This is a genomic window from Faecalicatena orotica (assembly GCF_003149245.1).
Taxonomy (GTDB): Bacteria; Bacillota; Clostridia; order Lachnospirales; family Lachnospiraceae; genus Faecalicatena_A; species Faecalicatena_A orotica.
The window spans coordinates 1-114,773 of the sequence record NZ_QGDL01000010.1 but is presented as its reverse complement, the minus strand read 5'-3'; the positions used below and the strand labels follow the sequence as shown (position 1 = coordinate 114,773).

General features: G+C 45.0%; 122 protein-coding genes, 2 tRNA genes and 1 pseudogene. 17 read left to right on the top strand and 108 right to left on the bottom strand.

All coding sequences use genetic code 11. The features are described 5' to 3' along the window. Positions 1-63: 63 nt before the first annotated feature. On the bottom strand, positions 64-291 hold the full coding sequence (locus A8806_RS16510; protein WP_109732308.1) for a DUF6471 domain-containing protein: 228 nt from the start codon (positions 289-291) through the stop codon (positions 64-66). Between the two features lie 184 nt (positions 292-475). On the opposite strand from A8806_RS16510, the gene A8806_RS16505 reads away from it, so the two are divergent. The 4 genes from A8806_RS16505 to A8806_RS16490 all read left to right on the top strand — a co-directional run bounded on the left by A8806_RS16505 (position 476) and on the right by A8806_RS16490 (position 3,972). Then, entirely contained in the window at positions 476-790 is a 315-nt protein-coding gene (locus tag A8806_RS16505) for a helix-turn-helix domain-containing protein (RefSeq protein WP_109732307.1), read from the top strand. An 18-nt stretch (positions 791-808) separates the two neighbouring features. After that, positions 809-1,537, top strand: coding sequence for an ImmA/IrrE family metallo-endopeptidase (locus tag A8806_RS16500; protein WP_109732306.1), 729 nt, complete (start codon positions 809-811; stop codon positions 1,535-1,537). A gap of 77 nt (positions 1,538-1,614) precedes the next feature. Further along, positions 1,615-2,664: a type I restriction endonuclease gene (locus tag A8806_RS16495; protein WP_109732305.1), complete on the top strand. Its 1,050-nt coding sequence runs from the start codon at positions 1,615-1,617 to the stop codon at positions 2,662-2,664. 150 nt (positions 2,665-2,814) lie between these two features. After that, positions 2,815-3,972 (top strand): tyrosine-type recombinase/integrase, encoded by a 1,158-nt coding sequence (locus tag A8806_RS16490; RefSeq protein WP_109732304.1) that lies wholly within the window; start codon positions 2,815-2,817, stop codon positions 3,970-3,972. A 179-nt stretch (positions 3,973-4,151) separates the two neighbouring features. Here A8806_RS16490 and A8806_RS16485 read toward each other — a convergent pair whose 3' ends face one another. From A8806_RS16485 to A8806_RS16420, 15 genes are all read right to left on the bottom strand, one after another. Continuing rightward, positions 4,152-4,970, bottom strand: a complete 819-nt coding sequence (locus A8806_RS16485) for a glycerophosphodiester phosphodiesterase (protein WP_109732303.1) — start codon at positions 4,968-4,970, stop codon at positions 4,152-4,154. Between the two features lie 15 nt (positions 4,971-4,985). Then, positions 4,986-5,909, bottom strand: coding sequence for a diacylglycerol/lipid kinase family protein (locus A8806_RS16480; protein ID WP_330405397.1), 924 nt, complete (start codon positions 5,907-5,909; stop codon positions 4,986-4,988). Between the two features lie 27 nt (positions 5,910-5,936). Continuing rightward, entirely contained in the window at positions 5,937-6,539 is a 603-nt protein-coding gene (locus A8806_RS16475) for a TetR/AcrR family transcriptional regulator (protein ID WP_109732301.1), read from the bottom strand. 124 nt (positions 6,540-6,663) lie between these two features. Continuing rightward, positions 6,664-8,394, bottom strand: a complete 1,731-nt coding sequence (mutY, locus tag A8806_RS16470) for an A/G-specific adenine glycosylase (protein ID WP_109732300.1) — start codon at positions 8,392-8,394, stop codon at positions 6,664-6,666. 212 nt (positions 8,395-8,606) lie between these two features. After that, positions 8,607-9,353 (bottom strand): amino acid ABC transporter ATP-binding protein, encoded by a 747-nt coding sequence (locus A8806_RS16465; protein ID WP_109732299.1) that lies wholly within the window; start codon positions 9,351-9,353, stop codon positions 8,607-8,609. Continuing rightward, positions 9,343-10,035, bottom strand: a complete 693-nt coding sequence (locus tag A8806_RS16460; protein WP_109732298.1) for an amino acid ABC transporter permease — start codon at positions 10,033-10,035, stop codon at positions 9,343-9,345. Before A8806_RS16460 ends, A8806_RS16465 begins: the two co-directional genes overlap by 11 nt. Positions 10,036-10,049: 14 nt before the next feature. After that, the gene (locus A8806_RS16455; protein ID WP_109732297.1) at positions 10,050-10,826 is read right to left on the bottom strand and encodes a basic amino acid ABC transporter substrate-binding protein; all 777 of its coding nucleotides are present in this window, start codon (positions 10,824-10,826) and stop codon (positions 10,050-10,052) included. A 211-nt stretch (positions 10,827-11,037) separates the two neighbouring features. Further along, positions 11,038-12,840: a CotH kinase family protein gene (locus A8806_RS16450; RefSeq protein ID WP_109732296.1), complete on the bottom strand. Its 1,803-nt coding sequence runs from the start codon at positions 12,838-12,840 to the stop codon at positions 11,038-11,040. Between the two features lie 11 nt (positions 12,841-12,851). Continuing rightward, on the bottom strand, positions 12,852-13,379 hold the full coding sequence (locus A8806_RS16445) for a DUF4956 domain-containing protein (RefSeq protein WP_330405396.1): 528 nt from the start codon (positions 13,377-13,379) through the stop codon (positions 12,852-12,854). Further along, complete coding sequence (locus tag A8806_RS26910) at positions 13,379-13,522, bottom strand: hypothetical protein (protein WP_330405395.1); 144 nt, start codon at positions 13,520-13,522, stop codon at positions 13,379-13,381. The genes A8806_RS16445 and A8806_RS26910 overlap by 1 nt, the downstream gene beginning before the upstream one ends. Before the next feature lie 50 nt (positions 13,523-13,572). Beyond that, entirely contained in the window at positions 13,573-14,244 is a 672-nt protein-coding gene (locus A8806_RS16440) for a polyphosphate polymerase domain-containing protein (RefSeq protein ID WP_242996139.1), read from the bottom strand. Between the two features lie 132 nt (positions 14,245-14,376). Beyond that, on the bottom strand, positions 14,377-15,609 hold the full coding sequence (locus tag A8806_RS16435) for a sensor histidine kinase (RefSeq protein WP_109732294.1): 1,233 nt from the start codon (positions 15,607-15,609) through the stop codon (positions 14,377-14,379). Continuing rightward, positions 15,606-16,280 carry a response regulator transcription factor gene (locus tag A8806_RS16430; protein ID WP_109732293.1) on the bottom strand — a complete coding sequence of 225 codons (675 nt, stop codon included), beginning with the start codon at positions 16,278-16,280 and terminating at the stop codon, positions 15,606-15,608. Before A8806_RS16430 ends, A8806_RS16435 begins: the two co-directional genes overlap by 4 nt. Before the next feature lie 14 nt (positions 16,281-16,294). Then, a complete protein-coding gene (locus A8806_RS16425; RefSeq protein WP_109732292.1) occupies positions 16,295-17,122 on the bottom strand; it encodes an undecaprenyl-diphosphate phosphatase in 828 nt (275 codons plus the stop codon). Beyond that, positions 17,116-17,961, bottom strand: coding sequence for a Cof-type HAD-IIB family hydrolase (locus A8806_RS16420; protein WP_109732408.1), 846 nt, complete (start codon positions 17,959-17,961; stop codon positions 17,116-17,118). The genes A8806_RS16425 and A8806_RS16420 overlap by 7 nt, the downstream gene beginning before the upstream one ends. A gap of 195 nt (positions 17,962-18,156) precedes the next feature. Between A8806_RS16420 and A8806_RS16415 the strand changes: the two genes are divergently transcribed. Then, positions 18,157-19,323 (top strand): cell wall hydrolase, encoded by a 1,167-nt coding sequence (locus A8806_RS16415; protein ID WP_109732291.1) that lies wholly within the window; start codon positions 18,157-18,159, stop codon positions 19,321-19,323. A gap of 99 nt (positions 19,324-19,422) precedes the next feature. Here the strand turns inward: A8806_RS16415 and A8806_RS16410 are convergent, their stop codons facing one another. From A8806_RS16410 to A8806_RS16185, 47 genes are all read right to left on the bottom strand, one after another. Further along, a complete protein-coding gene (locus A8806_RS16410; RefSeq protein WP_109732290.1) occupies positions 19,423-20,178 on the bottom strand; it encodes an aminoglycoside phosphotransferase family protein in 756 nt (251 codons plus the stop codon). A gap of 284 nt (positions 20,179-20,462) precedes the next feature. After that, the gene (gene adhE / locus A8806_RS16405; RefSeq protein ID WP_109732289.1) at positions 20,463-23,081 is read right to left on the bottom strand and encodes a bifunctional acetaldehyde-CoA/alcohol dehydrogenase; all 2,619 of its coding nucleotides are present in this window, start codon (positions 23,079-23,081) and stop codon (positions 20,463-20,465) included. Positions 23,082-23,430: 349 nt separating this feature from the next. After that, positions 23,431-24,756, bottom strand: a complete 1,326-nt coding sequence (locus A8806_RS16400; protein WP_109732288.1) for an ABC transporter substrate-binding protein — start codon at positions 24,754-24,756, stop codon at positions 23,431-23,433. Between the two features lie 129 nt (positions 24,757-24,885). Then, positions 24,886-26,700, bottom strand: a complete 1,815-nt coding sequence (locus A8806_RS16395; RefSeq protein ID WP_109732287.1) for a glycoside hydrolase family 43 protein — start codon at positions 26,698-26,700, stop codon at positions 24,886-24,888. A gap of 4 nt (positions 26,701-26,704) precedes the next feature. After that, complete coding sequence (locus tag A8806_RS16390) at positions 26,705-27,511, bottom strand: carbohydrate ABC transporter permease (RefSeq protein WP_109732286.1); 807 nt, start codon at positions 27,509-27,511, stop codon at positions 26,705-26,707. Positions 27,512-27,515: 4 nt separating this feature from the next. Continuing rightward, positions 27,516-28,391 (bottom strand): carbohydrate ABC transporter permease, encoded by an 876-nt coding sequence (locus tag A8806_RS16385; protein ID WP_109732285.1) that lies wholly within the window; start codon positions 28,389-28,391, stop codon positions 27,516-27,518. 63 nt (positions 28,392-28,454) lie between these two features. Then, complete coding sequence (locus A8806_RS16380) at positions 28,455-30,017, bottom strand: response regulator (protein WP_109732284.1); 1,563 nt, start codon at positions 30,015-30,017, stop codon at positions 28,455-28,457. Then, positions 30,005-31,735 (bottom strand): sensor histidine kinase, encoded by a 1,731-nt coding sequence (locus A8806_RS16375; RefSeq protein ID WP_109732283.1) that lies wholly within the window; start codon positions 31,733-31,735, stop codon positions 30,005-30,007. The genes A8806_RS16380 and A8806_RS16375 overlap by 13 nt, the downstream gene beginning before the upstream one ends. Before the next feature lie 248 nt (positions 31,736-31,983). Continuing rightward, positions 31,984-32,520, bottom strand: a complete 537-nt coding sequence (locus A8806_RS16370; RefSeq protein ID WP_109732282.1) for a bL17 family ribosomal protein — start codon at positions 32,518-32,520, stop codon at positions 31,984-31,986. Between the two features lie 107 nt (positions 32,521-32,627). After that, on the bottom strand, positions 32,628-33,587 hold the full coding sequence (locus A8806_RS16365) for a DNA-directed RNA polymerase subunit alpha (protein WP_109732281.1): 960 nt from the start codon (positions 33,585-33,587) through the stop codon (positions 32,628-32,630). 73 nt (positions 33,588-33,660) lie between these two features. After that, a complete protein-coding gene (gene rpsD, locus A8806_RS16360; protein ID WP_109732280.1) occupies positions 33,661-34,254 on the bottom strand; it encodes a 30S ribosomal protein S4 in 594 nt (197 codons plus the stop codon). 110 nt (positions 34,255-34,364) lie between these two features. Then, on the bottom strand, positions 34,365-34,760 hold the full coding sequence (gene rpsK / locus A8806_RS16355; RefSeq protein ID WP_009001882.1) for a 30S ribosomal protein S11: 396 nt from the start codon (positions 34,758-34,760) through the stop codon (positions 34,365-34,367). A 92-nt stretch (positions 34,761-34,852) separates the two neighbouring features. Then, on the bottom strand, positions 34,853-35,221 hold the full coding sequence (rpsM, locus tag A8806_RS16350; protein WP_109732279.1) for a 30S ribosomal protein S13: 369 nt from the start codon (positions 35,219-35,221) through the stop codon (positions 34,853-34,855). A 429-nt stretch (positions 35,222-35,650) separates the two neighbouring features. Continuing rightward, positions 35,651-35,764 carry a 50S ribosomal protein L36 gene (rpmJ, locus tag A8806_RS16345; protein ID WP_073105013.1) on the bottom strand — a complete coding sequence of 38 codons (114 nt, stop codon included), beginning with the start codon at positions 35,762-35,764 and terminating at the stop codon, positions 35,651-35,653. 120 nt (positions 35,765-35,884) lie between these two features. Beyond that, positions 35,885-36,103, bottom strand: a complete 219-nt coding sequence (infA, locus tag A8806_RS16340) for a translation initiation factor IF-1 (protein WP_109732278.1) — start codon at positions 36,101-36,103, stop codon at positions 35,885-35,887. A gap of 5 nt (positions 36,104-36,108) precedes the next feature. Beyond that, a complete protein-coding gene (locus tag A8806_RS16335; RefSeq protein WP_109732277.1) occupies positions 36,109-36,390 on the bottom strand; it encodes a KOW domain-containing RNA-binding protein in 282 nt (93 codons plus the stop codon). A gap of 1 nt (position 36,391) precedes the next feature. Next, a complete protein-coding gene (locus tag A8806_RS16330; protein ID WP_109732276.1) occupies positions 36,392-37,036 on the bottom strand; it encodes an adenylate kinase in 645 nt (214 codons plus the stop codon). 81 nt (positions 37,037-37,117) lie between these two features. Further along, a complete protein-coding gene (secY, locus tag A8806_RS16325) occupies positions 37,118-38,470 on the bottom strand; it encodes a preprotein translocase subunit SecY (RefSeq protein WP_109732275.1) in 1,353 nt (450 codons plus the stop codon). Next, entirely contained in the window at positions 38,470-38,910 is a 441-nt protein-coding gene (gene rplO / locus A8806_RS16320; protein ID WP_109732274.1) for a 50S ribosomal protein L15, read from the bottom strand. The genes secY and rplO overlap by 1 nt, the downstream gene beginning before the upstream one ends. Before the next feature lie 26 nt (positions 38,911-38,936). Beyond that, positions 38,937-39,116: a 50S ribosomal protein L30 gene (rpmD, locus tag A8806_RS16315; protein ID WP_109732273.1), complete on the bottom strand. Its 180-nt coding sequence runs from the start codon at positions 39,114-39,116 to the stop codon at positions 38,937-38,939. Between the two features lie 55 nt (positions 39,117-39,171). Then, positions 39,172-39,681 (bottom strand): 30S ribosomal protein S5, encoded by a 510-nt coding sequence (gene rpsE / locus A8806_RS16310; protein WP_109732272.1) that lies wholly within the window; start codon positions 39,679-39,681, stop codon positions 39,172-39,174. Positions 39,682-39,696: 15 nt separating this feature from the next. Then, the gene (gene rplR / locus A8806_RS16305) at positions 39,697-40,065 is read right to left on the bottom strand and encodes a 50S ribosomal protein L18 (protein WP_109732271.1); all 369 of its coding nucleotides are present in this window, start codon (positions 40,063-40,065) and stop codon (positions 39,697-39,699) included. Positions 40,066-40,082: 17 nt separating this feature from the next. Further along, positions 40,083-40,625, bottom strand: coding sequence for a 50S ribosomal protein L6 (gene rplF, locus A8806_RS16300; RefSeq protein ID WP_109732270.1), 543 nt, complete (start codon positions 40,623-40,625; stop codon positions 40,083-40,085). A gap of 145 nt (positions 40,626-40,770) precedes the next feature. Further along, positions 40,771-41,172 carry a 30S ribosomal protein S8 gene (gene rpsH, locus A8806_RS16295; RefSeq protein WP_109732269.1) on the bottom strand — a complete coding sequence of 134 codons (402 nt, stop codon included), beginning with the start codon at positions 41,170-41,172 and terminating at the stop codon, positions 40,771-40,773. Between the two features lie 128 nt (positions 41,173-41,300). Continuing rightward, complete coding sequence (locus A8806_RS16290) at positions 41,301-41,486, bottom strand: type Z 30S ribosomal protein S14 (RefSeq protein ID WP_109732268.1); 186 nt, start codon at positions 41,484-41,486, stop codon at positions 41,301-41,303. 13 nt (positions 41,487-41,499) lie between these two features. Next, complete coding sequence (gene rplE / locus A8806_RS16285) at positions 41,500-42,039, bottom strand: 50S ribosomal protein L5 (RefSeq protein WP_109732267.1); 540 nt, start codon at positions 42,037-42,039, stop codon at positions 41,500-41,502. A 24-nt stretch (positions 42,040-42,063) separates the two neighbouring features. Then, a complete protein-coding gene (gene rplX, locus A8806_RS16280; protein WP_109732266.1) occupies positions 42,064-42,375 on the bottom strand; it encodes a 50S ribosomal protein L24 in 312 nt (103 codons plus the stop codon). Between the two features lie 13 nt (positions 42,376-42,388). Next, entirely contained in the window at positions 42,389-42,757 is a 369-nt protein-coding gene (rplN, locus tag A8806_RS16275) for a 50S ribosomal protein L14 (protein ID WP_009001867.1), read from the bottom strand. 93 nt (positions 42,758-42,850) lie between these two features. Continuing rightward, complete coding sequence (gene rpsQ, locus A8806_RS16270; RefSeq protein ID WP_109732265.1) at positions 42,851-43,108, bottom strand: 30S ribosomal protein S17; 258 nt, start codon at positions 43,106-43,108, stop codon at positions 42,851-42,853. Between the two features lie 172 nt (positions 43,109-43,280). Then, positions 43,281-43,481, bottom strand: coding sequence for a 50S ribosomal protein L29 (gene rpmC / locus A8806_RS16265; protein ID WP_109732264.1), 201 nt, complete (start codon positions 43,479-43,481; stop codon positions 43,281-43,283). Then, a complete protein-coding gene (rplP, locus tag A8806_RS16260) occupies positions 43,471-43,908 on the bottom strand; it encodes a 50S ribosomal protein L16 (RefSeq protein ID WP_109732263.1) in 438 nt (145 codons plus the stop codon). Before rplP ends, rpmC begins: the two co-directional genes overlap by 11 nt. Beyond that, a complete protein-coding gene (gene rpsC, locus A8806_RS16255) occupies positions 43,908-44,564 on the bottom strand; it encodes a 30S ribosomal protein S3 (protein WP_109732262.1) in 657 nt (218 codons plus the stop codon). Before rpsC ends, rplP begins: the two co-directional genes overlap by 1 nt. A 14-nt stretch (positions 44,565-44,578) precedes the next feature. Then, complete coding sequence (rplV, locus tag A8806_RS16250) at positions 44,579-44,965, bottom strand: 50S ribosomal protein L22 (RefSeq protein WP_109732261.1); 387 nt, start codon at positions 44,963-44,965, stop codon at positions 44,579-44,581. Positions 44,966-44,995: 30 nt separating this feature from the next. Then, complete coding sequence (rpsS, locus tag A8806_RS16245) at positions 44,996-45,277, bottom strand: 30S ribosomal protein S19 (RefSeq protein ID WP_109732260.1); 282 nt, start codon at positions 45,275-45,277, stop codon at positions 44,996-44,998. Positions 45,278-45,303: 26 nt separating this feature from the next. Continuing rightward, entirely contained in the window at positions 45,304-46,146 is an 843-nt protein-coding gene (rplB, locus tag A8806_RS16240; RefSeq protein WP_109732259.1) for a 50S ribosomal protein L2, read from the bottom strand. A 102-nt stretch (positions 46,147-46,248) separates the two neighbouring features. Further along, positions 46,249-46,548, bottom strand: a complete 300-nt coding sequence (gene rplW / locus A8806_RS16235) for a 50S ribosomal protein L23 (RefSeq protein WP_109732258.1) — start codon at positions 46,546-46,548, stop codon at positions 46,249-46,251. Further along, the gene (gene rplD, locus A8806_RS16230; protein ID WP_109732257.1) at positions 46,548-47,168 is read right to left on the bottom strand and encodes a 50S ribosomal protein L4; all 621 of its coding nucleotides are present in this window, start codon (positions 47,166-47,168) and stop codon (positions 46,548-46,550) included. Before rplD ends, rplW begins: the two co-directional genes overlap by 1 nt. A gap of 31 nt (positions 47,169-47,199) precedes the next feature. Next, positions 47,200-47,883, bottom strand: coding sequence for a 50S ribosomal protein L3 (rplC, locus tag A8806_RS16225; RefSeq protein WP_109732256.1), 684 nt, complete (start codon positions 47,881-47,883; stop codon positions 47,200-47,202). Positions 47,884-47,950: 67 nt separating this feature from the next. Beyond that, positions 47,951-48,268, bottom strand: a complete 318-nt coding sequence (gene rpsJ, locus A8806_RS16220; protein WP_087150377.1) for a 30S ribosomal protein S10 — start codon at positions 48,266-48,268, stop codon at positions 47,951-47,953. 904 nt (positions 48,269-49,172) lie between these two features. Further along, positions 49,173-49,652, bottom strand: coding sequence for a glycine/sarcosine/betaine reductase component B subunit (locus A8806_RS16215; RefSeq protein WP_109732255.1), 480 nt, complete (start codon positions 49,650-49,652; stop codon positions 49,173-49,175). An 18-nt stretch (positions 49,653-49,670) separates the two neighbouring features. Next, entirely contained in the window at positions 49,671-50,432 is a 762-nt protein-coding gene (gene prdD, locus A8806_RS16210) for a proline reductase cluster protein PrdD (protein ID WP_109732254.1), read from the bottom strand. Between the two features lie 148 nt (positions 50,433-50,580). After that, positions 50,581-50,826 (bottom strand): hypothetical protein, encoded by a 246-nt coding sequence (locus tag A8806_RS27200; protein ID WP_465220392.1) that lies wholly within the window; start codon positions 50,824-50,826, stop codon positions 50,581-50,583. A gap of 27 nt (positions 50,827-50,853) precedes the next feature. After that, positions 50,854-51,306, bottom strand: a complete 453-nt coding sequence (locus A8806_RS27195; RefSeq protein WP_465220391.1) for a glycine/sarcosine/betaine reductase selenoprotein B family protein — start codon at positions 51,304-51,306, stop codon at positions 50,854-50,856. Beyond that, positions 51,303-51,602, bottom strand: a complete 300-nt coding sequence (locus A8806_RS16200) for a CBO2463/CBO2479 domain-containing protein (RefSeq protein ID WP_109732252.1) — start codon at positions 51,600-51,602, stop codon at positions 51,303-51,305. Before A8806_RS16200 ends, A8806_RS27195 begins: the two co-directional genes overlap by 4 nt. Before the next feature lies 1 nt (position 51,603). Continuing rightward, positions 51,604-53,460 carry a D-proline reductase (dithiol) proprotein PrdA gene (gene prdA / locus A8806_RS16195; protein ID WP_109732251.1) on the bottom strand — a complete coding sequence of 619 codons (1,857 nt, stop codon included), beginning with the start codon at positions 53,458-53,460 and terminating at the stop codon, positions 51,604-51,606. 186 nt (positions 53,461-53,646) lie between these two features. Beyond that, complete coding sequence (prdC, locus tag A8806_RS16190; protein ID WP_109732250.1) at positions 53,647-54,972, bottom strand: proline reductase-associated electron transfer protein PrdC; 1,326 nt, start codon at positions 54,970-54,972, stop codon at positions 53,647-53,649. 199 nt (positions 54,973-55,171) lie between these two features. After that, positions 55,172-55,269 (bottom strand) — tRNA-Sec (locus A8806_RS16185). Between the two features lie 324 nt (positions 55,270-55,593). Between A8806_RS16185 and A8806_RS16180 the strand changes: the two genes are divergently transcribed. The 5 genes from A8806_RS16180 to A8806_RS16160 all read left to right on the top strand — a co-directional run bounded on the left by A8806_RS16180 (position 55,594) and on the right by A8806_RS16160 (position 59,365). Beyond that, entirely contained in the window at positions 55,594-56,631 is a 1,038-nt protein-coding gene (locus tag A8806_RS16180; protein WP_109732249.1) for a proline racemase family protein, read from the top strand. A gap of 189 nt (positions 56,632-56,820) precedes the next feature. Continuing rightward, positions 56,821-57,408, top strand: coding sequence for a TetR/AcrR family transcriptional regulator (locus A8806_RS16175; protein ID WP_109732248.1), 588 nt, complete (start codon positions 56,821-56,823; stop codon positions 57,406-57,408). Between the two features lie 71 nt (positions 57,409-57,479). Continuing rightward, positions 57,480-58,169: a hypothetical protein gene (locus A8806_RS16170; RefSeq protein ID WP_109732247.1), complete on the top strand. Its 690-nt coding sequence runs from the start codon at positions 57,480-57,482 to the stop codon at positions 58,167-58,169. Positions 58,170-58,361: 192 nt separating this feature from the next. Next, a complete protein-coding gene (locus tag A8806_RS16165) occupies positions 58,362-58,688 on the top strand; it encodes a PadR family transcriptional regulator (RefSeq protein WP_109732246.1) in 327 nt (108 codons plus the stop codon). Then, positions 58,685-59,365, top strand: a complete 681-nt coding sequence (locus tag A8806_RS16160; protein WP_109732245.1) for a hypothetical protein — start codon at positions 58,685-58,687, stop codon at positions 59,363-59,365. Before A8806_RS16165 ends, A8806_RS16160 begins: the two co-directional genes overlap by 4 nt. A 59-nt stretch (positions 59,366-59,424) precedes the next feature. Here the strand turns inward: A8806_RS16160 and A8806_RS16155 are convergent, their stop codons facing one another. From A8806_RS16155 to yedF, 7 genes are all read right to left on the bottom strand, one after another. Continuing rightward, entirely contained in the window at positions 59,425-59,661 is a 237-nt protein-coding gene (locus tag A8806_RS16155) for a putative Se/S carrier protein (RefSeq protein WP_109732244.1), read from the bottom strand. A 118-nt stretch (positions 59,662-59,779) separates the two neighbouring features. Next, positions 59,780-60,916, bottom strand: a complete 1,137-nt coding sequence (locus tag A8806_RS16150; RefSeq protein ID WP_109732243.1) for an aminotransferase class V-fold PLP-dependent enzyme — start codon at positions 60,914-60,916, stop codon at positions 59,780-59,782. Between the two features lie 137 nt (positions 60,917-61,053). After that, positions 61,054-61,971: a selenium metabolism-associated LysR family transcriptional regulator gene (locus A8806_RS16145; RefSeq protein ID WP_109732242.1), complete on the bottom strand. Its 918-nt coding sequence runs from the start codon at positions 61,969-61,971 to the stop codon at positions 61,054-61,056. Then, the gene (gene selB / locus A8806_RS16140; protein ID WP_109732241.1) at positions 61,968-63,884 is read right to left on the bottom strand and encodes a selenocysteine-specific translation elongation factor; all 1,917 of its coding nucleotides are present in this window, start codon (positions 63,882-63,884) and stop codon (positions 61,968-61,970) included. The genes A8806_RS16145 and selB overlap by 4 nt, the downstream gene beginning before the upstream one ends. Beyond that, complete coding sequence (gene selA, locus A8806_RS16135) at positions 63,847-65,301, bottom strand: L-seryl-tRNA(Sec) selenium transferase (RefSeq protein WP_109732240.1); 1,455 nt, start codon at positions 65,299-65,301, stop codon at positions 63,847-63,849. Before selA ends, selB begins: the two co-directional genes overlap by 38 nt. A gap of 70 nt (positions 65,302-65,371) precedes the next feature. Continuing rightward, complete coding sequence (selD, locus tag A8806_RS16130) at positions 65,372-66,418, bottom strand: selenide, water dikinase SelD (protein WP_109732239.1); 1,047 nt, start codon at positions 66,416-66,418, stop codon at positions 65,372-65,374. Positions 66,419-66,522: 104 nt separating this feature from the next. Then, positions 66,523-67,140: a sulfurtransferase-like selenium metabolism protein YedF gene (gene yedF, locus A8806_RS16125; protein WP_109732238.1), complete on the bottom strand. Its 618-nt coding sequence runs from the start codon at positions 67,138-67,140 to the stop codon at positions 66,523-66,525. A 229-nt stretch (positions 67,141-67,369) separates the two neighbouring features. Here yedF and A8806_RS16120 point away from each other — a divergent pair, with 229 nt between their 5' ends. Beyond that, complete coding sequence (locus tag A8806_RS16120; RefSeq protein WP_109732237.1) at positions 67,370-68,230, top strand: class I SAM-dependent methyltransferase; 861 nt, start codon at positions 67,370-67,372, stop codon at positions 68,228-68,230. A gap of 276 nt (positions 68,231-68,506) precedes the next feature. Here the strand turns inward: A8806_RS16120 and A8806_RS16115 are convergent, their stop codons facing one another. The 18 genes from A8806_RS16115 to A8806_RS16030 form a co-directional block, all read right to left on the bottom strand. Continuing rightward, a complete protein-coding gene (locus A8806_RS16115; RefSeq protein ID WP_109732236.1) occupies positions 68,507-69,049 on the bottom strand; it encodes a cysteine hydrolase family protein in 543 nt (180 codons plus the stop codon). 70 nt (positions 69,050-69,119) lie between these two features. Beyond that, positions 69,120-70,043 carry a helix-turn-helix transcriptional regulator gene (locus A8806_RS16110; protein ID WP_109732235.1) on the bottom strand — a complete coding sequence of 308 codons (924 nt, stop codon included), beginning with the start codon at positions 70,041-70,043 and terminating at the stop codon, positions 69,120-69,122. Positions 70,044-70,084: 41 nt separating this feature from the next. After that, the gene (locus A8806_RS16105; RefSeq protein ID WP_109732234.1) at positions 70,085-70,609 is read right to left on the bottom strand and encodes a nitroreductase family protein; all 525 of its coding nucleotides are present in this window, start codon (positions 70,607-70,609) and stop codon (positions 70,085-70,087) included. A gap of 41 nt (positions 70,610-70,650) precedes the next feature. Continuing rightward, positions 70,651-71,379 carry an NAD-dependent protein deacylase gene (locus tag A8806_RS16100; RefSeq protein ID WP_109732233.1) on the bottom strand — a complete coding sequence of 243 codons (729 nt, stop codon included), beginning with the start codon at positions 71,377-71,379 and terminating at the stop codon, positions 70,651-70,653. A gap of 35 nt (positions 71,380-71,414) precedes the next feature. After that, positions 71,415-71,999, bottom strand: coding sequence for an HD domain-containing protein (locus A8806_RS16095; protein ID WP_109732407.1), 585 nt, complete (start codon positions 71,997-71,999; stop codon positions 71,415-71,417). Between the two features lie 222 nt (positions 72,000-72,221). Continuing rightward, the gene (locus tag A8806_RS16090) at positions 72,222-72,854 is read right to left on the bottom strand and encodes a DUF6465 family protein (RefSeq protein ID WP_109732232.1); all 633 of its coding nucleotides are present in this window, start codon (positions 72,852-72,854) and stop codon (positions 72,222-72,224) included. 140 nt (positions 72,855-72,994) lie between these two features. Next, positions 72,995-73,441: a MarR family winged helix-turn-helix transcriptional regulator gene (locus tag A8806_RS16085; protein ID WP_109732231.1), complete on the bottom strand. Its 447-nt coding sequence runs from the start codon at positions 73,439-73,441 to the stop codon at positions 72,995-72,997. A gap of 36 nt (positions 73,442-73,477) precedes the next feature. Continuing rightward, entirely contained in the window at positions 73,478-74,542 is a 1,065-nt protein-coding gene (locus A8806_RS16080) for an NAD(P)H-dependent flavin oxidoreductase (protein ID WP_109732230.1), read from the bottom strand. A gap of 17 nt (positions 74,543-74,559) precedes the next feature. Beyond that, complete coding sequence (locus tag A8806_RS16075) at positions 74,560-76,281, bottom strand: acetyl-CoA carboxylase carboxyltransferase subunit alpha (protein WP_109732229.1); 1,722 nt, start codon at positions 76,279-76,281, stop codon at positions 74,560-74,562. 85 nt (positions 76,282-76,366) lie between these two features. After that, on the bottom strand, positions 76,367-77,704 hold the full coding sequence (locus A8806_RS16070) for an acetyl-CoA carboxylase biotin carboxylase subunit (protein WP_109732228.1): 1,338 nt from the start codon (positions 77,702-77,704) through the stop codon (positions 76,367-76,369). A gap of 15 nt (positions 77,705-77,719) precedes the next feature. Then, positions 77,720-78,151, bottom strand: coding sequence for a 3-hydroxyacyl-ACP dehydratase FabZ (gene fabZ / locus A8806_RS16065; protein ID WP_109732227.1), 432 nt, complete (start codon positions 78,149-78,151; stop codon positions 77,720-77,722). 75 nt (positions 78,152-78,226) lie between these two features. Next, positions 78,227-78,727, bottom strand: a complete 501-nt coding sequence (gene accB, locus A8806_RS16060) for an acetyl-CoA carboxylase biotin carboxyl carrier protein (protein ID WP_109732226.1) — start codon at positions 78,725-78,727, stop codon at positions 78,227-78,229. A gap of 27 nt (positions 78,728-78,754) precedes the next feature. After that, positions 78,755-79,990 (bottom strand): beta-ketoacyl-ACP synthase II, encoded by a 1,236-nt coding sequence (fabF, locus tag A8806_RS16055; protein WP_109732225.1) that lies wholly within the window; start codon positions 79,988-79,990, stop codon positions 78,755-78,757. Positions 79,991-80,002: 12 nt separating this feature from the next. Continuing rightward, on the bottom strand, positions 80,003-80,743 hold the full coding sequence (gene fabG, locus A8806_RS16050) for a 3-oxoacyl-[acyl-carrier-protein] reductase (protein WP_109732224.1): 741 nt from the start codon (positions 80,741-80,743) through the stop codon (positions 80,003-80,005). Beyond that, positions 80,737-81,657, bottom strand: a complete 921-nt coding sequence (fabD, locus tag A8806_RS16045) for an ACP S-malonyltransferase (RefSeq protein WP_109732223.1) — start codon at positions 81,655-81,657, stop codon at positions 80,737-80,739. The genes fabG and fabD overlap by 7 nt, the downstream gene beginning before the upstream one ends. Next, entirely contained in the window at positions 81,650-82,639 is a 990-nt protein-coding gene (gene fabK / locus A8806_RS16040; protein ID WP_278321118.1) for an enoyl-[acyl-carrier-protein] reductase FabK, read from the bottom strand. Before fabK ends, fabD begins: the two co-directional genes overlap by 8 nt. Next, positions 82,632-82,856 carry an acyl carrier protein gene (locus A8806_RS16035; protein WP_109732221.1) on the bottom strand — a complete coding sequence of 75 codons (225 nt, stop codon included), beginning with the start codon at positions 82,854-82,856 and terminating at the stop codon, positions 82,632-82,634. Before A8806_RS16035 ends, fabK begins: the two co-directional genes overlap by 8 nt. Before the next feature lie 78 nt (positions 82,857-82,934). Continuing rightward, on the bottom strand, positions 82,935-83,897 hold the full coding sequence (locus tag A8806_RS16030; RefSeq protein WP_109732220.1) for a beta-ketoacyl-ACP synthase III: 963 nt from the start codon (positions 83,895-83,897) through the stop codon (positions 82,935-82,937). A gap of 208 nt (positions 83,898-84,105) precedes the next feature. On the opposite strand from A8806_RS16030, the gene A8806_RS16025 reads away from it, so the two are divergent. Continuing rightward, positions 84,106-84,189, top strand: a tRNA-Leu gene (locus A8806_RS16025). A gap of 326 nt (positions 84,190-84,515) precedes the next feature. On the opposite strand, the gene A8806_RS16020 is transcribed toward A8806_RS16025, so the two are convergent. From A8806_RS16020 to A8806_RS16010, 3 genes are all read right to left on the bottom strand, one after another. After that, positions 84,516-85,340, bottom strand: coding sequence for a nitrilase-related carbon-nitrogen hydrolase (locus A8806_RS16020; RefSeq protein WP_109732219.1), 825 nt, complete (start codon positions 85,338-85,340; stop codon positions 84,516-84,518). Between the two features lie 34 nt (positions 85,341-85,374). Further along, positions 85,375-86,664 carry a cytosine permease gene (locus A8806_RS16015; protein WP_109732218.1) on the bottom strand — a complete coding sequence of 430 codons (1,290 nt, stop codon included), beginning with the start codon at positions 86,662-86,664 and terminating at the stop codon, positions 85,375-85,377. Positions 86,665-86,848: 184 nt separating this feature from the next. Then, a complete protein-coding gene (locus A8806_RS16010) occupies positions 86,849-88,480 on the bottom strand; it encodes a PucR family transcriptional regulator (RefSeq protein ID WP_109732217.1) in 1,632 nt (543 codons plus the stop codon). Between the two features lie 280 nt (positions 88,481-88,760). Here A8806_RS16010 and A8806_RS16005 point away from each other — a divergent pair, with 280 nt between their 5' ends. After that, positions 88,761-89,771: a uroporphyrinogen decarboxylase family protein gene (locus A8806_RS16005; RefSeq protein WP_109732216.1), complete on the top strand. Its 1,011-nt coding sequence runs from the start codon at positions 88,761-88,763 to the stop codon at positions 89,769-89,771. Between the two features lie 90 nt (positions 89,772-89,861). On the opposite strand, the gene A8806_RS16000 is transcribed toward A8806_RS16005, so the two are convergent. The 15 genes from A8806_RS16000 to A8806_RS15930 all read right to left on the bottom strand — a co-directional run bounded on the left by A8806_RS16000 (position 89,862) and on the right by A8806_RS15930 (position 107,873). Next, a complete protein-coding gene (locus tag A8806_RS16000) occupies positions 89,862-90,593 on the bottom strand; it encodes a J domain-containing protein (RefSeq protein ID WP_109732215.1) in 732 nt (243 codons plus the stop codon). 19 nt (positions 90,594-90,612) lie between these two features. Next, positions 90,613-91,020, bottom strand: a complete 408-nt coding sequence (locus tag A8806_RS15995) for a hypothetical protein (protein ID WP_109732214.1) — start codon at positions 91,018-91,020, stop codon at positions 90,613-90,615. Positions 91,021-91,142: 122 nt separating this feature from the next. After that, positions 91,143-92,051, bottom strand: coding sequence for a DUF4340 domain-containing protein (locus A8806_RS15990; RefSeq protein WP_109732213.1), 909 nt, complete (start codon positions 92,049-92,051; stop codon positions 91,143-91,145). 16 nt (positions 92,052-92,067) lie between these two features. Next, complete coding sequence (locus tag A8806_RS15985) at positions 92,068-93,537, bottom strand: GldG family protein (protein WP_109732212.1); 1,470 nt, start codon at positions 93,535-93,537, stop codon at positions 92,068-92,070. Between the two features lie 12 nt (positions 93,538-93,549). Further along, positions 93,550-94,416 carry an ABC-2 transporter permease gene (locus tag A8806_RS15980; RefSeq protein ID WP_109732211.1) on the bottom strand — a complete coding sequence of 289 codons (867 nt, stop codon included), beginning with the start codon at positions 94,414-94,416 and terminating at the stop codon, positions 93,550-93,552. After that, a complete protein-coding gene (locus A8806_RS15975; RefSeq protein ID WP_109732210.1) occupies positions 94,400-95,416 on the bottom strand; it encodes an ABC transporter ATP-binding protein in 1,017 nt (338 codons plus the stop codon). The genes A8806_RS15980 and A8806_RS15975 overlap by 17 nt, the downstream gene beginning before the upstream one ends. 134 nt (positions 95,417-95,550) lie before the next feature. Continuing rightward, positions 95,551-96,690, bottom strand: coding sequence for an SGNH/GDSL hydrolase family protein (locus A8806_RS15970; protein WP_242996137.1), 1,140 nt, complete (start codon positions 96,688-96,690; stop codon positions 95,551-95,553). A 20-nt stretch (positions 96,691-96,710) separates the two neighbouring features. After that, entirely contained in the window at positions 96,711-99,365 is a 2,655-nt protein-coding gene (locus tag A8806_RS15965; RefSeq protein ID WP_109732209.1) for an AAA family ATPase, read from the bottom strand. A 1-nt stretch (position 99,366) separates the two neighbouring features. Next, complete coding sequence (locus tag A8806_RS15960) at positions 99,367-100,527, bottom strand: exonuclease SbcCD subunit D (protein WP_109732208.1); 1,161 nt, start codon at positions 100,525-100,527, stop codon at positions 99,367-99,369. Positions 100,528-100,588: 61 nt separating this feature from the next. Beyond that, positions 100,589-102,292: an ABC-ATPase domain-containing protein gene (locus A8806_RS15955; RefSeq protein WP_109732207.1), complete on the bottom strand. Its 1,704-nt coding sequence runs from the start codon at positions 102,290-102,292 to the stop codon at positions 100,589-100,591. A gap of 73 nt (positions 102,293-102,365) precedes the next feature. Continuing rightward, entirely contained in the window at positions 102,366-103,922 is a 1,557-nt protein-coding gene (locus tag A8806_RS15950; protein WP_109732206.1) for an ABC-F family ATP-binding cassette domain-containing protein, read from the bottom strand. 88 nt (positions 103,923-104,010) lie between these two features. After that, complete coding sequence (locus tag A8806_RS15945; protein WP_109732205.1) at positions 104,011-105,213, bottom strand: M20 metallopeptidase family protein; 1,203 nt, start codon at positions 105,211-105,213, stop codon at positions 104,011-104,013. A 124-nt stretch (positions 105,214-105,337) separates the two neighbouring features. Beyond that, complete coding sequence (locus tag A8806_RS15940; protein WP_109732204.1) at positions 105,338-106,096, bottom strand: creatininase family protein; 759 nt, start codon at positions 106,094-106,096, stop codon at positions 105,338-105,340. Continuing rightward, the gene (locus A8806_RS15935; RefSeq protein ID WP_109732203.1) at positions 106,096-107,610 is read right to left on the bottom strand and encodes a sodium/pantothenate symporter; all 1,515 of its coding nucleotides are present in this window, start codon (positions 107,608-107,610) and stop codon (positions 106,096-106,098) included. The genes A8806_RS15940 and A8806_RS15935 overlap by 1 nt, the downstream gene beginning before the upstream one ends. Further along, on the bottom strand, positions 107,607-107,873 hold the full coding sequence (locus A8806_RS15930) for a hypothetical protein (protein WP_109732202.1): 267 nt from the start codon (positions 107,871-107,873) through the stop codon (positions 107,607-107,609). The genes A8806_RS15935 and A8806_RS15930 overlap by 4 nt, the downstream gene beginning before the upstream one ends. A 234-nt stretch (positions 107,874-108,107) precedes the next feature. Here A8806_RS15930 and A8806_RS15925 point away from each other — a divergent pair, with 234 nt between their 5' ends. The 3 genes from A8806_RS15925 (at position 108,108) to iadA (ending at position 111,361) form a co-directional block, all read left to right on the top strand. Next, complete coding sequence (locus A8806_RS15925) at positions 108,108-108,950, top strand: MurR/RpiR family transcriptional regulator (protein WP_109732201.1); 843 nt, start codon at positions 108,108-108,110, stop codon at positions 108,948-108,950. A 107-nt stretch (positions 108,951-109,057) separates the two neighbouring features. After that, positions 109,058-110,128: a DegT/DnrJ/EryC1/StrS family aminotransferase gene (locus tag A8806_RS15920; RefSeq protein WP_109732200.1), complete on the top strand. Its 1,071-nt coding sequence runs from the start codon at positions 109,058-109,060 to the stop codon at positions 110,126-110,128. A gap of 90 nt (positions 110,129-110,218) precedes the next feature. Further along, positions 110,219-111,361, top strand: a complete 1,143-nt coding sequence (gene iadA, locus A8806_RS15915) for a beta-aspartyl-peptidase (protein WP_109732199.1) — start codon at positions 110,219-110,221, stop codon at positions 111,359-111,361. Between the two features lie 32 nt (positions 111,362-111,393). Here the strand turns inward: iadA and A8806_RS15910 are convergent, their stop codons facing one another. Together A8806_RS15910 and A8806_RS15905 are read right to left on the bottom strand one after the other, a co-directional pair. Further along, complete coding sequence (locus A8806_RS15910) at positions 111,394-113,919, bottom strand: heavy metal translocating P-type ATPase (protein ID WP_109732198.1); 2,526 nt, start codon at positions 113,917-113,919, stop codon at positions 111,394-111,396. Positions 113,920-113,929: 10 nt separating this feature from the next. Continuing rightward, positions 113,930-114,232: a metal-sensing transcriptional repressor gene (locus tag A8806_RS15905; RefSeq protein WP_109732197.1), complete on the bottom strand. Its 303-nt coding sequence runs from the start codon at positions 114,230-114,232 to the stop codon at positions 113,930-113,932. A 344-nt stretch (positions 114,233-114,576) separates the two neighbouring features. Here A8806_RS15905 and A8806_RS15900 point away from each other — a divergent pair. Further along, positions 114,577-114,773: pseudogene (locus A8806_RS15900) on the top strand (PD-(D/E)XK nuclease family transposase); the annotation flags it as partial.

Sequence of the window (114,773 nt, the reverse complement as noted above, 5' to 3'; positions counted from 1 at the left end):
GGACACATCTTGTGTTACAATAAAATCCAATTGACTGCTGTAGGTAACAGTGGTATATTGGTTTTATCGAACAAGTGTTTGTTTTTTGTTGTTTTCATCTTTTTGAAATAGTTCTTCCAACAAAGCATCTGGAAAAGCTTCTGTTTTAATTTTTAGAACCTCATCCCATGAAAAGGATGTTTTTCCATTGATTTTGTTCCTAAGACCTCTTTCAGTTATTCCGATTTTTAAGGCGAGCTCTCGAACCGTAATGCCATTCTTCACCATCTCGCCTTTTAAAACTCTATACATTGTTTTACCTCCTTTCGCCTTCAACGGTTATTACACATGTATTGTATAGCCGTTAATTACTATTGTCAATACTTTTTGAACATATTATTTCCGTTAAATACTAATTTGTAACATTTGACGGAAATATATTTCTTGACCCTATCCGTCAACGGTGCTATATTCTTTATATAAGGAGGATTGGAACATGGGATTGGAAAAGATTGAAGAGTATAAAAGAAGGCTTGGTATGACAACTGCTGAATTAGCTGAAAAATCTGGTGTTCCTAAAGGGACTCTTGATAAAATATTATCAGGTGTTACAAAAGATCCCAAATTGGAAACCCTAAAAGCTATAGCCAGAGTATTAGGATGTACTTTAGATGATTTCGACGATGTACATCAGAAACGTACCATTGAACCAACTTACGAGGATACTAAAAAGTTAATAGCTCGCAACGGAAAAAAGATGACTACAGAACAAAAAATGGAATTAATCAAACTCTTGTCCGAAATAAATTAATTAACGAGGTTGATTTATTTGGATATTACAGAGATTATTAAAGCTACAATCAAAGTCTATAAAGAATGCCATGTAACCTCTTTTCCGATAGATTGCATGGCCTTACTTGAACATTATGGATATAGAATATTTACTTATGATGAATTATGGAAAAAAAACCAAAAGTTATATGATATATGCTTAGCCTGTTCTGAAGATGCTTTCAGAGATGGTATAAATAAGATTATCGCCTACAATTCACATAATCCAAATGGCCGCATCCGTTTTTCCTTAATGCATGAACTCGGACATCATATAATGGGTCATGTGGGAGAATCTGATCTAAACGAACAAGAGGCCAATGCCTTTGCCAGTCACATACTGGCCCCGCGAATGGCAATATATTACTCAAAATGCAAAGATCCCGAGAGTGTATCGAAAGTATTTGAGATATCTAATGATGCTGCAACGATTGCTTTTGATGACTATCACAGATGGCATAAACATGTAATTAAATATAAAATGACATATTTAGATAAATTTATGTATGCCCAGTTCTATGATGCTGATCAGGATGCTTTTGTCTGGAGTATTAAGGAGTGTGATTTTTGTGGAGCTACACTCTATAATTCACATTCCGATCATTGCGCGCATTGTATGGTCCCGGAACCTGTTGTGCATTATCATTATCATGACCCCCCTCTGCACAATATAGATATGGGATTATTTAGGCATTTGGAAAACAAGTGGCTTTACGGTGATTGTTAGAAGTTATAATGATGCTAGGCCGGATGGCTTAACATAAATGTGGTGTTTTCTCAGAAAAAAGGAAGAGAGGAATACATATGGATTTTAATGATTTAGTCAAACAATTTTCTGAAAGAGTATCTGCGCTTAAAGATACAATTTCAACAGAAGAAGCTACAAAGATGTCCTTAATTGTACCGATGTTTCAAATGTTAGGTTACGATGTATTTAACCCTTTAGAATTTTGTCCGGAATATACAGCAGATGTTGGGATTAAGAAGGGGGAAAAAGTCGACTATGCAATATTGGAAAATGGAGCACCTAATATTTTGATTGAGTGCAAAAGTTGTTCAGAGCAACTCGACAAGCATTCTTCGCAACTATTCAGATATTTCGGAACAACTCCAGCAAAATTTGGAATACTCACAAACGGACTGATTTATAGGTTTTATACTGACCTAGAAGAATCTAATAAAATGGATATGGTCCCCTTTTTAGAAATAGATATGTTAAACCTAAAAGACACCTCAATAAATGAATTAAAAAAGTTTTGCAAGGAAAATTTTGATAAAGAGAAAATTTTCAGCACTGCTGAGGAATTGAAATATAGTTCTTTAATAAAAAATGTTTTGTCCTCAGAGTATGATGCACCTTCGGAAGACTTTGTAAGATTTGTATTAACTAATATCTATGAAGGGCAAAAAAATCAACGAGTAATAGATAAATTTACACCTGTAGTAAAAAAGTCCTTTTCTTCCTTTGTAAATGAGATAGTTAATAATAAAATATCTTCTGCCCTTACCAGTGAACCTGAAAATAAAGAAGAGGAAGACCTCAATGCAACCACTACGACCTCTAAAATTGTAACTACGGAAGAAGAAATTGAATCATTTTATATTATCAGAGGGATGCTTGCTGAGGTTGTACCTGTAGAAGATATTGTTCATCGTGATACTGAGAGTTATTTTGGAATACTCTATAAGGACAATAATCGTAAACCAATATGCCGAATAAATTTAGATAAAAAAAATAAACAGCTATTCATACCAGATGAAAACAAAAAATTTCAGAAGTTTTATATTGATTCACTAAATGACCTGTATAAATTTAAGAATCAACTTATAGAATCTGTAAAACGATATCTATAAAAATATAAAAACCGCCCCTGCGCCAACAGGAACGGCTTAACATATCCGAAGATATGCAGTTAATACCAAATATATTGTATCATCTTCGGTGACGGTCTGCAAGAGACAGGCTGTCTTTTTTATACCCAAATTTAAAAAGGAGATGTACATATGCCAAAGAAAAAGAAAAGACCAAAACTCCCAAACGGATACGGCAGCATAAAATATTTAGGCAAAAACCGCCGGAATCCCTATGCTGTCCACCCACCAACGACCGAATTTTCTGAAACAGGGATACCATGCACTCCAAAAGCCCTGTGTTATGTTGATGACTGGTATGTAGGATTCGCTGTCCTGACCGCGTACAAAGCTGGAACATATACCCCGGGAATGGAAAAGGACCTTAAAAAGCTAAAGCATGACGGCGGTGACTTGAATGATCTTGCCAAACAGATTCTGGCTGATTACAACCGGACCATAAAGACAGAAGAAAAGGAATCTGACAAAGGACCTACATTCGATGAAGTCTATCACCAGTTCTACAATTGGAAATACTGTGGGAAAAAAGAATATGCAGAATCCACCCTGAGAGGTGTACGTGCATCATTCCAGAATTTTGCTTCTTTGCATGGAAAAATCTATTCAAGCATTAACTTTGAGGAGATGCAGGACATAATAGATAATTCAAAATTAAAGCACGCCTCCATCGAGCGAATGGTAAGCCTGCAGAAACAGATGGGGGCTTATGCCAAAGATAAGAAATATGTTCCGGAAAATCCTGCTCTTCCCCTCCGTGTAAATATCGCAAATGATGATGTGCATGGAGTACCGTTTACAGAGCAAGAGCTAAAAAAATTCTGGCAGGCCAAAGAAAATGATACAGCCATAACGCTTCTGATCCTCTGCTATTCTGGTCTGAGGATTGGAGAACTGAACGTGGTAAAAATTTACTTACAGGATAACTATTTCAAAGGCGGCATAAAGACACCCGCCTCCAAGAATAAAATAGTGCCCATCCATTCTTCAATTCTTCCTCTGGTGAAGCAAAGGCTGGCGCAATACGATCAGCTTCTACCTATGACGCCAGATGCTTTTCGCAAAGAGATGGCAGCACTCATGGAGCAGTTTGATATGGTGCAGGACCCACCGCACACTCCGCACGACTGTCGGCACACTTTTTCCAAGCTCTGTGAGGACTCCGGTGTCCGCGAGAATGATCGCAAGAGAATGCTGGGCCATGCTTTCACGGACGTAACAAATAAGGTATACGGGCACCGTGACATAGATGCCCTGAGAGCAGAAATTGAAAAAATTAAAGTTTGTTACTAACGTGTTACTAACGACTCCCTACAAAACCAATAATTGCTATTCAAAAAATCACATGATCGAGCAAATAAAAACACCGATAAACCGCGTGGTTAAGCTATTTTTATAAAAGAATATCGTAATTATAATGGATACACGGATTTCTATAATTGTTACTAAAACCTTAACAAAATCTTTTGAATTTACACACTCTGCCAGCCGTTTCCTTCGAAAATATACATATCAAACCGCCGCTCTGCTTCTTCCGCCTCCTGCGCCGTTTTCAGCGTCCACACCGCCACCGGCGAAAGAAACAGGTGCTGTATGAGCCACAGGCTCAGGTTATGGCTGTCTTGTAACTTGTATGAAATAAAGTCAGGTCTTGTGTAACAATTACTTAACAAATATTTTACGCAAAAACGAAGCAGATAATGCGGGCTCCTGTCACTTTTCACCAAATTTGAAGAAAGCTGCCCTCTAAGGACCTTCGGACGGTGTTTCTTATACCAGTGGATTACAAGGGAATTAAAGGACTGGATCAGGAAGGCTCCTTTGTAATCCGCCAGTTCCTCCGACAGTCTGGCACAGATCTTTGTGTCCTGTGTTGGGAGCTTTACTTCGATCAACAGCGGGACTCTGCCGTCTACATATTTCAAAACGCTCGAAAAAAGCGGAATCCGTTCCGAAGTCCCGCTCAGGTAACAGCTTTTCAGTTCTTCGTAGGTCATGTCTTCCACTTTTCCTGGTCTTTTACATACCCGCTTCAGTGTGTCATCGTGGAAGACAACTAATTTTTCGTCTCTGGTCAGGTGCACGTCCAGTTCAATCCCAAACCCTTCCTTTACCGCCATCCGGAATGCCTTCATAGAATTTTCAGGTATTCCTTTTTCAATGCAGTGAAGCCCTCTGTGGGCCCAGTGTGTTCCCAGAAAAGGCTTCATCAGTCCGCGCTGTGTCATCCGCGGTGCTATCATAAATAAGTATAAATATACGATCACAACTGCTGTAATAATTCCAGCCATAATGCGTTCCTTCTTTCAGGCTGATATAACTCTGATCTGTTCTTTTAAAAGTTCAGCCTTGATTTCTTTCCTTAAAAATACAGGCTCACCATCCGTGTGGACTGGCAGCGCACGTTCCATCTTCACGCACACCTTTTTGCACTGCATGACAGATATTCCCGGGAAATGCACATGCCACCCTTTATATGCGGTGGGAAGCAGCAGGAGTACGGCCAGTTTCGGCAGGTTGGATATGATGATCACGTCCAGCTGCCTGTCGCTGCTTCTGGCATCCGGGCAAAAATAAAATCCCCCGCCTTCATAAGGATTATTCATAGCGGCAATAAAATATACCTTCTTATACTGCTTCGTCACACCATCATCCAGCGTCACTTCCGCCTTCACCGGCTTATCATGGAACAAGCGGTTCAGCGCAATCCCCACATAGGTAAGCTTTCCAAGCTTCAGGCGGTTCAGCAGCACCTTCAGCTTAGAAACGGCTGCCTGGTGGCAGATTGCCGCATCGAAGCCAATACCCGTGCTCACAGCAAATCTGCGCTCTTTTCCGGCGCGTGTCAGAAGACCTACGTCCATCTTCTTTATTTCCCCGGGATTCAGTATCACTTCCAACGCCTTCAGCGGGTCCTTCGGAAGCTTCATCCCCCTCGCAAAATCATTGCTTGATCCAGTTGGGATATAACCAAGGGTCACCTTGCTGATATCGCAGATTCCGTTAATTACCTCATTAACCGTGCCATCCCCGCCGAGCACTGCCAGTATATGTTCCTCACGGTCAGCCGTAAGCTCTCTGACCAGTTTCATGGCATGCCCCGGATAATCCGTGCGCAGGCATTCATATTCTACCTGTCTTTTTATCAGTTCAGGCTCTATGGTTTCCCATATCATGCCGCCCATGCCGGAACGTGAATTTGGATTCAATATAAATGTATATTTCATCATCTGTACCCCTTTGCAGTTATCCTTTCATTAAGAAACCGTGCTGTCCAGATACTTCCCTAGAGAACGGCGCATATTTCCCTCAAAATCAGCCTCACCGTTCCTCAGGCACCATTCAAATACATTGCCAATTACAATCATGCGGATATCCGTAGTAAACTCCTCAATGCGCACGTTTATCTGAATGATCCCTTCCCGTATTGCTTTCTCTACATATGTCTGCACCGTAACTATCGGATATGGCCGCTCCGTGCGGATTGCAGGGTTGAGGGCCTGGTTCTTCGTGTCATAATAGCCGGATATGAATTCCACCCCCAGCTCCCTGCAATACTCCACATAGTTCAGATATACATGAATAATAGCAATCTTAGCCTCATCTGCATTCTTCGGCAGATCAAGCAGGTCCGGGTTGATATTCGGCTGATCCTCTATATAATAGGAAAGCAGGTCATCTTTTGTCTTAAAGTGATGGTAAAAACTACCGTTAGAAACACCTGCCTCTTCACAAATGTTCTTTATAGAAAGCTCCTCATATCCGTTCTTCTGCAAAATACGTTTGGCCGCCCTGAAGATACGTTCCTTCGTCTCTTTAGACTTCTGCTGCTGTCTGGATAACTCCGTTTTATCGCCCATAGCTGTACACTCCTTTTATGTTGTGCCATACAGTCTTAACCGTTCCTCATAATACCTGTCAGGATATTACAGCAATTATAACATAAATCAATATGGGTTTCAAGAAAACAGAGCGGACTCTAAATTAAAGTACATATCTCCTGTATGCCTCAAAGGCCGACGGAATGGAGTATTTTTCTTCAATTTCGTCTTTCCGGGCAAATATCATTTCTTCACTGCAGTTTTTTTCCAATTCATCCACCTTAATCTCATATCCGATCATATGCCACTCTACATGGCTGAATATATGCTTGGCACTCTCTGCCTTTTTAATCTGGATCGGAGCAAGTCCGATGGAATTACTATATTCTATGACCTGTTTTCTCGTAAGATGTCCCTCCACATTGGGAAGTTCATATAATCCCGCAAGAAGCCCCTTTCCGGGACGCTTCTTAATGGCGAGTGTATCCCCGTCTTTCAGAATCAGGACTGTTCTCTTCTCAATCCTCCTGGCCTTTGCCTTTGTCCTTACAGGCAGTTCTGTCTCAATCCCTTGCTCATGGGCCTGACAGAGATGTGAAAGAGGACACTGTTCACACTTAGGCTCTCCGTTTGGCACACACACGATGGCACCCAGTTCGATCAGCCCCTGATTAAAGTCTCCCGGTGCGTCTGGTGGAATCACTTCTTCCAACTCTTCCTCTATACCAGTCTTCACACTCGCTCTCATAATGTCATCTTCCCTTGCAAGAAGACGCGATACGACCCGCAGCACGTTTCCGTCAACAGCCGGCTTCGGCACTCCATAGGCAAAAGAGCTGATGGCACCTGCCGTGTAGCTTCCAATGCCCGCAAGCGACCGGATCTCCTCATAACTTTCAGGGAATTCCCCGTGAAAATCTGCCATAATCTGCTGGGCCGCTTTCTGCATGTTCCTGACACGGTTATAATAACCAAGCCCTTCCCACAGCTTAAGGAGCTTATCTTCATGAACCTCAGCCAGCTCTTTCACTGTCGGCAGCTCTTTTAAAAACCTCTCAAAATACGGCTTCACCGCCTCCACACGGGTCTGCTGGAGCATAATTTCAGAAACCCATACACGGTATGCACTTATATCATGCCGCCACGGGAGGTCGCGCTTACTGCTTCTGTACCACTCCACCAGCGGGAGTGCAGCCTCTTTTAAGAGCGGATTCCCCAGCACAACAGGCACTGGTTGATCCAGTTCGATGCTCTCAGGGGTCACTATACTGTCATAGGCAAGCACTTTGACACCAGAAGCCCTTGCTTTCTTCAAAGCCTCCCCGAAAGCGGGATGCGTATCCATATTCGGGGTAAAATAGCGGATCGGCTTCATCTGGATCACAAATATAATATAAGCCTCATACCCTTCTTTTACAGCAAGACACAATTCCTCAACATGTTTGACCGCCCGCTCACTCGGGGCATCCGGGAAACGTGCCACACCGTCTTCTTCCAGCGTTACTCCCTTCACCTCAATAAAGATTTTTCTTTCCCCGGATTCCACATACAGGTCAAATCTCGAATTGCCGTATGTTGTCTCCGGCCTTACATATGGCTTCTCACCGAAGAGATTCCCTTTTTCTATGTATTCCTGAACGACCCGGTTCGGAATCTGGGAATCCATATTCACAAGAATATCTCCTTTTTCCACGGCAATCAGGTCCCACTGCGTCTTCCGCTCAGGGTTATCACTCTTCTGTACATAAACAGGTGCCGAAGGCTTCAGAAGTTCTGCGCATCGCCCGGTGTTCTTAACATGGATAGTTTCCTTCTTTCCGCCAATCTCCGCATATGCAATAAACCGGTTCGGGCGTTCCAGAAATACAGCCTTATCTATTCTTTCATATCTCATATATCCTATCTTAGTCCTTTTCCTATCATTTATCTGTTATGAAATAAGTTTAGCACGGAACACATGTTTTGTAAAAAGAATTTCCCTTTTCTCAGAAATTCCCTTCCCTCAAAAATCCCCTTTCATCTGCAAAAACCCCGGAGCATATCAATCGCTCCGGGGTTCTCCCTCTGGCCGGCAGTGAATGCCGTACCGAATCTTATATTTTAATTTTACAATATCTTGGAGAGGAAATCTTTTAACCGTGGTTCCTTCGGATTCTCAAAGAATTCTTTGGGCGCCCCCTGTTCCTTTATCTTTCCTTCGTCCATGAAAATGACCCTTGTCGCCACTTCTTTTGCGAATCCCATCTCATGTGTCACAACAACCATCGTCATGCCGTCATTCGCAAGTTTTTTCATCAACTCCAGTACTTCCCCTACCATCTCAGGATCCAGTGCTGACGTCGGTTCATCGAACAGCATTACATCCGGGTCCATTGCAAGGGAGCGTATGATTGCGATACGCTGCTTCTGTCCGCCGGAAAGCTGGGACGGATAAGCGTTTGCCTTCTCTTCCAGCCCGACCAGTTTCAAAAGCTCCATTGCGCGTGCCTCGGCCTCTTCTTTACTCTTTTTCAAGAGCTTGATGGGCGCTAACGTAATGTTCTGAAGGATCGTCTTATGAGGAAACAGATTAAAATGCTGGAATACCATCCCCATCTTCTGGCGGTGTCGGTCTATGTCTGTCTCTTTACTCGTAATATCCACGCCTTCAAAATAAACCTGCCCTGTCGTCGGTACTTCCAGCAGATTCAGGGAACGCAGGAACGTAGACTTACCGGAGCCTGACGGCCCTACGATAACAACAACCTCGCCCTTTAAGATTTCTTCTGACACCCCGTCCAATGCATGAAGCCTGTTGTGATAAACCTTATGAAGGTCTTTTACTTTTATTAATACATCTCCATTAGTGGTCACTGCTTCTTAACCTCCTCTCCAGCATATTTACAAGCTTTGTAAATATCATTACCATGATGAGGTAAATGAAGGCTACGGCCAGCAGCGGGAACAATGCGTCATATGTACGGCTTCGTATGATGTCGCCGCCCTTTGTCAGATCCTGGAGCGCTATGTACCCGGAAACAGATGTCTCCTTTAACAGTACGATAAATTCGTTGCCGAGCGCCGGCAGTACATTCTTGAAAGCCTGCGGCATAATGATATAGATCATCGTCTGTACATAATTGAACCCGAGACTCCGTCCTGCCTCAAACTGCCCGTTGTCAATCGACATGATTCCGGAACGGAAAATCTCAGAAACATAAGCACCTGAATTCAATCCAAACGCCATGATTGCAACTATTACTTTATCCACATCTGTGCTTGCAAAAATAACAAAGTAAATAATCAGCAGCTGCACAACAACCGGGGTCCCCCGGATCACGGTCAGATAGATCTTGCAGATAACATTCAGTATTTTTAATTTTCCGGTCTTATCATATGTAGAACGTACAATCGCTACCAGAAAACCAATGACGATACCTATAATAACTGCGAAGAAGGTTACCTCGAGTGTAATTCCCAGTCCTTCCGCTATATATTTCCAGCGGTTATCTTCTATAAAATTTTGATAAAATTTATCCTGGAATGTCTGCAACATAATGGGTGCCTCTTTTACTCGCCGTCAGCGCTGATATATTTTGCTACGATTTCATCCAGCTTTCCGGAATCCTTTAATGTAGCAAGTGCTTTGTTGATGTTCTCTTTCAGTTCGTCATTTCCTTTTTTCACTGCAATTGCATACTCTTCTTCTGTAAAAGCTTCGTCCAGAATCTTTAATCCTTCTGCATCTTTTACAAATTCTTTCGCCGGCTCACCGTCGATCACAACTGCGTCAATCTTGCCCTGCTGTACAGCCTGGACAGCCTCGAATCCCTTGTTGTAACGCTCTACTTCTGCGTCTTCGATATCATCTGCATAAAGGTCGCCCGTTGTTCCAAGCTGAACACCGATCTTCTTGCCTGCCAGATCATCCGGCCCTGTGATAGCGCTGTCTTCTTTTACAATAATAACCTGTGTTGCAGTTGCATATGTATCCGTAAAATCAACATTTTCCAGACGGTCTTCTGTTACTGTCATTCCTGCTGCCCCGATATCCGCTTTACCGCTGTTAACGGCCGTGATAATGGAATCAAATGCCATATCCTCAATCTTCAGTTCCATTCCCAACTCCTCTGCAACTGCTGCTGCGATATCTGCGTCGATTCCGACTACTTCATCTCCCTCGTGAAATTCATACGGCGGGAATTCTGCGTTTGTTGCCATAATCAGAGTCTCTTTCTTTGCAGAATCTCCTGAATCGGATGTATCTGCTTCCTTCTTTGAACCGCAGGCGGTCATAGATAATACACATGCTGTCACTAATAATAAGCTTAAAACTTTCTTCTTCATCTTTTCATTCCTCCAAATTTCTCTTGATATGCATAATAATGCACATTATCTCTATATTTTATCATGTTTTTTCCAAAAAACAAGACGTAGCCTTATTTTTCCATTAATATTCTGCAAAACTTATCATTAATAAGGTGTCTCTCTGGAATCCGGATACATCTCATGTAAGCAGTACAGGGAGGCCCACTGACGGACCTCCCTGTACAATATCTTATCTGCCTTTATTTTTAGAGCCTCCCATCCCCATCATATTTCCCATAGACCCCATCGCAGAGACCTCGATGTCTCCTGCATCTATCAACGCGCTGTCATCTTCCCCCTGCCCGTCAGACGTCGACGGGATCGTGCCGTCCAGCTGTCCGTTTATGCTTTCGGCCCGCAGCAGGCAGAATTCCTTCAACGTCGATACGCCTTCCTCAAACTCTTCATACGTGCAGAACTTCGTTGGATCATTTTCCACGTACGGAGCAATCATCTCAGAGACGGAATCAATCATTTCCTCAAAGTAACCACTGTCAAAATATTCTGAGATAAATTCTGCAAAGTACTCATGATATATTTCCGTGTATGCTTCCTCATTGAAAATCCATGCAAGCATGGGTCTTGATTCTACCGTGCCACCCGATACAGGGGTGTCAATCGGATAGTTGACAAGACTTCCGGCATCTGATCCAGACATGAAACCGCCGAAGGCCAGATTATAGTCCCACGGTATCATAGACATAACACCGTCCTCCTCGTAGAGGTAATAATTGTGAATCATAGAACCGGTATAGCTGTCAAAATTGCAGACAAAATTATGCACCACGAAGTACCGGATCACTTCGTCCACATCCACAACGCTTTCTATATCCCCGCCTTCATTAAGTGTCTTAAGGGACTCTATCAGACGTTCCTTGTCAGCGTCTGACACATTTGTTTTCGCGTTATCAAATATATTGCTGTAGCTGTCCTGATCATCATCAGAATAAATTAGGGAGACGTCATCGCTGCCCATCCCCATGCCGCCCCCGTTGGCAGGCATGGCTCCGTTACCCGGCATATCACCCATTTCAGGCAGTGTCCCATCTTCCGGCATGTCACCCATATCAGGCATGGCACCATCTCCCGGCATGTTACCCATATCGGGCATGGCACCATCTTCCGGCATATCCCCCATATCGGGCATGGCACCTTTTTCCGGCATTGTTCCCGTATCAGGCATATCATCCATATCAGGCAGCGTCCCGTCTTCCGGCTGCCCGCGGCCTCCCGGCTTCATCCCGCCGCCAGGCGTGGCTTTTCCGGACGTGTCTTTGCCGCTGTCTTCCTCCGTATCTGCCTCCCCGTCCTGTCCGGACCGTTCTTCGAAGTCCTCCATGTCGAATCCGCCGCCGTTACCGCGTCCGCCGCCCATGCTTATGCTGTCAGGTTTGTAGAGTTCTCCGTAGTCACTGCCATAATTCCGCGTAAGAAAGCTTTCTTCCACGCCCTCGACCGCCAGATACAGGCCCCAGTCTTCGCCGTTTACTGTAATATTCGCATAACTGCAAAGAGGCGCATCCACACCGAAATAGCCCATCATCTGATATGAGAGGTAATCCTTCATATAGGTATTGTCCTGTATAATATTGTTAAGGCTGATTTTATCAAGACCATAGTAGTTCTTTGCGTCATCGTAGTGGTCAAACTCTATCTTAAAACTGTACCTGTCGTTTCCATATGCAGCCACCGAGCTGAGAGATGTATTCCCCTTTGCACGGATTCCTACATTTTTATACGCCTCGTTGTCAATCACTACAGCGCATATCGTATATTCCTCATTCGTACATGTCTCTAGGAATCCGTCCCAGTCATCCATTACTATATCAATTGTATGGACCGACGAAGTATCGAACAGTTTCCCTTCATACCCAAAAGCAGACGAGACAGTCTCGACTCCGAGAGCTTCTGCATTACAGAATACGGCCGTCAGAATGAAGACAGCCAAAAGGACGGCACAGCAGATCTTATCAATATGTCTGTGTGTAGACATGGCACCGCCTCCTATCCCATATATTCTCCGTTATAGCTGACAAGCACGGCACTGTTCACACCGTCCATTTCAGAAAGTATATTAATGAAATCCGTATTTTCCTCCTTCATGCGGATCTCCATGTTCAGCTCAATCGCCCCTTTCTGCGCGGTCTTGCTCTTAACCACACACCGCTGTACCTGTTTATCCAGAAAATCCTTTGCCTTTATCTCACTGTCATGACTCTCACAGCTGATTACAACGATGTATGGATTCACATAGGATTTCTTATTCACAAACACAAGCAGGATTACACCGATTACGACGCTCCCGATTACAGCAAGCGGAATCATCCCTGCTGCCAGAACAATCCCCACGGCAATTGACCAGAACAAAAATGCAATGTCAAGTGGTTCCTTTATCGCGGTCCTGAAACGTACGATAGACAGAGCGCCAACCATACCAAGTGACAGCACGACATTTGATGTTACCGCCAGAATAACGACAGTCGTTATCATTGTGAGTGCAATGAGGGTTACCCCGAAACTGGAAGAATACATTACTCCCTGAAACGTTTTTTATAAACAAGAAAAATAAACATCCCGAGCCCGAATGCGAGCACAAGGGCAATCAGCATATCTAAAATACTGATACTGGAAACATTCTCAAGAAAACTGGATTTAAAAATATCATTAAAAGTCATTTTATAATTCTCCTTTAATTTACTGTATTTTTTTCACTCTCCGCACCATACTATCCCCAGACCCTGCCGGCCGCATATTTAGAAAAGGCTGCGGTCCGGCGGCCCTGAAGTTGCACGGCATCACGTATTACCGAGGGCAGGTAAGCATCCCATTTCACCTCCAGGATAATCGGATCTCCCGGCGCCGGGACCGTGATGCAGTCCTGATCCAGAATATCCGTACACCTTAAACCAGTGCGGATATTGTAGTCCAGAGTAACCCGCACATTTCCGGGACCGTATACAAAGGGCTCCCTCATATAATCTACAATTGTTCTGGGCCTGAGCCCCTGCTGCATCATTTTACTATATAGCTCTATTACAAGCTCCCGTTTACTGTCCGCCATCCATTCATACTGCCCGCCGGCAATCGCCTGCGCTTCCCATACAGACAATTCTGCAATTTCTTTCCGGCAAAGACCATTGTATTTACTCTTCTTCTCCAGATGAATCAGAGAAACATCATGATTATATAAACGTATCCGGAACTTCTCACGCATGTTTACCCCGTCTATTTTTTCCCTGAGGACCTTATCCGCAGGATTGTCAAAATACAGACTCCGGATCTCATACTTTCCATTGGCCGCATTCTCATCTATCTTCGCGACAGCCCGCAGGCGCTGCCTGAGGGTAATCAGGTCAGAGAAATTAATCTCGTGCTTCCACTCATGCCTGTAATTCATGTAAACACTCCTTTCATAATTATTTAACACACACTTTACATGGGCAACCTTAGATGAACCTTAGACTGTATTTGAATTTTAGACGCAAAAAAATGCTATGCATCTAGTATCCCTTTTTGCATAGCATTTCTCCTATAAATCAATTTGAAAACTAATCCCACCGCCCTCATATTTTGCGGAAATCTTTCCTTTATGCACCTCGACGATCGCCTCGGCAACTGACAGCCCAATCCCGTAGCCCCCGCTTTTCTGGGTCCTTGCGCTGTCGCCCCTGTAGAATCTGTCAAACAGCTTTTCCGGTGTCCCTTCCGGCAGACTGTCACAGGTATTATTTACATGCAGCCTGACTTTACGGTCATCCTTTCTCAGGATTACGCCGATCTCGCCATCTTTGTTCGTATATTTTACTGCATTATCCAGCAAGATTGATATCAGCTGCATGATGTTCTCGCGATTCGCATGGATCATCACATCAGGCTGGATGTCCTCATGAATGGAAATCCCCTTTAATGCCGCGGATTCATAGAACGGGTGCAGCGTGTCCTCCAGAAGCCTGCTGACGGAAAAATCCTCTTTCATAAGCTTAGGCCCTGCCTCGTCCATCTTTGAAAGTGTCAGCAGATTCTGCATCAGGCCATTTAAGCGGATCGTCTGATTACGGATGTTACGGCTCCACTTACTTTCCCCGCCGTGCAGTTCCATTGCATCTGTATTCGCCATGATGATGGCCAGCGGTGTCTTGATCTCATGTCCCGCATTCGTAACAAACTGCTTCTGCTTCTCCATATTTCTTGCTATCGGAAGAATCGCCTTCTTAGAAAGCAGAATCACGAGCAGGAGCATGCAGCCCCAGCACAGAATTCCTATAAATATGGAAAGAAAGAGCACCATCATCGTAGAATGGCGCTGGAGGGTCGTATCCAGAAATATAATAACCTGTCCCCTATTGTCACGTGCAGGGGCTGATTTGTACTTAAATGAATGTATGCTGCCTGTATCACCGGTACGCTGTACCGCTTCCTTTGCATACTCCACAGCCTGAGCCTCTGTCACAGACGAAATCCGGCTTATATCAACCTGTACGGTTTCCCCCTCTGCATTCAGGCGCACAAGGAAATATCTCGCCGACAAGGCTGTATCTTCGTTCATAGGCGGCTCCAGAAACCCCTTCTTTTCTTTTCCCTGAGGTGCCATATCCGGCGGAGCCATCCCCTCGTTCTGGGAAAGCATATCAAGCATCACACCCTCCTGCCGTCCTGATATAAGGGAATAACCTATATTAATCGCCCCTAACAGGACAAGCAGCAGTATGGTTATAGCCAGCATGGCTGTCGTGACAAATCTTTTCTGAAGCGTCTTTATCATTCGTTTACCTCCAGAGTATAACCAATATTGCGTTTTGCCTTGATTTCCACATTTGCATTTAGGGCCGACAGCCTTTTGCGGAGATAGGAAATATAGACCCACACGGTCCCCAGCTCTGCATCTGTATTGTATCCCCACACTTTGACAAGAAGGTCCTCTGAAGAAAGATAGATTCCCTGATTCAGCATCAGGAGCTCCATCAGCTGATATTCCAGTTTCGGTAGTACGAAAGCCTGACCATTCCCGCTCAGTTCATAGCTGTGCAGATTCAACTCAATATTGCCGCATTTTAAAATGTCCGGGGTAAATTCCTCACGCCTTCTCAGCATTGCCCGGATTCTCGCCAGAAGTTCCCCCATAACAAATGGCTTCGGAAGGTAATCGTCAGCCCCGAGGTCCAGCCCCTGTATCCGGTCTTCCACCTCGGCTTTCGCTGTCAAAAGCAGGACCGGTGTCCTTAAGCCCTCCTTTCTAAGTTCCGTCAGCACCTCAAGCCCGCTCTTCTTTGGCATCATAATATCGAGTATAATCCCGTCATAATGCTCTTCCCGCGCATAGGCAAGCGCTTCTTCCCCGTCAAAAACAGCGTCCACTACATATTTATGAAACGTCAGAATATCCACAACTGCCTCTGACATCTCCGGTTCATCCTCAGCAAACAGTAATTTCATAGTCGTCCCGCCTTTTAAGCAAATGCTGCTGTAAGTCCGAAGTAGAGCAGGACAATCGCACCAAGTACAATCCGGTAATAACCAAATGCCTTAAAGTCATGGTTCTTGATATACTGCATCAGGAACTTAATCGCAAATATAGATACTGCAAAAGATATCACACATCCCAGCAGAAGCAGGAATATTTCCATCCCTGTAAAACTAAATCCAAATTTAAATATTTTTAAAAAGCTGGCCCCAAACATGACCGGAATCGCAAGGAAGAATGTGAATTCCGCCGCAACTCCCCTGGCAGCCCCGACCAGCAGTCCGCCGATGATCGTCGCACCGGAGCGTGATGTTCCGGGGATCAGTGCCAGTACCTGAAAGCATCCGATAATAAGGACCATCGGAATCGTCAGGTCCGACAGGCGTCTGACTGCCGGTTTCTTATGCTCGTGCTGCTTCTCTACCACAATAAAAGCTATACCATAGAGAATCAGTGTAATTGCCACTACAACGTAATTCATCAAATGTGCATCAATGAAATCATCGAACAAAAGACCAATCACAGCAGCCGGTACGGACGCAATCAATACCTTCACCCACAACTGCAGTGTCAGCATCTTCTGCTTCTGTGTCTTTGTACTGGAAAACGGATTCAACTTATGGAAATAAATCACAACAACCGCCAGAATCGCCCCAAGCTGGATCACCACGTTAAACATGGATATGAAGCCTTCGCTCATCTTCAGCTTTACAAACTCTTCCACCAGAATCAGGTGCCCCGTGCTGCTGATCGGCAGCCATTCTGTTATTCCTTCTACAATCCCCAGAAAAATTACTTTTAATGCTTCTAACATAGTTCTCCTCCTCTAAGAGCAAATTTTTCTATCGCCTTTGCCGCCCCCTGCTCATCGTTCGATACCGTTATGTAATCAGCAGCTTCTTTCACTTTTTCTATGGCATTCCCCATAGCAACCCCCAAACCGGCCTCTTTCAGCATATCGGCATCATTGTCTCCGTCTCCGCATGCCATAATCTCTTCCCGCTCTATTCCCAGCATTCTTCCAAGTTCTACGAGCGCTGTACCCTTATTGACCCCGGACGCATTAATTTCAATATTATAGCCCAGAGAACCGACCAGGGCGAGACCATCCTGCTGCTCCAGTTCAGCCCATGCCGCCTGTCTTTCGTCCATATCAGCAAACAGCCCCTGTATCTTATCCATGTCCCTGTTCTGTTCGTTCACCAGCCCCATAATATCGGGCACCGCCTTTCTTGTCGTCAGCAGATATTCCCACATATACGGGTTGTGATGATAACGTCCGATATGCTTCATCTTATCTGCATCAGCGTACCCCTGTCCGTCAAAGTATACCTCTTGTAATGTATCATATTTTGCCAGAGTTTCCAATGCTTTCTTCGCTTTTTCCAGAGGAAGAAGCTTTTCAATCAGGACTTTATTTTCCTGCATATCAACTACCCTTGCCCCGTTCGATGTAAGTGCATACCGGATGCCCGGATAAAGCCTGAGTTCTTCCGGTATTCCCATGAACGGCCTGCCTGTCGCCATCAATACGATAATCCCCTTTTCTATCGCCTCATGCAGTATCTGTTTTGTGTAAGGCAGAAGTTCCTTCTTTTCCGTTAACAATGTCCCGTCTAAGTCCAGCCCGATCATCTTTATATTATATTTCATCTGATTCCCATTCCTCATACTTTTCTTATATTTTATAATTTACTAATCTCCCGATTTATGAAATAAGTATAACTTATTTTATCAAAATTTGCGTATTAAAGCAATTTATAGTATAATACAAACGCAAAACAATTTTTACCCTGTACAGGCTTGCCTGCAGGAAGTAAAAAACAATTAAGAAAGGATTTGGAAATTATGAAATTGCGCTCAAAACGCGGAGGACGGGCCATACTGGCATTTGTTTGTTCTCTCGTATTAGTACTTTCCGTTTTCCCCGTATATGCAGAGGACCAGGAAAGTCTGAAAAGCAAAACTTCTGATTTGCAGGATCAGCTTAGCGGCATCAACAAGGATCTTCTGGCCATAAGTGACGAGATCTCCACTGCCGAAATGCAGGTCGAAATAACTAATGGTGAAATCCTAAGAACGAAAGATTCCTTAGATGAAGCCAAGGCTAACGAGGCTAAACAATACGATGACATGAAGACCCGTATTAAGTATATGTACGAAACCGGCAACGCAACACTTTTAGAAATGCTGTTTTCAGCAGAAAGCATGACAGATTTCTTAAACAAGGCGGATTTTATCCAGAATATCAGCGACTATGACCGGGACATGCTGACCGAGCTTCAGAAGACACGTCAGGAAATTGCAGATAAGAAAGAAACGCTGGAAGCACAGCAGACTTCCCTCGTGGCGATCCAGAAAGATCTGGAAAAACAGGAGGAGCAGCTTAAGCAGAAGGCAAAGGAAACCTCAACGGATCTGGAAACATACAAAGCACAGCTCGAAAAGCTTAAGGCAGAAGAGGCTGCAAAAGCCGCGGCTGCTGCCGAAGCTGCTGCAAAAGCGAAAGCCGCCGAGGAGGCAAATGCAAAAGCCAACGCCAGTACTTCCGGTAATAATAATTCCGGAGGCAGTAATTCCGACAACGGCAGCTCAGGCGGCGGCAATTCCGGAGGCGGCGGGTATGATGACAGTGTTGTAAATGGCGGAGCCACGAATGTCGGCGGAAGTGATCTGGATGTATTCGCAGCTATACTGGACTGTGAAGCGATGCATGATTACAACTCCATGCTTGCTGTCGCAACGGTGATTATGAACCGTGTTTACAGTCCTATATTCCCGAATAGTATTACAGACGTTGTCTATGCTTCCGGGCAGTTCGAACCGGTTTGGTCCGGAAGGCTCGATGCTGTACTGTCGAGCGGCGCCAGTGATCTGGCATATACCGTGGCACAGGATGCGATAAATGGGGCAAGGCTTGCCGCAGTACAGGACTGTTACTATTTCCTCTATGCAGGGGCAACGGACAGGCCCGGCGTTAATATTGGCAATAACCTGTTCTTCCAGGGCTGGTAGGCACGAAATCCGGCTTAAAAAGAAGCACTGTACTATGGCGCATATTACTATGCATGCCATAATACAGTGCTTCTTTTATTTTTAATTTATCTTCATTCCTTACTGATAATCAAAAACGTCAATCCACTTCATAAGGAAATCTTTTTCCAGTTCATTATCCTTTGTCAGCTGTGCGGCTGCGACGATCGGGAGCCACTGCTGTACGTACTGCATTGCTGTATCGCTCTTTCTGCAGAAAGTTTTCATATACATATCTGCCGCTTCCTGATCCTTCAAAGCGAACAGCAGGTATGTCATAGCTGCATCAGCGCTTGCATTTCCCTGTGTGGCATGTGCCCAGTCGACCACTGTCATCTTGCCGTTCTTTGCAACGATAACATTGCTCGGGTTAAAATCTCCGTGGCAGACTTTATTATGCTTCGGCATGCTTTCCAGTCTCGTGAGAAGTTCGTAGCGTGTCGTTGCATCCACTTCTTTCAGGCTGTTGATCTGGCTTGACAGCTTATCTTTCAGTTTATTCAGGCGCGGAGATGTCTTGCTGTGTACCGTAATCTGGAGGTCTACGAAGTCTTCCATATATTTCTCCAGATTGCCCCTGTCGCCTTCCATCATCTCTTCCAGTGTCTTTCCTGCCTTGTATTCAATTGCAATCGCCCATTTGCCGTCAATCTGGGTGACTTCCTTAACCTTCGGGATATCCAGACCGGTATCTTCCACTCTTGCTGTATTCAATGCCTCATTAAATACATCTGACTTCGGATGTGTCGTTTCAAATACTTTGACTACGCTGTCATCACATTTGTATACTTTCTTATAAGGACGTTCTACGATTAAATTTTTTTCTTCCAGCTTCATAAGTTATTCCTCCTGATTTTGCTGCCGTTTTTTAAGTTGTTTTTATTATACATCAACTTTTTTAACAATGTAAGCCCCCTATGCAAATTTTGTGCAATTTTTAACTAAGTTTTTTATGGTTTATATATTGTTATTTTTTTAACCAATAAATTACCCATGCAGAAGGCGGGAGGTTTTCTCTATCACGCACAAATGCAGGAGCGCGGCACCTAAATGCCGCGCTCCTGCCCGTGAGAAAAAATTTATCCTTATTGGACTACCAGGGTCAATAAGTTTTGAAAGGCTTATTTGCCGTAGTAGCATTTTAAGTAGAGCTCTTTGATTTCCTTCATTAATGGATATCTCGGGTTAGCTCCTGTACACTGGTCATTGAATGCCTGCTCTACCATGTCATCCAGTGTATCGAGGAAGTACTTCTCATCGATACCGTAGTCTTTGATTGTCTTCTTGATACCGATCTTCTCTTTCAGGTCTTCCAGTTTAGCGATGAAGTTATCAAATACTTCCTGATCATCCTTTCCTGTGCATCCTGCAAAACGTCCTAATTCAGCATATCTAGCAAGTGCATGTGGATACTGGTACTGTGAGAATGTACCCATCTTGGTTGGTACTTCTGCTGAGTTATATTTCATAACCTCTGTCAGGATAACTGCATTTGCAACACCGTGTGGCAGGTGGTGGAAAGCACCCAGTTTATGAGCCATAGAGTGGTTCAGTCCGAGGAATGCGTTTGCGAATGCCATACCTGCCATACAGGAAGCATTTGCCATCATTTCACGTGCCTTCGGATCATTAGCCCCGTTCTCATATGCTGACGGCAGGTAATCAAATACGCTCTTTACAGCCTTCATAGCCAGACCATCTGTGAAGTCTGTTGCCATGATAGAAACGTATGCCTCGATTGCATGTGTCATAACATCGATACCGGACGCGCTTGTCAGTCCCTTCGGCTGGGTCATCATATTATCAACATCAACGATTGCCATATTCGGAAGCAGTTCGTAGTCTGCCAGCGGCCATTTAACGCCTGTCTCAGCGTCCGTGATGATTGCGAACGGTGTTACTTCGGAACCTGTTCCTGAAGAAGTAGGGATCGCTACAAAGTAAGCTTTCTCTCCCATCTTAGGGAATGTAAATACTCTCTTTCTGATGTCCATGAAGTCCATAGCCATATCTTCGAAGTTTGCTTCCGGATGCTCATACATTACCCACATAATCTTTGCTGCATCCATTGCAGAACCACCGCCGAGTGCGATAATTGTGTCAGGCTCGAAGGACCGCATCAGGTCAGCACCCTTGCGTGCACACTGCAGTGTCGGGTCCGGAGCTACTTCGTAGAAGCATGTATGCTGAATTCCCATCTCGTCCAGTTTCGCTTCAATTGGTGCTACATAGCCGTTCTTATACAGGAATGAGTCTGTTACGATAAATGCTTTCTTTTTATTCATAACTGTTCCAAGCTCATCCAGTGCCACTGGCATACAGCCTTTCTTGAAGTAAACTTTTTCAGGTACTCTGAACCAAAGCATATTTTCTCTCCTCTCAGCTACTGTCTTCACATTCAGTAAGTGTTTTACTCCTACGTTTTCAGATACGGAGTTTCCGCCCCATGAACCACATCCCAGTGTAAGGGACGGAGCCATCTTGAAGTTGTACAGGTCCCCGATACCGCCGTGAGAAGAAGGTGTATTAATAAGTACACGGCAAGTTTTCATTGCTGCCGCATGTTTTGCTATTTTTTCTGTCTGTGCAGGATGTACGTAAAGTGATGCTGTATGTCCATATCCGCCGTCTGCTACCAGCTGGGCTGCCTTTTCAAGTGCCTCATCAAAAGTTTTTGCTTTATACATACCAAGTACAGGAGATAATTTTTCGTGTGCAAATTCTTCTGATATATCAACTGATTCCACTTCACCGATCAGGATCTTTGTATCTTCCGGAACATCTACACCGGCCAGCTTAGCGATCTCATATGCTGACTTTCCTGGAATCTTGTTATTCAGGGCGCCGTTGATAATGATTGTCTTACGAACCTTATCCAGTTCTGCGCCTTTCTTCAGGAAGTAGCATCCGCGGTAAGCGAATTCTTTCTTTACTTCGTCATAAATGCTGTCCAGTACAGTAACTGACTGCTCGGAAGCACAGATCATACCATTATCAAATGTCTTAGAGTGGATGATGGAGTTTACTGCCATCTTCACATCTGCTGTATCATCAATAATTACAGGTGTATTTCCAGGTCCAACACCGAGTGCCGGTTTTCCTGAAGAATATGCAGCCTTAACCATTCCCGGTCCGCCTGTTGCGAGGATAATATCAGAATCCTTCATAACAGTGTTTGTCAGTTCCAGTGACGGAACATCGATCCACCCGATGATTCCTTCCGGTGCACCTGCTTTTACAGCTGCGTCCAGAACAACCTTAGCTGCTGCGATTGTACAAGCCTTAGCTGCCGGATGTGGGCTTATGATAATAGCATTTCTTGTTTTCAGACAAATCAGGGTCTTAAAGATTGCCGTAGAAGTCGGGTTTGTCGTCGGGATAACTGCTGCTACCAGACCGATCGGCTCTGCAATTTTTTTAATACCAAATGCAGGATCTTCTTCGATAACACCGCATGTCTTGGTATTCTTATAAGCATTGTAGATATATTCTGCTGCATAGTGGTTCTTGATAACCTTATCTTCTACAATACCTCTCTGAGTTTCCTCTACTGCCATCTTAGCAAGCGGAATTCTCATCTTATTAGCTGCAAGGGCTGCCTCATAAAAAATCTTATCTACCTGCTCCTGTGTGAAAGTAGCAAATACTTTCTGCGCCTCACGCATTGCTTTCATTTTTGCTTCCAGTGTTTCCACGCTGTCAACTACCTCAGGTACTACGACCTTATCCTTCTTTGCCATTTCAATTTTTCCTCCCGTAATTGAATTGTTTTTCTTAATTACAGGTATCAGTATATCCTATCGTTAAATTATTGTCAATATACCTTTTGTCAAACTTTTAACGTTATATTTTTAACATTTATTGTGTATATTGCACAAAACACCTGAAATCAAACACAAAAGTTAAAAAGTCCAGTATAATAAAAAAACCTAAGACCGTGTCTTAAGCTTTTTTTCTATACTGGTTTGGCTATGCTGCGAATTCTTCCAGAATCCCTTTTTCCTCACTTTGTATCTCCGGCTATAACTTGGTCTGTTCGTAGCCGGAGATACTTTTTGCTAATTACCTGAATCACATTTCAACTGGTTATTATTCCTGTGCATCTGCCACAGACTGGACGGCCGCGAGCTCTTTTGCCGGATCTCCCCCTGCTGCCACATTCTGCATCGCAACCTGGATTGCTTTCTCAAGTTCACTATTTGCAAGTTTTCTGTTTCCTGCCGCATCTGCCACATATTTATTAACATTGTCGATTGACTGCTGCTGCAGTTCTCCATCCACATCTCCGGTGTAGGAAATCTCATCAGATACAGGAGACCCCTGCAGGTAATTCACCCAGTACTGCTGTCCCTCACCGTTTGCCAGATACTCTATGAATTTCATAGCCGCTTCTTTTTCCTTGCAGTCCTTGTTCATACTGATCATCACATCCACGCCTGACGTTCCAAGGATTTCATTGCTGTCTGATACAGACGGGAACGGTTCCATGCCGATGACATCCTTGCTGCTCTGGATCGCCGTGCCTTCCAGTTCTGAGTTAGAAGGGGATGTTGGTCCTAAATGCCAGGAGCCAGTCATGAAAAATACTGCTTTTCTTGCAAAGAAGTACTGGTCACGTGCATCCGGATAGGTTGCCACGCCAAGAGCGCCGTCCTCAAAAACCCCGTCCGTGAAAAGTTTCTGCCATGCTGTCATCGTATCCACAAAGCATTGGTCCGTCCATTTGCGTTCACCTTTTTCAGCCTCATAGACTGCACCGTTCTCAAATTCATTGGATGCCTGTACAAACCAGTCAGAGTTTACCCAGTCATCCGCTGCCCCTGCTGCAACACATACATATCCATGTTCTTTAGCCTTTGCCGCTGCATCCTTCAATTCTGCATATGTAGTCGGAACCTTATCAATACCGCACTCATCCATCAGTGTTTTGTTATACATCAGTGTCGTCATACCTGCAACCAGAAGCGGCATTCCTGCCATTGTCCCATCTTCTGTCGTGCACTGTTCTACCGCGTTTTCGTTAATCTTATCTGACCAGCCATCCCAGTATTCATCTGCCGTCTCCTTCATGTCTACAGAGAACTTTGCGTACTGTTCCATCATGGAGCCAGTCGTCATACCGTAGAGATCCGGACCTGTACCGGAAGCCATCGCTACCTGTAGCTTTTCAAAAAAGTCATCCTGCTCGGTACGGGTATAATCAATTTTAATATCCGGGTTTTCTTTTTCAAACCCTTCAATTAGAGCATCCGACTGGTCATTGGTCGGAAGCCATGACCAGAAACTTAGTGTGACCTTGCCATCCCCAGATGCATCCTCTTTTTTTGTTTCTTTTCCATTCGATCCGCATCCTGCCAGTGACATAACCATTACTGCTACAGTAAACAAGGCAAGAAATTTTTTCATTCTCTTCATTACTTTTTCCTCCTTAAAAGTTTTCTGTAACCGTTCAGAACTATGAACCGTTACCGTTTGTTTTCTTTTTCTGTTATTAGAATACACGAATTTTTTCCCTGTATTCACTCCATTTTTTTGCCTTTTCATTTAATTTTTTGCAAGCCGGTATTCTGTTATTTTGCTGTTTGTCAGACAAATCTGCACTGTCCTCTCGCTGTCGGCATTCTCCCAGATTTCCAGCCTTTTGCCATCTGCAATCAGCCATTCCTTACTTCCACGGCGAATGTAATATACAGAATATGCACGGTCTTCATGCTCGATGGAAACACTCTGCCCGTCATCCCATTTGAAAACTGTGCTGTTATCAGCGGCACAAGCCGCTTCAATCTGAAACTCCTCCGTAAAATCCAGAAATTCACATTTTTTCTCCAATTTTAACGTGTTTTCTAAGCTGTGCAGGCCATCTTTATCAGCCACTGCCGAACTCACGCAGTAGATTTTCCCCAGATCCTGCAGGCCTCCGGCTTCCAGAACCACTCCCCTTGTCAAAACAAAACTATGCATCTCCACCTTTGAAAAATGAGAAATGATACCCACTGTACTTTCTCCCTGAGCTGTGACACCAGAGTGGACTTCAAAGGATATCTCAGGCGCATAGTCAATCCGGAGTTCATACCTGTGAAACTTCTTTTCAATGTGGATCAGGTGGGGCACAGTATGTTCAAAATTCTTTTCCAGTCTTTGAGTCAGAATACAGTTCTGAATTCCATCCACTTTCTGTATGGCCTTTACTTCATTTTTCCCGCTGCATATCTGAACTTCCAAATAATTATTTTCATTTTTATAATCAGCCAGGATACCATAACGCATTCCCGTATGGCTGTTTTCAGTAGATATCCAGAATTCAGCGATGTAAAAAGGGCTGCCCGGGCAGAACATCTGCCTATCTGTAACAAGGGTATCCTTTTTTCGGATGTTCGGATGTCCCGGCGATTCCTGCATATGGTTAGATGGTCCGAAGCAGACAACTTTATCCCCGCTGAAATAAAGAGGTTCTATATACATCTCGCGCTGTTCTATATCCGGATCAAGTGTCTCCTCTGCCTTTCTTCCGTGGTAGATAATCCAGTCATCCAGCATATTCGGTGCTTTCTCTACTGTGTTGTGCCCAGTTCCCTCCACCATTTCATTCTTCTTCAGGAGAGGATACCAAATTTCACCTGATGGATATTTTTTCCAGTTCATATCCATCAGGCTGTCTTTGCAGGCAGCAACGGTCGTGCCAACAAAATAATCTTCGTTTACATACGCATTCGCAGAATAAAGCAGCCAGAACCGCTGTCCCCGCACAATGGGAGCCGCCCCTTCAATGGTGTACCAGTCACGGCCGTCACCGAACCGGTTCTCCTCATAGATTTCCTGTTTCAGAGTAGGCAGAATCACTTCCCTCGGAGTTTTGGCAAACTGCTCCGGTGATACCATTTCGTCCACCAAAATACAGGTTCCGGCAATCTTCTCATCTGCCCCGATCCAATCGTTAACGGAATAGAACATATACAGTTTTCCACCCCACATCACCGGGTGGGAGTCAATGGAAAATTTTTTAAAGAACGTTTTCTTCCAGACGAACGGTCCTTCCGGGCGGTCCGACACGGCAAGTTTCAGACATTCCTCATGACAGTCCGATGAATCAGCAGGCACATTGGAATAGTACATATAAAAGGTTCCATTGATATAGATAACTGAGGGAGCCCAGTAATTCCTGTAGTCGTCTTCCTTTATGGCATATCCTTCACAACTCCAGTCGGTCAGGTTCTCTGATACACTGATCTTTACGCCAGACTCGTCTGTGGCATAGCAGTAATAGTTCCCGCACCAGCGCAGGATATATGGGTCTGGATTCGTGTGCCTTTTTCCGTCCGTAAAAGGCACAGGATTACAAAACATATTATTTTCTCTCATTTCTCTATCCTTTCACTGAGCCAGATGTGATGCCGGACACCAGAAACTTCTGGCTAACCAGATATACCAGTATTGATGGCAGTGCCAGCATGATCATGACTGCATATATCCTCGCTACATCCACCGGGCTCTGATACGTGCTGGACATAAAGTACTGGGCCGCAAGAGTCACCGGATAATTTTCCTCACTCCTCATAACCAGAAGGGGGACCAGATAATCATTCCATGAATAAATAAAGGTCAGGATGAGTACATTGGCAATCATTGGGACACTTAAAGGAATCATAAACTGGCGCCAGATACAGAATGATGAGCCACCGTCTATCCGTACACTCTCCAGCAGTTCATCTGGTATTGTATCAAAATAGTTCTTCAGCATCAGAAGCATCATGGGCGAGTTAAAGGCAATCAAAGGGATGATCACCCCAAAGTGCGTATCCAGCATTCCCAGATTCTTAATGGTGGCAAATAACGGGCTTGTTACCGCCGCCACCGGAACTGCCAGACATGCCAGCATGGCTCCGTATATAATCTTCTGACCCCTGAAGTGCATTTTGGAAAACGCAAATGCTGCCAATGCGGTAATCACGGTTACCGTGACCGCTGTCACCACCCCAATAAATAAACTGTTGGAAATGACGCGGAAATAATTTATTTTTTCGTAGTTTAATACATAAGCATAATTGCCAAACCCATTGATCGTAAAAGATTTCGTTAAAGCAATGATCAGAGGCAGAATCCAGATAAGGGCAAAGAATATCAGGACTGCATAGGTCGGCAAAACTGATCTCATTTTCTTTTTTAATTTCATCTCCCTAATCCTCCTTTCCCAGTTTAATCTGCAGGAATGACATAATCATCGCAATAATCAGGATTGCAACCCCAATGGACGCCGCACCGCCTGCATTGAAATCATTGAATGCCTTTTCATACAGATATGTATTCATAACTGTTGTGGCTCTTCCCGGGCCGCCTCCTGTCAGCAGCTTGACCAGGTCGAATGTCTTCAAAGAGCCTACAATGCCAAGAATGATCAATACATTGGTGGTACCCTTCAGCATAGGGAATGTCACCGAGAACGTGGTTCTCCAAAAGCCTGCCCCGTCAATCTTCGCTGCCTCGTAGATATCATCCGGCAGGGCCATCAGTCCTGCATAGTAAGTAATCATGGAAAAGCCCATCCATTGAAAGATATTGACCACAATTACCGAAATCAGGGCGATTTTAGGATCTCCCAGCCAGCTCTGTGCCAGTCCCCCTAGATGGATTGCCCTCAGGAACTGGTTGAGTGTCCCGTTGGTCGGATCCATAATAATCTTAAATATCGCTGTAATAATTGATGTAGCCATCGCAATCGGCAGGAAATAGATTGCCTTAAAGACATTTGACCCAAATAATTTTCTTTTCAGGAAGACTGCCAGTATAAATCCCAATAAAGCCTGTATAAATACTGTCCCCACAAAGAAAATGATGTTATTGGTTACGGATTTCCAGAAAACACCGTCTGCCAGCATTTTTGTGTAATTTTTGAGTCCCACGAACTGGAAGCTGTCGGACATGCCGTCCCAGTCCGTAAAACTTACAAAAGCCGTATCAATAATGCAGTAATATACCAGCGCAAAGGACAGCACCAGCAGGGGCAGGATATACAGATACGCTATCTTCTCATTCTTTTTTCCTAGTTTCTTCATTTACCTTTCACCTCCATAAACCAAAGTATAAAGGTAAAAAGGGGAAAAAAAGACAACATATTTTTAGCTATTACTCTGATTTTTTGCTGTAAACTCGCTGGGCGTCATGCCTTCTATCTCCTTAAAGACCTTGAAGAAATAGTTGTAATTCCGAAATCCGGACATTTCCACAATCTGTTTCATGGACATGTCCCCACGGATCAAAAGGCTTTTTGCCTGATTCACTCTCTGATGGTTTAAGAACTCCACAAACCGCATTCCCGTCTCTTTCTTGAATTCGCGGCTCAGATAGGTATAGCTGCTGCCCACCAATTCCGCACACTTCTCCAGAGAGATGTCACTTGCGATGTTATGCCCTATATATTCGATAATCTGCCCAACTGGTGCACAATACTGCTGTTTCCTTTCTATTCTGAAAGACTGGATGCTCCAATGGAGCTGTTCCAGTATCTCACTACGGAACTGCTCATATTCCTCATACTCCCTCATGATTGACAGCGTATCCTGTTTCTCCTTTTCTCCCAGAATTCCCTTCTGCTGCAGTAAATTCAGGATTGCCCCGCAGCTTTGGAAAACGCGCTCCCAGGCAAAACGTTTCTGTTCCATGAATCCCAGCATATCGTATATAGTATCAAGGCAGCTCTCCATATGGTTTGACAGTTCAAATGAGAGTTGTTCCCAAAATTTCCCCGGCAGTTCCCCGTTATAATACGTGATTCCTTTCGCCACTGCAAAAGAAAGAATCCGGTTCCCTCCCAGATACAGTTTATCCTCCAGCAGTTTTTCCATCTTTAAGGCTTCTGAGACTGCACTTTCCAGATTTCCGTGTATCTCACCGTTGATTACCGTAATGGTAGTGTCCAGCATTCTTATGACCTGCCTCTGCAGACGGTCAACCAGATTGCTCTGGGAATTAATCATATAAAGCATGCTGCGTTCTTCTTTAAAAGAAAGAAGGAGAATCATATGGTTCTTCTTTGTCATATAAATCAAATAGGGGTATTTATCCGCCAGTATCTGTCCAAGCATGTCAAGAATTGCGTTGCATATATCCTGTTTGTACTCGTACGGATTGACCCCCTTATGTAGTTTAAAATCAGGACTTATGGCTAACGGCACAATATTCTGGCAGCCGAAATCAACTTTTCCCTCTTCCACCAGCAGTTGGATCCTTTCCGGCGAAAATTCAGATTCTTCATAGATACAGTATCCCTTTTTCCGATATATTTCCTTCCCTTCAGGTACAATGCGGTATCTGTCCCGCACCTGGTCCAGTACCTTAAGAAGCTGTTCCTTTGTAAGCTCATGCTTGAGCAGATAGTTTGCCGCCCCATTGATAAGGCTCCCCCTGACATAATTGAAATCATCGTATCCGCTGATTGCAATTACGGGAAGGTATTCGTCAATGATATGGACACTCCTCATCAGTTCTACACCGTTTATCTCAGGCATCTGCATGTCACAGAGCAGGATGTCGGTTTTATTTTTCCGAAGCCATTCCAGTACAGCCTTTCCATTTGCAAAATCAGCAGCCACTTCATAGGTGCTGCTATCTTCCAGATATTTTTTTATGGTATTTCGCGCGGTCAGTTCATCGTCCACTAGCACAATTTTTATTTTTGCCATTGTGTATCCTCCTTTATCACCGGAAGTGTTAAAATACATCTGGTATATTTCCCTTTTTCACTTTCATAATCCAGTCCATAAGGTTCACCAAAGTATAAGCGGATTCTCTGGTTGACATTCACAACACCGATTCCATTAAATGACCTGTTTTTCTGTTTCCCCTTTTTCAGAATATCCTCAGCTTTTTCCATTGATATTCCTTCTCCGTTATCCTCTACAGCAATTTTCAAATAATCCCCCTGTATCTTTGCCAAGATCACTATCCGCCCCTGTCTGGACAGGTCCTCCGGCATTCCATGATAAATAGCGTTCTCAACAATAGGCTGCAGGATGAACCTCGGAATAAACAAAGGCAGCGTGTCTTCATCTACATCTTTTTCTAGCAGAAAATCATAACTTCCGCTGTACTCCATAATCGTCAGATAATTATCCACGTATTCCAATTCGTTCTTAAGATGGATGAATTCCTTGTCCTGATGCATGACATTCTGCAGGAGTGAATTCAAAGAGTTCACTAAAGGGATAATATTATCTGCATGCTGTATCTTCGCCATCCATACTACGTTATTCATTACATTTGAGACAAAGTGGGGATTGATCTGCGCCTGCAGAAACGCCATCTCATTGCGTCTTTTTTCCCGCTCCTCTTCTGTCACGCGGTCCATCAGTTCCCGGATACGCAGTACCATATGGTTAAACGTCCTCCCCATCTGGCCGATCTCGTCCTCCTCTTTCACTTCATAGTTGACTGTCAGATCTCCCGTGGACACACGTTTCATTTTACTGCTTAAAACGCTGATTTCCGTTGTCATTCTGGATATTAAGATCGCAGAGCCCAGCAATGCAAGGAAAATAATAACAGCCGTAATGACGGCACTCATGAGCGCAGTCCGCTGAATGTCTGCCGTATAAAATTCAGACGGGATTGCCATATGGAAGGTCCATCCCACGCTCTCTGCCTGATAGGTATTCTTTGCATAACCGTTTACCAGAGAATCAAGCTCGAATGCTTTGCTCTCATCATTTGAAAAGATAACAGCCCCCTGTTCGTTGACCACCTGAAAAAAGCTGCCTTCCGGAAGGTTGGCAGAAAACATCTGGTCTATAACTCCATAGTCAAAATATAAAATGACATACCCCATGATCTGCCCTTTGTCATCTACGATCCCCCGGACCGCCGGCAGCACATAATCACTGGAAACAGTAGACTTCAGTCCTTCAAGATGGAGGGGTTCCATCATCACCATAGAATACTTAAGTTTCTCCTGATCCAGCTTTGTAATATCATCATAAAGTTTCTTTTTATCCTGAATAATATAATTAGTAGAGAAAACACACTCTTGATTGGCTGCAACAGCGATTCCCGAAATATAGTATTTATATCCGTTCAACCCCTTGATATAATCCATGATTGTCCTGCGGTTATTCAGATAGTTCTGGTTCCACTGCCCTTCCCGGCTGATTTCCTCGCTATTGAGCCGGGTTACAGGCTGAATAATGTTTGTTTCATTGGTGGCAACCAGTGTCGTCATGTAGGAAGTATCTGTCAGCAGGTACTCAAATGCGTGATAGGCATCCCTCATCGCACTTTCGGACACATTTTTCAGATAGGTATTCGACAGTCTGGAACTAGTGTGATACCAGATGCCTGTAATTATGATTCCTATAAACAGCAGTGTCGCCATCCATGTAAGCAGTATCTTATTTCTGATTCTCATATTTGCTCCTCCTCATAAACACCTTTTTTCATTATAACCGAATTTATGCAAATATTTTATATAAATCTTTGCGTATTACTCTTCTTTTTTGCTGTGTCTTTAAGCCATTCTGGCATAATATTTACTAATTCCCGATACTATGCTGAAGATTACGCATCGGGAACTGAATATTTCAAAAGACAAAAAAAGAACAGAAATATGAATCTCTTCATATCTCTGCTCTCTATATTTTCTAATTGCTGGTAGAATTAAACTAATTCGATCAGAACTTCCATAGCCGCATCACCTTTACGCTGGCCAATCTTTACGATTCTTGTATATCCACCATTGCGGTCTGCATACTTCGGAGCGATCTCTGAGAATAATTTCTCTACAAGGTCAACTTCCTTCGTATTTTTCTTTCTTCCTGCAGCTGCTGTAGGAACTTCTTTTACAGGGTAAAGAACTTTCAGCATTTCTCTTCTTGCATGAAGTCTGCTTGCCATGTCCTTTTTGATCTTCTTGTCTACTTCGTCATATACAGTAACTTTCTTTCCGTCAACGACTTCTTTCACTCTCTTGCCGTCTTTGTCCTTGCGGGCAACTTTAGCTTTTACTGTTACTTCTTCGAAGTTGTCTTTTTCTTTTACAGCCATAGCAATTAATCCTTCTGCTACTTTGCGGATCTCTTTTGCTTTTGCTTCTGTTGTAACAATCTTACCGTTGTTCAGTAATGCTGTTACCTGATTTCTAATTAAGGCTTTTCTCTGGCTTGATGTTCTGCCGAGTTTTCTATACTTTGCCATTGTTCTTATCCTCCATTTTTAAACATTTGGTTATGCGTCTTCGGTCTTATTAATCAAATGCTCCCGCCATGCCCTTCGGTCTTACTGACAGGATAATTCAAATAATATTACTCATCACCCTGGTTCAGCTCAAGGTCTAATTCCTTCAGCTTAGCCAGCACTTCTTCCAGTGACTTACGTCCAAGGTTACGCACCTTCATCATATCCTCAGGTGTCTTGTTGGTAAGCTCCTCTACGGTATTAATGCCGGCTCTCTTCAGACAGTTGTATGAACGTACTGAAAGCTCTAATTCATCAATGCTCATTTCCAGTACTTTTTCCTTCTCGTCATCTTCTTTTTCAATCATGACTTCAGCAGCCTGAGCCACCTCTGACAAGTCAATGAACAACTTCAGATGCTCGCTTAAGACTTTAGCCGCAAGGCTGACAGCCTCGTCAGGAAGCAATGTTCCCTTTGTCCATACATCTAATGTAAGTTTGTCATAGTCAGTAATCTGGCCGACACGTGTGTTCTGAACTGTCAGATTCACACGCTCTACCGGTGTATAGATGGAATCAATCGGAATAACACCAATCGGTAAGTCTTCGCTCTTGTTTTTGTCTGCGCTTACGTATCCTCTGCCTTTTGTAATGGTAAGTTCCATGTACAGCTTGCTGTCCTTGCCACCGCTTAATGTAGCGATAACCTGTTCAGGATTCATAATCTCGATATCGGAATCCGCCTGGATGTCAGCACCTGTTACAACGCCTTCACCTTCAAATTCGATATATGCAGTCTTTACTTCGTCTGATTCTGATGTGTTCTTGATTGCCAGTGATTTCAGGTTCATGATAATCTCGGTCACATCTTCTTTTACACCCGGTATGGAGCTGAATTCGTGCAGAACTCCGTCGATCTTTACAGAACTGATAGCTGCTCCCGGAAGAGAAGAAAGCATGATTCTTCTCAGGGAGTTGCCGAGGGTCGTTCCATATCCTCTCTCAAGAGGTTCCACAACAAATCTTCCATATTTTTTATCTTCTGAAATTTCTGTAATTTCAATATTAGGTTTATTAAAATCAAACACTACACAGACCCTCCTTATGGGTTAAAATATGTTGAGGGGGTACGATGTCTCCGTCACAAGCTATACCTAAAGATTATTTAGAATATAACTCGACGATTAACATCTCATCAACAGGAACATCAATTGCTTCTCTTCTTGGAAGCTCTTTTACTGTACCCTTCAGGTTTTCTGCATCTACATCTAACCATTCAGGAACCATGTTTCCGCCTGTTGCCTCTAAGATATCTTTATATCTCTGGCTTCCTTTGTGCTTTTCTTTGATTTCAATAGTATCTCCGGCTTTTACAAGGTAAGATGGAATGTTTACCTGCTTGCCGTTAACAAGTACGTGCTTGTGGTCGACAATCTGTCTTGCTTCTTTTCTTGTTCTTGCGAATCCCATACGGAACATTACGTTGTCCAGTCTGGTCTCAAGAATGATCATCAGGTTTTCACCTGTCATACCTTCTAACTGTTTTGCTTTCGCATAGTAGTTTCTGAAAGGTTTCTCTAATACACCATAGATAAATTTAGCTTTCTGTTTTTCACGTAACTGAAGACCATACTCGCTCATTTTTCTGTTTGATCTTTTTAACTGTCTGTTAGATTTTTTGTTGATTCCTAAATAGATTGGGTCCATACCTAATGAACGGCATCTTTTAAGAACTGGAACTCTATTTACTGCCATTTCGCTTCCTCCTAAAATATCAGCGGAAAATCATATCCCTCACAGGGGCTTTGCATCCGCACAAAAGTTTCTCCTGAATATCTGTTATCGACTCTGATATCTCTCGATCACTATACTCTTCTGCGTTTCGGTGGGCGGCATCCGTTATGTGGTACCGGAGTTACGTCCTTGATGCTTGTTACATCAATACCGCATGCCTGAAGCGCACGGATTGCTGCTTCTCTTCCTGATCCTGGACCCTTTACAAAAACGTCTACCGTTTTCAGACCATGTACTAATGCTGCTTTTGCTGCTGTCTCAGCTGCCATCTGTGCTGCATATGGAGTAGATTTCCTTGAACCTCTAAATCCCAGACCGCCTGCACTTGCCCATGAAAGAGCATTTCCCTGTGCATCTGTTAATGTAACGATTGTATTATTAAAAGATGACTGGATGTGTGCTTGTCCTCGTTCAACGTTTTTCTTGACACGTTTCTTTGTCACTTTTTTGGTAACTTTCTTAGCCATTTAAACTAACCTACTTTCTTGAATACTTGTTATTTTCGATTTTCTGTCATGTGCTCTAAGCCGCATAGCAGATGCAGCTTAATTCAGGCACATTATTTTTTCTTATTCGCTACAGTTCTCTTAGGACCCTTGCATGTTCTTGCATTAGTCTTAGTCTTCTGACCACGTACCGGAAGTCCTTTTCTATGACGGATTCCGCGGTAGCATCCGATTTCCTTCAGTCTCTTGATGTTCAGCTGGATTTCTCTTCTGAGATCACCTTCTACTGTCTGAGTCTCATCGATTACTTCACTGATCTTCTTTACTTCTTCACTAGTTAAATCTCTGACACGGGTATCAGGATTGATTCCTGCCTCTGCCAGAATACGGCTTGCGCTTGTTCTACCGATTCCATAGATATAAGTTAAGCCGATTTCTACACGTTTGTCTCTTGGTAAGTCTACACCTGCAATACGAGCCATGTGTCTTTCCTCCATTTCAAATCTGTTTTCATATTGTCCCTAACTGGGATGTCCCCTGGTTTCCAGAAAGGTGTTTCTGTTCTCCAAAAGCATCCAGGCACACACATTCATGCACGCCCTTTCCCGGCACGGTTTATTTCCCGCAAATGACACCCGGGTATTATAAGCAATATACAAAAGACACCACCACTGCATTTTCTGCATTCCAAGCAGTACGGTGTATCCCTACTGTATATTAAACAGCCCCACACACCTCCTGGCGTGTCGCGCTGTCAGCCGCCTAATTAATTACACAAACATTGCCTTGCTTCTCCGGTCCTTTTATAAGGAAGTTCGATTCACTAAACTCGAAAATACCTCGTTAAGTTCCTTCGAACAGGCTTTGCACTAACCTCAAGCTGCGCTTACAGCTTGCTTTCGCTAAGTGCTCTAGCCTTGTCTCTGTTTGTGTTTCGGATTCTCGCAGATTACTCTGACGCTTCCTTTTCTTTTAATGATTTTGCATTTTTCGCAGATTGGTTTTACTGATGATCTAACCTTCATGTCAAATCCTCCTTCCATCCTTTGCTTTACCATATGTTACGAGCCGGTTTTGGGCACACCTATCCAAAAACAGCCATTTCATATTGTAACACTGTTTCTACGGTAAAGTCAATACTTTTTTTACTTATCTCTCCAGACAATTCTTCCCTTGCTCAGGTCATATGGAGACATTTCCAACGTCACTTTGTCACCTGGTAAAATCTTAATGAAGTTCATACGCAGTTTCCCGCTGATATGTGCAAGCACAATATGCTTATTTTCCAGCTCCACCTTAAACATTGCGTTAGGCAGTTTCTCAACTACGACTCCTTCAATTTCGATCACGTCAGCTTTTGACATACTTTCTAATCCTCCTGCACGTTTGGCACTTTACTATTCTCATTCGTGTCCAAACGAGAATAACTACTAATCTTTTCCTTAATCGCTTCATCATCTGCATAAGAAGGACAAACTGTCTTCTTTATTACCTGCAGATGCTTTTTATTCTTTCGTTTTGCATGGCAGACAGTTCTATCCAAACCGTCTGCCAGATATATATATTCAGCATTGACATCAATTATGACATATATACAGCCTTTGTCCCGTCCTTTTTTAGATCTGACAAGCATTCCCGGTGAAAATACCATATTATTCTCCAAGTATCTTCACGATCTCTGCAAAGACATCATCAATATCAATCGTTCCGTCTACCTCTCTCAGGATACCAGCATTTGTATAATATTCAATCAAAGGCTGGGTCTGCTCGTGGTAAACACCAAGGCGCTTCTTAACTGTCTCCGGTTTATCATCATCTCTTAAGATGAGTTTCCCCTTGCAGACATCACAGATTCCTTCTTCTTTTGTCGGAGCATATTCCAGATGGTAAGTAGCTCCGCAGTCCACACATGCTCTTCTTCCTGACATACGGCGGATAATGTTTTCATCAGGCACCTCAACATTGATGGCATAATCCATCTTCTGTCCTAAACCTGAAAGTGCCTTATCCAGAGCTTCCGCCTGCGGAATTGTTCTCGGGAACCCATCAAGTACATATCCCTTTGTGCAGTCGTCCTGATTGACTCTGTCTACTACAAGGTCTACCACCAGTTCGTCCGGAACAAGGAGGCCCTGGTCCATAAAGGTCTTAGCCTTCTGTCCAAGCTCTGTCCCATTCTTAATATTAGCTCTGAAAATATCACCTGTGGAAATGTGAGGGATATCATACTTTGCTGCAATTTTTTTTGCCTGTGTTCCTTTGCCTGCCCCAGGAGCCCCTAACATAATAATCTTCATAAATGTATCCTCCATATAGCACTTTAACCCGCCGGTTTTATCCTTATTGGGACAAAACTCAGGCGAGCTAAATAGTTTAAATTAATATCCAAGGAAACTGTTCTTCATGGAATTTCCTTTACTATTCAAAAAACCTGTATAATTACGTACAAGCATCTGTGCCTCAATCTGTTTGATTGTCTCCAATACTACACCAACGATAATGATCAAAGATGTTCCGCCGAAGGAAACATTTGCTTTGAATACACCGTTGAAGAAATATGGGATTACCTGAACAATAACAAGTCCACATGCACCGATGAAGATAACGTAGTTCAGTATCCTCTGTAAGTACTCAACAGTCGGCTTACCCGGGCGGATACCTGGAATAAATCCACCGCTCTTCTTCATGTTGTTTGCAATTTCCAGCGGATTAAAGGTAATTGATGTGTAGAAATATGCAAAGAAAATAGTAAGTGCGATATACACAATCAGTCCTAATGAATATATTAAATTTTCAGGGTTACACCAGTTATTGGAATTCATACCCTTCAGGATCTGGCTTCCAATTCCTGTGCCGTTCCCTTTTCCTAAGAAGGAAGCGATAACGGTCGGGAACTGCATCAATGATGATGCAAAAATAACCGGGATAACACCAGCTGTATTCACTTTCAGCGGAATATGTGTAGATTGTCCGCCGTATGTTTTTCTTCCCTGTACCTTCTGGGAATACTGTACTGCAATTCTTCTCTCACCACCCTGAAGGATGATAACGAAGACAACTACAACCAGTAAGACTGCAATGATAATGATTGCTGCAAGTCCTCCCTTTGCGATCGTCTTGCCTTTTACAAACTGTGTAAAGAGCTGGGCAAAGTCATCGGGTATTCGGGAAATAATGTTGATAAGCAGGACGATGGAAATACCGTTGCCCACTCCTTTTTCTGTAATACGCTCACCAATCCACATCAGGAATGCGGAACCTGCTGTAAGTGTACATACTACAATAGCAGCATTTACAAAGTTATATTCTACAAGAAGTCCCTGACGTCCGAATCCAACTGCCATAGCAATTGATTCAATCAGTGCAAGTGCAACCGTGACATAACGGGTAATCGCTGCGATCTTCTTTCTTCCGTCTTCGCCTTCTTTCTGCATCTCTTCCAGTTTTGGAATCGCGATGGTAAGAAGCTGCATGATAATGGAAGATGTAATGTACGGTGTAATGCTTAATGCAAACACTGACATCTGAGTAAAGGAACCGCCGGTGAATGCATCAAAAAAATTGAATGCATCACCGGTCTGATTCGCGAAAAAATTCTGAATATAGGTCGGATCCACTCCCGGCGTTGGCAGCTGGGAACCAAGTCTTACAACGACCAGCATTACGAAAGTATAGAAAAGTCTTTTTCTGATATCTTCGATATGAAATGCTCTTCGTACAGTATCTAGCATTAGATCACCTCTGCTTTTCCACCAAGGGCCTCTATCTTTTCAGCTGCTTTTGCACTAAATGCATTTGCCTGAACAGTGAGCTTCTTAGTTAACTCTCCATTTCCAAGAATTTTAACACCGTCTTTTGGATTCTTTACGATACCGCTCTCAATTAATGTTTCAACTGAAACTGTAGCGCCATCTTCAAATGCTTCTAAAGCATTTAAGTTAATACCAACAATTGTTTTAGAGTTTCTGCATGTGAAACCTCTCTTTGGTATTCTTCTGTATAAAGGCATCTGACCACCTTCAAAGCCTGGTCTTGTTGCTCCTGAACGGGCTTTCTGACCTTTATGGCCTTTACCGGCTGTTTTACCATTTCCAGAACCGTGTCCACGGCCCCTTCTGAAATTATCACTCTGCTTAGAGCCGTCTGCTGGTCTCAAGTTTGATAAGTCCATGATATTACCTCCTTATCTTTTATAATTTATGCTTCTTCAACTTTCACTAAGTGTCTAACCTGCTGTACCATACCTCTGGTAGCTGCATTATCAGGTAATACAACTGTCTTGTTGAGCTTTCTAAGTCCCAGAGCTTCAACAGTCTTTTTATGTTTAGGCACAGCACCGATTGTAGACTTAACCAGTGTAACTTTTAAATTTGCCATCCTATTTTACCTCCTACGGAATGCTTCATATGCGCTAGAGCACAGCTCCAGCTTCTTAGCCTACGATCTCGTCTACTGATTTACCGCGAAGTTTTGCAACTTCTTCCGGAGTCTTAATCTCTCTGAGTCCCTCGATTGTAGCAAGAACTACGTTCTGCTTATTGTTAGAACCTAAAGATTTTGTACGGATGTTCTTGATTCCTGCCATCTCGATTACCGCACGTGCCGGTCCTCCGGCAATAACTCCTGTACCATCCGGAGCTTTCTTCAGTAATACAGAAGCACTTCCGAATTTTCCGATAACATCATGTGTTACACTTTCGTTGTCATCCATTGCAACAGTGATCAGCTTCTTAGCTGCATCCTCTTTTCCTTTGCGGATAGCTTCCGGAATTTCAGTAGCTTTTCCTAAACCTGCACCAACATGGCCTTTACCATCGCCAACAACTACTAAAGCTGTGAATCTGAAGTTACGACCACCTTTAACAACTTTGGTAACACGCTTAATTGATACCACTTTTTCTGTTAATTCCATCTGGCTAGCATCAATACGTTCTTGTTTCATATGTGTTCTCCCTTCTTAGAAATTCAGCCCAGCTTCTCTGGCTGCGTCTGCTAATGCTTTGATTTTACCCTGGTATATAAAGCCGCCTCTGTCAAAGACAACATCTGTGATACCTTTTTCTTCTGCCTTTTTGGCAATAACTTTTCCTAAATATGCTGCTGCATCAACGTTGTTGGTTTTCTCTAATTCTGCTTTCACGTCTTTCTGAAGAGTGGAAGCTGAAACAAGTGTAGTTCCAACTGTATCGTCAATAATCTGAGCATACATATGATTATTACTTCTAAACACAGCTAAACGTGGTCTTTCAGCAGTACCGCTGAAACGGTTACGTAATTTCATGTGTTTTTTTCTACGAACTTCGCTTCTAGATTTCTTACTAACCATTTTCACACTCTCCTTAATTATTTCTTACCAGTCTTACCAACTTTACGTCTGATTACTTCATCAGCATACTTAATACCCTTGCCTTTGTATGGCTCCGGTCTTCTCTTGTCTCTGATTTCAGCTGCGTATTGGCCTACTTTTTCTTTATCGATACCTTTGACAGTAATTTTATTCTGACCTTCCAGAACGGTCTCAACACCTTCCGGATCAGTCATCTCAACTGGATGAGAGTATCCTAAGCTTAATGTCAATTTGTTTCCTGCTTTTGCTGCTCTGTAACCAACACCGTTAACTTCCAGAACCTTCTGGTATCCGTCTGTTACACCAACAACCATGTTGTTGACCAGTGTTCTTGTCAGACCATGTAAAGATTTCATTCTCTTCAGGTCATTCGGTCTTGTGACGATAATTTCTTCGCCTTCTTTTTTGATTTCCATCTCTGTCGGAAGCTCTTTTGAAAGAGTTCCTTTAGGACCTTTTACAGTCACTACATTATTCTCTGCAATATCAACAGTAACACCTGCCGGGATTGCAATTGGCAGTCTTCCTATACGTGACATACCGTACCTCCTATAACTTAAATTCTCGGAGAAGCTGCGAAGGCTTCTCTGTTTTCAGTTTCGTTGTATGGAAGTTCTTTGTCCTTCGTCCAAAGAACGACCTTCACACTAAATTCGTGCTATGCACTTATTAAGTGTTCAGTGCCTACCAAACGAAGCAAAGAACCTCTCCGCCTACGTTGAGCTTTCTGGCATCTTTGTCTGTGATTACACCTTTGTTTGTAGAAATGATTGCTGTTCCAAGTCCGCCCAGTACTCTCGGGATGTCTTCGCTGTTAGCGTATACACGAAGTCCTGGCTTTGAGATTCTCTTCAGACCGGAAATAACTTTTTCGTTCTTATCTGCACCGTATTTCAAAGTGATGTGGATTGTCTTGAAGTTTCCGTCTTCAACGATGTCATATTTTGCAATATAACCTTCATTGAAAAGAATCTCAGCAATCGCCATCTTCATCTTTGATGCAGGAACATCAACTGTATCATGTTTAGCAGTATTTGCATTACGGATTCTTGTAAGCATATCTGCGATTGGATCACTCATAGTCATTGATTATTGACCTCCTATTTCTTTTAAAGTTGACAGCTTCCTTTTTGTAAGGATGTTCTTCGTGCATAAAGCCCGAAGAACGGCTAATTTTCTAAGTGTGCGCTTTGCGCGCGCTAAGAAAATTATGCCTACCAGCTTGCTTTTCTTACACCTGGGATTTGTCCTTTGTATGCCAGTTCACGGAAGCAAATACGGCAGATTCCATATTTTCTTAAATATCCATGTGGACGTCCGCAGATTCTGCAGCGGTTATATTCTCTTGTAGAATATTTTGCATCACGCTGCTGTTTGATTTTCATTGATGTCTTAGCCATGAATTTCCCTCCTTTACTTAGTGAATGGCATATTGAACTGAGTCAATAATTCACGAGCTTCTTCGTCAGTCTTAGCTGTTGTAACAAAAATTACATCCATACCTCTGACTTTATCTACTTTATCGTACTCGATTTCAGGGAAAATCAGCTGCTCCTTGATACCAAGAGCGTAGTTACCTCTTCCGTCGAATGCGTTCGGGTTAACACCTCTGAAGTCACGTACACGAGGCAATGCAAGGTTGATCAGGCGATCAACGAATTCATACATTCTTTCTCCTCTTAAAGTAACTTTACATCCGATAGCCATGCCTTCTCTGATTTTGAAGTTTGCGACAGAGTTCTTAGCCTTTGTAAGAACTGCTTTCTGTCCTGAAATCTTCTCAAGATCAGCGACTGCTGACTCTAATACTTTCGCATTGTCTTTCGCTTCGCCTACACCCATGTTGATAACAACTTTATCAAGTTTCGGCACTTCCATAATATTTTTATATCCAAATTTTTTGATCATTGCGCCAACGATCTCATTCTGGTATGTTTCTTTCAGTCTACTCAAAGTTAAAGGACCTCCTTCCTTGAATTAATCAATTACGTCGCCTGTTGATTTAGCAAAACGTACTTTCTTATCTCCATCCATCTTGAAACCAATTCTTGTAGCTGTTCCTTTGTGTACATACATTACATTGGAAATATCAATTGGTCCTTCCTGATGGATGATACCGCCATTCTGGTTAGCAGCGCTTGGTTTTGTATGCTTTGTCAGCATGTTAACGCCTTCAACCAGAACTTTTCCGTCTTTTTTATTAACAGCAATTACTTTGCCTTCTTTGTCTTTATCTTTACCAGCGATCACTTTAACAGTGTCACCTTTTTTGATCTTCATAGTTGACATTCTCGGCACCTCCCTACAGTACTTCCGGAGCTAAAGAAACAATCTTCATAAACTTCTTGTCTCTGAGCTCTCTGGCTACTGGTCCAAAAATACGTGTTCCACGTGGGTTCATATCGTCTTTTATAATAACAGCAGCATTTTCGTCGAATCTGATATAGGAACCGTCTTTACGACGTGCGCCTTTAACAGTACGGACAACTACAGCTTTCACAACGTCACCTTTTTTTACAACGCCGCCTGGTGTTGCATCTTTAACAGTCGCAACGATCACATCTCCGATATTGGCATATCTTCTTGTAGAACCGCCAAGTACACGGATACACAGTAACTCTTTAGCACCTGTGTTGTCTGCTACTTTAAGTCTACTTTCTTGTTGTATCATGCAGGTAAACCTCCTTCAAATTATACGCTTATTGAACTTATGTCCAACATAAACCTGCTTTATGGACAAAGTGTCCAACATAATGCGGGCATATTATTTTGCTTTTTCCATAACTTCTACAAGTCTCCATCTCTTATCCTTAGATAATGGTCTTGTTTCCATAACTTTTACTGTATCTCCAACGTTACACTCATTTTTCTCATCATGAGCTTTCAGTTTATAAGTTCTTTTTACGATCTTCTTATAAAGTGGATGCTTAACGTGGTCTTCAACTGCGACAACGATTGTTTTGTCCATTTTGTCACTGACAACCTTGCCTGTACGGGTTTTTCTAAGATTTCTTTCTTCCACAGTTTTACTCCTTTCAGGATGTTTATATATAATGAAGTTCTTTTCGCTAAGCTCGAAAAGACCTCGCTAATCTCAAAGAACGGCCTGCGTGCTAAGTTCGTAAATAACCTCACTAATCACTATCAGCCAAGAACAGCCTGCGTGCTAAGTTCGTGAGTAACCCCACTAAGCACTATCGGCTTGCTTCTGTTATCGCTGTCTGGATACGGGCGATATTCTTTCTTACTTCTTTGATTCTGCTTGTATTATCTAACTGATTAGTTGCATTCTGGAACCTTAAGTTAAAGAGTTCCTTCTTAGCAGCTACTAATTCTTCATTTAATTCTTCTACAGATTTTCCTCTTAATTCTTGTACAAATGTATTAATTTTCACTGTTATCACCGCCTTCTAAGTCTGCGCGAGAAACGATTTTGCATTTGCAAGGTAACTTATGCATTGCAAGACGAAGTGCCTCTCTAGCTGTTTCCTCAGGTACTCCTGCAATTTCAAACATTACACGGCCTGGCTTAACGACTGCAACCCAGTACTCCAATGTTCCTTTTCCACTACCCATACGAGTTTCTGCTGGTTTAGCTGTTACCGGTTTGTCTGGGAAAATTTTGATCCAAACTTTACCACCACGCTTGATATAACGTGTCATAGCAACACGGGCTGCCTCGATCTGGTTAGAACGAATCCAGCATGGTTCTGTTGCAATAATACCGTACTCTCCGTATGAAATGGTATTTCCTCTTAAGGCTTTTCCTTTCATATTACCACGGAATTGTTTACGACGTTTAACTCTTTTTGGCATTAACATTATTTATCGCTCCCTTCCTTATCTGCTTTAGTCGGAAGAACTTCGCCTTTGTAAATCCAAACCTTTACACCGACTTTTCCGTAAGTTGTGTCAGCTTCTGCGAATCCATAATCAATGTCAGCTCTCAGTGTCTGAAGCGGGATAGTACCCTCGCTGTAGAATTCTGTACGAGCCATATCAGCACCACCAAGACGTCCGGATACAGATGTCTTAACTCCGAGTGCCCCTGATTTCATTGTTCTTGACATGCAGGATTTCATAGCACGTCTGAATGAAATACGGTTTTCAAGCTGCTGAGCAATGTTCTCAGCTACTAACTGAGCATCTTTGTCAGGTCTCTTGATTTCTTTAATATCAACAATCAGCTTCTTGTCTGTGAACTGCTTTAATTCAGCTTTCACTTTTTCGATCTCAGAACCGCCTTTTCCGATTACTACACCAGGCTTAGCTGTATAGATGATGATCTTAACGCGGTCAGATGCTCTTTCGATTTCGATTCTTGAAACACCTGCGCTGTATAATTTCTTTTTAAGGAATTTTCTGATTTCATGGTCTTCTACCAGGTTGTCTGCGAAATCTTTTTCTGCATACCATTTGGAATCCCAGTCTTTGATAACGCCGACTCTTAAGCCATGAGGATTAACTTTCTGTCCCATTATTGCCCTCCTTATTATCTTTCATTAAGCACGATTGTGATGTGGCTCATTCTCTTCTCGATTCTATAAGCTCTGCCCTGTGCTCTTGGTCTGATTCTCTTCATTGTTGGTCCCTTGTTTGCGTAGCATTCTTCAATATAAAGGTTCTCAACATTCATACCGTTGTTATTCTCAGCATTTGCGATCGCTGATTTTAATAATTTCTCTATAATACTAGAAGCATATCTTGGATTGTAAGCTAAAATACCAAGTGCTGTCTGTACGTCCTTACCTCTGATGGCATCCAATACGAAGCAAGCCTTCTGAACTGATACTCTTGCGTAAGAAATCTTAGCTGACGGTCTTGTATCTTTCTGTTCATTTCTTTCTCTCTTGATTTGGGATCTATGTCCTTTTGCCATTGATAAGCCCTCCTTTCGAATATCTTGCTATTATCTAACTTTTGACTTCTTGTCGTCTTTTCCGTGTCCTCTGTATGTTCTGGTTGCTACAAACTCTCCGAGTTTGTGTCCAACCATATCTTCTGTAACATATACAGGCACATGTTTTCTTCCGTCATGGACAGCAAATGTGTGTCCAATGAATGACGGGAAGATTGTAGAACGACGTGACCATGTCTTAATAACTGATTTATCACCTGCAGCGTTCATAGCGTCTACTTTTTTCAGTAAGCTTTCGTCTGCAAATGGTCCTTTTTTAAGTGAGCGAGCCATAGGTTCTAACCTCCTTGTAAACTGAATTATTTAATTGCTTTTCCATCTCTTCTTCTTACGATTAACTTGTTAGAAGCTTTGTTTTTCTTACGTGTCTTAAGACCGAGTGCCGGTTTACCCCAAGGTGTACATGGACCTGGACGTCCGATACCTGTCTTACCTTCACCACCACCATGTGGATGGTCGTTCGGGTTCATAACGGAACCACGTACTGTAGGTCTGATACCCATGTGACGCTTACGTCCTGCTTTACCAACGTTGATCAGGTTGTGCTCTCCGTTTCCTACGACACCAACAGATGCTCTGCAAATGATTGGAACCATTCTCATCTCACCAGATGAAAGTCTGAGTGTTGCATACTTTCCTTCTTTAGCCATCAGCTGTGCGCTGTTACCTGCTGAACGAACAAGCTGTCCGCCTTTTCCAGGATATAATTCGATGTTATGGATCTGTGTTCCGACCGGAATCTCAGAAAGAGGCAGGCAGTTTCCTACTCTTACTTCTGCTTCTGGTCCGTTCATGATTTTCATTCCGTCCTTTAATCCTTCCGGAGCAAGGATGTAAGCCTTCTCGCCGTCAGCATAGCTGATCAGTGCGATGTTAGCGGATCTGTTCGGATCGTATTCGATACCGATTACTGTTGCCGGAATACCGTCTTTCTTTCTCTTGAAATCGACGATTCTATATTTTTTCTTAGCTCCGCCCCCGCGGTGTCTAACTGTAATTTTACCCTGATTATTACGACCAGCTTTTCTGCTCTTGGAATCCAGTAAGGATTTCTCAGGAGTAGTCTTTGTGATTTCAGAGAAATCAGAACCAGTCATCTGTCTTCTGGAAGGTGTATATGGGTTATATGTTTTGATTCCCATTACTTTCTCTCCTTTCGTTTACCGATTTATTTGTTGTCACGCTTTTATGCGTATATGAGCCGCTTTACGGGTTTCCCCGCGCTTCGCGGCTATAGTGCCATCTTACAGACCTTCGAAAATCTCGATATCTGCACTGTCATCTGTTAACTGAACGATGGCTTTCTTTGTCTTAGCTGTCTTTCCGTAAGTCATACCACGTCTCTTTGTCTTACCATCAAGATTCATAGTATTTACGCTTTTTACTTTTGTTCCTGCGAACATTTTTTCAACAGCTTCTTTAACCTGAGACTTAGTTGCTTCTGTGTGGACTAAGAAAGTATATTTCTTATCTGCCATCAGCTCCATAGTTTTCTCAGTTACTACTGGTTTAAGGATTACATCATAATATTGAACGTTAGCCATTATGCGTACACCTCCTCAATACTTGCAACACCAGCTTTTGTAGTGATTACTGTGTTGTATTTTAAGATATCAAATACGTTGATTGTATTTGTATGAGCTGTCTTTACGTTTGCGATATTTCTTGCAGAAATTTCCACGTTTTTGTTGTCATCTTCCAGAACAACCAGTGCTTTGTTTACATTCAGGTTGTTTAATACTTCCTGGAATTTCTTTGTCTTGATTTCATCGAACTTTAATTCGTCGATTACGATGAACTTCTGTTCTTCTACTCTGGAAGTCAGAGCAGATTTCAGAGCTGCTCTCTTCTCTTTTTTGTTCATTTTGAAAGAGTAGTCTCTCGGTACCGGAGCAAATACAACTCCACCGCCTGTCCACTGAGGAGATCTTGTAGAACCCTGTCTTGCATGACCTGTTCCTTTTTGTCTCCATGGTTTTCTTCCACCTCCGGAAACTTCAGAACGTGTTTTTGCTTTCTGTGTTCCCTGGCGATTATTTGCGAGCTGGCTTACAACTGCCATGTGTACTAAGTGTTCATTCACATCAACACCAAATACGGCATCGTTCAAATCGATTGTACCAACTTCTTTACCTTCGATATTATAAACAGATACGTTTGCCATCTGTGTGTTCCTCCTTTCTTCGTCAGTCAGACTAGTTAGCAGCCTTTACAGTTTCTTTGATTGTCACGAGACTCTTCTTCGGTCCCGGTACAGAGCCTTTTACTAAAAGCAGATTGTTTTCAGCATCAACTCTTACAATTTCAAGATTCTGAACTGTTATTTTCTTGTTACCCATCTGACCAGGCATCTTCTTGCCCTTGAATACTTTACTCGGATCTGAAGCAGAACCGTTAGAACCAGCGTGACGGTGGAACTTAGAACCGTGAGTCATAGGTCCTCTGCTCTGGTTGTGACGCTTGATTGCACCCTGGAAACCTTTACCCTTTGATACTGCAGTAGCGTCGATCTTATCTCCTGCTTCAAAGATATCAGCTTTGATTTCCTGAGCCAGTGTATACTCCTGTGCATTGTCAAATCTAAATTCTTTTACATATCTTTTGCCTGAAACACCTGCTTTGTCAAAGTGTCCTTTTTCAGCTCTCGTCACACCATTTCTGTGTGCGATCTCTTTTTTGCCGCTCTTGTCTTTTGTGACAATCTTTTCTTTCTTGTCAGCAAAACCAACCTGAACAGCATTGTAACCGTCATTTTCTTCTGTCTTGATCTGTGTTACTACACATGGTCCAGCCTGAAGTACAGTTACCGGAGTCAATACTCCATCTTCGTTGAAGATTTGAGTCATTCCGACTTTAGTAGCTAAGATAGCTTTCTTCATTATAATTACCTCCTGTGATTTACAGCGGAACGCGTTATGCGCTCATCCTAAATTTTAGGAATACTGTTTATTTGCTTTTCATTTTGATATCAATGTAAACACCGGCCGGCATTTCCAGTCTGGATAATGCGTCCACAGTCTTCTGTGTTGGTGTAATGATATCGATGAGTCTCTTATGAGTCCTCTGTTCGAACTGCTCTCTGGAGTCTTTGTACTTGTGTACAGCTCTTAAGATTGTAACTACTTCCTTCTTAGTCGGAAGTGGCACTGGTCCACTCACTTGTGATCCGTTCTTTTTTACAGTTTCGATGATTTTCTTTGCAGATGCATCAACCAGCTGGTGATCATATGCCTTCAATGTGATTCTCATTACTTGACTTGCCATAAAAAAAGTCGCCTCCTTTTCGTACTTTTGCTTTAGTACGACAAGCGGTGACTGTACACTCTCCCGTGTGTGTCGCGAGAAACTCACACGTTGTTTCATACCTCTTATCTTTGATAATCAGTAATCAGTTGTGATTCGTACAGTGACTTGTCGTCAGTTTCCTAACTTGACATTCGCTCCGTGGAAAACCTGCCATCTTACTCTTTGCAATCGGCAGCAACCTCACACTTCATCGCTATCATGCCACAGCTTTTTCAGTATAACGGATTCATCCATATATTTCAAGTGGTTTTTAATATTTTTTGTATTTTTTTTCGTACAATCTATATTTTAGAAAATCCCACTCATTATTCATATTTTCAAAACATATTTATATAGAAGAAACTCTTTAAAATACTCTTCTTTTCCATTATCCTGCCAGAAAAGTATAACGCTGTTTCTATAGAAATTGCAATGTTTTTATGCTTAACTGACATAAAAGTCCAAAAAATTATTTTTATGCGCTTGACATCACCGTGGTAAAGTGATATAGTGTAAGCAACTTACAGGACAGCGACTAAAGGCGGTTTCCCCAAATTCGGAAAGCGCCTTTTTATAAAAAAGCTTCAGCGTATGATTTTATACCTCCTGAGTTGTCCGGATTCAAGTTATCATTCTGCTATGCAGATAACCAGACCATACTTATGGTTGCTGTTGCAGTTATGCCATCGCCGACAGTTTCCCCCAAGAACTGTCCTGCGCTGGTAAACTCCAATTAATATATACATCCTCATTGTAGGACATTCCCCAGATTTGTATATGATACAAACTGCAAGGCAACGAGGAAAAACCTCTCAATGACATACCAAAAGCGAAAAGCACGACCACGGTCGTGCTTTTCGCTTTTTAAATAGCCACTCTTTTCCTATACATCCTTTCTTTCATGCTGTCTCATCTTCAGCTTCAGCATAGCCGTCACTTTTCTTGCATCCAGCTCTGTGATATTATTTTCTCCAACCACACATGTCTCGATACCCTCTTCGCTTTTATTCGTATCCTTTATTCCAGAAAGATAATTATTCTGCACGACAAAGCCGCCGTTTACACCGCTGAATTTCAAACCCGTAACCGGAATACCACGGATTCCGAGCTGTTCACACGTGTTTGCAAAATCTACATCGCTGTTTCCCCATCCATCAGATGACAGAATTGCCCCGTCGGCACGCATACACTCAGCCATAACCGCGGCGCGCGTTCCGACGAGCATCTTTTCTTCATTATCATCCGGGGTCCCCACTATAATCACGCCCAGTAGGTCTATGTCTTCATCCGATGCCACAACATCCAGAAGGGGATCGCGAAAATGGTGAAGCGTTGTTTCTTTCGTTGAAGGCCCTATTCCCATCTTACATTCCTCCTATTCTTACTGCATAGAACGTATCATTCCGTCCCGGTATTCATTGGGTGTCAGAACCAGAGGCATATTTTTCATATCAATAATCGAATGTCCGCCTTCTACTCCCGACGGCTCCTTCGGGAACAGCCACGTATCATACATAGCCCCCTGCCCAGCCACCTGCTTTATAATGACTACTTTTTTCCCGCCTTCGCGGACCACATCGTGATATTCATGCCGTTCTGTGCACAAATTCCCTTTCATCTTCTTAAGCTGCTCCCTGAAAATCTGGATAAATCTGTCACAGGCCCGGTGTGCCGCCATCGGCCCCGGCCGTTCCTGTCCCATGCCCGCTTTCAAAGTTACATCGAAAGAAATGATGTAATCCTCCCCCGAAGGAGTCCCCGCCCGGTTCAGATAAAGCTTATCCCGCAGCACACCTTCTGAAGACCCAAACTCATGTGTCTGTTTTCCTTCCGTATCCACTCCTGTCAAAACAACATAGACACCTGTCAGGGTATGAGTAATCCCTTCTCCCAGCTTCCCCAGCACCTTTGTCGAAACCGGGATAATATCCATAATCGTATTCGTCCAACAATCATGCCCGCCCGGCGGTATCACCCTGATCCCGACATTCTCAATCAGGGGCTCCGCTTCAATCATCTTCGCAGCACATCCTTTATTTATGGTCATAAGTCCATCCGGAGTTATCCGGTTTTCCTCGCCCTCCATGACCCGGTCCATATGAAATGCCTTGATAACCAGACGGCGCAGATCCTTTTCTGACATACAAATCACCTCCAAATTCTCAAAGGGGTCAGACCCCTTTGAGGTTCGTTTTCTGAGTTGTGTGACAAAAAAGGGACAATTCCACTGGAATGCCCCTTTTTGTGTCTGTATATTACACTTTTGTGTAACTGTTCAGAACCATAAGCAGTTACACTTTTGCTACATATTCGTACGGCAGCGGTACTATCTTGCCCGGTGTCTCGATCTTGATGAGCTGTTCAAGTGTTGCTTTTACAATTGCTGTCTGCATTTCTACATCATTCGGCGCACCTGCGTTGGCACCCATCGGTACTAACGGAGCTACGGCGCGTGGTGTACCGGTCTGACGAACGACCGGAGGAAGAGCTGCAATAATGATTGTCGGTATTCCAGCTTCTTCAATTGCTCTCTGCACCAAAACTGCAGAGCGGTGGCAGGTGCCTCAGCCAGCGGTCAGGATGACTGCATCTACATCTTCTTCTTTGAACATCTGTGCAATTGCAGGTCCTGTTTCGTTTTTGAATTTCTCCTGGTTTCCACCGCCACCCATGAACCCGGCATGTACCGGTGCACAGGATCTGATGAATCCTTCTGCTGCCAGTTCGTGGATTCTGTCTATCGGGAACATACAGTTGATGTCTTTGTTCACATCACCGTTATCATATCCACCGTGGGATACCATCAATTCACTTGATGGTGTATCGTTCGTTATCTTTCTCCATGTAGAGTCACCTGCCAGATTGAATCTGTCCTGACTCTTGCAGTGTACCCCGGCTGCTGTTGCGAGGGCGATGGACATATCCTTTAACTCTTTTGTTACAGGTGTCCAAACTGCCGGAGGAGTAATCGGAACGTAAATTTCTGACTGTAAACCTTTTGTGGTTGTCAAGCTCATTCTTCTACCTCCTTGGTTTCTGCGTTCGCTTTACGCATTTCTTCCTGGCGTCTGTTATATGTGTCCAGATTACTCACGTATTTCTCATTGGCTTCCGGTCCAAGCTGTTCCACAAAACTCATGTTCCATGCCACTTCCTGTCCCACGACCAGAGGATAATCTGTAATCAGCATCCTCATAGGTATCTTTAAGTATCCAAGCCGGCCCTTCAGGTCAATTCCGACACAGCCGTCATGAATCTCTACAATAACCCCTTCCATACGTATAATCTTATCACCATACATTAATTCTTTCATCTTAGTCGTATTTCTCTTTTCTCTTCTGGCTCATTGGCAGAGACTGCTCATTCTTTACAAGCTCAACAGGTTTTCCTGTTACATTTGAAATCAGCTCAACATTTGTCGCTTTTACGTTTGGATTCCATTTTCTCTCTGCTGTCTTAACCTCTTCGCCTGACATTGCATTCTTCAGCATTGCAAGAGCCCTGACTGCGTCTTCGTGGCAAAGTGTGTTGCATGCGAGTACTTCGTTCTCAATACCAGATTCAGATTTATTGTTATCAACCATATTGGTCATGTATTTGTTACCAACGACCAGAGCCCCCTGAACTGCGCAGAAAGACATACCAACAACAGGGATTCCGCGCATTCCGATCTGCTCGTGATGACTAGCAAAATCAATATGGTTGTTACCGAAGCCTTCTGTAGTAACGAATGCCCCATCAGCATCCATCATCTCTACCATCATACCAACGCGTTTTGAAACATAGAATTTCTCTGCGTTGATCTGCGGGCTTCCAACGAAGATGACACCGCAAAGATCCACTTCTGTATCATGAAGCGCCTCAAGTACGAGCGGCTCTCTCCAGTAATGTCTGGACATCTCCTTTGATGCAGGTCCGATACAGGTCAAAGCGTGGATACATCCATCCAGCACCTCTAACGGAGATACGCAGACAGGTACGTTGCCAAGATCAACATTCGGCTTTGCCCCAAGTACGCCGACCGGTTCTACCGGGAGAATCAGGTTATCATGCATAGCACCTTGTCCCATGATTTCTTTTACAATAACAACTTTTTTCTTACCCGGTCTTCTGATCTGGTTAAATGTCTGTGTATCAACAACCAGTGAGTCGTCCTCCAATGCTTTTAACGCCTCTCTGATCTCCTGTGTAATGTGGTCTGTAGCCGTATGAGCTGCAAGAGGGCCCGGTCTTTCCATGTTAGTTCCCTCTTTAATCGTTACCTGAGTCTTGATGAAGATTTCACCTTTGTCAGGTGCTCCCGGACGGTTCCACATGATATTCTCATCCAGATAGCCTTCTGAAGAGCCGAATTCCCCAATCTGCACTCCATTTGCATCTGTACCTGTAACCATCATGATCACGCCGTCCAGTACTCTTGTTGTACCGCTTCCGATTTCATCTTCACCTTCTTTGCAGGCGATCGGCTGTACGTCCATGATTGTCTCTGAATATGTGTGGTAATCTTCTGGTGTGATAATATCGATCTTCAGGTCGTAAACCAGTTCCTGAGAATCGATGCAGTCTTTTTCAATTCCCTCACGGATGTACAGTGTTGTTCCTTCGATCTTTGTCTCCGGTCCGCGCTTTACTTCCGTAATGTTATAATGCTTTCTTGTAAGAGTCCTGACAACCTTCTCTTCAGCAGCTGGTGACGGAACTGGTGCCACAACTGGCGGTACAGGTACCGGCGGTGCCGGAACCGGTGCAGCTCCCCCTGCAATTCCTACAGGAAGCTCTATATCAATATCCTTACCTTCCCCAATATGAATCTTCAGCACTCCGCCCGGTGCAGATGGTGGTACTGGCGGCGCCGGCGGTGCGATAACTTCCGGAGCTTCTTCTGCAGCAGGTGCTTCCTCTTTAGCTGGTTCTTCAATCACCTTGGCACCTTCTACAACATCCGCTGTTAAAGGACACAGAGAATCACAGGTCTTTGTAAGCTTTGCGCCTAATACCTGTTCGATCGTCAATGCACCTTCCAGGTCCAAAAGTCCTGAATCTACCAGATCATCAAAAATGGCAGGATCTTCCAGGTTGGATGCCTGAATTGTTATGCCTTCTTCTGCCCTGCAGCAAAGCACCGCAGGATCCTTCGCATGTTCTTTCGCTGTTTCAGCTGTAATTGACATACTTTCTTTCCTCCTTTTATCTTATATCCCAAGGACCGCTGAGCTGGTCCTTCAGGCAGGCACACACACTTGTGCGGCACTGTATATGGACTGACGTATCCGCCGGTTCCATATAGTAACATTGTAAACACCTTCCCGGATATCAACTCCCCGGGAAATATCTATTTTCTAACAGGGCTCTCAGTCTTACCGGCCGTCCGGAAGCTGGTCCACCTGCTTAGAAACTGTTAATCTTCTATATAATGGATGATTAATTGTCCTCATAATATGGTCTGTCTGATGGAACACTTTCAGTTTCATCTTAGGTGCAGATCCCATAACTGTATTGGAACAATCAGAGCAGTTGCCGATGATAATATATTCGGCGCCGTCCTTCTTAAACTGCAGACACTTCTGGGCCTGTCCCGGACAGTTGCCCGGATTCTCACATTTCAGTGTCCCGTTTTTCATCTCAATCGCCTGCTTACATCTTGCTACAGATACAACCTCTCCATGCATCTTTTCGCAGATATCACGCATACGCTCTTCATTTCCACCGCATGCGCAGACAAGAAGCCCTACCGGTGCGCCGTGCAGGTCCGGTAGATCTATTGTTACAATAATACCCCCGGTCGTCTTTGTAACCGGTGCATCCATCGCAACTGCCTTTCCTGTAAATGGTCCGCCCATGATGATTTCCCCATACACACCATCAATTCCACCGGAACATTCAATCATATCCTCCACGCTTGTCCCTACCGGAACATCCATATAAACATGCGGCTGGTTCCCGCCGTTTAACTTGCCAATGACCGTCAGGTTCTTGCTATAGCATGGCTTTCTCAGTTCTATCGCTTCTGCAACACGCAGTACTGTCTCTACATTAATCACAACCGAATCCGCTGCTGACGGAAGCTGTGTAGGATCAAGCAGCTTTCCGAGAGTTTCTCTTACAACCGCACGTTCCTCGCCCATTGGATAAATATCCGGAAGCAGGTGGATAGAGATATTTTCCTCTCCTTTAATCGCTTCACGGATAGTATCTACCGCTTTTTTATTCTTAGCCTTGATTGCAAAAATAGCTTTTGCAGCATTGGAGATTTCCATACAATATTTTACACCTTTGAGAGTCATCTCCATATTCTCTTCAATCTGACGGATATTATGGTACAGTCCCGGTTCACACTCAACCGCATTCACAAGAATGTAACCACCTTTTAAATCTGTCCCCAGTTTGACGCCTGTCGGGAATCCGGCCCCGCCCATTCCGACCACTCCGGCTTCCTTCACCATCTCCAGCGGGCTGCCTTCATGGATCTGTACAAACGCATCCTTCTGTTCCTCATCCGGAACAATGACGATTCTGTCTTCAAGAACAGACTCGACACTTCCATAGACACTGGAAAAAATGTTGGCTCCCAGTCCATTCGGGACGGCAATCAGTGTTCCCTTCTCCACTTTGTCCCCGGCTTTCACAACCGGCTCACATGGAGCACCTACATGCTGTCTTAGCAAAAACTGTAACTTTCCCATGACCTGTTTCTCCTTTTAGATTATATATTATTTATCTTTTCTATAAGTAAAGCGGCTGACACACGGCATCTGCCATGCTTCTGCAGGCTGTTTTATCTCTGCCCGACCAGCTTTTACAATATTTTTTCAAACAAAAGGCAGCATACGCTGCTCCTTATATATAGTAAGTTTGTGAAATTAATCTCACAAATCTGATTTTTGGCGGAGGCATGTGGGAATCGAACCCACCCAGGACGCTCCTAACGCCCAACACTGGTTTTGAAGACCAGGAGGCACACCAGTTACCCTTCTACCCCCATATTCAGTTTTTCCAAGCTTTCCGGGCCGTTGTCACTTTAGCCGCGGATATCAAATTATCAAAATTACACATTCAATTTGATATTTTATTTTTTACTTTATCTGTTTTTTATATTAACAAATAATCGTTGACTTTTCAAGGGTTTTCGTACATAATAATTAATATAAACTGAACTTCGTACTAGAACGCGGTCTATTCGTCGATTTTTTATCAATTTGGGCTCCGTATTTTGCAGGATACTTTCTATATAATAGGTTATTTTATTCCTGTTATTAAATCGCTTATAGACAAGTTCTATAAACTACCAATTAGGAGGAAAAGTAATGAATTACAATCCCAAAATTAACCTGGATGCATTCGAAGCATCATTTAAGGCAATCGACACACACACTGTCGGAGAGTTCACCCGTATTATTATGTCAGGATTTCCTGAGTTAAAAGGGGACTCCATGATGGAACGCAAGCAGTACCTTGCAAAAAACTATGATAAATACCGTCAGGCACTCATGTTCGAACCGCGCGGCCATCATGATATGTTTGGTGCACTCGTTACAGAGCCTGTTAATCCGGAAGCAGACTTCGGTGTTATCTTCATGGATACGGGTGAATATCTGAACATGTGCGGACATGGGACGATCGGAACAACAACGGCTCTGATCGAAGCCGGACTCGTTCCTGCTGTTGAACCGTATACAGAAGTAGTATTAGACGCTCCGGCCGGACTTATTCGTGTAAAGGCAGAAGTTAAGAATGGAAAGGTTCTGAACGTAACCTTGACAAATGTGCCTGCTTTCTTATATAAAGAAAATCTGACGACCGTTGTCGACGGCAAAGAAGTAAAATACGATATTGCATTCGGCGGAAGTTTCTTCGCCCTCGTAGATATCGAGCAGATGGGCTGGACAGTTAACAAAGAGTCTATTCCTGAATTAACCAATTTCGGAATGAAGGTCATTGAACAGGTTAATAAAGAAGTAGAGATTAAGCATCCTGAACTTGACATCACTACCGTAGACCTGGCTGAGCTTTACTGCCATACAAAAACTGACGGATGTGACTACCGCAACGTAGTTATTTTCGGTGATTACATGGCTGACCGTTCACCGTGCGGAACAGGAACAAGTGCAAAGCTGGCAACACTTTACTCCCGCGGCCAGATAAAGATCGGAGAGCCTTTCGTATACGAAAGCTTTATCGGTTCCCAGTTCAAAGGCGTTATAAAGGAAGAAGCAACAGTAGGGGAATTCAAAGCAGTCATTCCTCAAATTACAGGAAGCGCCTATATCACAGGAGAGTCAACTTATGTAATCGATCCGGATGATCCGCTCAGATACGGTTTCAAAGTATCCAGAGGAAAATAAGAAACAGTCCTAGTCCTTATATATAAGGGGAAAATGAAGGGGAAATCTTCATTTTCCTCTTTTTGTTTGTAGCGGACTCCAACTTATGCTATACTATAATACAAGCTAAAAAGAAACAACTGTATGCAGCCTCTCAGTTATTATTCACATATCCTGACAGCTGCGCATTTACAAGGAAGTGAGGGTATTATGCCACGTAAAAAACAGACAACCAAAAGCAGAATTGTAAAGGCTGCCTGGAATTTATTTTATAAAAACGGTTACGACAATACTACCGTCGAAGACATTATTAAGTTGTCAAAGACATCCAAGGGAACCTTTTACCACTATTTTAAGGGGAAAGATGCCCTTCTTTCTACTTTATCTGATCTGTTCGACCAGAAATATGAAGAAATCAACAATACTCTGGACCAGTCACTCTCTTCCAGAGACAAGCTGTTACTGCTGAACCACGAATTATTCTATATGATTGAGACGAGCATCGACATGAACCTGCTTGCATCCTTATATTCCTCCCAGCTTGTAACTAAAGATAACCGGTCACTGCTGGATGATGACCGTTATTATTTTCAGCTGATTACAGAGATCATAGCGTCAGGGATAGATACCGGGGAATTCAGCCGGACTTCTACTGTTGACGGGCTTGTAAAAATCTACACCATGTATGAGCGTGCGCTCTTGTATGACTGGGCACTGTGTGAGGGTAAATATTCACTTTCCGCTTATAGTGACAAGTTACTGCCGCATGTACTGGATAATTTTGAAAAAGGAATATGATAGCCGCAAATCATTGTGTTTTTCGACAAAAACTGATATGATTAAGAAAAATCTTAATGGAGGTATTATCTGTGTCTGAAGAATCTACACTTGTAAAAGATGAAACTGTTAAATCAACTGCTGAAGGCACTGTAACAGCCGGTGAGAACGCCGTTAATCCGACTAATTCAGATGCTTCGAATATTGTACCTTTTAATTCCGAAGAACCGGCTGCCGTGAATGCCGCCGAGGTTTCTGAAGAGACTCAGGATCCTTCCGTTAATATAGCAGAAACTGCCACACCTGTAGAAGGGGCTGCTGCAAAGGTGGTCCAAAGGGCTTCTGATATTGCGGATAAAGCCTCTGCATATACGGAAAAAGCTGCCGATTTTGCAGGAAAGACTGCACAAAAGGCTGCTTCACATATCAAACCGGAGCCAGAGGATGATTTTCTAAATGAAGATATTCCTGAGAAGAAGCGCTTTCATTTCAAGAGGGACGATAAAGAATTTTTCCGGGATAAATGGATTCTTTCCCGCATCAGCGAGGAAAACCTGATGGAATATCTTAAGCTTGAACAGCGGCGCAGTGAGTTGCAGCAGGAGGCTAAGAATATTAAGGAAAAACGTATTCTGAAAGCTTTTGAGATGACACTGGGCCTTGCTGCCATTGTTGCTGTTATCTATCTGCTCAGGGACAATCCGTCCATACTCGTTAATATCCTTTACATAGCGGGTATACTGGCTGCTTTCTGGGTATGGAAGAATCCCAAAGATAAGTAGAATATCATATATACATTCGTTCTATAGTTCCCATATGTTTTAACAAAAGCCCACCGTACAACATTTCCGGCTGTACGGCGGGCTTATTTTATTCTTTCAAATCATCAATCTTCCCTTGCATTTCTTCTACCTTGTGATACAATATAGTTAAGAATATTGTTATACAAGGTAGTGGACGAAGGAGGGAGGCTTATGGATAAATCCCAGTTAATGAAAGGTATTCTGGAAGGATGCATCCTGAAAATCATTGAACAATCTGAAACCTACGGATATGAGATAGTCACGCAGCTTCAGGAAAATGGATTTACAGAGGTGAAGGAAGGTACGCTTTATCCGCTTCTGCTCCGCCTCGAAAAGAAGAAACTAATCACTGCAACTTATAAACCCAGCCCATTGGGCCCCAGCCGCAAATACTATACACTTACTCCGGACGGTAACCAATACCTCCACTCTTTTTTGACCAGCTGGAAGGATATCTCGGAGTCGGTGCACAATATTTTTAAGGAGGACATACTATGATGCTGTTTACCAATCAATTACACAAGCTCGAGCTGGAAAACAAGGATTCTTTCCAATCTGTACAGAACGGGGACAGCCGCAGGGAAATTGTAAATATGATGAAATATCTGTCTGCATCTTCTCTCTCCCTCTACCAGATCCAGATTATACGAAAAGACCTGATCGGGATGGCTATTGAAGGGGAAAGGAAAGGTCTTCCCCTGAAAGAGGTCCTCGGCAGTGAGCCGAAGGAGTTTTGTGATAAAATTATCCAGAATTCGGGGGAATATGCAGGATGGGAGCATTTTATGAACCTCCTGCTAGAATATTTACAGATGGCCACACTATTCTACTTCATCCGTTTTATTTTCATAAGCTCGGCACCTGCCAGTTTTGGACTGGATTACTCATTCATGATCTGGCTGGTCGTATGGTGTGTGGGTGGAGTCGTGCTGCCTGATTATATCGGAAGAAAGTTCTCCATATCCAAGAAACCCTATGGCAGATATCTTGGATGGGTATGCCGCCTGCTTGCACTTTTAAGTTTCATCTGGCTGAGCAGCTCACCATTAGCCAGACAGTTTCTATTCAGGGCCAACGGATGGCTCATCCTCGTTGTCATGTTACTGATGCTTGCTGCCGCCACCGCAGCCATGAACAGGCACTGGGCAAGATGCGCACAGCGTTTTCCGCAATGACACAAAAAACGGGAGGCTGCTCTCTTCCTCCCGTTTACATTTCTTGCTTATAATATTTATCACACAAGACACTCCTGCATTGCTTCCATTTCTATCCCTGCGTTTTCCATCGCATGGCTGACCACTTCACGTTTTTCCAGTTCCGTACACCAGGACAGTCCGCATCCGGCCGAAAGGACACGGGGTACCGGAATAAGCCTGCCGGGAACCTCTTGTTCCTTACACACCTTTTCCATCGCCATTGCATCTGCTGTTGTATGAAATGTCACTACTAATTTTAATTCTTTTTTTCTCATCTTTCTCTTATTCAATGATGGCAGGATCTGTACCCCGCATCTGCTTCCTTCATCTTATTTTTGCAAAGGGGTCTGACCCCTTTGAGGCTGATTGACAATAACATAACAACCTGCTGTATTAATCGGCAGCGATCTCCCGCACTGCTTCTATGGCAGCGTCTACTTCCTCTTCCGTATTATAATGTGAAAAGCTAAATCTGACCGCCCCCTGTTTCTCGGTTCCGAGGGCCTTGTGCATCAGGGGTGCACAGTGCGCCCCCGGCCTGGTGGAAATACCGTAAGTGACAAAAAGCTCATCGCTGATTTCTGAAGAATCATAGTCCGCAATATTAAAAGTTACGATCGGGCACCTCTTTTCTGCCTCAAAGTCTCCGTATATCTTTACACCTTTGATTTGGGATATTCCCTCGTAAAACCTTCTCATGAGGTCAGTTTCTTTCTTCTCTATCTCTTCAATGCCAGTCTCCTCCAGATATTTCAGCGCCGCATTCAGGCCGGCAATCCCATGTCCGTTCAGTGTCCCGGCTTCCAATGCCGTCGGCATTTCCTGCGGATGATGCATGTTGTACGTGTCAACGCCGGAGCCGCCGCAAAGGAGCGGGCGCACGGCCAGCCCTTCCCTCACATACATGCCGCCAGTCCCCTGTGGTCCCAGAAGACTTTTATGGCCGGTAAAGCAAAGGATATCTATATTCATTGCCTGAACATCAATCGGAAATACTCCTGCCGTCTGCGATGCATCTACTACAAAAAGAATGCCGTGGCTTTTTGCTATATTTCCCACCCAGTGTATATCCACCATATTGCCTGTCAGGTTCGAACCATGCGTGCAGATTATCGCACGAGTATTTTCACGGATGGCATTCTCCATTTCTTCATAACAGATATTCCCTTTTTCATCTGATGGAAGTATGGTGAGTTCAACGCCTTTATCCCTGCACTCATATAGCGGCCGAAGAACGGAATTGTGTTCCAGCACCGTCGTAATCACATGGTCTCCCGGATTTAAGGTTCCTTTTATGGCAATATTCAGACTCTCCGTAGAATTAGCCGTAAAGACGATCTGCTTTGGGTTTTCCGCATGAAAAAAACGGCTTAGTCTCTCTCTTGTATTATATATGATTCTCGATGCACTTAAGGCAGCCTCCGTAGCTCCCCGTCCTGCATTACCAATTGAATTCATCGCCTGAACGACAGCCTCCGTCACTTCTTTCGGTTTTCGCATTGTCGTTGCGGCGTTATCCATATAAATCATAGTTCATCCCCCATTTCCATACATGTTTAGTATACCCTCCCTTCCCATAAGAGTCTAATCGAAAACATAAATAAATAAGGACTATTATAGACATTATCTATAATAGTCCTTAAAACCACTTTACATTCCATTCTCAGCTAAAGTGAAGGATACACTTTATCCACCACCCGCAAGAACTTTTCTGCAAGAGATGATAAATGAAAGTTTTTATTATACACAACATTAATGTCACGCCTGCCAGACTCTCCGTCCAGTGAGAACTCCAGCATTTTGCCCTCTATTATCTCGTCCCCCGCGGCCAGCCGGGAAATGATGGAGATCCCCATCCCCCGGCTCACAGAACGCTTAATCGTTTCCTGATTCTCCATGCTCGCAACAATCTTAAGAGAGTCAAAATCCAGCCCCATCTTCTTCAGCAGCTTTTCTGCCTCTTTACGGGTGCCTGATCCTTCTTCCCTGAGTATGACCGGTTCATTCTGAATCCATTCTTTCCCAGCCGCTTTTCCTGCGCCTGACTTCTTAAGATTTCTAAACCTGTCGGTATTCGGGGTAATCACAACCAGTTCATCTTTATAAAACGGAATATACTGGCAGTATTTTTTATCCAGTACCGTACCGGTAAATCCGATGTCGACGTTGCCGTTTACTACCTGTTCCACCACTTTTGCGCTGTCAGTTTCCATAATCTTAAAATGTTCCTGCGGATACTTTTCACTAAAGCGGGCCAGTATCTGCGGGAGGAGGTACTGCGAAGGCACGCTGGATGCCGCAATATGGATGCAGTGACTCCCATCTTTTCTTGTCTGGTCATAAGTTGTCTCTATTTTTTTCTGAAGTATGATCATCTGTTTCGCATATCCATAAAGAATCTTTCCATCCTCAGACAGATTTACTTCTTTTGTATTCCTGATAAACAGACGGACCCCCAGCTCCTTCTCCAGAGAAGAAATATGAGCACTCACTGTAGGCTGGGTTAAGAAAAGGGCCTTTGCCGCTTTTGAAAAGCTGCCTTCCTCTGCAACCGCTGCAAATGCTTCTAACTGTTTCAGATTCATAGATTTGATATCCTTTCACTTTCTCCGCCTGTTTTCCGGGTTACTTTGATGCTGTCCATGTACTCCAGTATCGGCTTGGCGCTTTTCCTGCTCGTAGAAAACATATCCCGAATTTCGGCTATCGTGATTTTTCCATCTGCTTTCAGCTTCTCAACGATCTTTTCTTTTGCCTCGGCCATATACACACCCGGTGTATACATACCTTCGGCAACTTTTATGATTTCTCCGCTGTCTGTCATAAGAAGTAAGATATCGTCCACAGTCCGTGCCGGCACGCCGCCAAAATCAATATCAGCCAGCCTGACAAAATCGAATTTTGCAGGCTTAATAACGCCAAGCAGTTTTCTCCTTACTTTCTCAAAGGTTTCATCCCGGACTACCTCATATCCCTTCGGCGCAAGGAATTCATCATGCCTTGTCAAAGTATCCTGTTCCTCCAGATATTCTATATACCTGTCAAATACATTCGGCTTTACCCGTTTCATGAATGTACTGTGTACCTCCGCTTTCGGCATTCCATACCTGTAAGGATACTTTTTGATGTAGTCCTCAAGCGCCCCGAGTATCTTTTCCCTGTATGCGTGTTCATCTGCCATATGAAGGACATAAGTATCCTTTTTCATCGGGAATACGCACACAAGCCCCTGTGTGGCCAGCTCTGTCACTGCGGCCTCCGTCTCTTCCTTTGATAAAGCGGTCAGTTTTGCAAGTTCTGAAACCGATGCCATTGTCTCTGCAAAGTCTTTCACATGAAGCTCGATGACATCCTCTGCGGTGCCTGATTCTTTCTGCCTGAGACTTTCAATTGTTTCTTTAGAAAAGCGTTTCTTTCTGGCCGCATTCGGCTCCAGAATCACGCCGCCGCCAATCGTTTCCATTGGGGAATAAAAGCGGACAACAAACCGGTCACCTCTTCGGAAGGCTACATCCTCTTCCATTCTCAACTGCACATACCCGCTGTCCCCGGGTCCCAGCTCCTCGTCCCCTAAAAGAACCGCACGGCACAGAACTTCACTCGTCCCGCTAAAGAAATGGAGCCTTGCATTGTTGGTCAAAAGCCGCATGGTAGAATCCAGCATTTCCAGCTTGACATCCATGAGCCTTGAATCGGTCATGCTGCCCGGAGGTGCAAGAACACAGCCTCTTTTTAAATCTTTTTTCTTCATATTAGATATATTAATAGCAACCCGCTGTCCCGCATAACATTTTTCCACATCCTGGCCGTGCACCTGGATATTCCTGATCTTGCATTCCTGTCCATTCGGAAACATTTCCAGTGTGTCTTCCTTTGAAATCGTACCGCTCACCAGAGTTCCCGTAACGATCGTGCCAAAACCGGATAACGAGAAAACCCGGTCTACAGGCAGTCTCGGGATGGTGTGGATATCCTTTTCCTCCACCTCTTCCTCTGTGAGACGCTCAACAGTTTCAATCAATTCCGGAATGCCTTCCCCTGTCGCGGCCGATACCTTGACGACAGGAGCCGTTTCCAGAAATGTGCCCTCGAGTTCTTCTTTGATTTCCTCTTCGACCAGTTCCAGCCACTCCTCGTCCACCAGATCACATTTGTTCAGGACGAGAATACTTTTCTGGACGCCAAGCATCGCCAAAATATCCATATGTTCCCTCGTCTGGGGCATGATTCCCTCATCAGCCGCCACAACAAGCAGTACCATATCCATGCCGACGACTCCGGCAACCATGTTATTGATGAACTTTTCATGTCCGGGAACATCGATGATCCCCGCGCGGTTTCCGTTTGGCAGGTCAAAATACGTGAATCCGAGGTCTATCGTGATCCCCCGGCGCTGTTCTTCCTCCCAGCGGTCTGTATTACGTCCGGTCAGCGCCTTGATCAGTGTCGTCTTTCCGTGATCAATATGTCCCGCTGTTCCGATAATAATATGCTTCATATTGATTTCCTTCCTTTTCAAGGACATTCAGTTCCTTTAGTATTTTCGCAAAATAGTTCATGAATTGCCCGTCAAACGTCCTCATATCGAGCAGAATCCTGTCATTTGCCGTGCGGCCGATTACAGGCACTGGAAGATGTCTTAAACGTTCTTCCAATTCAGGGGTCGTAATCTTAAGCGGACGGATCGTTACCGCAGTGCTCGGGATCCGCTCGAGAGGCAGGGATCCGCCCCCGATCTGTGACTCGCATTCCTCGATATCAATCTCGGCCGGTAAGTCTGCCCGCTTCAGCAGCCTCCGGAACTTCTTTGCATCCTGTTCTACTTCCTCCACCCTCTTTGTGATCATATGAAGTGCAGGTATATTCTTCACTGCCCTTTCTTCTGATAAATACTCCCTAAGCACGACTTCTAAAGCCGATGCAGTAAACTTATCAATACGCAGGGCACGGGTCAGCTGGTTTTTCTTCATCAGGTCAATGTATTTCTTCTTCCCGACAATAATTCCCGCCTGCGGGCCGCCCAGAAGTTTATCGCCGCTGAAGCACACGACATCGGCTCCGTTTCTCACGGAATCCTGTACAGTCGGTTCATAAGTCAGTCCATATTTACTCAAATCTATCAGTACACCGCTTCCCAGATCTTCGATCACGGGGATATCATATTTTTCTTTTAAGGATACCAGTTCCGATATCGGCACGGTATCCGTAAAACCAACAATTCTATAGTTACTTGTGTGTACCTTCATAAATACTTTTGTTTCTTCTGTCACCGCATCTTCATAGTCGGAAATGTGGGTTTTGTTTGTCGTGCCGATTTCTCTTAAAACGGCGCCGCTCTGTTCCATGACATCCGGAATCCTGAATTTACCGCCCACTTCAACCAGTTCCCCCCTGGAGACGACCGCTTCCCCGCCTTTTGCCATAGAGCTTAAAATCAGCATAACAGCGGCGGCATTATTATTCACGGCCATAGCTGCTTCTGCACCTGTAATCTTGCAGAGCAGTTCCTCAAAATGGGAATACCTCTCCCCTCTTTTTCCTGCCTCCAGATCATATTCCAAATTCGAATATCCTGACGCAATGTAGGTCACCTGTTTTAAATGCTCCCCACTAAGCGGGGCACGTCCCAGATTCGTATGGAGAATTGTCCCCGTCCCGTTCAGCACCCGGGTCATGTTCGGCCGGTACATCGCGGCTACATTCAGTTCTATCCGCTCGCAGAGACGGTCTATCTGCTCCTGGGCCTTTTCTTCCTCCTCACAGGAACCGATATAGGTCCTTAGGGCTTCCAGCTCCGTGCGTATCGCCTCCAGCACACTGTCGTAGCTGTAGTAATCTATCATTTTCTTTATCGTTTCATTTTCCAGCAGAACATCCACCTTTGGAATCCTGCGGAATAAGAGGTTCTTGTTCATAACCTTCTCCTTTTATTATCTTTACTCCCGGAAGGGATCATACCTGCTGCTCGTAAATGCTTGTTTCAAGCTAACGCAGCAGGATTAGTTTTTCCTGCTTTTCCAGTACGCGGCCGATCACAGACACTTTCGTATCCAGTCGTTTTTCTTCAAGATCACGGAGAAATCCTTCGCTGAAGTCCTCCGGCACGCTGAACAGAAGTCCGCCGGATGTCTGCGGATCATAGAGCAGGTCCAGATAAAATTCTTCTACACCACCTGCATCCACCATGTGCCCGCTATGTTCCCTGTTCTTATATGCACCGGCCGGTATCAGCCCCATTTTGGCATACCCGACTGCTTCTTCTATATATGCCGTATCACGTACATGGATTTCCAGTGTCACATCGCTCGCAGAAGCCATTTCCGCGCAGTGTCCGAGAAGCCCGAATCCCGTGATATCTGTACAAGCACTGACAGGATACTTTTCGGCTGCTTCCTTTGCTTTTTTATTCAGTGAGGACATGACTGTAATCGCTTCCTCTTCTGCCTGTTTGGATGCCATTTCCGCTTTCACGGCCGTATTAACGATGCCGCTGCCGATCTGTTTTGTCAGAATCAGCACGTCCCCCGGCCTGCATCCGTAATTTTTAAATATTCTGTCCGGATGTACAAATCCCGATACGCTTAACCCGTACTTGGGTTCATCATCCTGCACAGAGTGCCCCCCGACAAGGACCGCACCGGATTCCAGCACTTTATCCGCACCGCCTTTCAGTATCTCCCCCAGTATTTCCGGGTCAAGACAGTTTGGAAATCCAACGATATTCAGGGCAACTTTCGGCTCCCCTCCCATCGCATATACATCGCTTAAGGAGTTGGCCGCTGCAATCTGTCCGAATGTATATGGGTCATCCACGATAGGGGTGAAAAAATCCACCGTCTGGATCATGGCAATGTCATCTGTTACTTTATAAATCGCGGCATCATCTGATGTTTCAATTCCAACCATGAGATTCTCATCCTGGAATTTCGGCAGCCTGCCCAGAACCTGGGCAAGGGTCTCAGGACCTATTTTGGCCGCTCATCCGGCCGTTTTTGCCATCTGGGTAAGGCGTACATCTTTGCCTGTCGTCATAGTATTATTCTCCTTTTTTGTTTCCGCAGAACAGACAGCGCAACTTTGACCGGTGCGCTGTCTGTTCATCATTTTCTTTGACTGTTTGTACTTCTTCATTAAGACTAAGGACGTATGATCTTTCCCGCCTGATTCATCGTCTCCACGATGCTGTACATATTCGTCACGGTTCCGACCTTCAGCTTCTCCTTCAGACCATAGTAATCCAGGCATGTCCCACAGGTCATGATTTCAACTCCCTGTGCTTCCATTGACTTCAGGTCCTCCAGAGAATCAGAACCTTCAGAAGTCAGTTTAGCACCCCCGTTATAGAAAAGGATTGCTTTCGGCAATTCATCAAGCTGTGATACGGCAAAAATGAAGCCTTTTATCAGGACAGCCCCGAGCTCATCATTCCCTTCCCCCATGCGGTCTGATGAAATCACGACTACCGTATCTTTCCTTTTGTCTGTACGGCATAAGACCGGTTCTTCCATAGCCTGGGTTTCTCGTTTCGGCATCGTTCTGTCTGTTCTTATAATCACTTTGAACTCCTTCTCACTGATTTTCTCTGAAGTGACATCTCCCCCTGAACTGGATGCCATCTTCGTCACATTCTGGACCGCAATCTCGTTATCCACCAGAACCTCCAAAACATCAGGTCCCTCCAGCTCCTGCAGAGCCTTCTTCGCTTTAATTACCGGTATCGGGCAGGCATCCCCCATAGCATTAACTGTTATCATCTTGTAATCTCCCTTCTGCTACACTTATAGATATATTCTATCACTGAGTTGCTGTCAGGTAAACACCTTATCTTAAAAAAGTGGGGAAATAGCTTCACGTTCCCTTTTCTCCCGCAGTTTCATCCACATTCCGTATTGAAAAAGTCGGGGTTTTATGAGATGATAGGTTTAGTTTTCTGCCTGTTTAATTTAACTGGCAGTTTCCGAGAGAAAGGATTAGATAAATATTATGTGGATAGCTGACAATTGGAAAGATTATGAAGTGATAGACTGTTCTAACGGTGAGAAGTTAGAGCAATGGGGAGATTATCTCCTAATCAGGCCGGACCCGCAGGTTATATGGGACACGCCTAAGACACACAAGGGATGGTCCCACCCGAACGGACATTACCACCGCAGTAAGAAGGGCGGCGGTGAATGGGAGTTTTTTGACCTGCCCCATCAGTGGCAGATTCATTATGGAAGCCTTACTTTTAATCTAAAACCTTTTAATTTTAAGCATACCGGGCTTTTCCCTGAACAGGCTGTAAACTGGGACTGGTTCTCCGGAAAGATCCGTGAAGCGGGCAGACCGGTGAAGGTACTGAATTTGTTCGCCTATACCGGCGGTGCGACTCTTGCTGCTGCGGCTGCCGGGGCACAGGTTACACATGTGGATGCATCGAAAGGGATGGTGAACTGGGCGAAGGAGAATGCGGCTTCTTCCGGGCTGAAGGATGCCCCGATCCGCTGGCTTGTGGATGACTGCGTGAAGTTTGTGGAGCGCGAGATCCGCAGAGGTAATACTTATGATGCGATTATAATGGATCCGCCTTCCTATGGCAGGGGACCCAAGGGCGAGATATGGAAGATCGAGGATATGATCCATCCTCTGATTAAGCTGTGTACCCAGATTCTTTCCAAGGATGCAGTCTTCTTCCTGATCAACTCTTATACTACAGGGCTTGCTCCTGCTGTCCTGACTTATATGATTTCTACAGAATTAAAAGCATGGCGTGGTACAGTAGACTCACAGGAGATCGGGCTTCCGGTCAGCCAGAACGGACTGGTCCTCCCTTGTGGGGCTTCCGGACGCTGGGCACGGGATTGAGACCATATCAATCTTTAAAACCCATATCCCCACTGGAATCAACGTATAAAAGCGTTAAAATTCCAGTGGGGATATATTCTTTTCTTTTACTTCTTTTTTCCCTTATTACTAAATGTTGCAATAGCCATGCAGAACATAGATATTAAAAAAAATATTTTGTAGTGGGCGGCACATACTACTAATACATCTTGGCATAACTCAAATATTGTCTCATAAAAATCCATTATATTCGATAACATTTTCCACATTCCCCTCTTGATAACACATAACTAATATTTACTTAATATTATGATGTTGTGGCTTATCGGCTTCATAAATGCCACTGTCAGAACCCAACAAGACATTTATACCTGTGATTTCACATCCTTTGCTTTCATAATAGCGCAGCATTTCGTCAATATTCCTTTTATCATAACTTGTAATACAATCTGATAAAACATTGACTCGATAGCCTGCTTTGCGCAGGTTGTAACAGGTTGATTTTACACAGGCTGCCGCATCTGCTCCTGTGATGTAGAAGTCATTTATTTCATTTTTATCAATAAAGTCTGCGAATGCCTCGCTGCTTAATGCATTTCCTTTATACTTTGTGAAGATATTTTTTGATACAATTTTTAAATCTGAAACTAATTCAGCCCCTCGCGTATTGGGTTTAAAAGTCCTTGTCCCACCAGATAAATTTTCATGTCTTATGTAGACGACATGAATATCCTGTTTTACTGCCCAATCTATGGATTGGTTTATACGGTCAATGATTTCCTTGTAATTCTTTGTTATATCATTTTGAATGTCTATTACTACTAAAGCTTTTTTCTGCATAGCGGTTCCTCCTGATTATGTGATTTATTTACCGCTATTATAACTGATTATTTATGACAACTGTATGTCACTAATCTTTGTAAAGATTTTGAATTTGGGAGGATTTTTCTTTCAGCATATCAATGATCTCCCGGGGTTCCAGCACCTCGACTGAATCACCGAATCCGAGGAGCAGGGAGAGCCACAGCCGCTCATTTTCTTTTACATGCGTAGCTATAACAAAATCACCATTTTCATGTTCTTCAATGATTTCACCTTTCATGTATTCCATAATGGGAATTCTTTCTTCCGCTTTACACCGTAATTTTACGGGAATATAGCGCTGGGTATCACTGCCCCATTGTTTTTCCAGCAGTTCCGGGACATTACCGTGTCTGCTGTCCATCGTTCTGCCGGTAAGTCTTAAATTCGTTAACCGGTTAAGCTTAAAGAAACGGTAATCGTTCCTACAGGTACAATACGCCAGCAGATACCAGGCATACCAGCGGTAGTTCAGTGCCAGCGGTTCAACGGTCCTATGGCTTTTTTGTCCTGACCCGTTGGTATAATCAAATTCAACTATGTTTTTATTGTGGATTGCCTCTTCGATTTCACGCACAAATACGGGAATATTTCCACCCTCGCTGACTACACCGAAGTCAATGAATATACGCTGTTCCTTATCATTATAATGGCCCGCGGCCAACAGCTTTTCCAGAGTCGTATTTATTTTCTGGCTGTCATAAGCCGAACACATGCCCTTGAGTGCGGTGATGATAAATAAATAATCTTCCATTGTTGTAATCTGCTTATCCAGCCTGAAAGTATCAAGTATTTCGTAGCCACCCGATGCCCCTGTTGATGATGTTACAGGAATACCTGCAATGGACAGAGTCTCTACATCACGCACAATCGTCCGGATTGATACCTCGAACCGCTCAGCAAGCTCTTTGGCTGAAACGACATTACGGTTCATCAGGTACATCGTGATTCCGATGAGGCGGTCAATTTTCAACTGTAACCACCCCGCTCTCTTTTTTCTATATTAATAATCATTTAAAACTGTTCCCAGTGCACTTTGTCTATCGGCAGTTCGTCCAATTCGTATGCGTCTTTCTGTTCATCCGGCATACCCAGGGACAGGATTGCTTCTAGTTTATACCCTTCCGGATATTTCAGTATGGAACGAAGAAAAGCTTCTGTTGTGCCTCCGTCAGGCGTTTCCCTCAGGCGTCCCTGTATCCAGCAGCTTCCCACACCGAGGCTGGAAGCCATCAGATGCATGTTTGTCATTGCTATGGAACAATCTTCCGTCCATACATCTGTTATTTCGGGGTTTGCAATCACAACGACCGCACAGGCAGCATTCTCCAGCATTTTTGCTGCCCCGGCCCTGCATTTGGACATGAGCTTTAAGGTTTCCCTGTCTGTTACGGCAATGAACTCCCACGGCCGTCTTGTCCTGCTCGATGCAGATAATAAGCCCGCCTGCAGGATCTGGTTGAGCACTTCCTTTTCAACCGGCTCGTCTGTATATTTTCGAATGCTTCTGCGTCTTCTCATAGTCTCAAGAAGCTCCATATTATTCTTCCTCCTTTTGTCTGTTCTGTATATGAAATCTGTTAACGAACTTCGATCTGACCCAGAATCTCCCCGATTGGCGCAGAAATGTTAAGTTCGGCCCTGACTGCTTTCGCGGTCCGGGATTTATTTATAACAACAAGGTGCCTCCCGTGGAAGTAATCGATGAATCCTGCCGCCGGGTACACGACCAGGGATGTCCCGCCAATAATCAGCGTATCCGCCCGGGCTATGGACTCCACTGCACCCTGTATGGTACTTGAATCCAGCCCTTCCTCGTAAAGCACGACATCCGGCTTAATGATACCCCCACACTCGCAGCGCGGAATGCCTATGGATTCTTTCACAAACTGTGCGTCATAGAACCGATGGCATTCCATGCAGTAATTACGGTGGATACTGCCGTGAAGCTCATACACGGTCCTGCTGCCTGCGGCCTGATGCAGTCCATCAATATTCTGGGTGATCACTGCTTTCAGTTTCCCCGCCTGCTCTAATTCTGCCAGCTTGAGGTGGGCCGGATTCGGACGGGCATCAAGAATCATCATTTTTTCTCTGTAGAAATCATAAAATGCTTCTGTATACTGCATGAAAAAACTATGGCTCACAACTTGCTCGGGTGAATACTTGTACGACTGGTGGTAGATACCGTCCGCACTTCTGAAATCCGGAATATGACTCTCCGTTGATACTCCTGCGCCGCCGAAAAATACGATGTTCTCACTTTCATCTATGATTTCCTGCAGCTGCTCTACTTCCTTTTCATACATCTTACGCCCTCCTGTCTTGTCCTGCTTCGTGCCCCCTACTCGTCTTTCAGGTTTCCTTTATTGATATGCCTCTGTACAATGGCCTGCATACATTTCCATACATCTTCTGACGTTTCTTCAATCTTCTCGTTCCGCTTATATACCTGTGACTTCTTCACGCCGTGTTCGGCCCAGCTTTTTCCGCCACTCGCGTCATTGAGCAGCAGAGGCTGGAAATTGTCCAGCAGGTGTGCAAATTTTGCATCAGGTGTCTGATACTCTTCAAATTCTTCCCACAGACTGCGGAAATACTTTCCCTGGTCTTCCGGAAGAAGCCCGAAGATTCTCTCCGCCGCCTTCTCTTCTCTCGCCCGTTTTGTCTCGGCTCCTGCGGAATCATAGGCATATGTATCCCCTGCGTCAATCTCTACCAGATCATGGATCAGTACCATAATCATAACCTTTGTCAGGTCTGTTCCGGGCACATATTCCTGAAGGAGTACTGCCATCAAAGTGATATGCCAGGAATGCTCTGCATCGTTTTCTTTCCTCTGACCATCTGCCAGATAGGACTGCCGGTAAATATTCTTTACCTTGTCGATTTCCGTAATGAATTGAATCTGCTGCTCTAACCTTGTCATTTTCGCTGCCCCTTTTCTTTTCTGTTTTTGGATCTCTATATTTTTATTGTAAACTCTCTTGTCCATTTTTACAATCGTTACTGTTCACAGATAACCTGTAAACAGTAACCAACAATTGCTAATGTTATGCTAAAAAGTATACCGGTTAAAAATGAAAGACTCCGGATATGAGCATTTTTCAGTCCCATATCCGGAGTCTTTCTATTATGTATAATGAGCATTTTATAAGTCTACTTTCCCTGTTGTATCACCATTAATTACATAATACGCCGCAAATTCTTCCGGCTTCAGATAGATCTTTACATCTTTCATATCGCCGACTTTGTTTTTCAGTTCTTTTGTCCAGACATTTTTCACTTTCTGGAGAACTTCTTCCTGAGTATACTCTCTTCCCGCAAACTGAAGGAATAACTCCGTCTTAACCTCTGCTTTTTTCGCTGCTGTTCTTGCAGCTGGTTTTGCAGCTGTCTTCTTAGCTGTTGTCTTGGAAGCAGTCTTCTTAACTGCTGCTTTCTTCACAACTGGCTTCTCTTCTTTTACAGGTTCCGGATCTTTTAAAACTGCTGCTCTGGTCTCTATCGCTTTCGTCGTGTCTTTCTTCGTTTCAATCGCCTTTGCCTGACCGGCTTTTGTCTCAATAGCTTCTGTCTTAACCGGTGCTTTTTTAACAGCCTCTTTCGCTGGTTCAGCCTTAACTGGTTTCACAGCCTCTGTCTTTTCAGCCGCTGTTTTAACGGGTTCTGCAGCCTCTGCTTTTGCAGCTGCTGTTTTTGCCGTTGTCTCTACAGCCTTTTCTGCTGCCTTCGCGGTTACTGGTTTCTTTGTTGTTTTCGTTGTTGTTTTTCTGGTTACCATACTTGCTCCCTCCTGCTAAAACAAACTCAAGTATCTTGGCTTCAACATAAACATTTTTTTGTTACAAGGGGTATTGTACCTCATTTTCCCTGAAACGTCAAAAAAAAATTTCCATAGTCACTAAAATGGTCAAGTAACTGTCATTTTTCTTCTTTGTACCCGCGGAAAAATTTTGAGAGGCTTTCGAGTGTTTTGAGCAAGACCGGCATCTCATTTTCGTCAAGACTCTGGATCACCGCATCTGTCATCTGCATATGGAAATCTTCATGATGCCTGTATGCCCGGCGCCCCTTTTCAGTCAGGCGGATGTATACGACACGGCGGTCCGTTTCGCTTCTTTCACGCACCACATATTTTTTATTTACCAGGCTGTTTACAGACGTAGTAAGAGACCCGGCAGTAATGCCGAGTTTCTTGGCTACCACGGACATCGTGCTGTCGCTGCCGAGTCCGATGGCCTCTATGATATGCATGTCATTGTTGCTGATATCTTTATACTCATCTGTAATAATGGCATCTTCCTCCAATTCCCAGATTTCATTAAACAGATGTACGAGGATATCATTGATTTTCTCATGTGCATTCACAGATGCTGTACTCCTTTCCTGATTCCTATTATGATGTCAGGACTCTTTACGGTCAAACAGGGAATCTATCACTTCTTTCACAGTTTCCATGCGCTGTGCCTGATAAGCTTTGGCTCCGCAGAATAGTAGTGCATGGTCTACATCTCCTTTTGCGGCGTTGATCAGGCCGTCTGTGATGCAGTATGGTATCTCTGCCGGATTACATCTTGCCAGACAACCGTGGCATGGTGTGTGTTCTATTTTCTCACCTAGCATAACACGTTTCATGAACGGATTCAAGATTGCACGTCCGGGCATGCCTACGGGACTCTTAACAATTACGATGTCATCCTTTTTTGCATCCAGATATGCCTGTTTATACCGGATATCGGCATCACATTCCTCTGTTGTTACAAATCTGGAAGCCACTTGAACGCCGTCGGCACCAAGTGACAATGCATGTATGACGTCTTCTCTGTCATGGATTCCCCCGGCAATTACCACTGAGATTTTTGTCTGGTATTCTTCTTCATAAGAATGTACAACTGCTATAATTTTTTTAATCTCGTCTTCGTAAACTTCCGGTGTGTATACTTTCAGTTCATCTTCCTTAAATCCGAGATGACCGCCGGCCTTCGGGCCCTCGATGACAACAAGGTCTGCTGTGCGGCGGTATTTTTTGCCCCAGTATTTCAGAATCACCTTTGCCGATTTCTCGGTCGATACGATTGGCGCAATCTTTGTACTGCTGTCCCCCACAAGTCCCGGCAGTTCTGTCGGAAGTCCCGCACCGGAGATGATGATGTCGGCTTTTGCCTGTACGGCGGCTTTTACATGCTGTTTATAATCTCTTAAGGCAACCATAATATTATAGCCGATCAGGCCGTCCGGTGAAATAGCCCTTGCCTTATCCATTTCTTTTTGAATCGCCCGGACATTAGCCTCAGAAGGATGCTGGTCAAAATCAGGTTCCCTGAATCCAATCTGGGCCGTGGAAATGATTCCCACTCCGCCTTCTGCCGCTACGCTGCCGGCCAGATTTCCAAGACTGATACCGACTCCCATGCCCCCTTGAATCAAAGGAACTCTCACCGTCTTTCCACCAATTTTAAATGGATCCATATACTACCTCTTTTCTCTTACATCCTTCTGAAACGCTGATATCGTTTTTCTGTGAGATCAGCCTCTGGTAAAGCTCTATATTTCTTCAGAAATTCTGCGATTTTGATTTCCAGAGTATTGCAGACTTCTGTCAGGTTCTCTTGTGTATAATGCTCCGGTTCTGGAATCACCTGCTCGATGATTTTCAGCTCCAGAAGGTCTTTTGCCGTTAGCTTCATAACTTCCGCAGCCTCGCTTGCGCGTTTGCTGTCCTTCCACAGAATGCTCGCAAAGCCTTCCGGGGAGAGTATGGAATAAATGGAGTTTTCGAGCATCCAGACCTCATCCGCAACGGCCATCGCCAGGGCACCGCCGCTTCCTCCTTCTCCGATTACAACGGATAGGACCGGGACCTTCAGGCCTGACATCTCAAACAGGTTTCTGGCAATCGCCTCACCCTGTCCGCGCTCTTCCGCCTCTAATCCGCAGAATGCCCCGGGGGTATCTACGAAACAGATAACCGGACGGGCAAACTTTTCGGCCTGTTTCATCAGGCGGAGGGCTTTTCTGTATCCGTCAGGGGATGGCATTCCGAAGTTCCGTTCGATATTTTCCTTTGTTGTCTTCCCTTTTGCCTGCGCAATGACCGTCACAGGTATTCCTTTGAAAGATGCAATACCACCGATGATTGCCTTATCATCTTTATAGAAACGGTCTCCGTGGAATTCCACAAAGTCTTCGAATAAGTTTTCAATGTATTCTGCCCCCACCGGACGGTCCTTCTTGCGGGATACCTGCACGCGTTCCCATGCCGTATGGTGTTTGCTGCTTTTCGCCTGCTGTGGTTCTCTGCCTTCCAGTGCGCTCATTTTTTCTTCAAATATAGTTTCCTGCAATCCGGCAACCTCTACATTTTTACAGTGGAGGCTGAGAATATGAGCCAGTTCCTGCTTCATATCTTCGCGATCCACAATTTTATCTATAAAGCCATGCTCCAGCAGAAATTCCGAGCGCTGAAAACCTTTCGGCAGTTTTTCCCCGATTGTCTGCTCAATCACGCGCGGGCCCGCGAAACCGATCAGGGCATTCGGTTCTGCCAGAATAATATCCCCCAACATTGCAAAGCTTGCTGTCACACCGCCTGTCGTCGGGTCTGTCAGTACAGAAATATAGAGCAGTCCTGCATCACTGTGGCGCTTCAAAGCAGCCGAAGTCTTCGCCATCTGCATCAGGGATACAATCCCCTCCTGCATTCTGGCACCGCCCGAACAGGCAAAGATAATAACTGGGAGCTTTTCCTCTGTAGCACGCTCCACCGCACGTGCGATCTTCTCGCCCACGGCTTCGCCCATGCTCGCCATCAAAAAGCGGCCATCGCACACGCCGATCACGGCCGGACGTCCGTCAATCACAACCTTGCCGGTAACAATCGCTTCCTCCAGATTCGTCTTCTCCTTAAGTACCTCAATCTTTTCCTCATATCCCTTAAAATCCAGCGGATTCCCCGTCACCAAGCCGCGGTCCCACTCTTCAAAAGAACCGGCATCGGCAATCATCTCAATCCTCCGGTACGCATGGACACGAAAATAACCGTGGCACTTCGGACAGATATAAAACCCATTTTTCACATCATCCGCAATAATTGCTGCTCCACATTTATTACACTTCCGAAGCAGCCCCTCCGGGACCTCCGGTCTGGATTCCTTCAAAGAAATATAACTTTTTCTGCTCGTCTTTTTAAACATATTCTGTAACTTCATAGACAGCTCCTAACTTTATACTGCAAAGGGGTCAGACCCTTTTGCGGTCCGTTTTCTGATAATTCTGAAAATTTCCCTTTCATTATCATGACATTTTTTCTATAAATTCAATATCTATATCGCCTGACTCGAAATCTGGATGCTGAAGAATTTCATATTGATAATCTACATTCGTGTCAATTCCCTCAATTATAATCTCGCCGAGGGCACTGCGCATTTTCCGAATCGCTTCTTTTCTGTTTTTCGCATGCACGATCAGTTTTGCCAGCATGGAATCGTAGTAAGGGGTTACGGTATAGCCGCTGTAGATCGCGGAGTCGATACGCACACCTTTTCCTCCGGGCAGGTACATGTCTGTGATCGTACCGGGGGACGGGCGGAAGTTCTTCTTCGGATTTTCTGCGTTGATGCGGCACTCGATGGCATGGCCCGTGATGGTTACCTCATCCTGTGTATAACTCAGTTCTCTTCCATCGGCGATTTTTATCTGTTCTTTTATTAAGTCGATTCCGGTTACCCATTCTGTTACAGGGTGCTCAACCTGAATTCTTGTGTTCATCTCCATGAAATAGAAATTGCCGCTCTTTTCTAACAAAAATTCGATTGTTCCGGCGTTTGTGTAATTGGCCGCTTTCGCCGCTTTCACGGCTGCCTCCCCCATTTCCCTGCGCATTGCGTCTGACAATGCAATGGACGGGGACTCTTCTATCATTTTCTGGTGGTTCCTCTGAACGGAACAGTCACGCTCCCCCAGATGAATGACATTACCATGTTTGTCTGCCATGATCTGGAACTCGATATGCCTTGGGTGCTGCACGAAATGTTCAATGTACATCGTGTTGTCACCGAAAGCCATCTGGGTTTCTTTCTGTGCTGTGTTAAAACTGCTTTCAAACTCTTCAGGAGTCTCAGCCACGCGCATTCCTTTTCCGCCTCCGCCGAGGGCGGCCTTCACGATAACCGGGTAGCCGATTTCATCTGCTATGGCGGCACCTGTCTGGGCATCGTAGATTGGTTCTTTGCTGCCCGGTATTACCGGAACACCTGCGGCAACCATTGTATTTCTGGCTTCCTGCTTATTCCCCATCTTCCGGATCACTTCGGATGACGGCCCGATAAACGTGATGTTGCACTGCTCGCACAGTTCCGCGAATTTACTGTTCTCGGACAGAAAACCGAATCCCGGATGAATCGCATCTGCTCCAGATACAAGCGTCGCGCTGATGATTCGTTCCATACTCAGATAACTTTCCGTAGAAGGGGCAGGCCCGATGCAGATTGCCTCATCCGCCAGCTGGGTATGCAAAGCCTCTTTATCCGCCTCCGAATACACAGCTACCGTCTCGATCCCCATCTCCCTGCAGGCACGGATAATGCGCACGGCAATCTCTCCGCGGTTTGCAATTAATACCTTTTCAATCATAACCTGCACATCTCCTTATTTTCCAACCATGAAAGTCAGTTCTGCACTGACAACGACCTTGCCATCCACAGTCGCAACCGCCTCACCGACTCCGACAGGTCCCTTCTGCTTGATGATTTTCGTTTCCAGCCTGATCTTATCTCCCGGGTTCACCATGCCTTTAAACTTACACTTCTGTACGCCCCCGAAAAACGCGATTTTGCCGCGGTGTTCCTCCTGGCTCAGAATCGCGACTGCACCGACCTGCGCCAGCGCTTCCAACGTCAGCACTCCCGGCATAACAGGATGGTCCGGGAAATGTCCCTTGAAAAAATCCTCCCGGTAAGTCACACATTTATAACCAACGGCAAACTGCCCCGGCTCATAATCCTCGATATAGTCCACCAGTAAAAACGGATGTCTGTGAGGAATAATTTCCTGAATCTGCTTAATATCTAATCTATTCATGCAAAAACCTTCTTTCTTTATGTCAAGCCCAAACTGACATTTTCAAAGGGGTCTGACCCCTTTGCAGTTAATTGACTATTTTATAACAAACAATGGCTGTCCGTATTCTACTGTGTCCCCGTTTTGGACCAGTATTTCTGCTACTTTTCCAGAAAAATCACTTTCGATTTCGTTCATCAGTTTCATCGCCTCTACAATTGCAATGACCTGACCTTCTTTAACGCTGTCGCCGACGCTTATAAATGGCTCTGCCTCTTCTGAAGGCGCAGAATAAAATGTCCCTACCAGTGGAGATTTTACGACTTTACCGTCTGCTTTCTTTTCTGCCGGTGTATCTGAAGCTGATGCAGCTGCCACATATGCTGTCTCATCCGATGCCATCTCGGCCGTAACAGCCGGCTTTTGTGCTGCTGGTGATACGGGTGCCTGTGTATACGCCACTGCATCTGTAGCGGCATACTGGACTGCCGCTGCCTTCTTCAGAGAAAGCTTTACTCCGCCTTCTTCATATTTAAATTCCGCCAACGCGGATTTGGATACTGAATCCACTAACTGTAATATTTCTTCTATTTTCATGATATCCGCCTTTCGCGTTATTACCTGTTATTGATACTTCTTTACTAGCAGGGTTGCATTATGGCCGCCGAATCCAAGTGAATTGGTCAGTACATAATTGACATCCTTTTCAATCGGGGAGCCGAATGTGTAATTCAGATCACAATCTTTTTCTGCCTCGATGCTTCCTGCCGTCTTGTGAATGAAACCGTCCTGAATACTCTTCACGCAAACGATAAACTCGACACCGCCTGCTGCACCGAGCAGATGCCCGATCATAGATTTTGTGGAGTTGACCGCAACATCTTTCGCCGCATCCCCGAGCGCATATTTGATCGCCCTCGTCTCAAACAAATCGTTATGATGTGTGCTCGTTCCGTGTGCGTTGATATAGTCGATCTGCTCTGGAGCAACGCCTGCTTCCTTCATCGCAATCTTCATCGCCATACCGGCTCCTTCCCCGTCTTCCTGTGGGGATGTGATGTGGTATGCATCTCCTGTAGAACCGTAGCCTGCCAGCTCGGCGTAGATCTTTGCCCCTCTCTTCTTTGCATGCTCAAGTTCCTCAAGAACAACGATACCGGCTCCCTCTCCGAGCACAAACCCATTTCTGTCTTTGTCAAACGGAATGGATGCCCGCATCGGGTCCGTGGAAGTGGAAAGTGCGGTCAGTCCTGAAAATCCGGCCACGCCTGTCGGACAGATACAGCTTTCCGTACCGCCGGCAACCATGATATCCGCATCATCATACTGGATTGCACGGAACGCATCACCGATACAGTTTGTTCCGGAAGCACACGCAGTCACAACATTTGTACATTTCCCTTTTAAACCTAACTGAATCGAAACATTCCCTGCCGCCATGTTGGAAATCATCAGCGGCACCATCAGCGGATTGACCCTGCTCGGTCCTTTTTCCACAATCTTTGTATAATTCTGTTCTACAACCTGGAGGCTTCCGATACCGGAGCCGACAATTACGCCTGCGCGGTATGCGTCTTCCTTCGAAATGTCTATACCAGAATCTTCAAATGCTTCCTTTGCCGCAGCAACCGCGTACTGGGAAAAAGGCTCCATACGTTTTGCCGCCTTAAAATCCATTCGCTCTTTTGCCACAAAATCTTTCACCTCTGCAGCGATTTGCACTTTATATTCAGATGCATCAAATTTTGTAATTGGTCCGATTCCGACTTTTCCTTCACGAATCCCGCTCCAGAATTCTTCTACCGTATTACCGATCGGAGTCACTGCCCCCAGTCCGGTCACTACAACTCTTCTTTTCATACTAATCTCCTTTTACATTGCCATTCCGCCGTCTACACACAAGACCTGTCCTGTAATGTATCTTGCTTTTTCTGATGCCAGAAATGCCGCCGCCTCGGCGATGTCTTCCGGTTCCCCGAACGTTCCCAGCGGTATCTGCGCGACAGAGGCTTCTTTTACCTTCTCCGGCAGTACCTCTGTCATTTCCGTATGAATAAATCCCGGTGCAATGGCATTTACCGTAATCCCTCTGGATGCCAGTTCCCTTGCCGCCGATTTTGTCAGTCCGATCACTCCTGCTTTAGATGCACAGTAGTTTGCCTGCCCTGCATTTCCCAAAACACCGGATACGGATGAAAGATTAATAATGCGGCCGCTTCTCTGCTTCATCATCTGTCTGGAGGCAAAACGGATGCAGTTGAAAGTCCCCTTCAGATTCGTATCGATTACCGCATCAAAATCATCCTCTGACATCCTCATCAAAAGACCATCTCTTGTGATTCCTGCATTGTTAACCAGAATGTCAATTCTTCCAAACTTTGCAGTCACTTCTTTTATAAAATTCTCACAGGCCTGGAAATCGGATACATTACACTGCATCACTTCCGCTTTTCCGCCGTTTTTTTCAATCTCATTCTTAACTTCCTCTGCTCTGTCGGCAGAACCATTATAATTAATCACGACAGCCGCGCCTTCTTCTGCCAGCTTGAGGGCGACCGCTCTTCCGATGCCTCTCGATGCGCCTGTAACAATCGCTGTTTTTCCTTCTAACATAATTCGCTAACCACCTTGTCTACATCTTCCCATGTGCCTACATTGTATACTTTTACCGACTTATCAATCTTTCTCATGAACCCTGCAAGTGTCTTACCGGGCCCGACTTCCACAAATGTATCCACACCATCGGCAATCATGTTTTCGACACTCTGCTGCCAGCGTACAGAAGACGCCACCTGTTTTTCCAGCAGTTCTTTCGTACTGCCAATATCCTTTACATACTCTGCCGTAACATTCGTCACATAAGGGATATTCAGAGACTTCAGTTCAACACCCTCAAGCACCTTTCCGAGTTCTCTTCCCGCCTCTGAAAGGAATGGTGAGTGGAACGGCCCGCTCACATTCAGCGGAAGCACCCTCTTGGCCCCGGCTTCTTTCAAAGCCTCAGCCGCCTTTTCCACACTGTCCTTTAATCCTGTAATTACAATCTGTCCCGGACAGTTATAATTTGCAATCCCTGCTCCTTCAATGCCGCTTAACACCTTCTCAATCACATCTGCACCAAGTCCCAGAACAGCAGCCATTGAGCCTTCGCCTCCCGGCACTGCATTCTGCATGAGGATCCCGCGCTTTCTGACTGTAGTAACCGCATCCGCGGCGCTCATCCCGCCTGCTGCTACAATCGCACAGTACTCTCCCAGACTTAATCCCGCTGATACATCCGGTTTCAGCCCTCTTTCTTCCAGTACTGCCGCCATTGCAAGACACGTAGTAACTAATGCCGCCTGTGTATATTCTGTCTGGTCCAGCAGATCATTTTCTTCGAAACATAATTCTTTCATATCTATATTAAGCAGCTCAGATGCCATGTCAAAAATCTCTGCTGCCGTTTCACTATGTTCATAAAAATCTTTTCCCATCCCGGCTTTCTGTGCGCCCTGTCCGGGAAATATAAATGCAGTCTTACTCATAAAAACCTTTTCCTCCAATCAGGTCATCTGTCTCTTTTACCAGCTTCTGGATCAGCTCCTGGCAGGACATCTCTTCCTTAACCATACCGGCAATCTGGCCTGACATCACGCTCCCGTTTACCACGTCGCCATCCACAACAGCCTTCCTTAAACCGCCCAGTGTCAAAAGCTCCAGTTCCTCAAAAGATGCCCCTTCCTGCTCCTTCTGTAAGTACAGTTTCGTCATCTGGTTGCGCAGTGCGCGGACCGGATGCCCTGTCGTGCGCCCTGTCACTCTGGAATCAATGTCTCTCGCTTTCAGAATGCATTTCTTATAATTGTCATGAACAATAGATTCATTCGTAACCACAAAATGAGTTCCCATCTGTACGGCCTGTGCGCCCAGCATAAATGCTGCTGCGATTCCTCTGCCGTCCGCAATACCGCCTGCCGCGATAACCGGGATGCTCACCGCATCTACAACCTGTGGCACTAATACCATCGTTGTATTTTCACCAATGTGTCCGCCTGCCTCTGTCCCCTCTGCAACAAGGGCATCTGCACCGCAGCGTTCCATACGCTTTGCAAGTGCTACAGATGCAACGACAGGAATTACCTTTACTCCTGCTTCCTTCCACATCTTCATATATTTTTCAGGAGATCCGGCACCCGTTGTCACAACCTTAACGCCTTCCTCCACAATTACATTTGCCACCTCATCCGCATAAGGACTCATCAGCATAATATTTACGCCAAATGGCTTTTGGGTAAGCTTTTTCGCTTCCCTGATCTGTTCCCGTACCCAGTCAGCAGGCGCGCTCGCCGCACCAATCAGCCCAAGCCCGCCAGCTTCTGATACGGCGGCTGCAAGATGATATTCAGCAACCCATGCCATTCCACCCTGTATGATCGGATATTCGATTTCTAATATTTCGGTTACTTTTGTCTTCATACTAACAACCTTTCTTAATTTATGAACTACTTTATAAAATTTCTTATTTATGTGCTTCCAGATACTTGATTACATCGCCGATTGTTGCGATCTGCTCTAAGTCTTCAGACGGGATCTCTACGTCGAATTCTTCCTCGAAAGCCATGACTACTTCGAATAAGTCCAGAGAATCTGCTGCCAGATCATCTTTGAAGGAAGTCTCCTCTGTAAGTGTGCTGATTTCTGCCCCTAATGATTCTGCTACGATTTCTTTTACTCTTTCTAACATGATTTTAAATTCCTTTCTTACTTCCATTTTTCTTTTTATTTATATGTGTAATCCGGTCCATGCCGGGTATTACCAAAACTACCATTCAAGATAAGCCGCGCCCCACGACAGGCCTGCCCCGAAACCGGACATCACCAGCTTATCACCTCTTTTGAGCATCCCCTTCCGGTTCATTTCATCCAGAAGAATCGGAATGCTGGCGGAGGATGTATTTCCATACTCATCCATGTTCATAGGAAACTTGCTGATGTCTTCCTTCAGCCTCTTTGCGACTGATTCCACAATCCTTTTGTTTGCCTGGTGCAGTACAAAATAATTGATGTCGCCCACCGCGATACCAGTCCCTTCGAGGGTCTCCCGGATTACCTCCGGCACACACCTGACTGCGAATTTAAAAACCGCCTGGCCGTTCATCTTCATATAAGAATCCAGATCTTCCCCTTCTATGGGCCGGTTTTTTCTGTGCCTGCTCATACAGGTCAGGGCATCTCCCATACTCCCGTCCGAATGCGTTACCGGCCGGACAGCTTCGCCTTCTTCCGCTTTCAAAACCGCCGCCCCCGCGCCGTCACCGAATAAGATACAGGTCCCGCGGTCCTCCCAGTTTACGGTATTAGACAGGCTCTCCGCCCCGATGATCAATACGGTCCTGTAAACGCCTGAGGCTATGTATGCCTGGGCTGTATTATAGGCAAATAAAAAACCGGTGCAGGCTGCATTCAGGTCAAAACCGGTCGCATTTACCGCCCCCAGTTCTTTCTGCACCTCGCAGGCCGTGCTAGGCAGCAGAACTTCTGATGTAAATGTAGAAACCAGTATCAAATCCAGTTCCTCCGGATCAATGCCGCTGTTTTCCAAAGCCCGCTTCGATGCTTCTACGGACATGGATACGGTTGTCTCGTCTACTATAATATGTCTTCTTACGACGCCAGTCCGTTCACGGATCCATTCGTCGTTTGTATCTACAATCTTGGCCAAATCATTATTGTCCAGAAAATGAGCCGGCACGTATGAACCTGTTCCACATATCTTTCCTATCATAATCGTTCTCCGTGTTTAATTTCATTTCCAAATATTTTTATTTTAAAATACTTTGATTACCAAAGTATATCATAATAATTGTAAATGTCAAGAATAAAATATAAATGACACAATAAACTTAAAAAAACACTCCTTAAAAAAATTTAAAAAATTTGTAAAAAAGGGGTTTACAAATGAGGTGATTATATGCTATTATATCACTTGTCGAGCGGAAGTGGCGGAATGGCAGACGCGCTAGATTCAGGTTCTAGTGGGAGTTTATCCTGTGAGAGTTCAAGTCTCTTCTTCCGCATAATTGCTGTAATCCTTGTGATTACAGCTTTTTTGTTTTTCTGCGTGGCTGACACGTTTGCTGGATTAGCGGGCTGCTCCGTTGCTTACGGAAATATACATAAAATATGCGATATATTGTTGCACTTATTCAGATAATTATATGATAGAATATTTTTATGAGATTGGAACTAATCTCCTCGCCAACAAAATTAGTTCCTTTCCCACCACAAGCCCTGAGTCCAGTACTGGATAACGGGCTATTTTTTATAGAATAGCACATGGTTATAATAATACATCAAAAAATCCCCGCCGCTGCTTTTGCCATGCAGGGCGGGGATTTTTCCTCTAATACAATTCCGAAATAATTTCATATGTTTCAGGGCGGCGGTCTCTCAGATATACGACTTCGTTTTCCCGATAGTATGCCACTTCATCGAGGTCTACCGTACAGGTCAGCAGTGCCTCCTCATTTACAGGTGCCTCAGCCAGCAGCTTCCCTCTGGGGTTGTAGATTTTATTATTCCCAAACATCTCACACTTGCCTTCAGTGCCTACCCTGTTAATTCCTGCAACGAAACAGCCATTTTCCAGTGACCGGGAAGCAAAGTAGATATCCCACATGTCTTTGTCCCAGATCGGAAAGGCACTAGGACATAAGATGAGCTCGGCACCTTTTAATGTCAGAATTCTGGAGACTTCCGGAAATCCTCCATCGTAGCAGATCATCATTCCGACTTTTCCAAACTCGGTCTGGAAGACCGGATATTCACTGCCTGACCTGAACCAAAAGCGCTCTCCCGCCCAGAGATGTGTCTTATTATAGGTTCCCATCAGGCTTCCATCTTTCCCTACCATAATAAGTCCATTATACAGTACTCCCGGCATGGTGCTTTTTAAGACAATTGGGGCGGCAATATACATACCGTATTCTTTCGCCCTCTTACTTAATATCTGAAATGTTTCGCCATCCGGCTCCTCTGCAAGCTCCAGATATTTCCCCTGAATCAGGTCAGGGCTGTAGCCTGTTGTGCACATCTCGGGGAAACAGATTATATCCGTATGCTTCTCAGAAGCCTCTTTTAAAAATTCCAGCATCCTTGCTATATTTTTTTCTTTATCCATTAAAACACAGTCCATCTGCACTAACCCAACGGTTACTTTTCTGCCCATATTCTTCTACCTCACTTCAACTGTTTTCTATAAACTATTTGTTCTTCTCTATCAATTTAGTCCAGATAAAATGGACGAGGAATGCTGCCAGCATACCGTCAATACTCGGCACGGTTGTCAGCCGGACGGCAGTATACGTGGTAATAAATGATATAGCAGATCCTACTACCCATGCCACACATGCCGGTGTTTCGATGTTTTTCACTTCCCCTGCCAATTCCTCCTTGTATCTGGCCTTATGGAAGAAGTAATAGTCAGATGCAAGTACACCGCCCATCGGTGGAATTAATACTCCAAGGTAATTCAGAAAACCTGTTATATTCTGTGCAATTCCCGTCAATGCGAGCAGAATTCCAATTACACCTGAGATTATGGTGATCTGATATTTTTTCAGTTTCTTGAATACAACGGCAAATCCCAGAGCCGCGCAGTAAAGATTATTATCGTTGGAAGTCCACTGTGCCAGCATTAATACCAGAAGAGCGGCAAATCCCCAGCCCAGCCTCAGCATAATTTCAATAATATCAGAAGTTCCTGTCACCTGTGCCATAAGGCAGCCTACAACAAGCATAACCGGAACAACAATAGCGAAGGCAAAGATTGCCGCAAGTATTGTATCTTTCGCTGACTTCGCATATCTGGATACATCGGGTGCTACAACTGCCCCTACAATAAATGAAGCGATTGCGCTGGATATCCCATAACCTACGGTAATCGCCTGCCCTGCTGCCTGAAACTCTACAATTTCTCCCATTGAATATCCCTGCATCACCTTTATAACGGATGCCACCAGAAGGATAATCAGAAGCGGAACTGCAATCTTACTTAGCAAATCCAGACTCTTATACCCGAATGTAGAAGTCAGAATCATCAAAATGCCTCCTACAATAACACATAAGAAGGTAGGAAGCAAAACCCCAGTTGCCATCTTTACCGTTGTGCTAACCGTCTCACCAAACAGCCCCAGTTGAACACCAAACCAGCCGTAGGAGCCAAATGCCTGAATTAATGCAATAATCACAATAGCCGCTTTTCCAAAAGTAAATGAACTGATCATTGCTGTAGAAAGATGGGTGTGTGCCCCTATCACACCGCAGACCCCCGTAACAATCGCAAGTACAATTCCTCCAATAAATGCAGCGGCAACCGCCTGTTTAAAGCTCAGCCCGTTTCCAAGTGCACCACCAATTACAATCATTCCCAGGTTGATGCCTACTCCTGCCCAGATCAGCCCCATAGACAACCAATTATAAGTCCTTTCCTCCGGTACAGACGATGTTGCATAATCATTCAGTACATTTGTCTTCTCCTTCTCATTTCCCATTATGCCCTCTCCTTTCTCACTCCTGATAAAGACCTGCCTGTTCAGAAAAAGCTGCACCCAAAAATCAGTACAGCTTCTTTGCTCTTTATCACATTTAGTTTACAAATAAAATATAACATACAGGACGTCTTCATGCATCATTCGTCCTGCACAAATATCTCTTCCAGGGTTGGGCATACTGCACCTAAAAAACAAACCTTCTAATTTTAAAAGCTATCGTAAGCTTCAATATCACCTCATGATCATTCAAATTAAATCCGGTAATCTCTTCTATCTGGCTGAGGCGGTAAAGCAGTGTATTCCTGTGGAGAAACAGTGCATCTGCCGTTTCCTTGCGTGCACCGGCCTTTTCTGTCAGCATCTCAAGTGTTTCCATGAGCCTGCTCTCATGGCCTCTGTCGTACTCCTCCAATGGTTTTAACAGGCTGCTACTGAAATTCCGGAAATACTCCTGTCTGCCCATCTCTAAAAATACAGATTCAAGCGCCAGATCATCTATGAAGAAAACAGACCGACCTGACCGTTCTTTTTTTCCGATCTCGACCGCTGTTTTTCCTTCCTCATGTGCTTCGCCAAAACGGCTGAATTGTTCTATCATGTTTGAGGCTCCGGTTGTCATGGTGAGCATAAACTTCTTTTTCAGCCTTATGCATATTTCACCGATCAGGTCGATAATCTGAAACTTATCTGCACTCTGCGGAAACAGACAGTAGAAACGGTCACTGAGATTCGTAACAAAGAATACGTGAAACTTTTTCTTAATTACAGACTTGTATTCCTCTAAGATATCATCCTTAATATTCTGGATCTCCTGCTCACTTTTCCCCTCTGCAAAGCTCTCAAAATCATCGATATCAGATATTGTCATACGGCACGGGAGCACCGCCCACCCGTGGCCCCTGGCCCTCTTTTGTGCCTCATCCTCCGATAAAGTGTTCTCATTGATCAGGTCCAGAAAGAAGCCTGTGTCCTGATGAAACTCTCTTTCCTCAGCAAGTCCTTTTCCAGAGAATTCCAAAGCGGCATAAACGGAAGCCTGCCTGACTGCGATCTGCATCATCTCTGTCAACTGTCCTGACCTTCCCATTACATACATATATCCCCGGCATTTGCCTTTTACATTAATCATACAGGCCATCATCTCGCCGCCATCCTCCAGACGGACCAGACTGCCGCCCTGACAAAATTGGGGGTCTTTCAGAAAGTCCTTCAGGAATACACCGCCTGTCCCATTATCCTCGATCCACCCGGACATGCTCCCCTGTGATGCCTGATAAGAACTGATTACTTCAAAATTCCGGTATGTAATCAGGACATCACACTGGATCAGGCTGCCAAGCATACTGCAGATAGAATCAAAGCTTCCGCCTTCGATCTGCAGATTCAGAAAACGCTCATTCATCTGTTCCGTAAATTCAAGCTTCATATTCTGTTCATCCACGATCTGTTTCATCAAAGGATGGATGATATCTATAAAAGGGAGTTCCGGCGGAATTACGATAATCGGAATTTCCAGTCTGTCTGCCAATTCTGTGATACTGGGCGGGATATTGCCAATAAATCTTGTCTTCAGGGCAATCCCCGATGAGCCGGCATCATACAGCCCCTGAATAATTCCCAACAGGGCACCTTCGTCGTCTTTGACCGCATATCCGGTCGTAATCAATAATTCATCCTTTTTCAGCCAGGGCAGGATGTTCGGCACTTCCATCTCGTCGATACAGGAGATCGGCCGGTCCAGACCCGCTTCCCCGGCAATCAGACTGCAGCCATTAAACGCTTTTGATCTAAGTGCCTCCCTTACAGTAACAGTCATTTACTCACCCCTTTACATTTCATCGGTTTTTCATCTATTCAAAACCATGAACAGCTATCCTCTTCCTTACTATTTAACATGGTACGACACACATCTTCAAAAGTCAAACAATGGTATTCAAAAATATCCAATAATAAATGAAAGTATAAGGGCGAACAGGGTATGGAACAATCTAACAAAAGTATAAAAATTTCAAAAAACAGAATATTTTTACTAAAAATCAATAGTTAAACTCGTTATACTTATTTTATCAAGAACAAAGTTTCCCAGGAGGTAATATATGAAGATGAATATGAAACAATGGATCGCGGATACGATTAATAACCCTGTTAAGAAGGCAATGCCAGTGTTGTCATTCCCGGCAATTCAGAAGATGGGGATCACAGTAAAGGATCTGATTTCCAGCAGTGACCTTCAGGCACGCGGTATGCAGATTGTTGCAGAAAGTACAGATGCATCCGCTTCTGTAAGCCTTATGGATCTGTCTGTCGAAGCTGAATGCTTCGGCTCCACAATCCGTGTATCAGATGAGGAAGTTCCGACTGTTATCGGAAGTGTTGTCAATACAGAAGAAGAGGCCGATGCGCTCGAAATCCCTGAAATCGGTGCAGGACGAACATCCACTTATATAGAAGCAATTGAAAAAGCCGCAAAGTTAATTGAAGACCGCCCCATTCTCGCTGGAGCGATCGGACCATTCTCGCTTGCAGGAAGGTTAATGGATGTATCCGAGGCTATGATCTATTGTTATGAAGAGCCGGATATGGTACATACTGTGCTTGAAAAAGTCACAAAATTCATCATTAATTACTGCCGTGAATACAAAAAAGCCGGAGCAAACGGTATTGTCCTCGCAGAGCCTCTGGCAGGACTGCTCTCCCCGTCACTCGCTGAAGAATTCTCTGCTGACTACGTAAAACAGATCGTAGATGCTGTTCAGGATGATGAATTCATTATCGTTTACCACAACTGCGGAAATTGCACAATCCAACAGATCGACTCTATCATCGCAACAGGCTGCCCGCTCCTTCATTTCGGAAATGCGATCGACATGGCTGAGATGATGCCGCACATTCCCGCACACATCATAGCTGCAGGAAATGTAGACCCGGCCGGCCAGTTCAGAAACGGAACAACAGAATCTATCAAAGCTGCTACAAAGGAGATCATGGACAAATGCTGTAAGTATCCAAACTTCGTCATCTCCTCCGGCTGTGATATCCCCCCGCTTTCTAAGTGGGAGAATATCAATGCATTCTTCGAAGCGGTAGATGAATTCTACGCCGGATAACATTCAGACAGTCTGCAGGTATAAGCAGAAGGCGGTAACCGAAGCTCCCACTCCGTTTACCGCCTTCCTCTATTTATCATCATACTATTACTACATATATCTGCCGAATCCGCCTCCATAACCGCCTCCGTTACAGCACAGTCCGCCTCCGCCACAGCAGAGATTACACACAAGGTTAGCGATACACAGCTTCATACAGAAGCTGCTGCCTCCCATGACCGGATAGCCATAGGCGCTCTGCCTCTGCTGATACCATCCCCCGGTTCCCTGAAGACGATTTAAAAGCATCTGGTACTGCATATTGTCCGGATCAAGCCTTACCGCTTCCTTGGCATGTTCCTGCGCCGTCACATTATTCCCCATTCCGGAATTAGCCGAAGCGCTGTAAAAATACCAGAGGGCGCTGTGCTCCTTGATACCATCCAGAACATTGAGTGCTTCTTTGTAATGGCCGCTTTGTATGTAATTTGCCGCGGCTCTCAAGTGAATGTCTGATTCACTGTCCCCGGTCTGGCTGCCATAGGAACGGTTCCCTCCGAAGCCGCCAAAGCCACCGAATCCTCCAAAACCACCGAAGTCACCATAACCGCCCTGTGAACTGCCAAAACCACCCTGGCCGCCTGAATATCCTCTCTCCCGTTCATCCATAATCTGCTGATAGGCCTGCTGCACTTCTTTAAACTTCGCCTCCGCTTCATCCTTCAGCGGATTGTCGATATTCGCATCGGGATGGTACTTTCTGCTCAGCGTCCTGTACGCTTTCTTTATCTCGTCATCGGAAGCATCCTGTGACACTCCCAGCACTCTGTATGGATCATTCATTGTTCCCTTATACCCTCACTTAACTTTTCTTTATGAATGTATTGCTGCATTTTGGGCAGCGCACTTCAATCTTTCCTTTTCCTCTCGGGATCCTGATCTTCTGTCCGCAGCCCGGGCATTTATATATATGGTATGCCTTTCTCTGTTTAAACATATTCTTCTGTCTCTGGAAAAAGCAGCGGATCTTGTATGTCCTGGCCATAAACGACTGGTTCTCTGCATACCGTTTCGTCACATTCTTAGAAAACATTCTGAAATAGCAGTAAATAATCAGGACCCATCCCAATACATAGCAGATTGTTCCGACCGTCTTTCCCGCGAAAAAGGATGAGAGCAGCACGACAACCAAACCTAAAACGAGCAGAAATTTTGAAAATGTATCTACTCCGTACCGACCCTGCATAAACCGTACCAGTTTTTCTTTCATTCTATACCAACCTCACTTTTTTTCTTGCCCGCAGTTTTCTGCGGGCTGTATGACTACATGAAAGACATTTTCCTCTGTTTTTCGCGGATTGTCAAGAAAACTCTTATTAAATAACTATAAATTTATTCTTCATTCAAAATATTTTTACATATTTCTTCCGATATCAGATAGACAATTCTGGAATCATTCATCATCACGTATCTGTTTCCGCTGTCGTCCGTCCCGCCGATATAGAGGGTAAGTGTCTTTTCCTTATCATCTGACGTGTAAACTGCCTCTACCGTTGTTCTGCTGCCTTCATCCAGGCCGAATCCTGCAAGGTCTTTATCCTCTACAGAATAGTCAGCCGCCTTACTAAGCGTGACTGCACCGAGTCCGCCTGCAACCGCGGCGATATTTTGGGCATCATCGTCATTCTCTGAATCATAAGTCGTTGTCTGACCGCCCTGTGTGATCACTTCCTTCTTCAGGTTGCCGCTTCCGATGTTTGGATAAGTATCCAGCTGTGCCATATCTTCCAGCGAATACTGGAGGTCTGATATGGTAGTACTGCTTACCGTGTAAACCTTTCCCTCATCACCCACGGTGACATAATAGTCATCTCCTGCCGCATTTCCATAATACAGTGTTGTCTCGCCGCCTTCCCCATCTGTCAGGGATACCGTATAAACTGGTTCCGTCAGGCCGTAATCCTCGAGGGAATCGCCATCCTTCAGTTCACGCTCTGCCTTAAGTTTTTTGAACGTATCTGCCATCTGCTCCGGGTATGACTGTGCCAGCGGAAAGTCTTTATCAGCAGTAACATACCATGTGCCGTCTTCCTTGGTGAATTCCATGTCACCGCTGCCAATATTATATTTTATGTCTGTTATTGTATCTATATCCGTAATATAAATGTTTTCTGCCTCTTCTTTTGCCTGTTCCTTTTTGTCCTGGCTTTTATTCCATGACTGGAGAATGAAATATGCCGCCACGAGCACCACAAGAACAGCAAACAGCAGAATCATAGACTTCTTCTTTTTCTGTCCCATCTTATCCTCCTTATGCCTATGCCTTCCTTCTTCTATACCATACCGTGAATCCTGAAATAAGGATCAAAAGCGGGATTCCAAATATCACCAGAAGACTGAACAGTCCTGCATGCTGTACCGTATTGTATTCGGTTCCCAGACTCTTTGCTTCAATTGAAATATTCTGGACACCGTCAAAATTGCTGCTCACCGCATTCATAAACAATGTTGTATTCTCGAGCTGGGTAAAGGTATCCGTTATCTGCGAGTCAATCAGACTGCCCGCTGAAATCACTGTAAGCCTGCCCGTCTTCTGTTCTTCCTGCTCTGCATCGTCTGACTCGCCGTCATTTTCACTGGTATCCGCATCTGTCTTTCCTGCGGAATCCCCGCTGATTGTCTCCTCGGCCACTGCCCCGAGCGTATAAGCCCCCTGCTTCTGAGCTTCTTCTGTTACTGCATAAGCATTCTCAGATGTCGTCATAAACGGACTTGTCGTTATGGTGTCTCTCGCCGGATCTACCAGATTCATGCCGTGGGCGTTCGTCAAAAGGACCATCTGTGAGGTAATTCCCTTTGCCATATCCCCTGATACAGAGAGTTCTGGAAAGATATAATAGTAATTGCCCTGATAACATCTGGACGGGTCTGCGATATAACCGTCTTCTGTTTCCATACCATATTCTTTCATGACAGAAGCAATGTTCGGCAGGTCTGCAGAACTGGTTTCTCCTAACAGTATCATCACCTTGCCGCCTTTGGCCAGATAATCTTCAACCGCAGTCTTCTCATCCTCTGTCAGGTCTTTGGATGGTGCATACATCAGAAGAAGGTCACACTCTTCCGGTATAGAAGTATCCATCACGAGATTTAGTTCATTCACTTTATAGTTGTTTTTCGTCATCAGTTCCGAAACAGAACTGGATAAAGTAGCCTCTCCATGTCCGGTAGTCCTGTAGATGTTCTTATTCGAATCGCTGACTACATAATTCACGGCACTGGTCAGCTGGCCCTCACCATCGAATTCGGATTCCGTTGCATTCCCGGTATAATAATAGGAAGAAGTATCCATCACGATGATGTCACTGAATGATACGGTTGTACTTTTCCCTGTATCATCACATGCCACTACAATCGTATTGGCAGAAGTATCGTACTCCGACAAGGCTGACGGGTGAAGTACCGGGTCAATCCATTCCACTTTTATATTTTTCGATAAAGAACTGTATTTACTCAAAAACGTCTTGATCCTGTCATCCGCGCCCGCTTTTTCCGCCAGCACCGTGAAGGTCACCTTCTGGTCTAAATTCTTTAAGAGCTCTTTACTTGTATCTGTAATGTCGTAAATCTTCGTACTGCTGACATCAATGTTTTTATATTTTTCCGGTATCTGTCCGAAAATCAAATTGGCAACTACAACGATCGCAATGACAATCACTGTCAGTCCTACACTGTATGTTCCATTCTTAGTCCCTGTTGTTTTAAATATACTTTTTATTTTCTGCACGCTCCAGCCCTCCTAACTCCACCGTCTTTTCTGAATGGCCTGCACTGTCAGGAAGATAAATACTGCAATAACAGACAGATACAGTACAATGCCGCTGACATCTACAATGCTTTTTGACGTAATATCCGTGAAAATATTTGCAAGTGCAAGATTTCCCAGAACCTTCGTCAAAATGTTTTCAAACAGGCTGGATTTTAAAATATAAGTTACAATTAAGGCTGCCGCGCCAATCAGCCCGATGCCTCCACTTAATACCCAGTTTCCTGTCATCTGCTGGATATAAGCCGCCACAATTAGAAGCAGGATGATCAGTCCGATCACTCCGCTGATTGCTGATCCCGGCATGAATGACAGGATCCCGTCCCACAGATATAATACAAGAAGGACGCCAAACGTTGTAATAAAAGCAATGATCTGGCTCTCTGTCAGCGAGGACAGGAACATACCGATCGCGATGTACACACAGCCAAGCAGGAAGAAGACGCCGATAGAAATATAGTCAACTTTGAGATAGGCTGTTCCCTGAAGCTTAATGATTAAAGGGAATATGCAGAAAATAATGTTGGGTACTGCAAGCACAGACACCATTGCCAGATATTTTCCAAGCACGACCCTGCCCAGTCCGACCGGAGCCGTCAGCAGCAGCTGGTCGGTCTTATTCTTACGTTCTTCTGAAAAACTTTTCATCGTAATCAGTGGTATCCCTACAAGAAATACGATCAGTGAACCTGACAATGTATAGGAAAAGTACGGATACCCCGCATTCAGGTTATAGGCCATGAAGTAGATCCCGGTAAAAGCTACCAGAAATGCAACAAATACACATCCAATCATGGACTGGAAATAAGACTTAAGTTCTCTTTTATAAATCGCCAGCATCTGTCTCATCCTCCTTTTCGTCCTCACTGAGCATATCTTCCACATCCCCGGTTATCTCTGGTACAGCACTCTCTCCCTGTGTCAGTTCGAGGAATATCTCTTCCAGACTTGCACGGTTCGTCTTAAGCATGGTCAGCGGGCACCCGGCCCCTGCAAATGCAAAGAATATCTTTTCACGGATATCCTGATGCTGCTTTGTTTCAATCACTGCCGTTGTTGTACCGTCCGCATGTTCCTCCGTCTTTACAGTTGAAATCTCAGTGACCGGCCGGAGTATCTCCCTTATCTTAGAAGGCGCCGCCTTCGCCTCGATCTCCACAGATTCGGAGCCGTCCATCAGGTGCTCCAGATTTTCGGGTGTATCACTTGCCACAAGCTTCCCTTTCGCAATGATCATGATATAATCGCAAACTTCTCTTACTTCGGCCAGAATATGGGAGCTCAGTATAACGGTGTGCTTCTTGGCCAGATTGCGGATCAACTCCCGAATCTCGATGATCTGTTTCGGGTCAAGACCAACCGTCGGCTCATCCAAAATGATAATATCCGGGAATCCGAGCACAGCCTGTGCCAGACCGACACGCTGCCTGTAGCCTTTTGACAGGTTACGGATCAGACGCTCCCTGACGTCCATCAGTTTCGCAAGCTTTAATACTTCTTCCACGGAAGACTCCCGTTTATTATTCGGTATTTTCTTAAGTTCTGCCGCAAAGTCCAGATATTCCTGCACGGTCATCTCTGTGTACAGAGGAGGCATCTCAGGAAGATAGCCGATATGCTTCTTCGCCTCTTCCGGTTCCTTTAAGATATCATGGCCGTTGATGAGGACTTCACCTTCTGTCGCCCCGAGATAACCGGTCATAATATTCATAGTCGTAGATTTTCCTGCGCCGTTCGGACCCAAAAAGCCATAGATCTTACCTTTTTCAATCTTGAAAGTCAGGTGATCTATGGCCAGATGATTTCCATATTTTTTCACTAAATTCTTTACTTCTATCAAGTCCTTACCTCCCTGTGTTTTTGTATAGGAAATAAGTTATCAGAATTTTGTGAAGGTTTTGTGTTATAAATGTGATATAGTTTTGTAGATTCTTTGTTCTCCCAAAGAGAAAGGTTAAGCATCAAAACTGACACTTAACCTTTCTTTTTCCGGTTCATGAGATAAAGAAGGCATATACCGGACGCTGCCAGTATGACTCCGGCCGCGATCCCGAGCCAGTCTGCCCTCCTGCTGTGTTCCTGCTGTCCTGACTGTTTGTCCGTCAGGTTTTTCTCATTTTCCGTTTTTTCTGCCTGATTCTCCTGCATCTGTTTTACATTTTCCGATTCAGCATCCGGGGCTGCTGCATTCTCCCTGTTCTCGGCCTGTCCGCCCGTTTTGTCCTGTGCTTCCCCCTTTACCGCACCGCCGTCCACCGACTGTGAATCCTCTTCCAGAACATCCTCCCGGCTGTCCGGGTCTTCAACCAGTTTATAAACCATCCCCGCGATCAGTTCCTGTCCTTCCTGGCTCGGATGAAGTCCGTCCCCCTGAACAAACGCCACAATACTGGAATTGAAGAGGTCCACCACCTGATATCCATAATCCGAAGCCCGCTTTTCTATGATGCTGTTCATATTTCCGATAATATTTTCCACTACTTTGTTCAGAGTCCCCGGCAGTTCCATGTTATAGACAGGATTATAAATATTCGTTACGATAACCTGGGCATTCTTCTTCTTCTGCTGGCTGACCGTCTCCATTGCTTTCATCCACTCGGTCTCGAAACTCCCGTAATCCCAGTTACTCAGTGCATCGACGATTTTCAGGATTGTAAGAGGATTCTTTTTAACACCTTCCTGCAGTTCGCTGAGTGCCTGGTTCGCGCTTCTGAACTTTGTATTTGAATTCAGTATCTGCTGTGATACATGTTTAAACTCGTTGAGCAGGTCATTGGAGCCCATTGTTATCAGGACGATATCTGACTTATTCAAATTTCTCTTGACCGTATCCCTCGACAGAACCTTTTCGTTCAGCCCCGCGGTGTCCAGACCATTTTTCGCATAATTCTGATAATCAAAATAGGCCTCATTTTCTTCCGCCAGCTGTTCTGTTACGATACGGCCGTAACATTTGATTTTATTTACCTTATCCGAAGAGTAGCCCTTTGCAATGCTGTCTCCTAAAACGGTACAGGTAATAACCTCATTCCAGGCCCTGACCGGCATCACCTGCTGCACCAGCAAGGCTGCCGCCAGTATAAGGCCGGCGGCCATTCTCAGGTATTTCTTCATATGCCCACTTCCATTTCTGTTTATTGTAATACCCACTCGGCATGGCTTCCCTGTTCCGTCTTTGTAACCGCCAGCTTCCAGTCTATCTGTTCTTTTAACTCATTTACATGGGAAATGATCCCCACCAGGCCTTTTTCTCCAGCCAGCTCCTGAAGAATCTGGATTGCACGCTCTCTAGCAGAATCATCCAGAGAACCGAATCCTTCGTCTACAAACATCGTTTCCAGACTGATGGCACCCGCGGTATTCTGGACGATGTCTGCCAGTCCCAGTGCCATAGACAGGGATGCCATAAAGGATTCGCCGCCGGACAGCGTCTTGACATCCCTTACAGAATCATTGACCAGATGGTATACATCGAGATCCAGTCCTGCCTGTCCCTGACTGCTCAGGTCCTTTATTTCACGGCACTGCAGAATGAATTCATTGGATGTCATTTTACTGAGTCTGCGGTTGGCCGCATGAATAATCTGTTTGAAGTACTTTCGCTGTACATATGTTTCGAAATCCAGTTTCACACTGCCATTGAGCATCCCGTTCGCGGTCCGGTTCAGATGATTAACCATCTCATACTGGGATGTCAGTGTCCCTCTTGCCTCAAAATACTGGTTCAGTTTGGTCTTTGCCTGTCTGTTCTTCTGGTTCAGGCTGTGCAGGCTGAGTACGTTTTTACGCTGCACTTTCTGTGCCGCCTGTACTTCGTCGAGTTTTTCCTTCTCACTGCTTAAGTCGGTCTTCTCTTTACCCTCTGTCTGCTGCCTGAGCATTTCCAGCCGGGTCCTTACCTCGACAGTCTGGGCATCATACTGCTTAAGGAGCGCTTCTTTCGCATCTCTGCCTTCCATCCACGCCCTGGCCTGCTGATAGGATTCGTATGAGTCGAATTTCTGGTTTTTTAATTCCTGATAGAAGTATTCTTCCTCTTCCTTCTGCTTCATATTCAGTTCCTCGAGCTGTTTTTCCCGGCTCTCCAGAAGACCGCCTCTTCTCTTTAGCTCTTCCATCAATTCCCGGAACTTCTTTTCCTGTTTCTGGTAATTTGATTTTATTAAACTTAACTCAGTCTCGCATCCGGCCAGCTTTTCTTTCACCTGCTCTTCACTGAGTTCTGTACTTCCCTGTATTTCAATAGCCTCCTCCTCAAAGAGTTTTTTTTCAGATTCAAGGCGGCTCTTTGCCTGCTGGAACTTCTCCTGTATCAGAGAGCGTTCTTTTTCTATTTTATCTCTTTTTTCCTTTGCCTTTTCCACATCCTTCTGTTCCGGTGCCTTTCCCGAAATCCCGGCCTTTTTCGGATGCTCTGTGGAACCACACACAGGGCACGGCTCTCCGGCTGTCAGCTTTTTTGCAAGAATCCCTGCCTGTTCGGCAAAGAAAAGCCGGTATTTTTCCTCATAATCCTCAGAGGCCAGCCTGCACTCTTCCAGCACCGCCTCCATCTTTTTCAGATTCCCGGCATACTCTTTTTCCAATTTCCAGATCTGTGCATATCTGGGCAGGATGTCCCTGAGACGGATGATCTGTTTCTGGAGAAGAGGTTCTGACTTCTGGAGTTCTTCCCCTGCGGCTTTCAGCACTGACTCCTCCGATACCGCACTTTTACTCTGTTCCTCAATCCATTCCCTGGTATCTGCAATTTGCTGCACAAGCCTTTTTCCTTCCGCCTTCGTCCGCTCAAGCTGTGTCTCTCTGACAGAAACCTTTTCGGCACGGGCACCGTCCTCTACCTGCCTGCGCTGCTCCTCCATCTTTTCTTTTTCTGCATCCAGGCTGCGCTGTTTTTCTTCTGCCTGACCCAGCAGCAGAAACAGGCGGTTCACCTCTTCGCCGCTTCGTATGGATGCGTTCAGCTCCTCAGACTGTTTCTGGAGTTCATAAGACAGCTTTTCAGCTTCTGCCTCTTTTGTCTTTCCCTGACAGCAGATTTCCTTCAGCGTATCCATCACGCCATCTGCAGGCGGAAGCTTCATAGTAAGATAGTCTGCCCACACGGAAGCCTCCCCACTCTCAGGAACCGTTTCCACACGCTCCATTTCCCTTATGCAGTCCTTTATATTATCCTGCAGGCGGATGTAAAGCTGCTTTGCCTGTTCCTTCAGTTCTTCCTGTACCTGCCAGTAGATTCTGGTCTGGAAAATTCTTGAAAAGATTCTCTTCCTTTCTCTGGATTCCGCATGAAGCAGCTTCAGAAAATCTCCCTGTGCAATCATAGCGATCTGCGTAAACTGGTCTACATCCAGCCCGATGATTTCTTCTATTTTATGATCAATTTCCTTTTTCTTCCCCTGATACTCACTGCCGTCAGGAAGAATCAGGCTTACTTTGGCAGTCTCTTTCACAAGCCTGGGTGTGCCGTCTGCCTTTTTCCGCTTTCCCATACGCATATATTCGGGGTTTCTTCTGACCGTATATTCCTTGTCTCTGTAAGAAAAAACATATTCTACGAAGGTGTCCGTCCCGTCATTTGCATACTGGCTGCGCATCATGTTCCCGTCCCGGCTCCCTCCGCTTGTGCGGTCATAAAGCGCATACGTGATGGCATCGAAAATGGTCGTCTTACCTGCCCCCGTGTCTCCTGTAATCAGAAACAGCCCGTGCTGCATTTTTGTAAAATCTATTTCTTCCACACCTGCGTAGGAACCGAATGCAGACATGATTAACTTCACAGGTCTCATGCTATTCCCCTTTCACTTTTTCCAGAACGGATTCCAGATATCCCCGTTCTTCTTCCGACAGGGCGCGCCCCTGTATTTCCTGATAAAAATCACTGAATATGGTCAGCGGGTCTGCGATCACAGCCTCATCATGAAAGTCCTCCAGACGCTTCCTTGTCCGTGTATTATCAATCCTGATCTCGAGAATGTGGGAATATACCTTTTCCAGCTGCTCCTTGGGCCTGTACGGGTCAGTCTCATCAGTCAGTGTCACGCTGATATAATCATCCCGGTTATCCGGCGATGCATGTTCCACGATTTCCTTTAATTCCCCGCGGACCCTGCGGACGTCACGAAGCGGATGCAGCGGTATCTGTTCCACTTCCGGCGCCACACCCTTTGCCCCAAGTTTCACAACATGCAGTGATTTCGTATGGGCCGCCTCACTGACCGAATATTTCAGAAGTGTGCCGCAGTAGCGGACAGAAGGGACCTGTACCTGCTGTGCACCGTGAAGGTGTCCGAGCGCCACATATTCAAACGGGAGCAGAGGACTGATATCCACATTGTCAATCCCACCGACAGAAAACATTTCCGAGTCACAGGTATCCGGTGCATTTCCATTCCCGGTGTAAAACTGGTGGGATATGAGTACGTTTCTCTTTTCCGTATCAATTTCTTCCCGCCCGAGGATGCGGCGTACTGCATCACTGTATGTCTCCGGCACGTCTTCTTCATCCGCAAATACCCCGCGTACATAACCCGGTTTTAAAAATGGAAGCAGATAAAAATCCACTTCCCCAAATTCATCCAACAGAGTCACTTTCTTCAGATACTCATCCTTTCCGGACGGCACGCTCCCGGCTATATAAATATTCTGTCTTCGCAGGATTCTGCCTGCATAGTCCAGCCGCTGGGCGGAATCATGGTTTCCGCTAATGATTAAAACCTTCACGGCAGGCCTGATCTCGGCCAGAGCGGTGAGGAATTCATCAAACAGGGAAACGGCTTCTGCCGAGGGGACAGACTTATCATAGATGTCCCCGGCAATCACGACTGCATCAGGCGCAAGCTCCTTCACACGGCCGGTCACTTCACTGAGGATATGTGCCTGGTCTTCTATCAGGCTGTAATGATGCAGTTGTTTTCCGATATGCAAATCTGATAAATGAAAAAATTTCATGCTGTTTCCTCTCTGTCCTCTTATAAGGTTCTGTTCACCCTCTCGGGCGTGCACAGTAACCTTATAGCTTCAGCCCGCGGTACCTGTTCAGGCAGGCATGCATTTCCTGCTTTCTCGGTACGGCAAGCGCGGCTATATTGGAACTGGTCTCACATAAACCGGCCAGACCGTCTTTTTCAATCTTCTTCTCTAATTCATCTACGACACCCTTAAGCGTCTTTCTTCCGTCCAGCAGATGTTTTTCTGCATATTTCACACAATACCCAAGCGCCGACACCTGCTCACTGTCAACAATCTGCTCCACATAGCGCAGGTCTATGGACTCCCTGTTGATCTGCACTGCCTCTCTGCCCAGTGTTTTCATTTTAATTCTGTCGTTTCCCCGGAAGGCAGCATTCGCCTCTGGACATCTGGAAAATGCCGGGTTCTGTGCTTTTTCCTGCGGCCCGCTTAAGACCGGAAAGCTTTCAGCCTCTTTTTTAGCAAGCTGTGTAATATCTTTCGGAACATATCGGTCCATCTGGATAATGCAGTCTGCTATATGGAAATATGCTCCTGAGCTTCCGGCTACGATGATTGTTGATATCCCGTAAGATTCGTATAATTCCTGTATCCGTTCGATAAACGGTGTAATCGGTTCCATGTCCCTGTGGATTACACGCTGCATCAGCTCATCACGGATCATGAAGTTGGTCGCACTTGTATCCTCATCAATCAGGAGAAGGCCTGCCCCCGCCTCCATCCCTTCGATCACATTTGCCGCCTGGGAGGTGCTGCCGCTGGCATCTTCTGTATAGAACCCCCTCGTCTCCTTCCCATTCGGAAGGTCACTGATAAACATCGATATATCCGTTTTCTTGATGCTTCTGCCATCCTCGGCACGAATCTTCATAGCGGTATCATCCGTGATCACATATTCTCTCCCGTCACCTGCAATGTGATTGTAAACTCCCAGTTCGAGTGCTTTTAAAAGGGTCGACTTTCCGTGGTAGCCGCCGCCCACAACCAGTGTGATTCCTTTGCGGATTCCCATCCCCGTTATATCACCTTTATGGGGCAGCTTCAGTGTCACTTTTAGTTCTTTCGGCGAAGTAAACGCAACCGCGCCCTTCATCGGTCTGGATGAGATTCCCGACTCCCTCGGAAGAATGGAACCGTCCGCCACAAATGCAGTCAGTCCCAGCTTCGGAAGCTGTTCTCTGATATACTGTTGGTCATCTGCCAGAAAAACCGTCTGCTGGATTCTTTTTTTATCACTATTCTTATAATAAAGAGAGTTTTCCACACTCTCCGGCAAAAAATCGAACAATATCTTCATTAATTCCCTTGCATTGATTGTTCTGCCGTTTGCCGGGAATCCGGCCTCCAGCCGGAGAATCAAATCCCCGCTCTTCGTATCAATTTCACAGGCCGTGCGTTCCAGAATCTCCTGACCACAGCGGCTGACCGAAATCAGGCCGCTTTTCCCCGAGCCTTTTGCTTTGAATGCATATCGCTCCACAGAGCGCCCAAACTGTCTTGTCAGGTAATCCTGAAGTGCAACTCTTCTGTGTACTGTCTCATACAATTCCTTCGGGAAACCGGCGACAGCACCTTTCACATGAATACTCAATTTGGAAGGAGATGCAAAGGGGTCACCCTGCACGTGGTCAATGGAGAGTTGGTAGCCTGCGAACTGATAAATACCCTTTGTGTCCTTATACGCAGGATAACTCTTATGGTCAATTCTGTTTAATAAGTTCTTTAAGTCTGTTGATGTCTGCATTCCTATACACTTCTTTCCTATTTATAATTATATCGTAACTGTTCAGGACCATGAACAGTTACATTATATCTTGTTATACGAGCTTGGTCGTCCACTTCGAGCAGTCCCATACCTCCTGCACAATGTCCTGATAAAACTCCGGCTCATGACAGATCAAAAGGAGGGTTCCCTGATATTCTTTCAAAGCCTGTTTTAATGCATCCTTTGCATCCACGTCCAGATGGTTCGTAGGCTCATCGAGCATAAGTACATTCGTCTCCCTGTTGATTAGCTTGCACAGGCGCACCTTTGCCTGCTCTCCTCCGCTTAACACGCGGATCTGGCTCTCTATATGTTTCGTTGTGAGTCCGCACTTTGCCAGCGCGGAACGCACTTCGTACTGTGTAAAAGAAGGAAATTCACTCCATATCTCCTCGATACAGGTGGATTTGTTTTCTCCTTTTATCTCCTGTTCAAAATACCCGATTGCAAGGTTCTCCCCTAATACACATTTGCCCTTGATCGGTTCCACCAGTCCCATGATACTCCGTATCAATGTTGTCTTTCCGATTCCGTTTGCCCCGGTCAGTGCAACCTTCTGCCCCCGCTCCAGTGAAATATTGAGCGGCTTTGATAAAGGTTCCTCATAACCGATCACAAAATCTTTTGTCTCAAAAATGTATCTTCCCGGGGTCCTTCCCTTTTTAAAGTGGAATTCCGGCTTCGGCCTCTCTGCCGCCAGCTCAATCACATCCATTTTGTCGAGTTTTTTCTGGCGGGACATCGCCATATTCCTCGTGGACACCCTTGCCTTATTGCGAGCCACAAAATCCTTAAGCTGGCTGATTTCCTGCTGCTGCCTCTTGTACGCTGCTTCCATCTGTGACTTTTTCACTTCATAAATACGCTGGAAATCCTCATAATTCCCAACATACCGGTTCAATTCCTGATTCTCCATATGGTAAATAATATTGACCACTTCATCCAGAAACGGAATATCATGGGAAATCAGGATGAACGCGTTCTCGTACTCGGTAAGGTAGCGCTTCAGCCAGTTGATGTGCTCTTCATCCAGATAGTTTGTCGGCTCGTCCAAAAGCAGGATGTCAGGCTTCTCGAGTAAAAGCTTGCCCAGAAGGATTCTGGTTCGCTGGCCGCCGCTTAAATCCGTGACATCCTTGTCCAGACCCAGGTCAAGGAGCCCCAGTGCACGTGCAACTTCTTCCACCTTCGCGTCAATGACGTAAAAATCGTGGATCGTCAGCGTGTCCTGAATCGTCCCCAGTTCCTCCATCAGCTGGTTCATCGTCTCTTCATCCACATCTCCCAGACGCTCACAAATATCATTCATCTTCTTTTCCAAATCAAACAAGTAGGAAAACGCTGATTTAAGGGCATCCCGTATGGTCATCCCTTTCGTCAGCACCGTATGCTGGTCCAGATACCCGATCCGGATATCTTTTGCCCACTCGACCTTCCCCTCATCGGGGGTGAGCTTCCCGGTCACTATATTAAAAAATGTGGATTTCCCCTCCCCGTTTGCTCCGATGAGGCCGATATGCTCGCCGCGCAGCAGGCGGAAAGAAACATCCTGGAAAATTGCACGGTCCCCAAAACCATATGATAAGTGCTCTACATTTAATATGCTCATAAAAACTCCTTTGACTTCTGTACAATATTTATACCTATTGTAGCATTTGAGCGTACAATTGTAAAACCTTTCGTTGTGATCTGCCCGTCTATTGATTTAAAAAATCTGCTGCTCCTTCTGCCAGCAATGCAGCCCCCCGGTATAGGATCTTTTCATCTGCGCGATAGCGGGGATGGTGTCCGGGGATCACTCTGCCGTCCTGATAGACGTTGGATACCAGATGCACATAAGAACCCGGAATCTCCTTCATAAAGTACCCTGCATCTTCCGATCCCATGAACGGCTGTTCCTGATGAAGGACAGCCGAATCGCCAAATAGATTGCGGCATGTCTTTTCCCATGCTTTTGTCAGTTCTGCATCATTTACCGTCACAGGAACCTTTCTCCGCATCCGCAGAGAAGTCTTGATATGAAACATCTGTCCTGCTGCTTCTGTCAGTTCTCCCAGCCTTCGAACCGCCCTTTCACGTATTTCCCCGCTCATACACCGGATGGTTCCCGCCATATCAACATATTTGGGCAGCGCATTGTATACCACCCTGTCATCTTCTCCATCATTCAGCCTTGTCCGTACATTGCAGATACTGACTACCACCGGATCAAGTGCCGGAAATTCTCTGCAGACAGCCGTCTGCACTGCCTGTATCAAATGTGCGGCCGCGGTCACCGGGTCCCTGCCCAGCTCCGGGTGTGCCGCATGCACGCCCTCTCCCTCGAGACGGATATCGAATGTGTCCGCCGAAGCCATCAGGGGCCCCTCTTTAAAAAGGAACTGTCCACTTTCCAGACCCTCATCCTGTGCCAGATGAAGAATCAGGATCCCATCTGCCGGGTGTTCTTTCAGCGCACCTTCCTGAATCATCTGCCTCGCGCCATCCAGACCCTCCTCGTCCGGCTGGAAGAATATCTCCACCGTTCCTGAAAGCTCTGTTTCCCTTTGTTTTAAAATATAGACAGCGCCAAGCATCATTGCCATATGTGCATCATGTCCACAGGCATGCATATTCCCGTTTACCGATGCATAAGAAAGCCCCGTCTCTTCCGCAATTGCCAGAGCATCCATATCCGTCCGCAGCGCGATACGTTTCCCCTGCAAGCTGCTGCCTATCGTCGCCACAATTGCATTTCCGTCCAGATACTCCTGATATGTAACTCCCCATTCTGTCAGCTTCCTTTTTATATAACCTGCCGTCTCAGGCAGCACTGCACCGATCTCCGGTATCATGTGCAGATCTCTTGCATACTGTGCAAGCTGTTCCTGTAGCCCTTTGGCTTCTTCTAATATGTTCATACCTTTCAGCCTCCTTATTTTCCCCTTTTATCAAGGAAAAAGCTGCCGCCCCGTCTTCGGGCGGCAGCTTTCTTACAGCGGATATTTCCGCCCGCTTCTACTGCATCACTTTCAAAAAAACATATTATTTACATTTGAATTCTTTCATTTCTTCCAGAAAACCTCTGATAAAATCAACAGAAATATCAAGTGCCTCCTGCCCCAGCTCTGCTGTGGAATCTTTCGGATCAAACGGTCCGAACCAGCCGCTTGGTGCGATCTCTTTAGTGTCCCTTACCAGACGTACGGTCCCGCCCCGGTAATCTACTGCCTGAATATATGCCGCTTTCACATTTTCAGAAGGATCCTGTGGGTTCATAGGCTCTCCCAGCTCCAGATGTACTGCATCCGGATCCACTGCCATCATGGCAGACGTTTCCAGAATATCACCGTGTCCTCCGCGGAATTTATCGTCCAGCTGTGCAACAAGGCTCCACCAGTCAATGCTGGCACAGATTCCGCCCTTGTGATAAACTTCCAGTGCCGCACGGTCGATCGAAGGAGTATTTCCGCCATGTCCGTTTAAGACTACAAAGCGTTTGATTCCATGCTGCATCAGAGAATCCATAATTCCATGCAGAACCATATACAGCCCTTCATAGCCAATATTGATACTTCCGTGGAAACTCAGATGATAAGGGCAGACACCGTATGGTACAGTCGGTGCAATGATTACATTTTCCATATCCTCGATATGGTCTGCCAGATATGTAGGTACCATATAGTCCGTCCCGAGTGCACACTGTGCCCCGTGCTGTTCTGTACTTCCTACCGGAATCACAATGACCGGGTCCTTTGCAAATGCTTCTTTTGCCTGTGCTGTCGTCATTTTACCAAGATACATTATGCTGCCTCCTTTTTCCCAATAGCATTATTGTTCTTTTTAAAAACATCGAAGTGGCGTCGGATTGTCTCCTCCGGTGGTGCCTGAGTAAAGCTGCTGACAATGACCATCGTAATTCCCCCAAGGATAGTAGCCGGGAATAATGCATGGAAGCCAAATGCCAGTGCTTTCACGGACGGAATCAGAGTGAAGCACAAAAGTGTGATGACTCCGACTACAACTGCTGCAATAGCGCCCGGTGCTGTGGATTTCTTCCAGTACATTCCAAAAAGGATCGGTACTACGAAAATTGCCATTCCCGAGAATGCGAAAAGGTTGATTTCAAAAATACTTCCAGGCTGGAATACGCCAAACAGAATCACAATGATACCAATCAAAATAGTAACAACCTTTGAAAGCTTCATAACGCTTTCATCTGTCGCCTTTTTGTTGATGACCTTCTGATAAATATCACGTGTAACTGCTCCGGTTGTGGTGACAAGAATACCATCAATGGTAGACATACCTGCCGCAACAATACCTGATATAAAGATGGATGCCAGGAACGGATTCAATCCTCTCTGCAGAATCATTGGAACGATCTGGTCTGCCTTTGCGATATTCTGGATGGAAGCGATTCCATTCACACCAGCCCACTCGATCAAAGTCGCTGAGACGAACATCCCCGCTGTACCCAACAGGATTGCCTTGAACATAGTCTTGTGGTCTTTCATTGTGAAGAACTTGGTAAACAAATGCGGCTGTCCCATCGTAAAGAAGGACCATAGTACAATGTTAGATACAAAGTATGCCCACGGCATATACCCATTCGCTCCCGGGAACGTCAGGTAAGCTTCGTTCATCCCCTGCAGGGTATTGTTGATATTATGGAAACCTCCCCCCATTGAAATAGAAACAATAAATGTAACGATAGCCGTCCCGAACATCAGAGTTCCCTGAATGACATCCGTCATCATGGCGCCCTTCATACCGCCGGTCATACAGTACAGGATAACAATCGTACCCATTCCTACAACACCGACCCACTCCGGAAGTCCTGTAAATACATGTACAATGACACCCGCTCCGATAATCTGCGCTCCCATCATTGGAATGAGGAAGAACAGCATCATAATTCCAAGCACTCCGCTCATGCTCTTAGAATGGTAACGGTCAGACAGATAATCTGCCATTGTAAGAAATCCATACTCATGGCCCAGTGTTACCAGTTTTTTTCCTATCAGAAGTGCCGGAAGGATCATACTGAACACCGCACCAGGTACAGAGATCGCCATTCCTGCATATCCGACCCCAAAAATGGTTCCGGGCGTTCCTAAGAATGTACCCATAGAAAACTGGGTAGAAAAGTATGCGATACCACTGACAAGCACACCGGCTTTTCCGCTCAGCACGAAAAAGTCCCCGAGGCTCTTTGTTTTTCTGCTCGCATACCAGCCAATAAAAGCCATAATTCCAAGATAGAAAATCAGCACCGCATAAAACGGTCCTGGTGACGGTTTGATTGCCTCACTCATACTTCACTTTCTCCCTTCTCATTTTCTTCATCATACACATGATACTCTTTTCTCTTCATGCACATCCGATAATACACGATTATCAGGACAAATGTGACTGCCGTGTGGGCGAACCATCCAAACAAGAAGGACGGAATTCCTCCCCACGCCGGAATATACGTCTCACTGTAGAAAAATGGGAACGGAATCATGATCAGAAAGAATAGAAACAGAAAAATGATCAGCCATGTCCGCTCAAAGTGGTTTTCAAATAATTTCTTCAATTGTACATCCTCTCTTTCCTTTGTTTTTTTGCAGTTTCTTCTGCAAATAATTGTTCGGTCTGTTCGTTGCAACTTTTTCCGAAAGTAAAGTAAATACTTTACTTGTTATTTTCTATTATACATGATATTATATTATTGTAAAGTGTTTACTTACATATTGTTCAAAAAATTTTAATATTTATTTTCAGTCATCAAATTTTAAAACAATTCACACAATTTAAGGAGATTTAAGATATGGACATACTTGAACACATCAAAAGCCTTTATCCTACATTTACCAGAAAGCAGAGAAGCATTGCCGATTATCTGATTTCCAACCCGGAGGATATCTGCTATGTCACACTTGCACAGCTCAGCCAGCAGGTAGGCGCCTCCGAACTGACCCTGCTGAGATTCTGTGAAAAAATCGGCTGCTCCAGTTTTCTGGAATTGAAGGATAAGTTCCGTGATTATACACAACATATGATAAAGCTGCTGTCTGCCCCTACCTATTTTCTTCCGGAGCAGACTGTGGCCAATGATGCAGACAAAGAATCTCTTCTGCGTGATATCTGTATCCAGGAATCTGTCACAGTTACCGACTTTTTCGCTGCCGTAAATCTCGCTGATATTATGACTGCTGCCAGCCTGATCCAGAAAAGCCAGCGTATTTTTATCTTTGCGCATGATATTTCAAAAACACTCGGGGAATTTTTATCAGCCCGCCTGCAGCTGCTTAACTTCCATGCGGTCCTGATCGATCTCGACGACCTTGCCCAGACCCAGCAGTTTCTGCAGCAGCTGACAAAAGAAGATCTTGCCATATTCTTTTCTTTTCCCAAATACTATTATCCGATTGGGAGCATTGCCAAAAAGGCGATTGAAAAAGCAGGATCTCTCCTTGCAATTACAGACAACGTAACATCCCCCGTGGCACAGTGCTGCAGCCACCTGCTCCTCTGCCAGACATCGACAAGGATGTTCTATAACTCTCTGACTGTCCCGATGGCACTCCTGAACCTTCTCGCATCCTGCCTTGTCATTGACATGGTCCCGGCATCAGAAAGAGAGGAATTTATTGATACACTGCCATCCTAAAGAATCCGTGTCCCGGATTCTGTTCTTCTGAAAATCTGCTGTCAGAAATATTTTCTCATTTCTGCCGGTATATTTAAAAACACATTACATATTCAAGGAGGTTCTACATGAAGGAAATTGGAGGATTTTTCCCGTATGAAAAGGCAATGCCAACCGAAAACCATTATGCACAGCGTGTATGTCCGGATGCAGGAGATATCAGGCATCTGATGTCAGGCAGGTGCGCGATTTACCTGTGTCTTAAAGATTCCATGCTGACAGATACAAGGAGGGTCGCTTATCTCCCCGCCTACACCTGTGAAACAGTCAGCGGATGCTTTGTAAAGGGCGGCTATCAGATTTATTATTATGATGTAGATGAGCATATGGTCCCACTCTTTGACGAAAACCTGATCAGTAAGATCAGTTTCCTGCTCATATGTGGTTACTATGGATTCACCACATTTGATACCGGTTTTGTGAAACGATGCAGAAAGAACGGCGTGACTGTCATGCAGGATACCACCCATACAGCATTTTCTATGGAGGCAACCTGCCCGGATACCGACTATGTGGCAGTCAGCCTCCGCAAATGGATGGGTGTCACCTCCGGAGGTCTCGCATTCAAACGCAGTGGAACCTTCCATGTGACGCTTCTTCCCCCTGATGAAAAGCACCTGGCAATTCGTGACCACGCTTTACAGGCACGCAGGGGGTACGAGGCCGGCGGAGACACCGCGCTCCAAAAAGAGGGCTACGATGCATTCTGGGAAGCAGAATGGATGCTCCGGGAAATTTTCGATATACAGGAAGGGGATGCACAGTCTCTAAATGCTATCCGCCACTATCCTCTGGATGAAGCCATCCAAAAGAGGCGGGAGAATTATGCGTACCTGTTGGAGCATCTGCCCGACAATCCAGCCATCCGTCCGGTATTTCCGGTCCTTTCCGGGGATGCATGCCCGATGTTCTTCCCCTTCCTCTGCGATGACAGACAGCCACTCATGGATTTTCTTGCTGCAAACGATATTGCTCCGAAGGTTTACTGGCCGGTTCCGCCATTCATAGAGATTGCTGATTTTCCGCATGCACAGTATGTATATGCCCATATCATGTCGATCAGCTGTGACCAGCGGTATACTCTTGAGGATATGCAGCGGGTAGTGGATACATTTGCCGCTTTCGGCAGTCATATGTGATCCCCGGATAGCTGCACAGTATTGACAAATCATTAAAAGTACGTCAATATGAGATTAAGAAAATACTGGTGGGGAAAAGGAGCTTATACCATGTTGCTGATTAAAAATATAGATGTATATGCGCCAACATATATTGGCCGCAAAGACGTATTCATATGTGGAGATAAAATTGCATGCATTGCAGACGAAATCGGAATGCTGCCGTTTGACTGCCGTATTTTGGATGGGGAAGGCATGATACTCGCCCCCGGCCTGATTGACCAGCATGTTCATGTGACGGGCGGCGGCGGCGAAGGCGGCTTCCACACCCGCACCCCTGAACTGGAACTGTCTGAACTAATCGGAAGCGGTATCACGACGGTAGTCGGCCTGCTTGGCACAGATGGAATGACACGCAGCGTGGAGAATCTGTATGCAAAGACAGCCGCCTTGAATGAAGAAGGGGTAACTGCCTATATGCTTACAGGGGCTTATGGATATCCCGCACCGACGATCACCGGAGAACCTGACAGGGACATCGTATTTCTGGAGCGTGTACTGGGAATGAAACTGGCAATCTCTGACCACAGGGCACCCAATGTCACAGCAGAAGAACTGATACAGATTGCAAGCAAGACCAGAGTTGCCGGCATGCTCAGCGGCAAGGCAGGCATTCTGGTGCTCCACATGGGCGATGCCGAAAGCGGTCTGGATCCGGTCCTGACAGCCCTCTCCCAAAGCGCCATACCGATCCGCGTCTTCCACCCGACCCACGTAAACCGGAACCCGGACTTACTGGAAGCAGGATATGCTTTTCTGGACAAGGGCGGGTATATCGACCTTACCTGCGGTATGCCGGGACAGCCGTCCCCCGGAGAATGTATCGTGGCCGCCATGAAGCGCGGGCTTTTGCAGCAGCACATTACAATCAGCTCTGACGGACACGGGAGCTGGTCAAATTATGCCGAAGACGGAACTCTTCTGGAAATTGGAGTCTCCAAAGTAGACACCATGTTCAGAGAATTGAGAAAGCTGGTACAGGAACTGTCTGTACCACTGGAACAGGCCCTGACTTATTTTACCACAAATGTAGCCGAGTCTCTGGAAATCCATGACAGGAAAGGCCACGTCCGGGAAGGAGCAGATGCTGATTTGATTCTGCTCAATAAGGATCTGGAACTTAAGACAGTCATTGCCAGAGGCCAGATCATGATGGAAGACGGAGCAATCAGGCGGTTCGGAACTTATGAGTAGAAAAAAAGGATGCCAGGCGGCATCCCTTTTTTCTACTGGATTTCCAGTACCTTATAGTCCTGATCTTCCACAGCCTTTTTCAACAGGTCATCAGCAATCTCCGCATTAAGAGTTACAACCGCCGTTCCTGCTTCATGGCTCACTGCTGCTTCATCTACCTCTGCAAGAGCCTCCAGACTTTTCTTTACCCTTGCCTCACAGTGTCCGCACATCATGCCTTCGATTTTCATTGTTTTTTCCATTGTTAATTCCTCCTGATTTTTTCTTGTTTTTATTTTTTTATCTTTTCCAGCATCATACATCTTAAATAAATTAAGACGCAGAGCATTGGTAACTACACAAAAACTGGACAGGCTCATTGCCGCAGCGCCGAACATCGGATTTAGTTTCCATCCGAGAAGGGAGTACCATACCCCTGCCGCCAGAGGGATTCCGATGACATTATAGAAAAATGCCCAGAACAGATTTTCGTGGATATTCCTGAGTGTTGCACGGCTTAACCGGATTGCAGCAGGAACATCGCTTAACCTGCTCTTCATCAGCACAACGTCCGCGGCATCGATTGCAATATCCGTACCCGCTCCAATCGCGATACCGATATCTGCTCTCGTAAGTGCCGGAGCATCGTTGATCCCATCCCCGACCATTGCAACTTTGCCTTTCTTCCTGAGTGTACGGATGACACTCTCCTTCCCTTCCGGAAGAACTCCCGCAATCACCTCATCAACTCCGGCCTGCTGCCCGATCGCTTTCGCAGTCCGTTCATTATCACCTGTCAGCATAACCACACGGATTCCCATGTTCTGCAGTTCTTTTACAGCCCTCGGGCTGTCCTCCTTGATAACATCGGCAACTGCAATCACTCCGGCCAGCTTACCATTGCGGCTGAAAAATAATGGTGTTTTTCCACTCTCAGCCAGCTGTTCTGCGCTTCGTCTTATTTCATCTGAAACCTCTGCATTTTCGCTGATGAATTTAAGATTGCCACCTGTCAGGATATCTTCGCCCATTCTTCCGGAAAGTCCATTCCCCGGTACAGCCTTGAAATCCGAGACCTCCTCCAGATCCGCTATTTCATTCTCCCCTGCCTTTTTCAATACAGCGTGGGCCAGAGGATGCTCACTTTTCTTTTCCAGTGCATATGCCATTGCAAGAAGTTCTTCTTCTGAAATTCCCTCAGCCGGTATGATGTCCGTTACCCTTGGCTCTCCGCTCGTAATCGTGCCGGTCTTATCCAGAGCCACGATCTGCATCTTGCCCGCCTCTTCCAGAGATACGGCCGTCTTGAACATAATTCCATGCTTTGCACCCATTCCATTTCCGACCATGATAGCAACCGGCGTCGCCAGCCCCAATGCACACGGACAGCTGATGACGAGTACAGAAATCCCCCTCGCCAGGGCAAAACCAATACTCTGTCCTGCAAGCAGCCAGACAATGATTGTAACGGCCGCAATTCCGATCACGGCCGGTACAAATATCCCAGATACCTTATCTGCCACCTTGGCAATGGGTGCTTTCGTCGCTGCCGCATCACTTACCATCTGAATGATCTGGGAGAGTGTTGTATCTTCTCCGACTCTGGATGCCTGACATTTAATAAAGCCGGAATGATTTAATGTCGCTGCCGAAACTGTATCACCGGCAGTCTTATCCACGGGTATGCTTTCCCCGGTAAGAGCCGACTCATTAACCGCACTGCTGCCCTCGATCACGATACCATCCACGGGTATATTTTCCCCGGGCCTTACTACAAATATGTCCCCTTTTCTAACCTGCTCTATCGAAACTTCTGTCTCGGCTCCATTCCTCATGATCGTCGCAGTCTTCGGCGCAAGTTTCATAAGGCCCTTTAGTGCATCCGTCGTCCTTCCTTTTGAACGTGCCTCCAGCATTTTCCCGACCGTGATCAGCGTCAGGATCATTGCTGCAGATTCAAAATAAAACTCATGCATATAGGTCATGACCCCGGCCATGTCATTATGCATCTGGGCATCTGTCATGGCAAATAGTGCATAGGTGCTGTATCCATATGCGGCCCCCGCACCAAGGGCAACCAGCGTATCCATATTGGGGGCCCTGTGCCACAGGCTCCGGAAACCGCTGATAAAAAACTTCTGATTAACAACCATGACCGCCGTTGTCAGTAAAAGCTGTATCAGGCCCATTGCTACATGGTTCCCTTCCAGCCAGACCGGCACCGGCCAATTCCACATCATATGCCCCATCGAGACATACATCAACGGTATTAATAAACACAAAGAAGCCGTCAGCCTCTTCTTTAGCAAAGGGGTCTCTTTATCTTTTAAAAACTCACTGTCAGCCGCCGGTTTCCCCGCAGCCCTGCTATCTGCCCCCGCAGACTTCTGTGCTGCTCCGTATCCAGCCTCTTCCACGGCTGCTATCACATCTGAAGGTGCGGCCGTTCCTTCTATTCCCATAGAATTCGTAAGCAGGCTGACAGAGCAGGATGTAACCCCCGGCACTTTGGCTACCGCTTTTTCTACCCTGGCACTGCAGGCCGCACAGCTCATACCTGTTACTGTATATTGTTCCATCTTCTGCCTCCTATCTCATTAATTTCTGTAGGGTTACGACAAGCTCATCAATCGTCTCATCCTTCCCATTCTTAATATCCTCCGCAACACAGGTCCGGATATGGCTGGCAAGAAGCACCTTGTTAAAACTGTTCAGGGCTGCATTCACTGCCGATACCTGTACGAGGATATCTGTACAATAAGTATCGCTCTCTACCATCTTTTTAATACCCCGCACCTGACCTTCAATACGGTTCAGACGGTTGATAAGATCTTTATATTCTTTTTCAGAACGTTCCTTTGTCTTATGACAACATTCTTTTGTTTCTTCCATGATTAACACCTCACTTTATACTCGCATTATATACCCCCACTGGGTATATTGCAAGATCTTTTTCAAAAACGCTGTCCTCCTTCGAATTTTGCTTTCTAAATTTTATAAATTGTTAATTGAATTCCCATTTTGGATATGATACTCTTAATCCATCAAAACGGCAGGCGATTCCGCCGGCTCAGAGCCGTTTGACATCTCATTTCGGCGTTTCACTATCGAAACTGTATCCGCGAATGAAAAAACCAAAACAAAGAAGAAGTCAGTGCAGTACGCAAAGAAAGGAGCACTGCCTATGCAAAAAGGGCTAAAAAAGTATTTTCCACAAATCAGGACACGAAAAGGAGGTGTTAGATGAGATTAACCGCAGTCCGGTATGTTCGTGGCAGTTTGCCCAGTGGAATGATGAACAGAAAAAAGAATTTCTGGATGTATGTACGGGTGTGCGGGGAGTAAAAATGACATATGATTCATTCTTTAAAGAAATTATGAATCCCGATGTTCATCCGGAACGTCTGGAAGAACTGCTTTCCTTATTACTGGG

Coding starts and splice junctions, on each gene's coding strand:
- rplX (WP_109732266.1), bottom strand. CDS start 42,375: ATGTCAACTATGAAGATCAAAAAAGGTGACACTGTTAAAGTGATCGCT.
- rpsJ (WP_087150377.1), bottom strand. CDS start 48,268: ATGGCAAGTCAAGTAATGAGAATCACATTGAAGGCATATGATCACCAG.
- rpsM (WP_109732279.1), bottom strand. CDS start 35,221: ATGGCTCGTATTGCAGGTGTAGACTTACCAAGAGACAAACGTGTAGAA.
- A8806_RS15955 (WP_109732207.1), bottom strand. CDS start 102,292: ATGCAGACATCAACAGACTTAAAGAACTTATTAAACAGAATTGACCAT.
- A8806_RS16375 (WP_109732283.1), bottom strand. CDS start 31,735: ATGAGAATCAGAAATAAGATACTGCTTACATGGATGGCGACACTGCTG.
- A8806_RS16450 (WP_109732296.1), bottom strand. CDS start 12,840: ATGTCTACACACAGACATATTGATAAGATCTGCTGTGCCGTCCTTTTG.
- A8806_RS16035 (WP_109732221.1), bottom strand. CDS start 82,856: ATGTTAGAAAGAGTAAAAGAAATCGTAGCAGAATCATTAGGGGCAGAA.
- selA (WP_109732240.1), bottom strand. CDS start 65,301: ATGAACAAGAACCTCTTATTCCGCAGGATTCCAAAGGTGGATGTTCTG.
- rpmJ (WP_073105013.1), bottom strand. CDS start 35,764: ATGAAGGTTAGATCATCAGTAAAACCAATCTGCGAAAAATGCAAAATC.
- A8806_RS16290 (WP_109732268.1), bottom strand. CDS start 41,486: ATGGCTAAGACATCAATGAAAATCAAACAGCAGCGTGATGCAAAATAT.
- A8806_RS16475 (WP_109732301.1), bottom strand. CDS start 6,539: ATGGGCGATAAAACGGAGTTATCCAGACAGCAGCAGAAGTCTAAAGAG.
- A8806_RS16490 (WP_109732304.1), top strand. CDS start 2,815: ATGCCAAAGAAAAAGAAAAGACCAAAACTCCCAAACGGATACGGCAGC.
- fabG (WP_109732224.1), bottom strand. CDS start 80,743: ATGTTAGAAGGAAAAACAGCGATTGTTACAGGCGCATCGAGAGGCATC.
- rplN (WP_009001867.1), bottom strand. CDS start 42,757: ATGATACAACAAGAAAGTAGACTTAAAGTAGCAGACAACACAGGTGCT.
- A8806_RS16420 (WP_109732408.1), bottom strand. CDS start 17,961: ATGAAATATAATATAAAGATGATCGGGCTGGACTTAGACGGGACATTG.
- A8806_RS16215 (WP_109732255.1), bottom strand. CDS start 49,652: ATGGGAATAGGGCCTTCAACGAAAGAAACAACGCTTCACCATTTTCGC.
- A8806_RS15990 (WP_109732213.1), bottom strand. CDS start 92,051: ATGGGACAGAAAAAGAAGAAGTCTATGATTCTGCTGTTTGCTGTTCTT.
- A8806_RS16395 (WP_109732287.1), bottom strand. CDS start 26,700: ATGAGAGAAAATAATATGTTTTGTAATCCTGTGCCTTTTACGGACGGA.
- A8806_RS16000 (WP_109732215.1), bottom strand. CDS start 90,593: ATGAATGATCCATACAGAGTGCTGGGAGTGTCACAGGATGCTTCCGAT.
- rplP (WP_109732263.1), bottom strand. CDS start 43,908: ATGTTAATGCCAAAAAGAGTTAAACGTCGTAAACAATTCCGTGGTAAT.
- A8806_RS16020 (WP_109732219.1), bottom strand. CDS start 85,340: ATGGGCAGAAAAGTAACCGTTGGGTTAGTGCAGATGGACTGTGTTTTA.
- A8806_RS16070 (WP_109732228.1), bottom strand. CDS start 77,704: ATGATTGAAAAGGTATTAATTGCAAACCGCGGAGAGATTGCCGTGCGC.
- rplF (WP_109732270.1), bottom strand. CDS start 40,625: ATGTCACGTATAGGAAGACTGCCAATTGCAATCCCGGCAGGTGTTACT.
- A8806_RS16495 (WP_109732305.1), top strand. CDS start 1,615: ATGGATTTTAATGATTTAGTCAAACAATTTTCTGAAAGAGTATCTGCG.
- A8806_RS16150 (WP_109732243.1), bottom strand. CDS start 60,916: ATGATTTATATGGATAACGCCGCAACGACAATGCGAAAACCGAAAGAA.
- rpsC (WP_109732262.1), bottom strand. CDS start 44,564: ATGGGACAGAAAGTTAATCCTCATGGCTTAAGAGTCGGCGTTATCAAA.
- A8806_RS16480 (WP_330405397.1), bottom strand. CDS start 5,909: ATGATGAAATATACATTTATATTGAATCCAAATTCACGTTCCGGCATG.
- A8806_RS16390 (WP_109732286.1), bottom strand. CDS start 27,511: ATGAAATTAAAAAAGAAAATGAGATCAGTTTTGCCGACCTATGCAGTC.
- rpsS (WP_109732260.1), bottom strand. CDS start 45,277: ATGGCTCGCTCACTTAAAAAAGGACCATTTGCAGACGAAAGCTTACTG.
- rplB (WP_109732259.1), bottom strand. CDS start 46,146: ATGGGAATCAAAACATATAACCCATATACACCTTCCAGAAGACAGATG.
- A8806_RS15925 (WP_109732201.1), top strand. CDS start 108,108: ATGGACATACTTGAACACATCAAAAGCCTTTATCCTACATTTACCAGA.
- A8806_RS16380 (WP_109732284.1), bottom strand. CDS start 30,017: ATGGCAAAAATAAAAATTGTGCTAGTGGACGATGAACTGACCGCGCGA.
- rplO (WP_109732274.1), bottom strand. CDS start 38,910: ATGGACTTATCAAACTTGAGACCAGCAGACGGCTCTAAGCAGAGTGAT.
- A8806_RS16445 (WP_330405396.1), bottom strand. CDS start 13,379: ATGTATTCTTCCAGTTTCGGGGTAACCCTCATTGCACTCACAATGATA.
- A8806_RS27195 (WP_465220391.1), bottom strand. CDS start 51,306: ATGAGCTTGACAACCACAAAAGGTTTACAGTCAGAAATTTACGTTCCG.
- A8806_RS15960 (WP_109732208.1), bottom strand. CDS start 100,527: ATGAAATTTTTTCATTTATCAGATTTGCATATCGGAAAACAACTGCAT.
- rpmD (WP_109732273.1), bottom strand. CDS start 39,116: ATGGCAAATTTAAAAGTTACACTGGTTAAGTCTACAATCGGTGCTGTG.
- accB (WP_109732226.1), bottom strand. CDS start 78,727: ATGAAAATAGAAGAAATATTACAGTTAGTGGATTCAGTATCCAAATCC.
- A8806_RS16115 (WP_109732236.1), bottom strand. CDS start 69,049: ATGCAGAAAAAAGCTTTAGTAGTAATAGACATTCAAAATGATATAACA.
- rpsH (WP_109732269.1), bottom strand. CDS start 41,172: ATGACTATGAGTGATCCAATCGCAGATATGCTTACAAGAATCCGTAAT.
- A8806_RS16485 (WP_109732303.1), bottom strand. CDS start 4,970: ATGGCTGGAATTATTACAGCAGTTGTGATCGTATATTTATACTTATTT.
- A8806_RS16510 (WP_109732308.1), bottom strand. CDS start 291: ATGTATAGAGTTTTAAAAGGCGAGATGGTGAAGAATGGCATTACGGTT.
- A8806_RS16005 (WP_109732216.1), top strand. CDS start 88,761: ATGAAGATGAATATGAAACAATGGATCGCGGATACGATTAATAACCCT.
- prdD (WP_109732254.1), bottom strand. CDS start 50,432: ATGTCAGAAAAGGATCTGCGCCGTCTGGTTATCAAGGCATTTCATATG.
- fabF (WP_109732225.1), bottom strand. CDS start 79,990: ATGAAAAGAAGAGTTGTAGTGACCGGACTGGGGGCAGTGACTCCGATC.
- A8806_RS26910 (WP_330405395.1), bottom strand. CDS start 13,522: ATGACTTTTAATGATATTTTTAAATCCAGTTTTCTTGAGAATGTTTCC.
- A8806_RS16505 (WP_109732307.1), top strand. CDS start 476: ATGGGATTGGAAAAGATTGAAGAGTATAAAAGAAGGCTTGGTATGACA.
- A8806_RS16200 (WP_109732252.1), bottom strand. CDS start 51,602: ATGAAAGAATTAATGTATGGTGATAAGATTATACGTATGGAAGGGGTT.
- A8806_RS16400 (WP_109732288.1), bottom strand. CDS start 24,756: ATGAAGAGAATGAAAAAATTTCTTGCCTTGTTTACTGTAGCAGTAATG.
- A8806_RS16440 (WP_242996139.1), bottom strand. CDS start 14,244: ATGAATTACAGGCATGAGTGGAAGCACGAGATTAATTTCTCTGACCTG.
- fabD (WP_109732223.1), bottom strand. CDS start 81,657: ATGAGTAAGACTGCATTTATATTTCCCGGACAGGGCGCACAGAAAGCC.
- A8806_RS16015 (WP_109732218.1), bottom strand. CDS start 86,664: ATGGGAAATGAGAAGGAGAAGACAAATGTACTGAATGATTATGCAACA.
- A8806_RS16455 (WP_109732297.1), bottom strand. CDS start 10,826: ATGAAGAAGAAAGTTTTAAGCTTATTATTAGTGACAGCATGTGTATTA.
- A8806_RS15905 (WP_109732197.1), bottom strand. CDS start 114,232: ATGGAAGAAACAAAAGAATGTTGTCATAAGACAAAGGAACGTTCTGAA.
- rpsD (WP_109732280.1), bottom strand. CDS start 34,254: ATGGCAGTAAATAGAGTTCCAGTTCTTAAAAGATGCCGTTCATTAGGT.
- A8806_RS16435 (WP_109732294.1), bottom strand. CDS start 15,609: ATGATAAAGACGCTTCAGAAAAGATTTGTCACGACAGCCATGCTGGCT.
- A8806_RS16430 (WP_109732293.1), bottom strand. CDS start 16,280: ATGAAATTACTGTTTGCTGAGGATGAACCGGAGATGTCAGAGGCAGTT.
- A8806_RS16165 (WP_109732246.1), top strand. CDS start 58,362: ATGGATAAATCCCAGTTAATGAAAGGTATTCTGGAAGGATGCATCCTG.
- A8806_RS16075 (WP_109732229.1), bottom strand. CDS start 76,281: ATGAAGTTACAGAATATGTTTAAAAAGACGAGCAGAAAAAGTTATATT.
- A8806_RS16175 (WP_109732248.1), top strand. CDS start 56,821: ATGCCACGTAAAAAACAGACAACCAAAAGCAGAATTGTAAAGGCTGCC.
- fabZ (WP_109732227.1), bottom strand. CDS start 78,151: ATGAATAGATTAGATATTAAGCAGATTCAGGAAATTATTCCTCACAGA.
- A8806_RS15910 (WP_109732198.1), bottom strand. CDS start 113,919: ATGGAACAATATACAGTAACAGGTATGAGCTGTGCGGCCTGCAGTGCC.
- rplV (WP_109732261.1), bottom strand. CDS start 44,965: ATGGCAAAAGGACATAGATCCCAAATCAAGAGAGAAAGAAATGAACAG.
- A8806_RS15940 (WP_109732204.1), bottom strand. CDS start 106,096: ATGTATCTTGGTAAAATGACGACAGCACAGGCAAAAGAAGCATTTGCA.
- A8806_RS16030 (WP_109732220.1), bottom strand. CDS start 83,897: ATGATAGGAAAGATATGTGGAACAGGTTCATACGTGCCGGCTCATTTT.
- A8806_RS15935 (WP_109732203.1), bottom strand. CDS start 107,610: ATGAGTGAGGCAATCAAACCGTCACCAGGACCGTTTTATGCGGTGCTG.
- rplC (WP_109732256.1), bottom strand. CDS start 47,883: ATGAAGAAAGCTATCTTAGCTACTAAAGTCGGAATGACTCAAATCTTC.
- iadA (WP_109732199.1), top strand. CDS start 110,219: ATGTTGCTGATTAAAAATATAGATGTATATGCGCCAACATATATTGGC.
- A8806_RS16010 (WP_109732217.1), bottom strand. CDS start 88,480: ATGACTGTTACTGTAAGGGAGGCACTTAGATCAAAAGCGTTTAATGGC.
- rpsE (WP_109732272.1), bottom strand. CDS start 39,681: ATGAAACAAGAACGTATTGATGCTAGCCAGATGGAATTAACAGAAAAA.
- A8806_RS16180 (WP_109732249.1), top strand. CDS start 55,594: ATGAATTACAATCCCAAAATTAACCTGGATGCATTCGAAGCATCATTT.
- rplW (WP_109732258.1), bottom strand. CDS start 46,548: ATGGCTAACGTTCAATATTATGATGTAATCCTTAAACCAGTAGTAACT.
- rpsK (WP_009001882.1), bottom strand. CDS start 34,760: ATGGCTAAGAAAGTTACCAAAAAAGTGACAAAGAAACGTGTCAAGAAA.
- A8806_RS16160 (WP_109732245.1), top strand. CDS start 58,685: ATGATGCTGTTTACCAATCAATTACACAAGCTCGAGCTGGAAAACAAG.
- yedF (WP_109732238.1), bottom strand. CDS start 67,140: ATGATAACAGTTAATGCTATGGGGGATGCCTGCCCGATACCGGTAATT.
- A8806_RS16100 (WP_109732233.1), bottom strand. CDS start 71,379: ATGTATGAAAAGGAAGTAGAGCAGCTGCAGGAAATCATAGATGAAAGT.
- A8806_RS16460 (WP_109732298.1), bottom strand. CDS start 10,035: ATGTTGCAGACATTCCAGGATAAATTTTATCAAAATTTTATAGAAGAT.
- rplD (WP_109732257.1), bottom strand. CDS start 47,168: ATGGCAAACGTATCTGTTTATAATATCGAAGGTAAAGAAGTTGGTACA.
- A8806_RS16155 (WP_109732244.1), bottom strand. CDS start 59,661: ATGAGAAAAAAAGAATTAAAATTAGTAGTGACATTTCATACAACAGCA.
- A8806_RS15945 (WP_109732205.1), bottom strand. CDS start 105,213: ATGAACATATTAGAAGAAGCCAAAGGGCTACAGGAACAGCTTGCACAG.
- selB (WP_109732241.1), bottom strand. CDS start 63,884: ATGAAGCATATTATTATCGGAACAGCGGGACATATTGATCACGGAAAG.
- prdA (WP_109732251.1), bottom strand. CDS start 53,460: ATGTCAATTACAGCTGAAACAGCGAAAGAACATGCGAAGGATCCTGCG.
- prdC (WP_109732250.1), bottom strand. CDS start 54,972: ATGGGAAAGTTACAGTTTTTGCTAAGACAGCATGTAGGTGCTCCATGT.
- mutY (WP_109732300.1), bottom strand. CDS start 8,394: ATGAGATATGAAAGAATAGATAAGGCTGTATTTCTGGAACGCCCGAAC.
- A8806_RS16410 (WP_109732290.1), bottom strand. CDS start 20,178: ATGAAGCTGGAAGAAAAAAATTTAATCGTAGAACGTCCTTATAAGAAA.
- A8806_RS15980 (WP_109732211.1), bottom strand. CDS start 94,416: ATGCTGGCGATTTATAAAAGAGAACTTAAGTCTTATTTCCAGTCCATG.
- A8806_RS15950 (WP_109732206.1), bottom strand. CDS start 103,922: ATGAGCATATTAAATGTAGAGCACTTATCATATGGTTTTGGGGACCGT.
- A8806_RS16145 (WP_109732242.1), bottom strand. CDS start 61,971: ATGAATCTGAAACAGTTAGAAGCATTTGCAGCGGTTGCAGAGGAAGGC.
- A8806_RS15965 (WP_109732209.1), bottom strand. CDS start 99,365: ATGAGACCTGTGAAGTTAATCATGTCTGCATTCGGTTCCTACGCAGGT.
- A8806_RS16370 (WP_109732282.1), bottom strand. CDS start 32,520: ATGGCAAAGTATAGAAAACTCGGCAGAACATCAAGCCAGAGAAAAGCC.
- A8806_RS16080 (WP_109732230.1), bottom strand. CDS start 74,542: ATGGATCCATTTAAAATTGGTGGAAAGACGGTGAGAGTTCCTTTGATT.
- infA (WP_109732278.1), bottom strand. CDS start 36,103: ATGTCAAAAGCTGACGTGATCGAAATTGAAGGAGTCGTAGTTGAGAAA.
- A8806_RS16335 (WP_109732277.1), bottom strand. CDS start 36,390: ATGGTATTTTCACCGGGAATGCTTGTCAGATCTAAAAAAGGACGGGAC.
- adhE (WP_109732289.1), bottom strand. CDS start 23,081: ATGGCAAAGAAGGATAAGGTCGTAGTACCTGAGGTAGTTGACAGCGTG.
- rplR (WP_109732271.1), bottom strand. CDS start 40,065: ATGGTTAGTAAGAAATCTAGAAGCGAAGTTCGTAGAAAAAAACACATG.
- A8806_RS16095 (WP_109732407.1), bottom strand. CDS start 71,999: ATGACAAGGTTAGAGCAGCAGATTCAATTCATTACGGAAATCGACAAG.
- A8806_RS15970 (WP_242996137.1), bottom strand. CDS start 96,690: ATGAAGAAATACCTGAGAATGGCCGCCGGCCTTATACTGGCGGCAGCC.
- A8806_RS16105 (WP_109732234.1), bottom strand. CDS start 70,609: ATGGAGCTTCTTGAGACTATGAGAAGACGCAGAAGCATTCGAAAATAT.
- secY (WP_109732275.1), bottom strand. CDS start 38,470: ATGCTAGATACTGTACGAAGAGCATTTCATATCGAAGATATCAGAAAA.
- A8806_RS16425 (WP_109732292.1), bottom strand. CDS start 17,122: ATGTTAGAAGCATTAAAAGTAATTTTTCTGGGGATTGTAGAAGGAATA.
- A8806_RS16090 (WP_109732232.1), bottom strand. CDS start 72,854: ATGGTAACCAGAAAAACAACAACGAAAACAACAAAGAAACCAGTAACC.
- A8806_RS15920 (WP_109732200.1), top strand. CDS start 109,058: ATGAAGGAAATTGGAGGATTTTTCCCGTATGAAAAGGCAATGCCAACC.
- A8806_RS15995 (WP_109732214.1), bottom strand. CDS start 91,020: ATGAAAGAAAAACTGGTACGGTTTATGCAGGGTCGGTACGGAGTAGAT.
- A8806_RS16330 (WP_109732276.1), bottom strand. CDS start 37,036: ATGAAGATTATTATGTTAGGGGCTCCTGGGGCAGGCAAAGGAACACAG.
- A8806_RS16415 (WP_109732291.1), top strand. CDS start 18,157: ATGAAATTGCGCTCAAAACGCGGAGGACGGGCCATACTGGCATTTGTT.
- A8806_RS16120 (WP_109732237.1), top strand. CDS start 67,370: ATGTGGATAGCTGACAATTGGAAAGATTATGAAGTGATAGACTGTTCT.
- A8806_RS16385 (WP_109732285.1), bottom strand. CDS start 28,391: ATGAAGAAACTAGGAAAAAAGAATGAGAAGATAGCGTATCTGTATATC.